Genomic DNA, 112,655 nt, shown 5'->3' with positions numbered 1-112,655 from the left:
TCGGGGCGCGCACGCCGCCCGAGCGGCGTGGACGCGCTCGAGCCGCCCGCGGGCTCGTCGTCGTTCATGGCCGTCGAGACGCCGCCGGGGCAGATGGCGTTGACGCGCACCGCCGGTGCGAGCTCCGCGGCCGCGGCGCGGGTGAGCCCGATGAGGGCGGCCTTCGATGCCGAGTAGGCGGCGTAGCCCGCTGTCCCGACGAGCGCGGCGGTGGAGGAGATGTTCACGATCGATCCGCCGCCGCTCGCCGCCATGACGGGAGCGAAGGTGCGGATCCCGAGGAACGCGCCGTGCACGTTGATGCGGTCGTGGAGCCGCCACATGTCCATCGTCGTGTCGGCGATCGGGGCGTACCGCAGCACGCCCGCGTTGTTCACGAGGCCGCGGACACGGACCCGCGCTTCGGAGAGGGCGGCGGCGAGCGCGGCCCACGAGTGCTCGTCGGCCACGTCGAGGTGGTGGTACTCGGCCCGTGCACCGCTGGCGCGGAGGACGGCCGCGGTGCGCTCGCCTTCGTCGTCGAGGACGTCCGTGAGGATGACGCGCGTGCCGGGGCGTCCGAGCAGGGCGGCGTGCGCGGCGCCCTGGCCGCGGGCGCCCCCCGTGATGATGACGGCATCGCCGGCGTGCATCATCGGATGACGTCCCCTCCGGAGAGGACGACGGTCTCGCCCGTCATGAACGCCGTGGTGTCGGGAGAGGACAGCAGCACCGTCCATCGTGCGATCTCCCCGGGCTGGGCCACGCGCCCGAGGGGGATGCCCGCGGCCGCGGCTTCCATGCGCCCGGTCGCGGCGTTCCCCGGCGTCGCGACCCAGCCGGGGGCGATGCCGTTGACGCGGATTCCCGCGGGGGCGAGCTCGAGCGCGAGCGACTTCGTGAGCATGACGACCGCCGCCTTCGACGCGCCGTACAGGAGCTGGCCGGGCGACACCGTGAACGCGTCGACGGAGGCGAAGTTCACGATGGTCGCGCCGTCGCCCATGCGCGGGCGCGCCGCGGCCACGACGTTGACGACGCCGAGGACGTTGATGTCGAAGATGCGGCGGTAGGTGGCCTCGTCGTAGCTCTCGAGCGTCGTCGGCGGATAGACGCCGGCGATGTTCGCGACGGCGTCGATGCGGTCGCCCGGAGCGAGCACCTCGTCGAGTGCGCGGGCCACGTCGTCGCGCGAGCGGACGTCGGCCACGACGGAGAGCACCCCGTCGTCGACCGCGGGGGCGGCGACGTCGATGCCGACGACGCGCCATCCCTCGGTGCGGAAAGCCGTCGCGGTGGCGAGGCCCATGCCGGACGACGCGCCGGTGACGACGGCCGTGCGCGGGGGCTGGTTCATGTGTGTCCTCCGGGTGAGTGGTGTTGAACGTCAAGTGAACTCATGCCGCGAGGACAGGGCAACACTAGTTATCCGGGGTTGGACATAGGAGAAACCTTGAGCAAGGATGACGGGATGGCCCAGCCCACCATCCGCCAGCTGGAGTACTTCCTCTCCGCCGCTCGCAACGGCACGTTCGCCGCGGCCGCCGTCGAGAACCACATCGCCCAGCCGAGCCTGTCGGAGCAGATCGGCGTCCTCGAACGCACTCTCGAGGTGACGCTGTTCACGAGGACCTCACGCGGGCTCCTTCTCACCGACGCCGGCAAGCAGCTGATCCCCCTCGCCGAGAAGACCCTCGCCGACCTGCGCGAGTTCACCGACTGGAGCCGCCGCATCCGCTCGATCGAGGAGGGGACGGTGTCGTTCGGCACCTTCAACAGCGCGCACCTGTACCTCCTCACCGACCTCATCCGCGACTTCCATGCCCGGCACCCGCGCGTGCGCATCCAGGTGGTGGGCCTGAACTCCTCGGAGGTCGCCGACGCGGTGCGCGACGGACGGCTCGAAGCGGGTCTCGTGCAGCTGCCGGTCGACGACAGGGAGCTCACCCTCACGCCGTCGGTCTTCAGCGACCAGGCGGTGTACGTCTCGCGCGACCCGTCGCACACGGTCGAGCCGGTCGACATCGCGACGCTCGCAGAACGGCCGCTCATCCTCTCGGAGGCACGCTGGTCGCAGGATGATCCGCTGCGCGTCTCCCTCCTCACCCGCGCCCAGCGCGACGGCATCGCGATCCACCCGATCGTCGAGGTCGAGTTCCAGACGCACGCCCTCGAACTCGCCGCGCAGGGCATCGGCGACTCCCTCGTGTCGTACCACGTGGGCCGGCCGCTCATGGCGGCACGGGGCCTCACCTGGGCGCCCCTCGATCCCCCGATCATCGAGCACTACGCGTTCATCACCCGCCGGAACGCGGCGATCTCGCCCGCCACCGCGCAGTTCATGCGGCTCGCCCACCGCATTTTGCAGCGCATCGCGGACGAGTCGCCGTTCGGCGGGGAGGCCTGACGGCAGGCGCCTTTCGCCGGATCGCGGCGGGGGGCTCCCCAGCCCCCGCCGCCGCGCGCCGCGGCGAACCGCGGCGCCGACCTCAGCCGCCGTCGCCCCGGCTTTGCCCCCGGCGGCGCGCGCGCTTCGCCGCCCGACGCGACACGGTCGGGTAGGCGGCCGTCGCGAGGCGCCCGCGGTCGAGCTGGGGAGTCGGCTCCTGAAGCTCGATCTCCTCGTCGAGCGTCTGGATGGCCGTGGTCGACTCCGTCGGCTCGTCGCCGTCGGGGAGCGCGGCTTCGAAGCGCGCCTGCCTGCGCCGCAGCCACAGGGCGACGGCGATGAGCACGACGACGGCGACGTAGGCGGCGATGGCGAACGGCGAGTGCACAAGGTAGGCGGGGTCTCCCGTCCCGAGCTGCATCGCCTGCCGTAGCCGCTCCTCCGCCATGGGGCCGAGGATGGCGCCGACGACGAGCGGCGACACGGGGAAGCCCTGTCTGCGCATGAAGAAGCCGAGCAGGCCCAGCACGAGAAGCACGCCGATGTCGAACGTCGTGAAGTTCGCCGCATACGCGCCGAGCCCCGCGAACACGAGGATGCCGGCGTAGAGGTACGGCCGCGGGATCTGCAGCAGCTTCACCCAGAGCCCCACGAGCGGCAGGTTCAGCACGAGCAGCATGACGTTGCCGATGTAGAGGCTCGCGATGAGCGCCCACACGAGCGCCGACTGCGATTCGAAGAGCCGCGGCCCCGGCTGGATGCCGTACGTCTGGAACGCCGAGATGATGATGGCGGCCGTCGCCGTCGTCGGGATGCCGAGCGTCAGCAGCGGGACGAGCACGCCGGCCGCTGCGGCGTTGTTCGCCGACTCCGGGCCCGCGACGCCCTCGATGGCGCCCTTGCCGAACTGCTTCTTGTAGGGGCCCTTCGCGAGACCGCGCTCGGCGGCGTACGAGAGGAAGGTCGCGACATCCGCCCCTCCCGCGGGGATCGTGCCGATCGGGAACCCGATCGCCGTGCCGCGAAGCCACGGCTTCCACGAGCGCCGCCAGTCCGAGCGGCGCATCCACGTGCGCCATCCGCGCGTGATGGGGATGAGCGGGATCTGCCCGCCGCGCAGTCGTGAGCCGACGTAGAGCGCCTCGCCGAGCGCGAAGAGGCCGACCGCGACGAGTACGACGTCGATGCCGTCGGTGAGCTGGGGCACGCCCAGCGTGAACCGCGCCTGCCCCGTGATGCTGTCGACGCCGACGAGGCCGATGAGGAGTCCGAGGGCGAGCGACACGAGGCCCCGCCACAGGCTCGATCCGACGAGCGCCCCGACGGTGAGGAACGCGACGACCATGAGCGCGAAGTAGTCGGCGGGGCCGAGGGCCACCGCCCAGCGCGCGAGCGTCGGGGCGACGAGGGTGAGCAGGGCCGTCGCGATCGAGCCGGCGATGAACGAGCCGATCGCGGCCGTCGCGAGCGCGGCCGCGCCGCGCCCCGCGCGCGCCATCTTGTTGCCTTCGAGCGCCGTGACGATCGACGCCGACTCGCCTGGCGTGTTCAGCAGGATGGACGTCGTCGATCCGCCGTACATCCCGCCGTAGTAGATGCCGGCGAACACGATGAGCGCGGCCGTGGGCTCGAGCGAGTAGGTGATCGGCAGGAGCAGCGCCACGGTCATGGCGGGGCCGATGCCCGGCAGGACGCCGACGGCCGTGCCGACGAAGACGCCCAGCAGCGCGTACAGCAGGTAGACGGGCTGCGCGGCGGTGGCGAAGCCCTCGAGGAGGAGGCCGATGCTATCCAACGGGGATCCAGGAGGTGAGGGCGCCCGTGGCGGGCAGCGAGAGGCCGAGGAGGGTTCCGAAGACGAGCTGGCTGACGACCCCGAGCCCGAACCCGACGAGCACGGCCGCCCACCACCGGCGGGCGCCGAGGGCGATGGCCGAGGCGGCGAACGTGAGGGTGACGCCGAGCGGCCATCCGAGCCACGGGATCGTCACGACGAGCGAGACGAACGCCGCCGCGATGACGACCGTCGTGACCCACGACGTGCCGCCCGCGAGGTCGACGTCCTCCCCCTCCTCGGGGTGGCCGTAGCGGCCGCGCAGCTGGCCGACGAGCACGGCGACGCCCGAGACGAGCAGCAGGCCGCCCACGACGTAGGGCACGACGCGCGGGCTCAGCGTGAGCGCGCTGCCGGTCTCGCGGATGGTCGAGGCGAGGACGAGCGCTCCGATCGCGATCGCGATGATGACGACCGCGACGATCATCGCCTCGATGCGCTGGCCGCGCGACGGTGCAGTGGCGGACGGTGCAGTCGCGGACGGTGCAGTGGCGGACGATGCGGTCATGAGGTGAGGCCGATGGTGCGCAGGGTCTCCTGCGTCTGCGTGATGTCGTCGTCGACGAAGGCTTGGAACTCGTCGCCCGTCTGGAACGCGTCGGTCCAGCCGTTCGCCTCGACGGCCTCCGCCCATGCCGGGCTCTCGGCGAGCTGCGTCACGAGGTCGACGAGCTGCTGCTCCTCCTCGGCGGAGATCCCGCCGGGAGCGAGGAGGCCGCGCCAGTTCGTGAGGTCGATGTCGATACCCTCGTCCTGCAGGGTCGGGGCATCGGGCAGGGCGAGCGCCGGCTCGGCCGACGAGACGCCGAGCGCCCGCAGGTCGCCCGACTCCACCGACTCGGCGAACTCGCCGACGCCCGAGATGCCGACCTGCGCCGTGCCGCCCAGCAGCATCGTGAGCGCCTCGCCGCCGCCGGAGTTCGGGATGTAGTTCAGGGTCGACGGCACGTCGGCCGCGTCGACCCCGGCTGCCACGAGCAGCTGGCCGGCGAGGATGTTGTCGATGCCGCCCGCGCTGCCTCCCGTGACGGTGACCTCGGGCCCGCGCTCGACGATCGCGTCGACGAGGTCGTCGATCGACTCGAACTCGCTCGCGGCGGGCACGACGATGACGAGCGGCTCCTCCGTGAGGCGCGCGATGGGCGTCATGTCCTCGATGCGGTTCTCCGACGCGTTGGTCTCGACGGCGCCGACCATGACGGAGCCCGTCACCATGAGGGTCGCGGCGTCGGTCTCGGTCGCGAGGCTCGCGAGCCCGACCGTCCCGCCCGCGCCGCCGATGTTCGTGACGGGGGCCGAGTCCACGAGCCCCTCGTCCGTGAGCGCGGCGCTCAGGGCGCGAGCCGTCTGGTCCCATCCGCCTCCCGGGTCGGCCGGCGCGATGACGTCGACGGCCGTGAGCGCGGCGGCCTCGCCGTCGCCCGTCGCGGGCTCGGCGCCGCCGTCGGCGCTGCAGCCGGCCAGGGCGACGGCCGCGAGCGCGGCGGTTCCGATGGCGGCCGTCCAGCGGGCGCGGGGGTGTGCGGTGATGCGCATGGGATCGCTCCTCGTCTTTGAGCGCCGGCTCCCTGCCGGTCGCGATCTGAAGAGGACGGTAGGGCGGACCACGGTGGCAGAGCCGGGTTGCGCGACTAACGTCGCGTTCTGTTCATTTCGGTCCGCGGCGGGCGACTCCGCCCCGACGGGCGGTGCCATACGATCGGCTTCATGATCCGGGCAATGCCGCTGCGGAGCCAGCTCGTCCTGCTGCAGGGCGCCGTCATGCTCGTCGTCATCCTCAGCGCCGGCATCGCGGCGGTGCTCGTCCAGGAGCGTCAGATCCGCGACCAGTACCTCGATCGGATGATCGGCGTCGCGCAGTCGGTCGCGCAGCTGCCGACGGTCGTCGAGGCGTTCGACGACCCCGATCCGTCGGCGGTCATCCAGCCGATCGCCGAGCTCATCCGCACCTCGGCCGACGTGACGTACGTCGTCGTGACGGATGTCGAGGGCATCCGCTTCTCCCACCCCGATCCCGACCGCATCGGCGAGCGGGCGTCGACGGAGCCGACCGCCGCGACATCCGGCGAGGTGTTCGTCGGGACGCAGACCGGGACGCTCGGGGAGTCGTGGCGCGTCAAGGTCCCGGTCTTCGGCGTGGACGGGGAGGTCGTCGGGCAGGCCTCGGTGGGGATGCTGGAGTCGGATCTGCGCGCCGACCTGCTCGGCTCGCTCGGCATGCTCGTCGGATGGCTGACGGGGGCCGCGATCGGGGGGCTCGCCCTGTCGTTCGCGCTCGCGAGCATCGTGCGACGGCGCACGTACGGCCTCGAGCCCGACGAGATCAAGGCGATGCTGGAGACCCGGGATGCGACGCTGCACGGCATCCGCGAGGGCATCCTCGTCGTCGACGAGGCGGGCGACGTCGTGCTCTGCAACGACGCGGCCGCACGCCTGCTGGGCGGCGCGGCGGCCGTGGGCCAGCCCTTCGCCGAGGTGCTGGAGCTCGACCTCGACGAGGCGGTGTCGTCGCAGTCGCAGGCGCTCGTGCTCGCGGGCGAGCGCGTGCTCGTCGCGCACGCCGATGCCGTGCTCGTCCACGGCAAGGCGGTCGGGGCCGTCGTCATCCTCATGGACCGCACCGAGACCGATGCGGCGCTGCGCGAGCTGGCGGGAGCGCAGAGCATCGCCGAGGGTCTGCGCGCGCAGCGGCACGAGTTCGCGAACACCCTCCACACGATCGGCGGGCTGCTCGAGCTCGGCGAGGGCGCCGCGGCGCTCCGGCTCGTACGCAGCGCGGGCGACGGCGGGGCCATCTCCGACGCCTCCATCGCGGGCATCCACGATCTCGAGCTGGCGGCGCTCCTGCTCGCGAAGAAGGCGAGGGCGCGCGAGCTCGGCGTCTCGCTGACGGTCGACGCGTCGGAGCTCGTCGAGGCGTTCGCGGTCGACGGCGCCGACCTCGTGACGATCACGGGCAACCTCGTCGACAACGCGATCGAGGCGAGCGCCCCGCACGGAGCGGTCGAGGTGCGCCTGCGGGGGTCGGGCGGCGGCGGCTCGATCGAGGTGGCGGACGACGGGCCGGGGATCGCGGCGGAGGAACGGTCGAGCATCTTCGACCTCGGGCACACGTCGAAGAGCAGCACGGGCGGGCGCGGCTACGGGCTCACTCTCGTGCAGCGCGTCGTGCGCCGGCTCGGGGGCTCGATCGAGGTGGGCGGCTCGGCTCTCGGGGGCGCGCGCATCGCGGTCGTCGTCCCGGTGAGAGTCGGGGCGGGTCGACGATGACGCGGCTGCGCGTGCTCATCGTGGAGGACGAGCCCGCCGTCGCGGTCGTCACACGCGGTTTCGTGGAGCGCCATCCGCACTTCCAGGTCGTCGCCGTGTGCGCGACGGGCGAGTCCGCGCTCGAGAGCATCGAGACGCTCGACCCCGACGTCGTACTGCTCGACGTGCACCTCCCCGACATGTCGGGGCTCACGGTGCTGCGGCGGGCCCGCGCGCGCGGCAGCCGTGTCGAGGTCATCGCCGTGACGGCAGCACGCGATCTCGAAACCGTGCGACTCGCGCGCGTGCAGGGCGTGCGGCACTACCTCGTGAAGCCGTTCGCGATGGACGCGCTGCACCAGCGGCTCGACGACGTGCGCACCGTCGTCGCCCAGGACGCCGACCTCGCGCGGTCGACGCTCGACCAGGAGCGCATCGACGCCGTGCTCGGCTCGGCGCACGGTCCGCGGTTCGTGCGCAAGGGCGTCAACGAGCGCACGCTGCAGGCTGTGCTCGGCGCGCTGCGGTCCGAACCGCACGACGCGTCGGCGACGGGCATCGCGGAGCGGCTCGGGATGTCGCGCGTCAGCGCCCGTCGCTACCTCGAGCGCCTCGTCGAGCTCGGCGAGGCGACCGTCGTCCCGCGGTACGGCGCGACCGGCCGCCCCGAGCACCGGTACCTCGCGACCGGGAGGTGAGGGCGGGCGCCTGCGGTCGACGTCGGGAGGTGACGATCGCCATGCTCGCGAGCACGAGGAGGATGCCCACGAGCTGCAGCGGGGCGAGGACCTCGCCGCCCGCGAGCACTCCGAGCGCGACGCCCGTGACGGGGTTCAGCAGGCCGATGACGCCGACGACCCCTGCGGGAAGGTGACGGAAGCCGGCGAACCAGCAGACGAAGCCGAGGGCGGTGGCGATGAGGCTCACGTAGGCGAAGGCGAGCGCCTCGACGGGTGCGACCGCCGGCGCCGCGCCTTCGACGAGGACGGCGGCCGCGAGGAGCTCGAGACCGCCCACGACCAGCTGCCACGCCGTGACCGCGAGCACGGGCGTGTCGTCCTGCCACCGCTTCGTCAGGATCGCGCCGATCGACGACAGCACCATCGACGCGACCGACGCCGCGATGCCCCAGCCGTCCAGTGCGCCGCTCGCCGTCCCGACGACGAGGAGCACGCCGGCGCCGCCGACCAGCGCGCCGACGACGACCCGCGGCGCGGGGCGCTCGCGGATGAGGGCCCAGGCCGCGACGGCGATCACGATCGGGCTCGCCGCCGTCAGCGAGGCGGCGACGCTGGACGGCAGCAGCTGGGCGGCCACGTACACGAGACAGAAGAACATCCCCATGTTCAGGGTGCCGAGCACCGCCGAACGCCACCACCACGCGCCCGTCGGCAGACGTCGCGAGACGACGAGGAGGACGATGCCCGCCGGCAGCGCCCGTATCGCCGATCCCCACAGCGGGGAGTCGCTGGGAAGGTACTCGTGCGTCACGAAGTACGTCGACCCGAACGCGATCGGGCCGATCGCGGCGACGAGGGGCCATCGGATCGCGTTCCACGCGCCCGACCGCCCTAAATCAGTTTCCATGGAAACGAGTATACGTTCCATGGAAACTAGGATGGGCGCATGGGTGACATCGATCGCATCGGGGTCTTCGTCGAGCAGTGGCGTCGCGAACGCCCCGACCTCGACCCGAGTCCGATGGCGGTGATCGGCAGGATGCGCAGGATCTCGGACGACTTCACGCGGGAGCTGATCGACAACTACCGGCGTTTCGGCCTGGGAGAGGGCGAGTTCGACGTCCTGTGCGCGCTCCGCCGGGCCGGCGAGCCCTTCGCTCTCTCACAGGGCGACATCGCCGAGCACACCGTGGTGACAGCGGGCGCGACGTCGAAGCGCGTCGACCGGCTCGAAGCGGCCGGGCTCGTGCTGCGGCACCAGCGGGCAGATGACGCCCGCGGTCGCATCGTGGAGCTCACGCCCGAGGGACGCACGCTCATCGACGAGGCCTATCCCGCGCACCTGCGCCTGGAGAGCCGGCTGCTCTCTCCGCTCGACGACGGCGAGCGCGCGCAGCTCGAGGAGCTGCTCCGCAAGCTGATCCGCGACTGACGCGGGCGCGGCGGCCCGCAGTCAGTCGGCCTCATCCGTCTCGCGGGCGAAGAGCAGCAGCTCGGGAAGACTCGTCGCGAAGTAGTCGGCGGCACCGTCCTCGCGCCGCGCCGCGGGCGCGGCGTAGTCGGACCGCGCCTCGCCCAGCGACGGCGGCGGATCGGCCGGCGGCATCCCGAGCGCCGCCAACGTCGCGTCCCAGGCGGCGATGACCCGGCCCTCGCCGCCCTCCCACGGATGGAAGGAGCGGCTGACGAGGATGCGGAGGGCCGACTCCGCGTCACCCTCCGCGACGAGCAGCCCGACGTACTCGACCGTGAAGTCGTCGCGGCTGAGGACGAGGTCTTCCACGGCCCGCAGGCGGGCGAGCCTGTCGGCGGACGCGTGCCCGAGGCGCGCAGCCAGCTGGTCCTGCTCGTAGCGGACCCGCGCATCCTGCGGCGCCATGGCGACGGCGCGCGCATAGAGCGCCCACGCCGCCGCGTCGTCGTGCGCGACGTTGAAGGCGGCGAGGGCCGCGTTGCGCAGCAGCACGACGTCGACGAGGCCGAGCTCCGCCGCACGATCCCAGTGCGCGGCCGCACGCCGGCGGCGACCCTGCGCGTACAGCAGCATGCCGATGAGCGCGTGGGCGCGCGTGTCGTCGGGCTCGGCGCGCAGAGCGGCCTCCAGCGCGTCGAACGCATCGAGTCCCGACGGGAACGCGCGCGTCGCATCGGCCGCCTGCGCCCGTGCCCGCGCATCGGCGGCGTCGGCGGCCCTGCCGACCTCGTCCAGGATGGCGGCGGCCAGGTAGAGCGCGATCGGGCGGTGGTTGCCCCCCGCGTCCGCCGGCGACGCGGCCGCCTCGTCGAGAGCGGCGAGCGCCTCGTCGACGGCGCCCGCGCGGCGCAGGTCGAGCGCGACGTCGATCCGCAGCCCGGCATCGCGGGCGACCGGCCGCCCCGCGAGCACACGCAGCACCGCGTCGAGCGGGTCGGCTCGGAGCGCGTCATGGAGCAGCTCATCGGCCTGCGCGTGCGCGCCCTGTCGCCGCAGGATGACGGCACGCAGCGCGATGCGCCGGGTGTCGTGCCCGACGACGCCGTCGAGCGAGTCGAGCACGCGCAGCGCCGCGCGATCGCGACCGCGCCCCGCGAGCGACTGCGCGAGCGCGAACCCCGCGGCCGCCGCCCAGGTGCCATCCCACCCCGCCTTTCCGAACGCCTGCTCGGCGTCGACCGTGCGCCCGAGGCGGCGCAGGATGAGCCCCTTCAGGTGGAACGCCTCGGCGTCGACCGGATTCGCGTTGCGACGCGTCAGCCGGGCGAGCGCGCGGTCGACCCGCTCGAGGGCGCGCCCGTAGCGACCCGACCGGTAGTCGCGGTCGGCGAGCGCGAGGTTCGTCCGCACGTCGCCCGCGTCGCGCTCGAGCGCAGCGGTCCAGTACGCCATCGGGCTGCGCGTCGGGTGCCGGTACTGGCTGAGGTGCAGGCCCGTGAGGTAGAGCTCCTCCACCGACTCGATCTGCTCGGGCAGCGGCGGTTCCTCCGCGACCCACGGCTCCGCATCGTCGACGACGGCCGGCGTCCACCGGACGAGCACACGGCCGCCGTGCGAGACCAGCTCCACGGCGACATCGTCGCCGTGATCGCCGCCGAGGTCGGCGTCGATGCGCACGGAAGCGCCGGGGGCGACGTCGACCGTGCGCTCGGCGACGACGCGGTCGCCGACGCGCACGCGGGCGACGGCCCCGGGATGCCTGCGCGTGGTCGCGAACGCGGCCTCCAGGCGCGCACCGCGCTCGACGTGCACGGCGGCGTCGGGGGTCGCCTGATGCACGGGCCCGATGGCGGGGATCGGGTACCAGTACTGGGTGAAGACCTTCGTCTCGCCGGGCAGGATCCACGAGAAGTCGGGCTGGTTGTCGGTGTAGACGCCGGCCATGAGCTCGACGTACGGCCCGTCGTCGTCCGTGAGCTGGGCGTCCCAGGCGTGCCCGAAGGGCGCGTCGCCCCAGGTCCACTGCTTCTTGCCGGGCGACAGCCGCCGCTCGGCCCAGTGCACGAAGCCGGCTCCCGCCGCATGGTCGTAGCCGCCGAAGAAATCCTGCTCGGAGTCGACGATCATGTACGACGTCGGCACGGGGATGTTGCGGTACCAGTCGATGCGGTCTGCGCCGGGCCGCTCCGCGGCGAGCGCCGGGTAGTCGACGCCGTAATAGGGCCGGTCGGCCTCGGGGAACGCGGTGAGCGCGCGCCGCGCATGGTCGGCGACGTAGCGCACGTCCTCGGGGAAGAACGACTGGTAGTCGTCGTGTACGCGCGCCGCGACGTTCGCCCACCACAGGAAGGTCTGCCGCTCGTCCGTGCGGTTGTGCAGGCGCACGGCCAGCTCGACGACGGAGCTCCCCGGCCGCAGCCGGACGCCGTGCTGCGCCGACATGCGGGCGAAGGGCTCATGATCGTGGCACCAGACCGTCACGGCGCCGTCGGGGTCGCGCTCGATCGTCGTGTCGACGGGGAGGAAGGTCGCCGGGCGGTGGTGCTGCGGCCAGTTGAACTCCACGCCGCCCGAGATCCAGGGCCCGGCGAGCCCCACGAGGGCGGGCTTGATGACGTTGTTGCGGTAGAAGAAGTCGTACCCGGTGGTCTTGTCGTAGCCGACGTGGATGCGGCCGCCCAGCTCGGGGAGGACGACGAGGCGCACGAACTCGTTCTCGAGATGGACGGCGTCCCACGAGCGCATCGTCGGCTCATCGGCGACGCTCTCCGTGAAGGGCAGCGGATAGACCGTACCGCTCGACCCCTGGTACACGCGGCGATCGAGATACATCGGGTAGGCGCTCGGCTCCCCCGCCTCGTACGTGCGGATCGTCAGCGGCTCCCGCCAGGCGACCGCCTCGCCGCGCGCGAGGGCCGCAGCCTCGTCCGCGGGGGCGTGGGGCAGGATCAGCAGCCCGGCGTCGGGGGCGGCGTCGACGTCGCTTCGTTCAGCGGACATCGCTGACCTCCTCGAGGAGTTCGCGGCCGGACGGCCGGACGGTGCTTCGGCAGCGGGGGCTGCCCATCCCTCTCGACGGTACGGAACGGCGAACCTCCCGGGTATGGTGAGAGCGAGGACATCCATGGACGAAACAGCGACACGCGAGGATGCCGGATCCCGCACGGACGGCTTCCGCAACCAGCGCCTCTGCGTGGTCCCGCGACCCCAGGTGGAGGCAGCGCTCACCCAGCCGGCAACGCGGCGACTGATGGTCACGGACGCCGGTTACTTCCCTGCGGCCGCGGGCCATCGCCGTGTGCGTGAGCGGGGCGCAGCCGAGACCATCGTCATGCTGTGCGTCACCGGTTCGGGCACGGTGCACCTGGGCGACGCCGCGCACCCGCTCACGTCGGGCGCCTGCATCGTGATCCCCGCGCACCAGCCGCACGAGTACGTGGCATCGAGAGACGACCCATGGACGATCTGGTGGATGCACGTTCGCGGGACGGATGTCGCGGAGCTGACGGGGCCGCTCCTGGGCATCCCTCGCCCGCTCACGCGACTGCGGTCGATCGAGGGGGTGGCCGCGCTCTTCGACGAGCTGGTCGGACTGCTCGAGCGGCGCCTCTCTCCCGTGCAGCTGGTCGCCGCTGCGGGCGTCGCGTGGCAGCTCCTCACGCGCATCGTCGCCGACAGCATCCTCCCCGCCGAGGGCTCACCGCTCGAGCGGGCGATGCGCTTCCTCGAGGCCAGGGTCGACGGCAACATCCCGGTCGCCGAGCTCGCGGCGATGGTGGGCCTGTCGCCCTCGCATCTCAGCGCGCTCTTCCGGCGCGCGACGGGCGGCGGGCCCGGCGCCTTCCACACGTCGCTCAAGATGGCGCGTGCGCGCGGCCTGCTCGACACGACGTCGTCGAGCGTGAGCGAGATCGCGGCGGCCGTCGGCTACGCCGATCCGCTGTACTTCTCGCGTCACTTCCGGCGGGTCCACGGGATGAACCCCACGCGGTACCGGGCGCTGCACAAGGGGTGAGCGGCGCCGCCGGTCATGCGAGGGCAACGGTGCGCAGCGACCGCACCCGCGCCGAGTGGATGGCGAGCACCGGCGCCTGCACGTCGGGGCGCACGCGCGGATCGACGTACACGGGCGACGCTGGCGACCACGCGAACGCCTGGAGCGTCAGCGGGGTCGTCTCGAGCTCCGCCGCATAGGGCGTGAGGTCGATCTCGAGCGCCCGCCCGTACCAGAACTGGTCGGCGATCAGCCGGTCTCCGAGCAGCACCCGGATGACGTCGCCCGTCCAGTCGAGCTCCAGGATCGCGCGCTCCCCTTCGTGCGGGTCCGGGTGCACGGCGAGCTCCACGACGGCCGCGTCGGCGAAGTCGGCGTCGCGGGGTGCGGACAGCCGGTTCGATGATCCGCCCCTCCGCACGGGAGCCACGGGCGCGCACGGGAAGTCGGCCACATCCAGGTCCCGGGAAGCACTCGCGGCGGGCACCTCGTAGCGGGTGAAGACCGTCCCCTCGCGCGGGAGCTCGGCCGGCGCCGCCTCCTCGAGCGGAGGGAACACGGCGATCTCGCGCGAGCGGTCGTCGACGACCGCGCGGAAGGCCGTGTCGAACCATCCCGACCCCTGCCAGATGACCACCGAGTCGCGACCGCCGATGTCGCCGCGCCACACGGCGTCGCCCCGCGCGGCGTCGAGGAAGACCAGCGTCGTGTCGCCCACGCGCACCTCGCAGGCGAGCCCCGGTGCGGCGTGGGGCCTCGCGATGACGACGCCGCCGTCGATGTCGACCTCGGCGCCCGAGACGTCCGCCGCCCGCACGCCCTCCAGCTGCAGCTCGACCTCGATGCCGTCGACGGCCGCGAAGATCACCATCGTGCCCTCCTCGGTCGTCCGCTGCGTGATCGGCTGCGCGGTGACCGTGAGCGCGGGGATGGCGCCGTACCGCTGACGCAGCGGCCAGACGAAGTGGGCACCCGACGCGATGCGCACCGGACGCGTCGGCACGGTGAGCTCGCCGTCGTCGAACTGCACCCCGAACCGGACCCCGTCGATCGCCTCGAGCGCGGCGATCGCCGGCTGGTGGTTGTTCGCGAACAGGAAGCCCGAGGCGCCGGTCGAGCGCACAGCCCAGCGCGGCGCCCCGTCGACCGGCTCGGGGATCGTCGCCGCCGCCGGAGCGATCTGGGCTGCGAAGGCGGCGAGCATCAGGTGCTGCCGGCGCAGCGCGTGGAAGTGCGGGCGCTCGGTACCGGCGGCCCCCAGCGGTGCGGAGAAGTCGTAGTCGCGCGACGGCAGGTCGTTCGGGTACCCCGTCGCCTGCGACTCCTGCGTCGTCGAGCGGTCCCCGATCGGGTGGAGCCCGCCGTGGTACATGTAGTAGCCCTGCCAGGCGGAGCCGCTCCCCAGCTTGGTGAGCGCGAGGGCGGTGACGTCGTCGGGATCGACGAGCGGCCTCCGGTGGTAGGCGACGGCCATCCCGCCGCCCAGCTCGCAGGTCGCGAACGGCCAGGGGTCATCCGCCCCGAGAGCGGCGTCGCCGTGCACGACGGCAGGCGCCTCGCGCAGATCGGCGCCCACGGTGAGGTCGTCGCGGACCGTGCTGTAGGTGAAGTGCGTGACGCCGAACGCCGGCCACCCCGTGTCCGACTCCTCCCAGAACCCGTCGCTGTAGCCGGCGTAGACCGGCAGCACGCGGCCGTAGGGCAGCTCGGCGCCGCCCCAGCCGGTCGCCGTCCACAGGCTCGCCGTCATTCCGACCTCCTCCGCGATGTCGCGGAGGGCGGCGAGATGCGGACCGTCGTCGTACAGTTCGTTGTCGACCTGGATCCCGATGATCGGCCCTGACGGGTTCTCCGCCGTGTGGAAGAGCCCGCGCACCTGCTCTTCGATGCCCGCGTACCATCGGCGCGTCAGCTCGAGGTAGGCCGGGTCGTTCGACCGGTGCCGGATCGGCAGCGCCTGGAGCCAGTCGGGGAACCCGCCGTTGCGGGCTTCGCCGTGCGCCCACGGCCCGATCCGCAGCATGACCTCGAGGCCGACCTCCTGCGCGAGCCGGATGAAGCGGCGGATGTCACGCGGCCCGTCCCAGCGCACCTCGCCTCGGTCCTCCTCATGGAGGATCCAGATCATGTAGGTCGCCACGACGGAGATGCCGCCGGACTTCATCTTGCGCAGCTCGACCTCCCAGTTCTCGGGGAGGTCGCGGCCGAAGTGGTACTCGCCCATGGCGGGGATCCACGGGGCGCCGTCGCGCGTGAGGTAGCGGCTCGTCACCTGCACGCGCCGTCCGGTGCCGTCGGCGTCCCCCATCTCGAGGGGCGTGCCGGTGACCGGCGTCGGCGCGCAGACGCGGATGCGGAAGGGCACGGCGTGTTGGACGTCTGACGAAGCGGTCACCCGACGAACCTAGTCGGCCGGCCGCCTCCCCCTCCATGACGATCCCACGTCGCACCTGGATGATCCGCCGATCATGATGCAGATACGACAAAACCCCGGGTGGAGCCGGGGTTTCATCTTGTAGCAGGAGCGGGGCTTGAACCCGCGACCTCACGATTATGAGTCGTGCGCTCTCACCAACTGAGCTACCCTGCCGCACGGCATCGAATGATGCTGCGAGCCCCGAGTCAGGATTGAACTGACGACCCCTTCCTTACCATGGAAGTGCTCTGCCACTGAGCTATCGGGGCGTGTCACCTCGGAAGGCAACCAGACGAGAATACCATCTCGCGTCTGCGCTCGCGAACCGGCGGACGCCGCGCGCGTCGGTCAGTCGGAGGTGATCTCCGACCCGAGGAGCTCGTCGATGGCGGCGGTCGCCTCGACCTCCTCGTCGTCGCTGTAGCGCGTGTTCGCGTGCTCCTGCAGCCACGGCAACGGGTCGGTGGTCGACCCGTTGATGATGACCTCGAAGTGCATGTGCGCGCCGTACGAGCGGCCGGTATTGCCCGTCAGCCCGACGACGTCGCCGACCTCGACGCGCTGCCCCTGCACGACCTGCAGCGAGCCGTACTGCATGTGCGCGTAGTGGCTCGTGACGACCTGGCCGTCGATCACGTGATCGATGTAGACGGTCACGCCGTAGGCCCCGCCCGACTCCGTCGCGATGCGCACGACTCCGTCGGCGATCGCCTGCACGGGTGCTCCGTCGCCGGGCGTGAAGTCGATGCCCTCGTGGAGGCGACCCCAGCGCATGCCGTAGCCCGAGCTCATGCTCGTGCCCACGGCGAACGGCCACTGGATGTCGGCCGTCGGGTCGTTGACGAAGAACGCGCCGCTCGTCGAGATGCCGTCGGCCGAGGCGAGCGAGGCGAAGGTCTCTGCCGTGTACGCCTGCGAGCGCGAGACGTCGGCGTTCTGGACGTCGGACGAGGCGACGTACGCCTGGATCTCCTCGTCGGCGAGGTCCTGGTCGTCGCCCGCCGAAGCGGCGATCGACACGGTCGCGGCGGCGGTGTCGCCCTGCGCGACGGCCCCGAGCGGCGTCGTCATGCCGACGGCGAGGAGGCCGATGACACCCATGGCGCCCAGCGACGCGGCCGTCGTCGCGACGCGGCGGAACGCACGGCCCTTACGGGGTGCGATGTGCTCGGCAGCGGGCACGGCTTCGGGCATCGCCGTCGGAGCGGGAGGGATGACCGCGTTCTCGGCCGTGAACTTCAGGGCGCGTGCGGCGGCGAGGAACTCGTCCTCCTCCGGCAGCGGGATGACACCCGTCTCGGGAGCGGTGGTCGCCACCTGCTCGGCGACCTTGAGCGCTTCGCCGAAGTCGGCGTCGCCGTCGTGGATGATCTCGGGGGCCGGGGTGGCCGAGGCGAGCTCGCGGAGCCGGCGACGCGTCAGCGGCGGCTCGGGCAGAGCCGTCTCGACATCGTCAGCACGCGTCTGCTCGCTCAGCGGCTCCGGTGCCGGCGTCGCGCGGCGGGCGCGACGCGTGCCGCGTGCGGGCGCGGCTTCGGCCAGGGGGGAGTCGAGCGGCAAGGCGTACTTTCCGTCGGTCGCTGCGGGGGAACAGCGAGGAACGTCATCAGGGGGTGTGATCGCGCACCTTGCAAGTCAGGGTCACAAAAGTAACGATCGGGTAACCCCACGGTACCCGATGATCCCTGGGAGCGCCATCCGGGATCACGAAAAGGTGGAAGAAGTCACGCGAGATCACACCTGTGCACGCGCTGTCGCCCCCGGTCGGAGCGCCTCGGCGAGGGCGTCGTAGACGTGCTCCGCCGCCGCGATCATCATCGTCCTGCCCCACGCGTCGGCATCGAGCAATCCCACCCGGCCGCCGGCCTCGGCGACGAGCAGCGCGCCCGCCGCGAGGTCCCACGGCTTGAGCCCGCGCTCGAAGTACGCGTCGAGCCGACCGGCCGCGACGAACGCGAGATCGAGCGAGGCGGCGCCCGCGCGGCGCAGGTCGCGCGCGAGCGGCATGACGCCCCGGATCTCGTCGAGCGTGGCGGCGTGCGTCGCGGGGTCGTACCCGAATCCCGTCGCGACGAGCGCCCCGGCGGGCGCCTCCGCCGTGACGGCGAGACGCCGCTCGCCCAGGAACGCACCATGGCCGCGCGCAGCGGAGTAGACCTCGCCGAGCGCGGGCGCGACGACCGCGCCCGCTTCCAGGCGCCATCCGCCCGGGTCGGCCGGCCCCGTGACGGCCGCGATGCTCACGCCGTACGACGGCTGGCCGAACGCGTAGTTGACGGTGCCGTCGATGGGGTCGACGACCCATGTGACGCCCGACTCCCCCGCGTCGCCGCCCGACTCCTCGCCGAGGAACCCGTCGCCCGGCCGCTCGGCGGCGAGCCGCGCGCGGATGAGCTCCTCCACCTCGCGGTCGGCCTCGGTCACGATGTCGGCGAGCGTCGACTTGCTCGCCGCGATGGCGACCCCCTCCTCGCGGCGCCGATGCGCGAGGGCGCCGGCTTCGCGGGCGATGTCGATGGCGAGGTCGCGGAGATCGAGTTCGAGGGTCACCCCTCCACGGTATCCGCGGCGGGCGAACGGGGCGTGAACCGGTCAGACGACGGGCGGCACGGGCGGCAGCGGAGGACGAGGCGGCAGCGGTGACTGAGGCGGCAGCGGCAACGGCGGGGGCACGGCCGCTGACGGCGTGTACGGCAGCGGCGGCTGCGGAGTCGGGTAGCCCGTGTAGTACGCGTTCCAGTCGGGGCTGCCGTCGGGGAGAACGGGGAGCGGCGTGACGCCGTCGTAGTACGTCGGCCATCCCTGCGGCGCCGCGTAGCCGCCGGCGTGCACCTGCGGTGCCGCCGTCGTGACGGGGCGCTCGCGCGGCCGCTTCGGAGCGAACAGCGCGTTCAGGAGCGGGAGCAGGGTCGTCCCGACCGCCGCAAGGATGGCGAGGGCCACGACGATGCGCCAGTACAGATCGGCGTAGTCGAACGAATCGGGGAAGGTGAGGAAGAACACGAGGAGCAGCGCGAGCGCGACGACGAACACCGTCGTCGCGCTCGCCACACCGCGCGTGAAAGCCGTGACGTGGCGCTCCGCCGCGCGCCAGAACAGACGCAGGTGGAGGAGCGCGAGCTGGAGGACGACGATGACGAAGAGGAGCTGGAAGAACCGCTCCACGCCGCTCGCACCGTACTCGAGGTACCGGTAGTCGTCGCCGGCCCACGAGGGCCTGACGTCGAGCCAGATCTTCACCGCGCCGACGAGCAGCGCGATGACCCACGACACCATGCTCGCGAGGGCGAACCAGTCGGGGCGCCGGGCCGCGAGGTTCGCGTCGAGCAGCACGACGCCGGCGAAGGCGGCGAGCAGGAGCACGGTCGTGAACGCCTTGCCGACCAGGCCGTTCTGATCGCCGACGAGCACCCAGACCACGCATACGATCGCCGCGGCGATGAGGGAGCCGATCGCGATCCAGATGGCGCCCGTGATGAGCTTCGACATCGGCTTGTCCTGCGGCGGCTGCGCGTACGGCGCCTGCGGTGCGGACATGAGGACCCCCCTCTCGACGGGGCCGGCGCCCCGGATGGTGCCATCCTCCCATCCCCTGCCGCGCCCCACGGGCTGCCTGCGTCAACGCGCCCGGGCATCCGAGGATTTCATCTCCCCGCCATGGCGGGGTAACATGGGTTTCCGCGCCTCCGGTCGTCTGTGCAAGTCGGGCGGGCGCGCCCTGGCAAGTTGCCCGAGCGGCCAAAGGGAGCTGACTGTAAATCAGCCGCGTCATGCTTCGGGGGTTCGAATCCCTCACTTGCCACCCAGGGCTGTTCGGGATTCTCGGGAAGATTGTTCGGGAATCTCGGCAGGACGAGAAAACCCCCCGCGAGAGCGGGGGGTTTTCGGGTTTTATGACGGATCGGTCGCCCGCAGAGCCCATCTTGACCGCGTCCCTATCGTGCGTGGTGCGCCTGGTGCAGCTTCCGGGCAGGCTCCGCCCGTCGGTCGTGCGATGGGTGTACGCGTGAGGGCGGGTGTGCGCCTATGTTCGACTGGGTGCTCGCTTGCGGGTTCGAGCGGCGACGCGGACGTCGGGGGCTGTGCGTCGGGTGCGTCGCGTCTTGGCCTTGGGTGGCTCCAGTCCCTGCTCGCGGTCGAGTGCGTCCTCGGCGCGAGCGTGGAGGAAGTCGCGGATCTTCTTCATGTTGGCAGCGACGAGGGTGAGCACGACGAGGAGGCTCTGCGCGGTGTAGCCGCGCATGCGCCGGCGTCGGCCTTCCGCGAGCGCGAAGGTGGCGGGGTCCTTGACGAAGTCGTTGTAGGACTCCACCTGGGAGCGCGCGTGGTTGTAGTGCGCTTCCCATTCCGGGCTGCGGTACTGGTAGTACTGCTCGTATTTTCCACCGTCTTCTGCGGTGAAGGCAGCCGAGCTCTTGTTGGTGCAGATGGTTCCCGGGTGCGACGGCGGATAGACCACGGGCATGAGCGCGCGCGATTTCTTCCGCGCGTCGAGGAGCGGTTTCAGCGGGCAGGTCATCGTCGGGTTCGGGCCTGCGGCAGGGCACATCATCGGCGTCTTGCCGCGCTCGTCCATGCGTTCCTTCGCTCGGAGAAGGTAGGGCGCACGCGCGGCCGCGAGGTCGCGCCATTCCTGCAGCGGCGCTCGTCGACGTGAGGCTTTCTTCTCGTCGGTGACGTCGTCGGCGTCGATCGCATCGATCCGGTCGCGGATGGCCTTCCCTCGTTCGCGGAGCTTCGGAGGGAGAGCGGGCGAGTACCACGACCCGTCGACGAGGATCGCGCCGTTCGCGTTCTCCTGTACTCCGAGCGCGCTCTTCGGATAGTCCATGACGAGCTTGACGCCGCGGCGTCGCATCGGGATCTGGAGGACCTCTTCCTTCGCTCCCGGCAGATACGCGCGGTCCGCGACGAGGTGATCGAGATGGTGTCCACGTTCGGCGAGGCTGTCGACCATCGCCCGCGCGGATTCGCCGACGAGGGCGCCCGGCCGATGCTGCGCGTACGACACCACGATGTTGGGGACAGCGGAGGGCTTGGACGGATCATTCGTCGTCCAGACGGCAAACTCTGCCTCGAGAGCGTACTCGACGATCTTCGGTGACCTCGAGCCGCGCTTGTCGTCGGGGATGGGGCGATGCTTGGCATCTCTCACATAGAAACCCGCATCCGGTTCGGACGATACCGTCTCGTGCCCCTGCATACGGGCCAGGCGCCCTTTCCCCACTCCGCGTGAATGGAGCCGGAACCGTGTCGCGTCGATAACGACCGACATTGTGTCGTCGTGGAAGGTGGAAGGGAGCATCTGCAGTGTCGCTTCGAGGAGTGCGTTGTTGAAGTGCATATTGCGACGAGCCCGGACGTTCAGCCGATCCGCGTCCCGTTCGCGCGCAGCGAGCACCTCTTCGTACTCGTCCTTCGTCAGCGCACGGCGGCGGTCAGGGAGGGGAAACGCGTCGACGAGACGCAGGATGCGCTGTGTCGCCGACCGAGCGCGTTCATAATGCGCCGTCACACCAGCGGACGGATCGAGGCGGACGCCGAGTTCCTCCGCGGTCTTCGGTGTGAGACGGTGACGGAGAATCGCCTCGACACTACGAAGCAGCATCGGCTCCAGTTCGAGCGCCGTCACCATCCAGAGGATCAGGATCGCGCGAGACGAAAGAACCGGCGTCCGACCACCCCGATAGACGCGGTCTTCCTCTTCCCACCGTGCGAGCATCTCGACCACGCCAGACTGATCGACGATCCGGGCCGCCATCCGGATCGTCTGCGTGGGCACCGGCCCGCGCCGGGCAGGGTCATGGAGGACGAGCTCGTCGTCGTTCACGCGTCCCACCCGCTCGGGCGAAGGGCCGCGCGGAGCACATCGGCGCGCGGCTTTGAAAAGAACTCATTGGCGTACATGCCTGGTGTATGCGCGGGCCCCCTTTTTCCGCGCGACATCGCCGAGCCAGCAGCACCAATGCCGGACCGCATCGAGTAGTTCTTTACCCAGGTAAGAGGACGAAAAAACACCCCCCTGAAGCGGGCACGAGGTCCGCCGTAACATTTCGTAAGATTTACCGGGAGCACAGACGTCAGCACCTCACTCCGCCATCTCGGAGCAGGGAGATCGCCACAGGGTCCGTCCACATGCGGGTGTACGGAAGAAATCTGCGCAGCGAGTCCGCGGACGTGAGCCCGGCAGCGGTCAGCAGGATCGGGACCGGCGTTGAGGCATCGAGGTGACTCACGATCCAGGTGGCTCGGAGCCTCCCTGCGACAGGTCGGATGTCGCCGATTGTCGACGCCACCACCGTCCGTATGAGGTTGGCCCGAGCGGACGCGTGTGGAGCGACGAGGTACGCGTCCGGGCCGTCGACGTCCATCAGCGCGCGCGCCGACCGCTCCCAGTCCCGTGCGATCGGAACGGTCCGCGGACGGCCCGACGAGACGTTCACGCCCGGGAGCCCGTCTGCCAGCAGGCACACGTCGCGGACGCGCACCCTGGCGATCTCGCCGGCCGTGAGGCCTGCACCCATCCCGAGGATCGCGACGGCAGAAGTGTTCCGCCGCGCGTACTCGCTCCGTTGGGTGTCCGCCCATGCATGGATGAGAGCGCACTCGGCCACCGAGTAGGGGGCGAGTGAGGGCGCGCTCGTGGACGGTCTCGAGAGCTCGACCGAAGAGGTGATCCCCGCCAGCGCTCGGAGCACCTTGCGCTCCCGAGCAGCGACAGCCGTCGAGACGGTCAGGCGACGCGATGCCTCGAAGGAACTGATGAGATCGTCCCCCAGCAGGCCGGCCTCCGTCACGTCCAGCCCGGCCGCATCGAGCCACGCGACATATCCCGCGAGGAACGTCAGCGCGAGCCTGACAGCGGCCACCGACCGACTCTTGCCATATGCCCGCACCACGCGCTCCCACCACCCGCGGGAGCTGTCCCACACACTCGCGTCGATCCGAGGGGAGTAGGTCTGAATCGCCAGTTCCTTTTCGTTGAGCATGTGCCTCTATGCGACCAAGGCGCACATGTGCGTAGAGCAAGCACATACTGAGTAATCTGTGATTTATGACGTCACAGTCACGACGGGCCACAGCAGCTCGTTCGGCGCGCCCAAAGGACTTCGCCCAGGGCCCGAGGGCGTTCGGTATCGGCGCGGCGATCGCCTGGCCGGACTCACCCCGCGATGCGGATGGACGAGCGCTGTCTCGCGCAGCACGAACACAGGACCAGCTGTCACGCACGGTGCGTCTGTGGCTTCGCGCAGAGCACCTCACGCAGCAGGACTTGGCGCGAAGGCTCGGTTGGCCACGGGAGAAGCTCTCACGCGTCCTCACTGGAGCCGTGTGGGTATCGCTGCCGGAGATGATGGGGCTGCTGATGGCTTGCGGAGCCACGCTCAGCACGCTGGCGTGGGACGTCAACGGTCCGGGCGACACCGCAGCCCGCGAACGTGCTGTCATCCAGCGCTATCTGACGGGGCAGCTCCGCGCGCTCGAGGCAGATAGCGCTCGTATCGCACCAGCGCGTCCATCGACGCAACGCCGCTCCAGTACAGAAGGTCCTGCATGGGGACACCTTCGCTGAGGTGGCGAACCAACCACGACGCGCGCATGCGCTGAGTGGCCGGCTTCAATCCACGGCCCTGTGAACGGTGGACGAAGGTCGTGATGAAGTTCTTCGTCGGCTCCGCCGTCGGTCGAAACAGCCGCTGTTCCGGCGGCTGCTCTCTCGACATGGAACGGAGGTCGTGCGCCCAGTCATCGAACACCGGCACGATTCGATGGCGTTCACCGTCGACCTGCACGAACCTCCCGTCGGCCGACACGGAGCTGGCGGTGATGTGGGCAATGTCTCGAGGCGGAAGGCCCGCGCCCAGCCCGAGAGCGAGCAGTACGCGAGCAGAGTCACGCTTGTCGGCGGTCGCCTGCAGCGACGCCCACATGCGGAGCGCGTCGGTCTCGCGCGAGGCATATGGCGCGGATGGGTCAGATGCAGCGAGCGGAGGCAACGGCACAGGCACGACGCTCTCCCCCAGCGCCTCCGACACACGCAGCAAGATCGACCGCCGGCGCGCGCGCGACGCCGTCGACTCTGTCTCCATCGCCTGTACACCCGCCGCGATGACCGCTCGAGAGAAGAGCTGAGCCCGGTCCTCATCGAGACCCGCGACGAACACGGCCCAATCCACATGATGGGCAACGGCGTGCCAGATCGCGGCTTCGCTATATCGGAGCTGATCCCGCGACTCAGCGACGACCATTTCGACGAAGGCACGCGTCTCCCCCCAGGCAGCTTGAGGGACCTCGGGACGATATTCCATCCGTGAGACGCTACTCAGGCACGTAGCCGTGCGATGCACTTCCTGCCACAACCCAACGTGGCACGAAAGTTCGCACGAGGTCCGCGGCCGGTCCATCCCCGCAGAGGTTGCATCACCTCACGCCCAGTGGCCGGGAACCGCAACGCAACCCAGCTTGGACGGAACGCGCCTGATTCTCCGACCATCGATGCGAGTTCAGGCGAGCGCTCGGCGAACCTCTGGGAGGACCTTCGTCGCGAGCAACTCGATGGAGCGCAGCGTCTCCGCCTGCGACAGGCCGCCGAGGCCGACCTGGGCGAGGAACCGCGTGTGACCGATGAGCTCGTGCTCCCACAGGATCTTGTCGACGATCTCCGCCGGGCTCCCGGCGAGCAGCGCGCCGTCGGGCCCCGCCCAGGCGTCGAACGCCGCTCGATCGAGCAGGCCGACACGCGGCATGTTCTGGCCGATATAGCCGGCGTACGCGGGAAAGAAGGCGTCGCGCGCGCGACGAGTCGTCTCCCCGACGTGAAGGTGGGACGTGATCCCGATCCGCGCGGAGACCGCCTCCGGTGCCGTGTGCGCTCGGTACAGCTCGGCCAGGGGCCGGAAGCGCGCGGGCGCTCCGAGGATCGCGAGGTACATCGGCAGGCCCAGACTCGCCGACCGCACGACAGACGCGGCGGTGCCACCCACGGCGGCCCACACCGGGAGCCGCTCTTGCGCGGGCCTCGGCCACACGCCCGCATCGACGAGCGGGGGGCGCGTCGTGCCCGACCACGTGACGGGGTTCTCGTCACGAATCGCCAGCAGCAGCCGGATCCGATCCTCGAAGTACTCGTCGTATCGCTGGAGATCCTGCCCGAACAGGGGGAACGACTCCAGATACGCGCCCCTCCCCGCGGTGAGCTCGGCACGTCCGCCGCTGAGGAGGTCGAGCGTCGCGAACTCCTCGAACGTGCGGACCGGATCGGCGCTCGACAGCACCGTGACCGTGCTCGTGAGACGGATGCGCGAGGTCTCGCGAGCAACGGCGGAGAGGACGAGCTGCGGCGACGAGACGGCGAAATCCTCTCGATGGTGCTCGCCCACACCGAAGACGTCCAGGCCCGACTCATCCGCGACGCGCGCCCACTCGAGCACCTGCTCGAGACGGGCGCGCGCGTCGATGGGCCGTCCGGCGGCATCGCGCGTGAGCTCGCCGAACGTGAAGATGCCCAGCTCGAACGGCGCCGTCATGATGCCCGCTCGGTGGGAGCGGGCGGCGAGACGACAGGACCGCCCGCCCGACGAGCGACGACGTGAACGACGAATAACACGGCTGCGTTCCCCTCAGCGGAAGGACCCGGGGCGTGCGCCCCGGGTGCGGTGTCAGCGGGCGACAGCGAATCCACCGGTCCAGGAGATGGCCTCGCCGACGGCGAGGGTGAGCTGCAGGAACCCGAACGCCTCGAGCTCGTGCGCGCGAGAGAGTGCACCCGCATCGACAGCGGACACGCCGCCCGCGGTGACTGCCGCGGCGAGCTGCTCCTTCGCCGCCGCGTCATCGCCCGCGACCAGGACGGTCGTGGGAAGACCGCCGACGGTCTTGGCTGCCAGCGTCGCCGCGAAGGTCGTATTGAACGCCTTGAGCACGCGCGCTCCGGGGAGCTTCGCCTGGATCTCAGCGGCCGCCGAGCTGCCGACGGGGACAACGAGCGAATCGAACGTCTCGAAGTCGAGCGGGTTCGTGATGTCGACGACGACCTTGCCCTCGAGCTGCGGGCCGTACGACGCGACGATCGCATCGACAGCCGCGTACGGCACGGCGAGGATGACGATGTCGCCGGCGACGGCGACGGCTGCGTCCTTGCCGATGTACTCGACGGAGCTGCCGCCGTCAGCGAGCACGCCGCCGATCGCGTTCGCCATGGACCCGGTTCCGAAGATCGTGATGTTCGCCATGAGCGTTCCTTCCTTCTGCAACCCCGCAGGTTGCTTGCTTGTAGATACAAGCAAAACTCTAGCGCGACTATTGTTGTAGATGCAAGTTCTTGGCGTAGAATGTTCGAGTGGACGACCTGGACCTGAACGAGCGAACGACTGTAGCTCGCTTGAGCGCACTCCTCGAACTGCTGCCCACCGCCCTCGACAAGGCTCTGGCGGAGTCTCGTCTGACGTTCTTCGAGTACGCGGTGCTCGACACCCTCGCCGGGGTGGAGCGGCACCGCCTCCGCCTGAGCGCGCTCGCGTCGCGCACCAATGCCACGCTGCCGCGCCTGTCCCGGGTGATCACGAGCCTCGAGCGGAAGGGGTACGTCGCGCGCACCCCCTGCGAAGAGGATGGCAGGGCGACCAACGCGGTGCTCACGGAACGAGGCGGCGACGCGTTGTCCACGGCGAGGCCGCTGTACACGGACGCCGTGCGGACGAAGATCCTCGACGGGCTCGACCGACGCTCGGTGGACGAGCTGGGGCGCCTCAGTCTCGCCGTTCTCACGCGACTCGACCCCGACGGACGCCTGTCCGTCACCGCGGAGGCCGGCGCCTGCGCAGCCGATCCCCTCTCGGCGCTCCAGACCACGGCGGGCTGACGGATCGCGGCGTGTGACTCTTCCGCGCCCCGTCAGCCCGCGCCGTCAGCGCTCCAGCACGACCGCCAGCCCCTGCCCCACGCCGATGCACAGGGCGGCGACCGCAAGGCCTCCGCCGCGCCGACGGAGTTCGTGCGCGGCATGCGCGACCACCCGCCCTCCCGACGCACCCAGCGGGTGGCCCATGGCGAGCGCCCCACCGTGGACGTTCACCCTCGACGGGTCGAGCTCCGGCCATCCGGCGATGCATGCGAGAGCCTGCGAGGCGAACGCCTCGTTCAACTCGACGACATCGACATCCACCCAGGTGCGGCCCGCCCGCGCCAGCGCCTTGTCGGCCGCCGCGATCGGCGCGGTGGGGAAGTCCTGCGGGTCCACCCCGTGCCAGCCCCGGCCGGCGATCCGTGCGAGCGGCTCCTGCGGCAGAGCCCCCTCGGCGCCGATGAGCACAGCCGAGGCTCCATCGTTGATCGACGAGGAGTTCCCCGCCGTGACGGAGCCTCCCTCTGCGAACAACGGCGCGAGCGCGCCGAGCCTCTCGATGGACACGCCGTCTCTGACTCCCTCGTCGCGCTCCAGCTCGGCACCGGGAACCTGGACGATCTCGTCGTCGAAGACGCCATCGCGCCATCCGCGCGCGCTGAGCTCGTGGCTGCGAAGGGCGAAAGCGTCCTGATCCTCACGCGAGATGCCCGCGAGCCGCGCGGTCCGCTCCGCGGCCTCCCCGTTGGAGATCGTCCAGTCGTCCGGAAGGCGCGGATTGACCATGCGCCACCCGATAGCCGTGTTCCACAGAGTCTGATTGCCGACGGCCGGGAACGCCTTCGCGCTCTTCTCGACCACCCACGGAGAACGGCTCATCGACTCCACGCCGCCCGCGAGCGCGAGCGCCATATCGCCCGATTCGACCGCCCGCGACGCCTGGAAGACGGCTTCCAACGACGAGGCGCACAGCCGGTTGACCGTGGTCCCCGTGACGCTCGTGGGCAGGCCGGCCAGGAGCGCTCCGAATCGCGCCACGTTGCGGTTGTCCTCACCTGCCTGATTCGCGTCGCCGAAGATCACATCCCCGATCCGCCCCGGGTCCACCCCCGTCCGCGCGATCGCCGCCCTCATCACCACCGCCGCGAGGTCGTCCGGTCGCACCCCGGACAGTCGGCCGCCGGCCCTCCCGAAGGGCGTGCGCACGGCGTCGTAGACGAAGCTCGCCGTCATGATCGTCCTCCGCGCCCGGATCGTTCGAGGAAGCGCGTCATCCGCTCCTTCTTCGCCTCGGACTCGAACAGGATCGCCTGCGCGAGATCGTCGACGAGCGGATGCGCGTCACGCGGAGCGTCGAGGAGGCGCTTCGTGAGCTGCACGGCAAGCGGATCCTGCTCCGCCACCGACTCCGCGATGCGTGCCGCCTCCGGCAGCACCTCCTCCGGGTCGTGGACGGACGACACGAGGTGGGCATCGATCGCCTCTTTCGCGGTCAGACGCCGACCAGCCAGCAGCATCTCGCGGGCGACCGCGTCGCCGACGATGCGCGCCAGCCGCCAAGTGCCGCCCGCAGCGGCGATGATCCCCAATCCCGTCTCCGGATTCCCGAACACGGCGCGCTCGGAGGCGATGCGGATGTCGGCGGCATACGCGAGCTCCGCCCCGCCGCCGAGCGCGTAGCCGTCCACCGCCGCGATGACCGGCATCGGGAGGGCTGCGATGCGCGAGAACACCCGCGCGTTGTGCCCTCTCAGCGCCTCGTCGCGCCCACGGGCGAGCAGCGTTCCGATGTCGGCGCCGCTCGCGAACACGCCCCGATCGGACGCCCCCGATCCCGAGATCACCACGGTCCTCGGCCGCTCTTCGAGGCCGGAGCAGACCTCGTGCAGTTCCGCCGCCATGGTCTCGTCGATCGCGTTGCGCACGGCAGGCCGATCGAGCTCCACGTGCAACCAGGTTTCGTGCTCACGCAGCACGAGGGTCTTCACGAGCGGTCCCCTCGCGAGCGGGCCGCCATCAGTTGAACACCATCCCACCGTCGACGAGGATCGACTGGCCCGTGATGTAATCGGAGTCTGAGCCGGCGAGGAACGACACCACGTTCGCGACGTCGCCCGGCTCGGAGACGCGGTCGAGCGTGATGCCCGAGGTGAACTGCTCCCACCCCCATGCCTCCGGCTGGCCAGCCGCGTCCGCCGTGTTCCGGGCGACCTCGGTCATCATGGGGGTGCGGACGATGCCCGGCGCGTAGGTGTTGACCGTGATCCCGTACTGCGCGAGATCGCGAGCTGCCGACTGCGTGAAGCCGCGCACGGCGAACTTCGTCGCCGAGTACAGCGCGATCCCGGGATTGCCGACATGGCCGGCCTGCGATGCGGCGGAGATGATCTTCCCGCCGTGTCCGAGTTCACGGAAGGCCGCGGCTGCCGCCTGCGTGCCCCAGATCACGCCGTTCACATTGATGGAGAAGAGCCGCTGCACCGCCTCCGGCGTGATGTCCTCGATGGGGGATAGCGGCGCGACGCCCGCGTTGTTCACGATGACATCGAATCCGCCGAGCGCGGAACGCGCCGCCGCGACGGCCTGGTGCACGCTGTCGCGGTCGGCGACATCGACGTGCATGCTGACCGCGCCCGCCTCCTCCCAGCCCAGCGCCGCCGCGACGGCATCCGTCTTCGCAGGGTCGATGTCGGCGAGCGCCACCCGGAATCCATCCGCGTGCAGGCGTTCGGCGATCGCCTGCCCGATGCCCTGGCCTGCTCCCGTGACGAGGGCCACCTTGCCGTTGTCGTTGCGTGTCATGATTCTCTCTTCCTCGAGGTGTTGGTCAGGCGAACGCCGAGATCCCGGTGATCTCCCGGCCGATGATGAGCGACTGGATGAAGTCGGTGCCCTCGTACGTGTGGACCACCTCCATGTCGGTGAGATGCCGCGCGACATGGTTCTCGAGCAGCAGCCCGTTCCCGCCGAGGAGGTCGCGGGCATCGCGGCAGAGCTGCCGGGACTTCCGGCTGGTGAACATCTTCGCGAGGGAAGCCTGCTCGTTCGTCAGCCGCCCTTCGTTCTGAAGCGCGCCGGAGCGGAAGCACACCAGCTGCATCGCCGTCAGGTCGGCGAGCATGTTGGCGAGGGTGTTCTGCACGAGCTGAAAGCTGGCGATCGGCTTCCCGAACTGCACACGCTCGTGGACGTATCGCGCCGCGATCTCGTAGGCCGCAACGGCGTGCCCCAGTGCCTCCCACGCGACCGTGCTGCGCGTGCGGTTGAGGATGGCACCGACGTCACGGAACGACGAGGACTTCTCGAGCAGGTTCTCGACGGGGATCCGCAGACCGGAGATCTCGATGTGCGCCTGCTGGATCGCGCGTTTGGCGATCTTCCCCTCGATCGCCCGCGCATGGTATCCCGCCGGGTAGCCCTCGTCCGATTTCTCCAGGACGAACGCCTTGACCTTGCCGTCAGCGGTGTCGCGGGCCCAGATGATGACGACGTCGGCGACGTGCCCCAGCCCGATCCAGCGCTTGGATCCCTCCAGCACGTAGTGGTCGCCCTCGCGCGAAGCCGAGGTCTCGAGCGCGACCGAGTCAGACCCGTGATCGGGTTCCGTGAGCGCAAATGCGCCGAGCTTGCGCATCGAGGCGAGCTCGGGAAGCCACCGCTGCTTCTGGTCCTCGCTGCCGAGGAGCGAGATCGACCCCATCGCCAGGCCCGATTGCACGGCGTTGAGCGTGTTGACGCTACCATCGCCGCGTGAGAGCTCCATCGCCACGAGCCCCGTCTGCAGACGGGTGAGACCGGGGCACCCGTATCCCTCGATCGCCGTACCGGCGATGCCGAGCTCGGCGAACGCGGGGATGATCTGGTAGGGGAAATCGGCGCGCTCCCACGCCTCGTTGATGTTCGGCAGCACGTGGCCCGCGACGAAGCCGCGGATCTTCGCGATGAGCGCGCGATCGTCATCGCCCAGGTAGTCGTCGACGTGGTAGAAGTCGACGTTGACGGGCGGCAGGGCGTCGGTGGTTGTCATGCGGGCTGACCTTCCTCGGTCATCGTGTCGGACAGGTGGGACGTCGTGCCTTCGAGCCAAGCTCGGATCGCCTCGCCGTCCTGGCCGAGGGATGGCGGCCCCAGCCGGTAGTCGGCGGGGGTGCGCGAGAACGAGATCGGATTGCGGATGCCCGGCATGGCCCGCGCACCCTCTCCCGCCACGACGACGGGGTCGAGGCCGATGCTCTCCGCGAAGGCGATGCCCCCCGCCACGTCGAGCACGGGAGCGCAGGGGAGGCCGGAGGCCGAGAGGAGGTCGAACCACTCCTCGGCCGTGCGCGTCGAGAGGCGATCGACGAGGAGGGGACGGAGAGTAGCTCTGTTCGCGCTGCGCGCGGTGTTGGTCTCGAACCGTCCGTCCGCGGCGAGCTCCTCGAGCTCGAGCGCACGGCACAGTGCACGGAACTGGGCATCGTTGCCGATCGTGAGGACCAGCTCCCCCTCAGCGGTCGGGAACGGCGCGTACGGGTAGATGCTCGGATGGTCGTTCCCGAGCCGCGACGGCACCTTCCCGCTCAGCACGAAGCCGCCCGTCTGGTTGACCAGGCCCGAGAGCGCCGAGGAGAGGAGATTGAGCTCGACGTGCTGGCCCTCACCTGTTCGCTCGCGATGGAACAGCGCGCTCGAGATCGCGAGAGCGGCATGCAGGCCGGTCATGACATCGAACACGGCGACACCGGAACGGTAGCCCTCGCCGTGCTCGGGACCTGTCAGCGTGATCATCCCCGACATCGCCTGCACGAGCAGATCGTAGCCCGGCAGAGCCGCGCCGCCGGCGGAGCCGAATCCGGTGATGGAGGCGTAGACGACTCCGGGGTTGATCCGCGCGACCGAGGCGTAGTCGAGGCCGAAGCGCGCCATGCCGCCGGGCTTGAAGTTCTCCGTCACGACGTCCGCGCGGGCGGCGAGCTCCCGCGCGACACGCAGATCGTCGGGATCCTTGAGGTCGAGGACGATCGAGTGCTTGTTGCGGTTGATCGAGAGGTAGTAGGTCGATTCCCCTTCGCGCGACGGAGGCGTCCAGCTCCGCGTCTCGTCGCCGGCGGCGCTCTCGACCTTGATCACGGTGGCTCCCAGATCGGCGAGCAGCATCGTGCAGTACGGACCGGCGAGCACACGCCCGAAGTCGGCGATGAGGATGCCCTGGAACGGGCCGCTCGGGGGCTGGTCGCGGAGTGGACCGCGTTCTGCGGAGATCGTCATTGCATCACCTTCTGTGAACCGTGCGGCCAGCATCGCAGGCAATTTCATGTCCGTCCAATACCCAAAGGTCCACCTATTGATGCTCCGGTGCAATAATCACGCCATGGAGATCCCCCAGATCCGCTCCTTCCTCGCCGTGGCCGAGGAGCTCCACTTCGGCCGGGCGGCCGAGAAACTCCACATGGCACAGCCTCCCGTGAGTCGGAGCATCAAGCAGCTGGAGAGGGAGCTCGGCACCCTCCTGTTCGAGCGATCGACACGCAGGGTGACACTCACCTCCGTCGGCACCGCCCTCGTCGAACCGGCGCGCGACGTGCTCGCTGCGCTCGAGAGGATGCACACCACAGCGAGGGCCGCCGGCGTCGGCGAGATCGGACGGGTGCGACTCGCGTACGCCGGGGCTTCCTCGAACATCCTCGTCGGCCGACTCGCTCGCGCCGTCAACCAGCAGCACCCCGGCATCACCCTCGAGCTGCTGAGCCAGAACTTCGCCCAGCGCGCCCTCCGGCTGCTCACCCGCGGCGACATCGACGTCGCCCTCGGACGATGGGATCATCTACCCGACACCGTCCGCACGCGCGTGGTCGCAGTCGAATCCCTCGTGATCGCCGTTCCGGAGACGCATCGCCTCGCCGACCGGGCAGACGTCTCGATCTCCGAACTGCGCAACGACCGCTTCGTGACGCTGCCCGCCGAGATCGGATCGGTTCTCAACGATCGCCTGCGCCAGATGACCCAGACCGCGGGATTCGCCGCCGACATCGTCCAGGACGCGTCGGACACCTGGACGCTGATGTCGCTCGTCTCCGCCGAGGTGGGCTGCTCCCTCACGCTGTCGTCGGTCATCCCCAGCATCGCGGACCCCCATCTGCGTTTTCTTCCGTTGCGCGACGCCGTCGATCCCATCGAGCTCCGGATGGCCTGGCGGGCGGACAGCGACGACCGCGCGATGCAGGCCGTTCTCGACCTCTCTGAGCAGGTTCTGCCGACACCTCGCGATTGATGCAATCGGAGCTGTAATCCATGCTGTATTTGGTATTTGGCAGCTTGCAAAGTGGGTGCGAGGGTGGGTTCATCTTGGGACGGAAGATGACGAAGGAGTCGCCCATGACCACCCCGCACATCGCGACCGACTACGACGCAGTCGTCGTCGGCGCAGGATTCGCCGGCCTCTACCAGCTCTACACGCTCCGCGAGGAGCTCGGGCTGTCGGTGCGCCTGTTCGAAAAGGGCTCCGGAGTCGGCGGAACCTGGTTCTGGAACAAGTACCCCGGCGCAATGTCGGACACCGAGAGCCCCTTCTACCGCTACTCGTTCGACAAGGAGCTCCTCCAGGAGTGGACGTGGAGCCGGAAGTACATCGACCAGCCCGACATCCTCGCCTATCTCGAGGAGGTGGTCCGCCGTCATGACCTCGCACGCGACATCCAGCTCGACAGCGAGGTGACGAGGATCGCGCTCGACGAGGAGACGAGCATCTGGACGCTCACCACCGCGGACGGCGAGAGCGTCACCGCGCGTTACGTCGTGACGGCCCTCGGGCTCCTGGCTGCAGTCAACGTCCCGGACATCCCGGGGATCGACACCTTCGCCGGTCGGCTCGTCCATACGGCCGAGTGGCCGGACGACCTCGAGCTCGAGGGCAAGCGCGTCGGCGTGATCGGCACCGGATCGACGGGGACGCAGTTCATCGTCGCCGCCTCCAAGCGCGCCGATCACCTCACGGTGTTCCAGCGCAATCCGCAGTACTGCGTCCCGTCCGGCAACGGTCCCGTGACGCCCGGTGAGGTCGAAGGCTACAAGCAACGGTACGACGAGATCTGGAAGCAGGTACGCGGCTCGCAGGTCGCGTTCGGGTTCGAGGAGTCGACGGTCCCGGCCTCGACCGTGACAGAGGCGGAGCGCGAGCGCGTCTTCCAGGAGGCCTGGGAGCGGGGCAACGGCTTCTACTTCATGTTCGGCACGTTCAACGACCTCGCCGTCGACCCGGCCTCCAACGAGGCTGCCGCCGCCTTCATCCGTCGGAAGATCGCAGAGATCGTCGACGATCCCGAGACCGCCCGCAAGCTCACCCCGACGCAGCCGTACGCGAAGCGTCCGCTCTGCAACCACAACTACTACGAGGTCTACAACCAGGACAACGTCGAGCTCGTGGCGTTGCTGGAGAACCCCATCGTCGAGATCGTGCCCGAGGGTGTGAAGACCGCAGACGGCGTCGTGCACGAGCTGGATGTGCTCGTCTTCGCCACCGGATTCGACGCCGTGGACGGCAACTACCGCCGCATCGATCTCGTCGGCCGCGGCGGCATCAGCGCCGACGAGCACTGGAAGGATGCGCCGACGAGCTATCTCGGCATCGCCACGACGGGCTTCCCGAACCTCTTCATGGTGCTCGGCCCGAACGGGCCGTTCACCAACCTGGTCCCGTCCATCGAGGTGCAGGTGGAGTTCATCACGCGACTGGTCGAGACCGCCGAGCAGATGAACGTGACAGTCGAGACCACGCAGGACGTCGAGGACAACTGGTCGGCGACGTGCAAAGAGATCGCCGACGGCACCGTCTTCCCCAAGACCGACTCGTGGATCTTCGGCGCGAACATCCCCGGCAAGAAGAACAGCGTGCTGTTCTACATGGCGGGCATCCGCGCCTACTCCGAGGTGCTGGCGGACGTCGAGGAGAAGGGCCTGGAGGGCTTCTCCCTCAAGCCCGTCCGGCAGCCTACGGCTGTCTGACCGACCTCCCGCGAACGCGAAGACGGGCGCCGTAGAGGAATTTGACCCCCGGGAGTTGGACTGAGATATTCAGTTCCAATTCTCGGGGGTCTGTTCTGCGACGAGGGCTTCGTTCTCTTGACGAGGCGGCGCGTTCGGCGCCGGGGTTGCCCGATCGACCTATCACCACCCCCGCCTCGATGCGCCGATCATCCCTCCGATCAAGGAGTTCTCCAGTATCAGCACGCATCTCGGCGACGGCTATCGACCGGCGCCGGCTGCGTCCAGCCAATGTCCCGCACAGCGAACTGCCTCGACGACACTGTCATCGGGATCATCCACGGACACCTGGAGGACGGAGCTCTCGCAGCACCACATTCCTCACCATCGATGCCCTCACCATGGCGATCGATGACGACATCGCCTGATTCGACCACGACCGCGACCATTCAACACCCAAAGACCTGGGTCCGGTGCAGCACCGGACCCAGGCCCTTGCCGCCCAGCCCTGAGCCTTCCACTGGCCCGTCCCGCGGACCAGTTCGCGCACGCGGCGCCCCTCTTCGCGCTCCGCGCACCCGTCGCCAGCGCCGGCGCCGGCGCCGGCGCCACGGCGCACGAGACGGGGCGGTTCAGCCGAGCGGCGCGAGCACCCGGACCAGTTTCTTGTTCGCGAACTCGTCGATGCCGAACCGCGCGAGCTCTCGCCCCACGCCCGAGCGCTTGACCCCGCCGAAGGGGAGGTCAGGGGCGCTCTTGCTCGTGCTGTTGATCCACACCATCCCGGCCTCCAGCTCACGCGCGACCGAGTCGGCCAGCGCCGCGTTCGTCGTGAACACGCTGCTCGCGAGTCCGAAGGGAGAGCGGTTGGCGAGTTCCACCGCGGCCTGCGGAGAGGGCACCCGATAGACCACGGCGACGGGGCCGAAGAGCTCCTCCTCGAACGCTCGCATCTGCTCCGTGACATCAGTCAGCACGCGCGGCGGGTAGAAGGCCCCCTCGCGGTCGGCGTGCGACGGTGAGTGCAGCTGCGCGCCCTTCTCCACGGCGTCCTGCACGATCTCGTCGAGTTCCTCGCCCGCATCGGCCGAGGAGAGCGGCCCGAGGAACGTCGCGGCGTCCATCGGGTCGCCGACCGCCATCTCCCCGACCGCGGCGATGAACTTCCGCGTGAACTCCTCGTACACGGCGTCGACGACGATGAAGCGCTTGGATGCGGTGCAGGCCTGTCCGCCGTTGGCGAATCTTCCCACGATCCCCGCGGCGACGGCGGCATCGATGTCGGCGTCCTCCAGGACGATGAACGGGTCCGACCCTCCCAGCTCGAGGACGTACTTCTTCATGTGGCGTCCTGCGATCTCTCCCACCGCGGCGCCGGCCTTCTCCGACCCCGTCAGCGAGACGCCGCGGACGCGATCGTCCGCGACGACGGCGGCCACCTGCTTGCTGTCGATGAACGCGTTGGCGTACGCCCCTTCCGGGACGCCTGCGTCGCGGAGCAGCCCCTCGATGGCGAGTGCGGCGCGGGGGCAGTTCCGCGCGTGCTTGAGGATGATCGTGTTGCCCAGCGCGAGGTTGGGCGCAGCGAACCGGGCCACCTGGTAGTACGGGAAGTTCCAGGGCATCACCCCCAGGAGAGGGCCGATGGGCTCCGTGCGCACGTGCGCTTCTCCCCCGCCGACGATGTCGAGCTGCTCGTCGGCCAGGAAGCGTCCGGCGCTGTCCGCGTAGTAGTCGTAGATGGATGCCACGAGATCGACCTCGCCGCGCGCCTGGGAGATGGGCTTGCCCATCTCCACGGTGAGGATCTCCGCGAGCTCCTCTCTGCGCTCGCGATGCAGGGACGCCGCCCGGCGCAGCATCCCCGTCCGCTCCGGGAGCGGGAGCGCGCGGAAGGACGCGTACGCCGCGTGGGCCCTCGTCAGCAGGCCCTCCACGCCCGCATCGTCGATCAGCTCGTGCTGCTCGAGAGTCTCCCCCGTCGCCGGGTTGATCGTCCTGTACGCGTTCATCGCCTGCTCCTGCTCCATTACGGGTGTGCCCCCTCAGGGTGACGTGCTGCAGGCCGTCGCGTCCAATACCTATCCCCCCGGAGTCTCATGCTTCGTTCGCATCAGTCACGCGCCGATCAAGTATTGGACGCGCATAGGTCCACATGGGATTCTGACCGGAGCGTCCATCGATCGAAGGAGACGAGATGACTCACGCGCCCGCACACGTCGGAGTGATCGGCGGCGGCAGGATGGGGGCGGGCATCGCGCAGGCGTTCGCCCAGGCCGGCTCCGCCGTGACGGTCGTGGAGCGCGACAGCTCCGCGGCCGACGGCGCCCGTGCGCGTCTCGCCGACGGCATCGCGAAGGCTGCCGCTCGCCGAGACGACCTCCAGCCGGCGCAGCTCCACGCGCTGATCGAGGTGGCCACCGACTACGCCGCCCTCAGCCCATCCGATCTCGTCGTCGAGGCCGTCCCCGAGGTGATCGCGCTGAAGGTGGAGGCTCTCGGACGAGCCGAGGACGTCATCCGCGAGGACGCGTGGCTGACGACCAACACCTCGTCGCTGCCCGTGACCCGGCTCTCGCAAGGCCTGCGACGTCCGGCCAGGTTCTGCGGTCTGCACTTCTTCAACCCCGTCCCGCCGTCGACGCTCGTCGAGATCGTGGCGAGTTCGACGACCTCGGCCGAGATGGTCGACGCCGCGACGGGATGGGTCTCGGCTATCGGGAAGACCGCGATCGTCGTCCGGGACTCGCCCGGGTTCGCCAGCTCCCGCCTAGGGAACGCGCTCGCCCTCGAGGCGATGCGGATGGTCGAGGAGGGGGTGGCATCCGCGCACGACATCGACACTGCGATGGAGCTCGGCTACCGCCACGCCGCGGGCCCGCTGCGCACCTCCGACCTCGTCGGGCTCGACGTCCGCCTGGGCATCTGCGAGCACCTGCACGCCGAGCTCGGCGACCGCTTCGAGCCACCGCAGATCCTACGCGACATGGTCGCGGCGGGCGAACTGGGCCGGAAGACGGGGCGCGGATTCTTCGACTACGCCTGATCTCGCCCCGCGCCCCTCCCCGGTCACCTCGAGTGCGAGATCTCCAGATCCGCGAACAGCGCCTCGGTACCGATGTCGACGAACAACCCGACGGCTCCCGCCGGCGCTGGGTCGAGTCGCGCCACCCGAAGCACCTCCTCCCCGTCGACGGTCGCAACCACCTCGTCGTCGGAGATGTCGACGCGCAGCCGGACCCAGACGTCCAGCCCGATGTCCGCTGCGCGCTCGAACTCCCCAGGCCGCTCGTCGCGCAACCTGTCGAACGGCCAGCGCGGGAACGAGAAGTACTGGATGGCGCGTCGGTCGCGCGGCGCGGGCGGGTGCTCCTTCGAACCGTTGGCGGGTCGCAGGTAGACGCACTCGAACCGCGAGAGGTCGTCGGAGATATGGAAGGCGATGCCCGCGAATCCCCGCGAGAGCTCGGAGACCCCCTCCCGGATGGAGGCGCGGATGTCCACCTCGACTACCCCTCGATCGAGGTTCCCCGGCAGGACGAGGAAGGTCGGCTGGTCGACGTAGTCGACCCCCTCGATCCCGTTCTCGCGTCGCGCATCGAGACGGATCCGCATGACTCCTCGGCCATCCACGATCCCGTCGACGGCGACGACGCCGACGGGATCGCCGTGGATGCGCTCAGCCACGGCCCGCCAGCCACTGGGCGGCGATGTCGGCAGCGGGCAGCTGCTCGTCGACGCTGCGGGCGTTGAGCGCGATGAGATCCTCGGGAGTCATGTCGGCGCTGATCCCGTCGACGATCTCGACGGCGCGCTCGTCGACCCTGTCGCTCGCGACGGGCACGACATGCGAGGCGGTGAAGAGGCCGTCGGTGTCCTCGAGCGACACGAGGTCGTTCTTGTCGATCGACGGATCGGCCGTGTAGATGATCGCGAGCTGGATGTCGCCGTCTTGGAGCGCCTTCACTGTGAGCGGGCCGCCGCCGTCCTCGATGGGCGTGAACGCCACGTCGATGCCGTACCGAGACGCCAGCGCGGCCGGGCCGTTCGGCCTGCTCTCGCCCTCGGAGTTGCCGCCGAGCGTGAGAGGGACGGTCACGTTCGCGAGGTCCGCGATCGTGGTCAGCCCCCACTCCTCGGCGAAGTCCGCCGTCACCGTGTAGGCGTCCTGATCCGTCGCCGGCGACGCCTGGAGGATGCGGAGGTCGTCGGGAGCCGCCCTGAGCAGCTCGGCGAGGACATCGTCCGCGAGCCGCGCCTCGGTGTCGGCGTCCCAGTACTGCAGGAGGGGGCCGGTGTACTCGGGGAACAGGTCGATGGCGCCGGACTCGATCTCGGGAAGGTAGGTCTCCCGCTGGCCGATGCGAAACTGACGATCGACCTCGTAGCCCTCCGCTTCGAGCGCCTGGGCGTAGATCTCCGCGATGATCTCGTTGGAGTAGTAGTCCTGCGAGCCGATGACGAGCGCGCCTGCGGCCGCATCGCCGTCGATCGGGTCGGTGGATCCGCATCCGGTGAGCAGCGCGGCTGTGGACAGCAGGAGAGCTGCCGGGGCGAGCAGACGGGCGTTTCGGTTCATGATGCTTCCTTCTGTGAGAGGACGGGAGAGGCGCTGCGCCGAGCTCGGGACTGCGCAGCGGCAAGGAGGAGCTCGACCACGAGAGCGAGCGCGGTGACGACGAGGGCGCCACCGAGCATCTCGTCGTATTGACGGGACTTGAGCCCGCTGAAGAGGTAGCGGCCGAGGCCGACATCGGCGATGTACGCCGCGAGGGTCGTGGTGGCGACCACCTGGAGGGCTGCCGAGCGCACTCCGCCCAGGATGAGCGGTGCCGCGAGACGCATTTCGATGGCGATGACCTGTGTGACGTCGTGACCGAGAGCGCGCACGGCGTCGACGACCGCACGGTCGACCGCCTCCACCCCCGAGTAGGCGCCCGCGAGCAGTGACGGGATGGCCAGCACCACGAGCGCGACGATGGGCGCCTCCAGCCCGATCCCGAACCACAGTGCGAGGACCGTCAGAAGCCCGAGGGTCGGGATCGCCCGGACCCCGCCGGACACGACCGTCACGATACCGCGGGCGCGCCCCGTGTGGCCGACGAAGACGCCCGCCGGGATCGCGAGAGCCGCGGCGATGCTGAGGACGAGTGCGGCGACGCCGACGTGCTCCAGCGCACGCGCGACGATCCCTTTGGTGCCCGTCCAGTGGGCGGGATCCGCGAGCCACGCGAGCGCATCGCCGAGCAGGTTCACGTCGTCTCCCCGCCCGCATCGCGCCGGTGCCAGGGCGCGGCGACCCACCCCAGGGCGACCCACACCCCGTCGAGGAAGAGCGCGAGCGCGACCGTGGCGACCATGCCCGTGACCACCTCCGCGAGGATGCCGCGCTGGAATCCGTCGGTGAAGAGCGTGCCGAGTCCGGGGACTCCGATGAGCGCCCCGATGGTGACGAGGCCGACAGTGCTCACGCTGACGACGCGCACGCCCGCCACGAGAAGCGGCACGGCGCGGAGGAGGTCGACTTTCCAGAACACGGACGGGCCTGCGAAGCCGATCGCCACGGCCGCGCGCCGGGTGTCGTCGTCGACGGCGGCGAAGGCATCGGCCGCCGAGCGGACGAGCAACGCGACACCGTAGAAGACGAGCGCGATGACGACCGTGGCGCCGGAGCGAAGCGGCGTGCCGAAGATCGCGGGGATCATGATGACGAGGGGCAGGGACGGGATCGCGTACATGAGCGTCGCACCGCCCAGCACCACGCTGCCGAGAGCCGGCCGACGGTGCGCGAGGAGGCCGATGGGGACGGCGATGACGATGCTCAGCACAACAGCCGGGGCCGTCAGCAGCGCGTGAGACGCGAGGAGCTCGAGGACGTGCGGCCATGCCCGAGAGAGCCAGGTCATTCCTGCACCACCCCGGCTGGGCGCCCCTCGGCGTCGACCACGAGCGTGCGTCCCTCGACGTCGACGAGGCGGAGCGTCCGCCCTTCCCCGATGAAGTCGCGGACGAAGTCGTCGGCCGGGCGCGTCAGGATCTCCTGCGGTGTGCCCTTCTGCGCGACGCGCGCGCCCGCCCGCAGGATCACCACGTCGTCGGCGACGCGGAACGCCTCGTCGACGTCGTGCGTCACGAGCACGATGGTTTTCCCGAGCTCTCGCTGCAGCCGCAGCAGCTCGTTCTGCAGCTCGCGCCGGACGATCGGGTCGACCGCGCCGAACGGCTCGTCCATGAGAAGGATGTGGGGATCCGCCGCGATCGCCCTGGCCACGCCGACCCGCTGCTGCTGTCCGCCCGACAGCTGGGAGGGATACCTGTTCGCGAACGACCCGTCCAGGCCCACACGCTCGAGGAGTCCGATGGCGGCCCGGCGCGCGCCTGAGCGTCGGGCGCCGTTGAGCACCGGGACGGTGGCGATGTTGTCAGCGACCGTGCGATGGGGCAGAAGTCCTCCGGCCTGAAGGACGTAGCCGATCGAGCGGCGCAGCGCGACGGCGTCGAGCTCGCGGACGTCGGCGCCGTCGATGAGCACGCGTCCCGATGTCGGCTCGGTCATCCGATTGACCATGCGCAGCAGGGTCGTCTTCCCCGAACCCGATGAGCCGACGAGCGCGACCGTGCGATGCGAGGCGATCGCGAGGGAGAAGTCCTCGACGGCGACGACGCCGCCGCGATACGACTTCGAGACATGCGAGAACTCGATCATGGCCGCCCTTCCGTGCCGTGTGGACGCCTCATCGTACTACCTCGTTCCGATATACCTCGAATCGAGGTAGGATTGACATCATGATCGAGGTGATGGTGCTGGGGTTCCTCTCCGAAGGACCCCTCCACGGCTACGAGCTGCGACGCCGGATGGAGCAGCTTCACGGGTACGCGCGACGGATCAGCGACGGCGCGCTGTACCCCGCCATCACACGACTGGTCTCCGCCGGTCTGATCGTCCGCCGAGCAGAAGAAGGATCCGGCGGCGCGTCGAGGCAGATGCTCACGCTCACCGCGCAGGGTCGCTCGGAGCTCGAGCACCGCCTCCGCGAGACGAGCGGTCACGACATCACTGACGGCGACCGCTTCTTCGTCGTGCTTGCTTTCCTGTCGCAGCTGCCCGATCGAGCCGACCGGGACGCCGTGCTGCGACGCCGCCTCGACTTCCTCGCCTCGCCTCGGCCGTTCTTCGATGCCGACGGCGGCGACCCCTACCGTGCCGGCATTCGGGAGCTCGCGCGCGCATACAATCGAGCGCAGCGCGAGTGGATCGGCACCATGATCGACAGGAACGAGGACAACCGATGAACACCATGCGCGCCGCCGTCCTGGATGCGCCGGGGGCGGCCGATGCGATCCGCATCCGGGATGTCCCCGTGCCGTCGTCGCGAGAAGGATGGGTCCGCATCCGGGTGAAGGCCTTCGGGCTGAACCGCTCGGAGCTGATGACCCGCCGGGGGCTCTCGGGCGATGCCGTCACCTTCCCGCGGATCCTCGGCATCGAAGCGGCCGGCATCGTCGACGACGACCCGTCGGGGGCATTCAGCCGCGGCCATCAGGTCATGACGCTCATGGGCGGGATGGGTCGGACCTTCGACGGCGGCTACGCCGAGTACACCTCCGTCCCCGCCGAGCAGGTCATCCCGTTCCGTTCCGACCTCCCCTGGGAGGTGCTCGGCGCCATCCCGGAGATGCTCCAGACCGCGTACGGGTCGATCACCGTCGGAACCGAGACCTCTCGAGGGCAGACGCTCCTCATCCGCGGCGGGACGTCGTCCGTCGGCATGACCGCCGCCGTGCTGGCGGGGCGCGTTGGCGCGACCGTCATCTCGACGACGCGCAGCCCGCGCAAGGCGTCCGCACTCGAGCGCATCGGGGTCGCCCACGTCGTCATCGACGACGGTCGGATCGAACATGCCGTCCGCGGCATCGTGCCGGACGGAGTCGACGGTGCCGTCGAGCTCGTCGGCGCGACAACGCTTCCCGACACTCTCCGCACCGTGCGCCCCCAGGGCGTCGTGTGCTTCACAGGAATGCTCTCCGAGCAGTGGAGCATCCCCGACTTCTACCCCATCGACGTCATTCCCCAGGGCGTGCGCCTGACCGCGTACAGTGGAGAGTCGCGCAACCTGTCGCAGCGGGTTCTACAGGAATTCCTCGACGACGTCGCGGCAGGACGCGCTCCCGTGCCCGTCGACACCGTCTACCCACTGGAAGCCATCGTCGACGCGCACGAGCGCATGGAGAGCGGCCACGCCGCGGGGAAGCTCGTCGTCCTCACCTGAGCATCGCGCTATGCGCCGCCGAGGTAGGCGGCCTCCACCGCGTCGAAGTCATCGAGCAGGTCGCTCGCACGTCCGGAGAGCGCGACCTGCCCCCGCGTCAAGACGTATGCGCGATCGGCGACGCGCAGCGCGCTCCGCGCGTGCTGCTCGACGAGGAGGATGCCGACTCCCTCGTCGCGCGCGCGCCGCAGGCCGTCCATCAGCCGTTCGACGAACCGCGGAGCCAGTCCGAGCGACAGCTCGTCGACCATGAGAGCGACCGGTCTCCCCGCAAGCGCCCTCGCGACGGCGAGCATCTGCTGCTGGCCGCCCGAGAGCAGGCCCGCGGGGCGTCCCAGGTGCGCGCGGATCTCGGGGAAGTAGGAGACGGCTTCGGCGACACCACCCCGCCCGAGAAGGAGGTTCTGGCCGGCCGTGAGGTTCAGCAGCACCCCGCGCTCTTCGATGACGTACGACAGCCCCGCTCGTGCGCGCTGCGCCGGGCCGTCCCGACGTTCGACACCGCCGAGGAACACGCGCCCGGACCGCGCCGGGATCATCCCGGACAGCGCGCCGAGCGTTGTGCTCTTGCCTGCGCCGTTGCGGCCGAGCAACGCGACGATCTCCCCCGGAGCGACGTGCAAGGACACCGCATCGAGCACGCTCACCACGCCGTAGCCGGCGACGAGATCCTCTGCGGCGAGGACCGCTCCGGCGGGCGCCGCGGAAGACGACGTCACGACACCATCTCCTCTCCGAGGAAGGCGCGACGGACATCGCGATGCGCGCGCACGCTCTCCGGTGTTCCCTGCGCGATGACCCTGCCTCCGTCGAGCACGGTGATCTCGTCGCACACCCTCATGACCAGATCCACATCGTGCTCGACCAACAGGATCGCCATCTTCCACTCCTTCGCCATCTCCTGGATGAGGTCTCCGAGCTCTTCGCGCTCGAGGGAGGAGAGCCCTGCCGCCGGCTCGTCCATCAGCAGCACGTCGGGCTGCGCGGCGATCGATCGCGCGATGGCGACGAGCCTCCTCCTGCCATAGGGGAGCTGCCCCGGCCTGTGGTCGAGATCGTCGACGAGATCGAATCTCCGGATGGCCGTCCACGCCCCTGCGCTCAGCACCGCACGGCCGGGGCGGACGAGGTCCGTGAGATAGCGGCGTGCGACGTGCGGGTCGGATGCGACCTGGAGGTTCTCGCGGACGGTCAGCTCCTCGAAGAGCTCCAGCCCCTGGAGAGTCCGCCCGAGCCCGGCCCGCGAGCGGCGTGCGGCCGAGAGGCCGTCGATGGGCGTGCCCGCGAGGTGAACCGCTCCCGTGTACGTCCGGGTCATCCCCGTCACGGAATCGATCAGCGTCGTCTTCCCCGCGCCGTTCGGGCCGATCAGGCCCGTCACTCGACCGGGGTCCAGCCGGAGGGAGACGTCGTCAAGAGCGCGGACTCCGCCGAAGGCCACCGTCACGGAGTCCACCACGAGGGATCGACCCCGCGCCGTGGCGACGGCTTCGCCGGGATCGCCCTGGTCCATTCGCGCACGCGCGGGATCGCTGCGCGGGCGTCTGCGCATCGCCGCGAGCCAGCGGCCATTGGCGGGGATGACGCCGTCGGGGACGAACACGAGGTTCACGAGCAAGGCGAGCCCAAGCAGGAGAGGAAGCCACTGCTGCCAGCCGCTCCCCGCCATCAGGTGGTAGACGAGCCCGCCCGTCACCGTGAAGCCGCCAACGATCCCGGCGGCGATGTAGCCCACTCCACCGAGGACGACCGCCCCGAGCAGCGCCAGCGAGGCGTCGACCGTGAAGGCGTCGAAGACGAGGCGAGGCTGCCGGAAGGCGAGGAGCGCTCCCGCCGTCCCTGCGATACCGCCCGCGACTGCAAGGGCGTAGAGACGTGCTCCCGTTGCGGAGACCCCGAGACTCGCAGCCGCGCGCTCGCCCGACCGCATCGCCAGCAGCCGTCGACCGGCGGCGCCGCGGCGGAGGTTCGCGACGACCACCGCGACGACGACGAGCACGAGGGCGCAGAAGATCGTGAACCGCTCCGGATGATCGACGGCGTCGATCGCGATGCCGAACACCGTCGGCGCCGGCACCGCGATCCCGCTGATGCCGCCCGTGATGAGCGGGTTCTCGAGGATGAGTGCCTGGATGGCGAGTGCCAGGCCGACCGTGATGATCGCGACGACATCTCCGCGTACACGCAGCGACAGCAGACCTATCACCGAGCCGCACGCCGTTCCGGCCAGCGCGCCGATAGGCAGCGACACGAGGAACGGCATCCCCGCGGAGTCCGCGACCAGCGCGGCGGCGAGCGCCCCCGTGCCGGCCACGGCGTACTGGGCGAGTGAGAGCTCGCCCGCATAGCCCGTCGCGACGACGACGGACAGGGCCAGGACGGCGACGATGAGCGACGTGCTCAGCGCATCGAGCGCGGCGTGGCCGAGCAGGAGCGAGAGGACTCCGGCGATCGCCGCCGACCCGATCGCCGCCTTCAGCGAGATCCTGCCCGAGCCGACCGCCGAGAGCCTCTGTCGGACGCCCCCGCGCCCGCGGACGACGTCTCCGCGGACGAGTACGGCGACGACGATGATGATGAACGGGATCGCCGTGGACCAGCCCACCTCGCCCCGGATGAGGACGGCCTCGGACTGCGCGATACCGAGGATGAGTCCGCCCGTCATCGCCCACCCGAATGAGCGGAATCCACCGATGAGCGCGGCGGCGAGCGCGCAGTACACGATCTGCCCCATGCCTGCGACACTGACGCCGTTCATGGGTGCGACGAGCACGCCGGCGATCCCCGCGAGGAGGGCGCCGAGCATCCAGTTCGCAAGCGAGAGCGAGCGCGCCGGCCACCCGAGGACCTCGACGGCGAACGGGTTCTCAGCCGTCCCCAGCGTCGCGAGCCCCCAGCGCGTGCGCGTCATCAGCACCGCCAGGAGGATCGTGACGCCGATGCCCGCTCCGAGGACGACGAGGCGATCCGCGCCGATGACGAGCCCGCCGCCGAGATCGATGACGGAGGTGGGAAGCAGGCTCGGCGCGAACTGCGTGGTGTCGCCGTAGATGAGTGCCGCCGCCGATTGGACGACGGTCAGCACCGCGATGGTCGCGACGAGCCGGGTGATGCTGGACGCATCGCGCATCCGTCGCATGATGAGCAGCTCGATCAGCGCACCGCAGCCGGTCGCCGCGATCACGGCGAGGATGGCGGCGAGCCAGGCGGGGATGCCCGCGCTCGCGCTCTCGACGTATGCATAGGCGGCGACGAGGGCGATCGACCCTTGGGAGAAGTTGATCACTCGGCTCCCGAGGAAGATGAGCACGAGCCCCTGCGCGGTCAGCCCGTAGACGGCACCGACGCCGATACCCAGAAGCGCGAATCTCAGCAGTTCGTCCATGCGCGGCCGCCTCAGCCGAGGAGATCGGCGATCAAGACGAACGGGTCCCCGTCCTCGTCCTGGAGCACGATACGACCGTCGACGACCTCCTGATACACGATCGTGGGGTTGAACATGCGCGGGTAGCGCTCGCTCGTCGACTCGGTCGTATACGGCGGGACGATCCCTCCCATGTCGAGATCCTCGGCCGCCTCCATGGCGGCGATCACGCCCGCGGGATCGATCGTGTCGAGATCTGCGGCCACCTGGGCGAAGGTCGACATCGCGAGCCACTCGTGCAGCCCCGTCGTCGAAGCCGGCAGGGATGCGTCGTACGCGTTGAGTTCGTCGAGGTACTGGGCCGTCCCCGGGGTCTGCGCGGTGGGAGGAACGAGTCCGTCGACGGCGAGCACGCCCTCCGCAGCCGGTCCGGCGCTGGCGAGCACCGCATCCGTGAGGTTGAAGGGGAACGTCGAGAGCAGGGATTCGGGCGAGAGCGAGCGCATGGTGTTGATGAGCGCCGTCTGGTCCGTCGCGAAGCCGGCGACCGACGCGCCCCCCTGGGTGGCGGAGGCGACAGAGGGACCCGGGTCGGCCGACTTCGCGGGGATCTGCACGAGACCGGAGTACGACGCCCCCGCGGATTCCGCTCCGGTCTGGACCGCGTCACCCACCTCCGTGCCGATACCGCCGAGCCCACCGGGGACCAGCGCGGCGACCTCCTCCGCACCCGACCTGGCGAGCTGCAGGCCCATGCCGATCGTCTGGCCGACGAAGCCCGACACGTCGGGGAACGACATGGGGCTCGTCAGCGCCACCTCCGTGAAGGGGTACACCCCCACAGCGGGGATGCCGGCGGATTCCAGGATCGGCAGGATCGTCGTCTCGTTCGTCGTCTGCAGGCCAACCACGGCAACGACTCCCTCCTCGACGGCATCGCGAGCGCATTGGCGGGCGGTGTCGACGCTCAGCTCGTCGCTGCACACCATCACCTCGATGGGGCGTCCGTCGATGCCGCCTTCGGCGTTGATCGCCGCCGCTGCGGCTTGTGCGCCGGCAGGGAATTCCGGGTTCGAGGTGCCGAGCTGGGGCTGGGTCCAGTTGCCGATCGTCATGACCTTGATCGGGTCGCCGTCGAGGCCGGCGAGCGGATCGCCGGCTCGTCCGCCGGTCGCAGACCCGCCCTGGCCGAGCTGGCTGCAGCCGGCCGTTGCGAGCAGTGCGGCAGCGCACGCCGCGGTCGCGCCGGCGATCCGGATGGTGTGGATGTTCATCATGGACTCTCAGTTCTCGTGTGTCGCGGTGGTCGTTGGTGCGGCGTCGTCGGCGACGAGCACGACGACCTTCCCGAACGCGGCGGGGTCGGCACGACGCCGATGCGCATCGGCGATCGTGTCGAGAGTGAAGACGGAGTCGACCGGCATCCGCAAGCGGCCTTGCTCGACGCCCTCTGCCCACGCCTGCACGAGCTGCGGAGTGCGAGCCGTGCCGTCGACGCCGCCGACGGTGAGCCGCACGGTCGGCGGGATGAGCTCCATCGGATGCGGGAAGCCAGGAACCGCGCGGTCCTCCTTGATCCCCGACCGGATGGATTGGGCCTGATCCCGCAGCAGGCCTGTGAGGCAGACGATCCCGTACGGGCGGACGCATCTCATCGTCTCGCGCACGGAATCGACGCCCAGCAGGTCGAGCGCGAGATCCGCTCCGCCCGGGATGAGTTGGCGCACCCCCGCGGCAAGGTCGCCGTCGTCGATCACCACCGCGTGGGCTCCGTGCTCCCGCAAGCGCTCCGCCTTGCCCGGATCACGTGTCGTGGCGATCACCCGGGCACCGGCAGCGAGCGCGAGCGTCGTCGCCGCCAGCCCGACTCCGGAGGTTCCACCACGGATGAGGAGCGTGCGGCCGTCCAGATCGCCCAGGCTGCGCAGGCTTCCGGATGCCGCCGTGAAGGATCCGGGGATCGCCGCGAGTGCGACCGTGTCGAGCTCCGTGTCGACGGCGAACGCATCACCCTCGTCGACGACCAGGTACTCCGCCCACGCGCCGTCGCGGGTGTAGCCGTATCCGCCGTAGGCCCCGACGACACGTCGTCCGATCGCCTCGGGGGATGTGGGCGCCGTGACGACGATCCCGACGAAGTCGTTGCCGAGGGTCAGGGGCAGGGCGGCGGTGGAGACGCCGGCACGCGTGGCGATCTCGGACGAGATGACCGTCGTGGCGAGGACGCGCACGAGCATCTGTCCTGCTCGAGGGGTCGGAACGGCCGCGCGTTCGGGAGCGAGCGCGTCGGCGGCACCGGATCCGCGCACGACAACGGCGCGCATGGTGGCAGTCGGCGGCTGAGCGTCCGTCGGCCGGTCAAGTGTACTGGGGGACATGTGCTTCCTTCTCTGCGCCTGCAGGCACGGTGGATCGCGCCGCCGGAGGGGCGGCGTGCGAGCAGTGGCGGATTACTCCGCGGGGGTCGTCGGCTCGCGTCGGCTGTGGCGCTGGCGCAGGGTCAGACGATCGCCGCGGATCCGAGTGAACGCGTATTCGAGCGGATGGCCGTCGATGTCTCTCACGAGACGTTCGAGGACGAGGAGGGGATGACCGGTGTCGACCTCGAGCAGGGATGCGCTGAACGGGTCGGCGACCGACGCTTCGATCGCGTGATCCGTTGTACCGATCTCGATCCTCGCCGCCGCATACAGCCCGAACCATTCGTCATGCGCCTGGAACCGCTCGAGCTCCGGAAGGAACGACGCCAGGACGTAGGCCGTCGTGATGTGGAGCGGCGCCCCGTCGAGGAGTGTGACCGTCTCGACGATGCCGCATGTGGCATCGGGGGCGATCGCGAGCTTGCGCGCGACGCTCGGCGGGGCGGCCTCCTCGCTCACGGAGAGCAGTCTGTGCTCGACCTGCTGATCAGGCCCGTGGAGGAAGTCGAAGTCGTGCGTGATGCGGAGCGACGTGACCAGCGTTCCGGCGCCCTGCAGCCGTCGCACCAGCCCCTCGGCGCGGAGGAGGTCCAAGGCGCCGCGGATGACCTGCCTGCTGGCGGAGAAGGAGGACATGAGCTCGTTCTCCGACGGAAGCACACCTGACGGGATCTCTCCGTGCATGATCGCGGAACGCAGCAGGTCGTGCACGCGGCCAGCGGCCGCGAGCCGTCGCTCGGTGCGCGGATGGAACGTCGCCATGGTCGGGTGCATGCCTCCATTAGAGGCGGCGGCGGTTGCCGGACCGTCACTGCCGCGTAACCTCGAAGTTACGCCGGATGGCCCGCCTTCGGGTGCCCTCTGCGGCCCGGAATCACCGGCATCCGTCGGGTGGGGAAGCGGGTTCCGCTGGCAGGATCGTCGGCTCCTGACTGCGGCTCGGCCACGTGGAACGCGCTCAGGTGAGCAGGATGACCGCCGCGAGCGCGACGGGCAGCGATGCGACGGTCGTCGCCAGCACGATCGCGCGCACCCGTGAGGGCAGGACGCCGTGCGCGCGCGCGATCACGTAGATGTTCTGCGCGGTCGGCAGCGCGGCGATGAGGACGAGCGCGAGCAGGTCGTCGCCGCCCACGCCGAACGCGAGCCCGATGGAGAGCGACACGGCCGGCAGGATCACCAGCTTGCCGAAGGCCGCCAGCCAGACGGCAGACCCCCCGCCGGCGTCGCCGGGCGCGGAGCCCGGCTCGGCGAGCGACATGCCGAAGGCGATCAGCATGATCGGCACGGCGGCGTCCCCGACCATCTCGAAGGGTGCGAGCACAGGAGAGGGCACGTCTGCGTCAGCGGCCAGGAGCACACCGCCCACGACGGCGGCGACGATGATGGGATTCGCGAAGGGGCGCGCGAGGGCGCGCCAGCGCGGACCGGGCACGGCGCTCGTCGTCTCGAGCACCATGAGCAGGACCGGTGTCACGACGAGCACCTGCAGGAGGATCATCGGCGCGATCCGATCTGTCGACCCCAGCACGCTGACGGCGATGGGGATGCCGATGTTGCCGACGTTCGTGTACACGCTCGTGCCGACGATCATGGCCGTCTCGCGCACACGCATACGCAGACGTCGCCGCACGACGAGCACGATGAGCAGGACGACCGTCGCGGCCACGATGAGCGACAGCAGCGAGGCGAGCGCGAACGGCGAGAGCAGGACCGACCGATCGGAGCCGCCCAGGATCGCGATGTACAGGCAGGGTGTCGTCACCGTGAGGGTGAGCGTGTTCAGCGTGCGCTCCGCGCCGTCCGGGAGCAGTCCCCAGCGTCGGCAGGCGTAGCCAAGGAAGAGGATCGCCGCGACGGCGCCGTAGCCGGTTAGGAGTCCGCCGATCTGACTCGTCACGATGGGCTCCTGCCGGGGGAGGCGACGCCGGGCGTCGATAATGGGATCTGGTTCACGAGGGAACGGGGACGCGGAATGTCACCACGCGCGGAGCGGATGGCGCAACGAGGCGAGCAGACGCGGGAGGCGGCGGTCGACGCGGCGACCGTCCTGTTCGGCGAGCAGGGATATCGCGGGACGTCGCTCCAGCAGATCGCGGCGCGCGCCGGTGTCGTCCAGTCGGCGCTGCACCATCATTTCGGAAGCAAGGAAGCCCTCCTCATGGCCGCCCTCGACGCCCACTACCGTGCCGTCGACGGGGTGCGCGGGGACATCGACGGCGCGGCAGCGGGCCGTGTCGATTTCGTCGAGCTGATGGTCGACGCGGTGCGGGAGAATCTCGACGCGCCCGAGCTCGTGAGGTTCTTCTCGGTGGCGATGGGCGAGTCTCTCACCGCGGGGCACCCCGCCTACGACTACTTCGCCAAGCGGTACGACCGTCTGCGTCGCGGATTCACACAGGCGATCATGCACGCCAAGGGGCTCGACGACGACGCGTCGCGGGACGCGATCGAGACGCTCGTCGCGACACTTCTCGCGGCATCCGACGGACTGCAGATGCAGTGGATCAGGGACCCTCGGGTGGACCTGGTGGGGGGCTTCGCCCTGATCGCAGAGATGGTGAGAGGCAGACTGGCGCAGATCGGCGCCTGAGCGGGATTTGCAGACGTACACCATCGCCTCTATTCTACAGGTCGGTCGACCTATCTGTTTGTTCGACCGCCCCACCGGATCTCACAACGGAGTAGATGATGCTCGAAGCCCCGTCGCCGACGACCGCCGCGGACACACCAGAGGATTCGCCGACCCGCAACATCCGCCTCACCGGACAGCACGTCGGCACCTGGTTCGTCGCGAAGTACATCGCAGCCATGATCGGGGTGTACATCGCCCTCGTGACCCCCGCGTCGGTGTCGATCTCCCTGCGTGTCGGACAGCTCGACCCGGAAGGGAAGGCGGGGTCCTTCGCCCTCGTCTCCGCTGCCGGCGCCGCGGCAGCGCTCGTGTCGAATCCGGTATTCGGCGCCCTGAGCGACCACTCGACGTCGCGGTGGGGGCAGCGCCGCCCCTTCATCCTCCTCGGCGTGCTGTTCGGCGCGATCGCCGTCGTCGCGATCGGCTTCGCCCCGTCTGTGCTCATGGTCGCCGTGGGATGGGCCGCGGCTCAGTGCGCCTTCAACGCCGCACTCGCGGCCATCGTCTCCGTGCTCCCCGAGCGGGTGCCGACCCGGTTGCGCGGCCGTGTCTCCGGGTTCATGGGAGTCACAGGCCAGGTGGGTGTCGTCGCCGGCACCTTCTTCATCCAGGTCGTCGGCACGGACGGAGCCGGGATGTTCCTCTGGCCGACCGTCATCGGCGTGCTGCTCGTGCTCCCGTTCGCCCTCACTCTGCGGGAGGCGCGTAGGAACCGCGACGAGGTCGAGCCCGTCCGTCTGCGCACCGTCGTCGGAGCCCTCTGGATCAACCCGCTCACCCACCGCGACTTCGGCTTCGCCTGGGCCGGTCGGTTCCTGTCGTGGATCTCGCTCTACCTGCTCACGACGTACAAGACCTACTTCCTCATCGACCACCTGGGGTACACGACCGAGAGCGTCGCGCCCGTCCTCACCCTCGCCATGTTCATCCTCGCGATCGCCGTCGTCGTCTCGAGCATCGCAGGCGGCTGGCTGAGCGACCGCGTGCGCCGACGGAAGCCGTTCGTGATCGCAGCCTCCCTGCTGTTCGCCGTGGCGATGATCGTCGTGGCCACCTCGACCAGCGTGGAGATGTTCCTCATCGGGATCGCGATCGCCGGTCTCGGAAACGGCCTCTACCTCGGCGTCGACTACGCGCTGATCGCCGAAATCCTGCCCGACGGCGAGAAGGCGGCCGGCAAGGGCATGGGCGTCTTCAACCTCTCCAGCACCATCCCTCAGACCGTCGCTCCGCTGCTGGCGCCTCTCCTGCTCACCATCAACGTCGGCGACTCGCCCGGCAACTACACCTCGCTCTATCTCACCGCCGCCGTCCTGGCCTTCGCCGGTGCCGCGCTGATCCAGTTCATCCGAGGAGCACGATGACGGTCATCTCCCCCACGATCGCCGACGACGCGGCGACCCTCACGACCGGCGCGGACTACTGGACGACGACCGCCGCGCCGCGGTTCGGCCTGCGCGCACTGCGGCTCGCGGACGGTCCGCACGGACTGCGGGTGCAGGACGATGAGAACCCCGATCACCTCGGCATCGAACGCAGCGCCCCGGCGACGTGCTTCCCGCCCGCCGTCACGCTCGCCTCGTCGTGGGACCCCGACCTCGTCACGGAGGTGGCCACGGCACTCGGTCGCGAGGCACGTGCCGCCGGCGTCGACGTCGTGCTCGGTCCGGGGATGAACATCAAGCGCAGCCCCCTGTGCGGCAGGAACTTCGAGTACTTCTCCGAGGATCCGCTCCTGACGGGAGTGCTCGCCGGCGCCGTGGTGCGCGGGCTCCAGAGCCAGGGGGTCGCGGCCTGCGTGAAGCACTTCGCCGTGAACAACCAGGAGACGGACCGGCACCGCGTCAGCGCCGAGATCGACGAGCGCCCGTTGCGGGAGATCTACCTCCGTGCCTTCCAGATCGCTCTGGAGGAGTCGACCCCCTGGGCGCTCATGTCCTCCTACAACAGGATCAATGGCGTCCACGCCTCGGAGAACACCCATCTGCTGACGACGGTGCTCCGCGAGGAATGGGGCTACGACGGCGTCGTCGTCTCCGACTGGGGTGGCGTGCACGATCCGGTCGCGGCGGTGGCAGCCGGACTCGACCTGCGGATGCCCGGCCGTCCGGAGGACCCTCGGGTGCGCGAGGCCGTCTCCGACGGCAGGCTCGCCCCCGCGCAGGTCGAACGCGTCGTGGAGCGCCTGCGTCTGCTCGCCGACCGCACGGAGACCGACGCTCCCGCAGAGCCGATCAACGCCGACGAGCACCATGCGCTCGCGCGCCGTGCCGCCGCGCGGTCGGCGGTGCTCCTCACCAACGACGGCACTCTGCCCCTCGACCCCGTCCGAACGCCCCGCATCGCGATCATCGGGGCGCTGGCGGAGCAGCCGCGATACCAGGGCGGGGGCAGTTCGCATGTGAATCCGACCCGCGTCTCCACGGGGCTGGACGAGCTCACCGGACGACTCCGCGCACGGGGGGGCGTCGTGGAGTACGCACCCGGGTACTCCCTGGATGCCCGTGACTCCCCGCCCGCGGTCATCGATGAGGCCCTGGCTGTCGCACGGCGCGCGGACGTCGTCGTACTGTTCCTCGGCCTCCCCGACGCATACGAGGCGGAGGGGAGGGATCGCACGTCGATCGACCTCCCGGCCGACCAGCGGGCACTGATCGAGGCGCTCCGAGAGGTCCCCGCGCAGAAGGCCGTGGTGCTCTCGAACGGATCCGCGGTCACGACGGCCGGCTGGCGGGAGCATGTGGGCGCGATCGCCGAGTTCTGGCTGACGGGTCAGGCGCACGGCGAGGCCGTCGCGGACGTGATCCTCGGCGACGTCGACCCGGGCGGGCGGCTGACGGAGACCATCCCCCTCCGTCTCGAGGACACCCCCGCATTCCTCGACTTCCCCGGCGAGGGAGGCGCCGTCGGCTACGGAGAGGGCGTCTTCGTCGGCTACCGGTCGTATGAGGCGCGCGGCATCGCCGTCGACCACCCCTTCGGACACGGCCTGTCGTACACCGCGTTCGAGTACCGCGACCTCGTCGTCTCCCCCCATGACCGCGACGACGTCCTGGCCTTCACCGCCGAGGTCACGATCGCGAACACCGGCGCGCGTCGAGGGTCCGACGTCGTCCAGCTGTACGTGACCGACCACGGAGCGCGGGTGCGCACGCCCCCGCGCGAGCTCCGAGGATGGCGACGGGTCGAGCTCGCCGCAGGCGAGGAGACCCGAGTCCGGATCTCCGTGCGCAAGGACCGGCTGGCGCACTGGAACAGAGCCGCGGGCGCGTGGTCGTTCGACGGCGGTGCACTGGACGTGCTCGTCGGCGCGTCATCGCGCGATCTGCGGCTCGAGCAGTCGATCGAGATCGAGGGCGAGGGTGCGGAGATACCGCTCAGCCTGTCTTCCACGCTCGGGGACTTCCTCGCGCACCCCGTCATCGGCCCTCGGCTGTCCTCCGTCGCCGAACGGCGCGGAGGCTTCCGCGGGCGCATCGGAGATCTCCTCGGAGACCCGGCCGGCCGCATCAACGTCCTCGGCATCACGCTCCAGACGCTCGTCGAGTTCCCCGGCGTCCCGCTCGACGCCGAGGACCTGGACGGATTCATCCGAGACCAGCACTCCGAATGACGGGTGAGCGGGGCCGTGGCGCGACCGCGGCCCCGCTTCGACGCCCCCGTCAGCCGAAGTGCACGCCGCCGTTCGGCTGGATCACCTGCCCTGTGATCGACCCCGCCCCGGCGCCGAGTAGGAAGCTCACAGTCGAGGCGATCTCCTGCGGATCGCTCAGGCGCCCGATCAACGACATCCCGGCGATGCGGCTGCGCTCGTCGTCGCTGAGGGCCTTCGTCATCGGCGTGTCGGTGGCGGCGGGCGCCACGACGTTCGCCCGGATGCCCCAGGGAGCGAGCTCGCGCGCATAGCCCCGGATCATCCCGATCACGGCGGCCTTCGACATGGCGTACACGCCGCTGCCCATGAGGCCGCCGCCCGTCTGCGCCGCCACGCTGCCGAGCGCCACGATGGCACCGCGTCCCTCCGCGCTCTGGAGATGAGGCACCGCCGCCGCGATCGTGTTCTGCATCCCCTCGACGTTCACGGCCAGCACACGCCGGAACTCCTCCGGCTGCACGTCTCGCAGCGCCGTGCGCGAGACGATGCCCGCGGCCGCGACGACGGCCGTGGGACGGCCGATCGCGTCGGCAACCGTCTGGATGGCCGTCTCCATCGCGGCGCGATCCGCGACGTTCGCCGCGACGGCGATGTGCGGTCCGCCCTCCAGGCCGGCCACCGCCTGATGGGCGGCTGCCGCGCTGACGTCCAGGACCGCGACGCGGGCACCACGTCGCGCCGCCTGCTCTGCGCAGGCCAGGCCTATGCCCGATCCGCCCCCTGTGATCACGACGACCTCGTCCTGTGCGTCCGTCATCGGGCGCTCCTTCCGTGTGCGCGATCTCAGATGATCGCGATTGCGTTGGCGGGGCTTCCGACCCCGCCGGTGATGTTGAGCGGCTGCGCCGTCACGAAGCAGTCGAATCGACCGCGTCGTGCGCATGCGGCCGCAAGTGCGTCGAGGTCCCACAGCTCGCCGATGGCGAGGCCGAGCAGCGGGATGAGGGTGCGGTGCAGCATCCCCGTATGCGTCGACGGCGCGAGCCGCCCGTCGCCTTCGGCATCCGTCGGCATGCGAGCCGGGTCGGCGGGCCATGGCTCGAGCGCGATGTTGTCGGCGGCCACGACAGCGATCCGCCGGTCCCACAACCAGGCCGCGGTCTCCTCGGCCGCGGCGAGGCCAGCGCTCCGGATCCGCCCGTCGGCAGGACGGGGCCGCGTGCGCGCTCGTGTCAGCCAGCCCGTCCGGATAAGCAGGATGTCGCCGTCCTCGATGACGGTCCCCTGCCATCTGAGAGCGCTCTCGACGTCGGCGATGGGGATGTGCTCACTCGTATCGTCGTCGATCGGGCGCCCGACGGCACTCCGGTAGGCATCGAGGTCGAGCACGACCCCCCGCCCGGCGATCCCCCGCTCCGCGAGATGCTGGACACCCAGACGCGCTGTTCCCGCGCGGATCTCGTCCCCCGCCACGCCGTTGTAGAACCCGTGGTCGGGGTGGGCGAAGTGCCGGAGTCCGTCGATCTGCGTCGACGCCTGCGGGAACAGGCCGTCGATGCGGTCGTCCCTGTGGAACTGGTTGAGGCCGAAGACGTCGTGACGCGGATTGCCGCGGTGGGCGATGAGCGGCGGGTCGAAGGCGTCGAGGGGGAGATTGAGCGCGAAGACGTCGCCGTGCACGATCGAGTCTCTCGCGCGCAGCACGCGCTCTCGCGTGAGCAGGTTCACCGTGCCGAGCTCGTCATCCTCGCCGAAGACGCCCCAGGCCGTGCCGCCGAGCGACCCGGGGCGCTCCTTCAGCTGCGCGAAGGTCGGCAGCGCGCCCGGGTCGCCCTCGGTGCCGGTCATGCGTCGGCGTCGCCCGTGACCTGGTGGATCTCGATCATGTTGCCGGCCGGATCGGTGAGGAAGATCTGGTGCCAGCCCTCGACCGACCAGATCCCCCAGTCGTCGAACGGGATGCCGTGCTCGGTGAGCCGCGCCTTGATCTCCTCGATGTCGTCTGTGCGGAAGGCGAAGTGGCCGCCGATCAGCGGGTTGACGGAGTGCCCCTCCTGGGCGGCGAGATAGGGCTGCCGCTGGGTGGCGTGGATCTGGAGCTCGCTCGGGTCGCCGGCGTCGAAGAACTTCGCCGCATCCTCCCAGGCTGCGTCGCCGTCGTCGGTCTCGGCTGCCGAGGTCGCGATCATGGGAGGGGACGGCAGCAGTTCGAGTCCGAGCGCGTTCTTGTAGAAGTCGGTGAGCACCGACATCCGGTCGGAGGTGACGTTGACGTGGTGGAGGCGGAGTTTCGCCATGGTGTTCCCTTCAGTCGTGCGCGATGCGCGTTTCAGTGGTCAGCGGTCGACCCGGTACCGGCCGAGCTTCTCCGGGTCGATGTCGAAGCCGATACCCGGCAGGACAGGGACGATCATCTCGCCGTCCGAGATGACGAGAGGCTCCGTCAGGAGGCTGTCGGACAGGTCGAGGTAGTTGGAGAGCTCGGCGGCGCTGCGGGAGGTGGTCTCCTGCGAGGCGCCGAACACGAGCGAGCAGACTGTTCCCGCGTGCGCATCGATCTGGTTGCCGATGACGGCATCCACGCCGAGGCCCTGCGCGAGGTGCGCGATGCGGAGCGAGTCCGAGAACCCCGTCCTCGCCGTCTTGATGCTCACTGCGGTGGCGGCGCCGGAGAGGATCTCGCGGGTGACGTCAGCCGGTGTGGGCGCGCTTTCGTCTGCGACGAAGGGCACGCGCGTCTGCGCGGTCAGCCAGCGCCGTGAGAGCACGTCGTCTGCGGGGCACAGTTCCTCCACGCGCGAGAGACCGACGTCCGCCAGCCGGCGCAGCGCCTCGGCGGACTCCGCCGCGGTCCAGCCCCGGTTGCCGTCGAGATACAGCTCCGCCTGCGGGCCGAGCGCCTCGCGCAGAGCGAGGCACACGGCGACGTCGTCGTCGATCGGCCGACGCCCGACCTTGATCTTGAACGACGTGATCCCGAGGGACGCGCGAAGGCGCACCGCCTCATCGGCGACGCGCGCCGGCGCGTCGAAGCCGAGCATGTGGCTCACGCGAAGGCGATCTGTCCATCCTCCGAGCATGCGGTGCACGGGCATGCCGAGCAGTCGTCCAGCCGCGTCCCACATCGCCATGTCGATGGCGCCCTTCGCGGTGTGGTTCCCGACCGTGCGCTCCAGCGCACGGCGGACCGCCTCCCGGTCGAAGACGGACCTGCCGATCACCGCCGGCGCGAACAGCTTGCCGATGACCGCGACGATCGACTCCTGGGTCTCGCCGTAGGTGTAGGGGCGCGGCGGGGCTTCTGCCGTGCCGATGACGCCGGATTCGGTGATGACCTGCACGAGGACGTTGTCGGCGACGTCGATCGACCCGCTTGCGAACGCGAGCGGTTTCGCGTACGGGATCGCGTAGGGAATCGCCCGGACGGCGACGATCCGATCGTCCAGTGCACGGCGCCCGGCGAGGTTCGCGTCGGTGTCGACGAAGGTCTGTGCGGTCATGTCCAGCTCCGGTTCGGTCATCGATCAGATGGTCTGAGCGTCTCGGGTGCGCGAGGCCTGCGGGCGCGTTCGCGCTCCCTGTCCGCCCGTCCGCCGATCGGCCCAGCCGACGACCAGGAAGACCAACACAGCCGCCAGGGCGAAGAATCCGGACATGACCAGGAGCCCGGAGTCGGTCGACCCGGTCGCATCGCGGACGGCGCCGAGGATGTACGGGCCGACGAGGCCGCTGATGTTGCCCACGGAGTTCACGAAGGCGATGGACACGGCAGCCAGGGCGCCCGCATAGACCTGGGCGACGGTGGCCTGGAACGTCGACAGCACTCCGAAGAATCCCGCGGCCGCGATGCTCATGCCTGCAAGCGAGAGCACAGCGTTTCCCGAGACGACGCCCGTGAACAGTCCGACGGCCGCGGCCGCCATGAGACCGGTCAGGTGCCACCTCCGCTCACCGGTCCTCGCGATGCTCCGCAGGACGGCGAACATGACGATCGCGGAGAAAACCCACGGCACCGCCGAGAGGAATCCCGACGCGACGGGGTCCAGCCCGAAGTCCTCGGCGACGATCGTGGGCAGGAAGTAGGTGATCGACCAGAAGCCGGCCAGCATGCTGAAGTAGGCGGCGGAGAACACCCACACGGATGGCCGCCTGAGCGTGGCGGGGATCTGCTTGAGCTCGTGCGCGGCTCCGCTCGACTGCGTGACCGTGGCCGACAGGTGGGACTTCTCCTCGTCGGTCAGCCACGTCGCCTGGGAGGGGCTGGAGGGCAGCTTGACGAAGATGTAGATCGCGAGAGCGATCGCGGGGAGACCTTCGATGAAGAACACCCAGCGCCATCCGGCGACGCCGAGCATGCCATCCAGGAGGAGCAGGCTGGAGGTGAGCACCGAGCCGATGCACAGGGCGACGGGGACGGCGAGGTTGAGCATCGAGTACGCCTTGGTCAGTAGACGCGGCGGGCACCACAGAGCGAGGAAGAGCGCCACGCCCGGCGAGTAGCCGGCCTCCGCCGCCCCCAGCAGGAACCTCATGATGAAGAGGCTGATCTCGTTCTGCATGAACGCCATCGCCACCGTGACGGCACCCCACGTGATCATGATGCGCCCGAGCCAGACGCGCGCTCCGAGCCTCGCTAGCGCCATGTTCGAGGGGATCTCGAGGATGAGGTATCCGATGTAGAAGAATCCCGCGGCCAGTCCGAACGACGCCGCCGTCAATCCGAGGTCGAGCGACAGCGGACCGGCGATCACGCCGAGGTTCGCTCGGTCGATGTACGAGATGAACATTCCGAGCATCACAATCGGGATGATCCGCTTCGTGAGCTTGCGGTAGATCGTCGCGTCCAATGCCGCGACCTCCGCCTCCGTCCGCTGTGCCATGTTTTCGCCTCTCCATCGAGTGCGGCGCGATCGCACCGTCGGTCCGACGCTAGGCGCAGATATTCATTCGCGTCCAATACTTTTGATAAACGGATTATTTGCGAATCCAGAAATATCTGGCGTCGGAAGCGCGATCTCGGAGACCCCCAGTACACGCGCGAGCGCCGGCGAGTCATCACCGCGCCGCCAGGTGAGGGTGGCGAACATGTGGCTCGGCCGGATGTCGTCGATCTCCCGGTAGACGATTCCGAGGTCGCGCGCGGGTGCGACCGAGCTGAGCGTGATCGTCACGCCGACCCCGGCCGCGACCAGCGCGAGCACGGTGGCGGAGTCGGGGGCCTCCTGGACGACGTGCGGCCGGAAGCCGGCGGCGATGCAGAGCGAGAGCATGGTGGCCTGCAGGATCGATCCCTGGTCGCCGGGAAGGCTCACGAAGTCGGCGTCGGCCAGGTCGTCCATCCGGATCGCCTCGTGATGCGCGAGCGGATGATGCTCGGGGATCGCGCACACGATCCGCTCGATCTCGACGACGCGGGAGTCGAGATCGGGGTGCGCGGGAAGGCGGGAGAACGCGAGGTCGATCTCACCCTCCCTCAGCAGCTCGACGGCGGTGTACACGTAGGTCTGGGACCGCAGCTGGAGATCGATCCGGGGGTGCGCCGCTCGTACCGCGTGGCTGAGAAGGGGGAGCACTCGATGGCTCGACACCCCGGCGAACCCGAGCCTGACGACGCCGTCCTCCCCGGTCTTGAGCGCCTCCGCGACGGCGCGGGTGCTCCTCACCTGGGCGACCACCTGACGCGCGGAGCCGAGCAGGCGCGCTCCGGCGGCCGTCAGCGCGACCGCTCGGGTGCTCCGCGCGAACAGCTCGAGTCCGAGCTCCCGCTCCAACTGGCGGATGCGACTGCTCAGTGGAGGCTGCGAGATCCTCAGCCTCTCGGCCGCCCGCCCGAAATGGAGCTCCTCTGCCACGGCGATGAACGCCTCGAGATCGCGGATCTCCACAACCGTGCCTCCTTTATGTCCGGCCTCAGATGAATCTAGCCATGATTCGTATTGGACACGATCATGCCGTGCTGGTGTGATGTCAGGGCCAATGACGACGGAAGAAGGGTGACGGAGCCATGAGCGGTCGACTGCTGGTGACGGGGGGCGCGTCGGGGATCGGCCGGGCGATCGCCGAGCGCGGCGAGGCCGAAGGCTGGCGGGTCGTCGTGATCGACCGTGACGAGGCGCCCGTCGGGCGGTCGCTCATCGCCGATCTGTCCGACGAGCGGAGCACGGCCGACGCGCTCGCCGCTGCGCTCGAGGACGGCCCGATCACGAGGATCGTCAACAACGTCGGCGCCGTCTTCCCCGGCCCGCTCGAGGACCAGACGCTCGACGTCCTGGACGCCTCATTCGCGCTCAACCTGCGCGCCGCCGTCCAGTGCACGCAGGCGGTGCTCCCCGGGATGGCAGAGGCCGGCTTCGGTCGCATCGTCAACATGACCTCCCGTGCCGCACTCGGCAAGGAGCTGCGCACGGCGTACGCGGCCGCGAAGGCGGGACTCATCGGCCTTACCCGCGTGTGGGCGCTCGAGCTCGGCCCCCGCGGTGTGACGGTGAACGCGATCGGCCCCGGCCCCATCGCGACCGAGCTTTTCCTGCACGCGAACCCCGCGGACTCCGCGCGGACACGGGCCATCGTGGAGAGCGTGCCGGTCGGCCGTGTCGGACAGCCGGAGGACGTGGCCAACGCCGCCGCATTCTTCCTCGGCGATGACGCGGGGTTCATCACCGGGCAGACACTCTACGTATGCGGTGGTCTCACCGTCGGCGTCGCCGCGGTCTGAGCCCCTCAGCGCGCTCTTCCCTCCTCACGATCACGGAGTCCCCATGGACACGCACTTCACCACATCCGATGGCGCGCGGATCGCTTTCGCGGACGTCGGAGCTGGCCGCCCTGTCGTCCTCCTGCACGGGATGCTCTGCCACCGAGGGCATTGGGCACTGCAGAGCGCTGCTCTGCGCTCGGCGGGATACCGGGTGATCACCGTCGAACACCGGTTCCACGGACACTCGGACTCACCGGAGCACGGCCACAGCATCGCCCGCCTGGGCGCTGACCTCATGGAGCTCCTCACCGCACTCGAGCTCGCCGACGTATCGCTCGTGGGCCACTCGATGGGCGTGTCCGTGGCACTCGCGGCGATCGGGCTGGGCGGCACGGCCCGCCTGTCCGCCCTCGTCGCGATCGACCAGTCGCCGCGCATCGTGAACGACGAATCCTGGGAGTGGGGCGTGCGGCATGTGACGTGGCCGCTGCTCGAGGACCAGATCGCCGGCAGGGCCGGCTGGTCGGAGTTCGAGCGCGAGCCGCCCGCGCCGGCGCACGTCGAGGAGCTGCTCGGCTCGTGCGGGAGGATGGGCGACTTCACGACGCTCCCCCGCGCGCTGGTCTTCGACCATTTCGCATCCGATTGGCGGGATGTGCTCCCCCTCGTCGACATCCCCGCCCTCCTCGTCACCGGGCGGCATTCCCCCTCCTTCCCGCTCGGGGGCTTCGAATGGATGGCGGCGACCATGCCGGACGCGCACCTCAGCGTCTACGAGGCGAGCGGGCACTGTCCGCACTGGAACGAGCCGGAGAAGTTCAACGACGAGCTCATCGCGTTTCTCGACCGCACCACGCGAGCCTCCGCACGGGGGACCGGCACAGCGGATCCTCAGTAGCATGCAATCACGCCGTCGCCCGGGCGACGGTCTCTCCTCCACTTCCGTCTCCGGTTGAATGGTCCCGACGAGACGTTGCGGTACGACGACCTCTTGCTGCTCTCGCGCCAGGCCAGAGCAGTCGACGATGTGTACGACGCACTGGTCTGGCTCGCCGAGCATGCGGCGCAGCTCGGGGCGACGCATCGCTCCCGGCGATCGCCGGCGACAGCGCGGGCGCCAACATCGCGGTCTGCGCCGCGTTGCGGGCACGCGACGCGAACGGCCCGGATCTCGTGGCGCAGTGGCTCATGTACGCCACGCTTGCGATCGGGTGGACACGGCATCATGGCGACTGCTCGGCGACACTCACTTCCCTACCCGGAGCGTGAACGATCTCGCGATCGCGTCCTACGTCCCGGCGGGGATGAGCCCGTCCGATCCACGGGCGCCCCGCTCGCGGCAGACCTCCACGGGCTCCCTTCGACGCTCATCTAGTTGGGCGGGCTCGACCCTCTACGCGACGAGAACGTCGCGTTCGGAGCGGCGCTCCCGTGGGGCGACACCGCGAGAAGCGGCGCGCTCGACGCCTTCTTCGACGGAGCGCGGTGTTCAATCGCCTCGGCCGCGCGGCAGCGCACGGATCAGTCCTGACGCCGGACCGCGCGCGGCCGCGCAGCCGTCTTCTCAACCGACCGGCCGGATGTCGTAGATCGACGGGTAGACGTTCGAGGGAACGCGCTGCACCTGCGTGTCGGCGGAGACCGCGAGTGCGCTCTCGACCACGCTGCGTCGACTGGCGAAGACGATCGGCCTCTCGCCGGCGGGCATGCTCCGGCTCTACCGACCTGGCGACGACGTTCTGAGCGCGCTGATGCGCCGGTTCCTCGACGCCGACGAGGACTGGCTGCGCGTCGCGCAGGCAGATGCGGCGGACCCGCTCCACCTCGTGGCTCTGGCCGAGCACGGCGAACGCAATCCCGGTCGCTCGGCGCTGTTCGCTTTCCTCTCGGGCACCGCGACCGCACCATCGCACCCTGCCCACGACTTCTTCCGCGAGCGATATCGGGACGCTCGGAAGCGCACGGCGGCGGCCCTCGCGACGCTCGCCATCGACGATGCATCCGGCGAAGCGGTGCGGCTCCTCGCGGCGTGGGACGGTCTCCAGATCCACGCGCGCTACACGCCGGCCGGCAGGGCGGCGCCGATGCTGGCCTATCGGCTGGCGCTGCTCGGGGCTGACGTACGCGATGCCGCTCCGCGCCGGTCACCGTCGCCGTCACCGACCGCCCTCGATCCCTCGCCCGCGGCGCGCGGTTACCCGGCCGCAGACGCCCTTCGTGCGCGCGCGATGGATTCGGCGCGCGCCGAGCTCTCCGACCGCGGTTACCACGGTCTCACCATCCAGGCGGTCGCCGACAGGGCGGGGATCCCCAAATCGACGCTTCTCCACCATTACCCTTCGAAGCCCTCGCTTCTGGCGGCGGTCCTCGCCGAGCGCGACGCGAGCATCGCCATCGCCCCCGTGGAGCGGACGATGGCGCCTGAGGACGCCCTCCGGCACTACGTCGGCCGCACTTCCGACGACGCCGAGCCGCCGATGGTGGCGCTGTACACGGTGCTGTTCAGCGAGGCGACAGCGCCCGCTCATCCCGCGCATGCGTACTTCCGAGAGCGCCATCTCTCCGTACGCGCGCAGCTCGCCCCCCTCTTCGACGAACTGCACCGCAGTGGATCACTCCCTCGCCAGGCCGATCCCGCGCTCGAAGCGGAGTGGTTCGCGGCGCTCCGGGACGGGATCCAGATCCAGTCGCTCTACGAGTCGGCCATCAGCATCCGGGGGACGCTCGACGCGTACCTCGACCGGCTGCTCTCCCGCTCGCCGTGAGCCGCCGCCCGCTCCGTCCAGCGTCGCTCACGGAGTCTTCACAGCCAGGTCGGCGCCGCGGGTAGAGCGCTCCCGTCTGCCGCGCGCGCACCGCGCGGTTCGCGGCCGATCCCCCAGCCGACGATCTCCGACGCCGTGCCGCTGACCTGGATTGGGTCGTCGAATGCCTCGAGGACCCGGTAGACCGCTGCGCGATCGGTCGGCTTCAGGACGATGTCGCGATCCTCCGGGCCGCGTTTTCGGCGCCACACGGCGATCAGGTCGGCGAGCAGGCGGTCGTGGAGCTCCGCGGGGAAGTCGGCGACGCGAGCGCCGTTCGCCAGGTCGACGGCGTGGATCCACACCTCGCGGGTCCGCATCCACACGGTCTCGCTCACCGGCACGATGCGCCCCTGCGCGGTCCTGACCTGCGTGGTCCATCGATCGACAGGGAGGTCGCGCCACTCGACGTTCAGGTGGACCGCGGCGTGGGCGGCGAGATTGCGCAGCGCCTCGACGGGAAGGGTCGCGCCGAAGGCGATCTCCTCCGCCCGCTGGCGGTCAGACGTGTACATCGGGTTCTCGACGCCGGTCGCCGCCCAGTCGACGAGGCGGGCGACCGCGCGCGCGTTGAAGCCGACGTGGGCGACGAGGTGCCTCCGAGTCCATCCGGGGAGGAGCGACGGGGCATCGAAGTCGTCGTCGCGCAGTTCGGAGAGCTTCCGCGCGAAGTACGCCTGGCCCCGACGCATGAGGAGCAGGGCCCTGGCCAGCTCCGGGTCGTCGACGTTGTCGGTGCGCGCCGGCATCAGGAGGCCTTCTCGGCCGTGACCTCGTTGCGCAGCTCCCCGATCCCCCCCACCGACGTGGTCAGCACGGCGCCGGGCTGGAGGTAGCGGCGCGGCGTGCGCGCATGCCCCACTCCGCCGGGGGTTCCCGAGGCGATGACGTCACCTGGCTGCAGGGTGAAGATCTGGGAGATGTACGCGACGAGCTGCGCAGGGCCGAAGACGAGGTCGTCCGTCCGCGTGCTCTGAACCGTCTCGCCGTCTACGGCGCACGACAGCTCGGTTCCCAGCTCGTACTCGTCGGGCGTGACGACGACCGGTCCGATCGGCGTGGTCGCTTCGAAGGTCTTCCCCTGGAACCACTCCGGCGTGCGGTACTGGTAGTCGCGCATCGTGACATCGTTCACGACCGTGTATCCCGCGATGGCCGCCGCGGCCTGCTCGACACCGGCCCGCCGGGCGACGGCGCCGACGACGATGCCCAGCTCGGCCTCCCAGTCCACCGCGTCAGCTGCTGCCGCGGGCAGCTCGATGACGTCGTACGGGCCGATGAGCGCCTCAGGGTACTTCGCGAAGAGCGTCGGGAACTCCGGGAGCTCGCGCCCCATCTCGCGGATGTGGTTGCGGTAATTCAGGCCGACGCACACGATCTTGCCGGGGGAGACGACGGGTGGCGCCCACTGTGCATCCTCGAGGGAGGCGATGTCGTGCGAGCGGCCCTGGGCCGAAGCCGATCGTTCCTTCCACCGTGTGTCGCGGAGCAGCGCGCCGACATCGGCGGCGCCGTCGATCTCGACGGCGACGTCTCCGTCGATGCGGACGGCGCGGGTGGCGCCTTCAAGGCGGAGAGTGGCGAGGCGCATCAGACAGCGTCCTTTCCGGGGGTGTAGGTTCGGGCGAACCCGAGGCGGTCGATGATCGGTCCGTCGTTGAAGCGGAACAGGTCGAAGTCGGTCTCTGCCTGCAGCTCCCAGCTGACCCAGCTCGGGACGACGAAGATGTCCCCACGCGTCAGCTGATGCCGTCGCCCGTTCAGGACGACGGCGCCTTCGCCTTCGAAGACCTGCCAGACCGACGAACCCACCTCGTGTCGGGCGGAGGTGGCGAACCCGGCCCTCACGCGATGGAACTCGCAGCGGATGGTCGGCATGACGTCGCCGCCGGTCGTGGGATTCGTGTACCGAATGGCCGCGTGCCCCTGCTCGACCGTCGCCGGGTAGCCCTCGTCCTCGAGGGCGAGCTGCTCCCGCAGCGCCGCGTCTGTGTGCTCCCAGCGGTAGGCCGACAAGGGCGAGCTCGTCTTCCGGTCCAGACCGGAGAGCGGGCGCAGGCCCGGATGGGCCCAGAGACGCTCGGCGCGCGATGTGTCGGGCGAGGCCTCGTCGGTGACACGATCAGCGCCGAACTCGAAGAACCCGACGTCCGTGTAATTCGAGAACGGGATGTCGAGGCCGTCGATCCACGCCATCGGTTCTGCCGTGTCGTTGTGGTGACCGTGGAAGTTCCAGCCCGGTGTGAGGAGCAAATCGCCGCGGCGCATCGCCACGGGATCGCCGTTGACGACGGTCCACACTCCTTCGCCTTCGACGACGAACCGGAAGGCGTTCTGGCTGTGCCGGTGCTCCGGGGCGGTCTCGAACCCTCCGAGGTACTGGATCGCGCACCACAGCGTCGGCGTCGCGTAGGCGGTCCCGGGGAGCCCGGGATTCGTCAGTCCGATCGCGCGCCGTTCGCCGCCGCGCCCGACCGGCACGAGCTCGCCCGACCGCTCGGCGATGTCGAAGAGCGTCTTCCACCTCCACACATGCGGGACGGCGACGGGAGTCGGCGTCAACGGCATGAGGTCGTCCCGCTGGGTCCACAGCGGTGCCAGACTGTTGTCGGCGAAGTCGCGGTAGAGCGCCTCCAGCTCCGGAGTGTCGGCAGTGCCGTCCATCTGCTCCACGGTGAGTTCCTTTCGAGAGGGGTCGTCCGTGCGGAGCGGGCTCGGCCTCCACTCCGCACGGACGCGTCAGTAGACCACGACGGGTTTGATCGTCGCGCCGGAGGCGGAGTCCGCGAATCCGGTGTTGATGTCGATGAAGGGGTACGTGCGGATGAGCTTGTCGAGCGGGAAGCGCCCTTCACGCCAGAGCCCGATGAGCTGCGGGATGAACACCTGCGGGACCGAGCTGCCCTGGACGATCGTCTGGAACGTCCACCCCTTCACGAGCGACGCTCCGATCTCGAAGGTCGCCTCTGTGCCCGGCGCGGCCGCGCCGACGAGGGCGAGCGTTCCGCGGATGCCGAGGGCGTCTGCGGCGGAACGCAGCAGCGCCGGACGCGCGGTCGTGTCCACGATGTAGTCCGCGCCTCGCCCTCCCGTGATCCTCATGATCTCCTCGCCGAGGTCGGAGGAGGTCGTGTCGATCACGTCCGTCGCCCCGAGCTCGCGCGCCAGCGCGAGACGCGAGGCGTGGATGTCGACGGCGATGATATGACGGCAGCCCGCGACGACCGCGGCCATGATCGCCCCGGAGCCGACGGCGCCCGTCCCGATGACGACCAGCGTGCTGCCGATCTCGGGATCCAGCTCGTTCAGCACGGCTCCGGCGCCCGTCTGGATGCCGCACCCGAGTGGCGCGACGACGTCGAGGGGGACGTCGTCGTCGACGCGGATGATGCTCTGCTCGACGACGTTCGCATGCGTGGCGAAGGACGACTGGCCGAAGAAGTGCGACGAGATGACCTCGCCATCCTTGCTCAGAGCCGTGCTGCCGTCCGCGCGGCGTCCACCGAAGTCCTGAGCGAAGAGGTTCTCGCAGTAGGCCATCTGGCCCGCACGGCAGCGACCGCAGTGCCCGCAGTACGCGGCGGCGAGGAGCACGTGATCGCCCGGTCGCACCGTCGTGATCGACGATCCGACCGCGTCGACGATCCCGGCGCCCTCGTGTCCGAGCACCGCGGGCAGCGGAGTCGGGTACACCTGGTCGCGGACGATCGCGTCAGTGTGGCAGACGCCGGTCGCGACCATTCGGACGCGCACCTCGTCATGGCGGATGTCGTCGAGGTCGATCGACTCGATGGCGAGCTCCTCGCCGGGATTCCTGGCGACAGCGGCGGTGATCTGCATAGATGGTCCTCCGTCTCAGAGGCGGCGTCAGAACGGGTACTGCTGGTCGGCCGGCTCCACCGTGATCCACTTGAGATCCGTGAACTCGTTGATCACCGCCCGGCCGTCGAAACGTCCGTATCCGCTCGCCTTCACCCCGCCGTACGGCGCCTGCGCCTCGTTCTGCACCGTCGCGCCGTTGACGTGCACATGCCCGGCGTCGATGCGCAGCGCCGCTTGGATCGCGCGGCTGGTGTCGCGTCCGAATACGGCGGCCGCAAGGCCGTACTCGGTGTCGTTGGCCACGCGGATGGCTTCGTCCAGGCCGGAGACACGCACGATCGTCGTGATCGGCCCGAAGGTCTCCTGATCGTAGATGCTCATCTCGGGCGTGACGTGATCGATGATCGTCGCGTCCATCGCTGCTCCGGCCGCGGGTCCGCCGACCACGACGGACGCGCCCTTCGCCACCGCGTCGTCGATGAGGCCGTTGATCCTGTCCCCGGACTCGGGGCGGATCATCGGTCCGACGATGCAGTTGGGATCGGTCAGCGGGTCTCCCGACGGCAGCGTGCGCGTACGCGCGACGAACTTCTCGACGAACTCGTCTGCGACGGACTCGTCGACGACGAAGCGCTCCGTCGACATGCAGATCTGCCCCTGGTACATGAACGACCCGAACACGGCGGCGTTGACGGCGCCGTCGATGTCGGCGTCGTCCAGCACGACCAGCGGTGCCTTCCCGCCGAGTTCGAGGAGCACCGGCGTGAGGTGGCGCGCCGCCTTCTCGGCGATGATCCGGCCCACGGCGGTCGACCCGGTGAAGTTCACCCGGCGCACCGACGGGTGCGCGATGATCGCCTCGACGACGCGGTCGGCATCCTCCGGGGCGTTCGTGAGGAAGTTCAGCACTCCCGCGGGCAGGCCCGCCTCGTGCATGACCTCGGCGATGATCGCGTGCGTCCGGGGGCTCGTCTCCGACGCGCGGAAGACCACGGTGTTGCCGCAGACGATGGGGTAGGCGATCGCCCGCGCCGCCAGCACTCCCGCGCCGTTCCAGGGCGCCATGCTCAGGACGACGCCCGCCGGCTGACGGAACGTCATCGACAGCGTGCCCGGCTTGTCGGTGGGGATGGTCTCGCCCTGGATCTGCGTCGCGAGCCCCGCGGCCTCGCGCAGCAGCTGCGATGTGAGGAAGACGTTGAAGCCGGCCCACAGCTGCGCTGCGCCGACCTCCGCCATCATGGCCTCGATGAACTCGCCCGCACGGCGCTCGATGATGTCCGCGGCTTTGAGCATGATGTTGCGACGTTCCGACGGGCCGGTCGTCGACCATGCCGGGAAGGCGCTCGCCGCGGACTCGACCGCGTCGAGGGCGTCCTCGACGCTCGCTGCGGCGCCTTCGGAGACGACTGCCCCCGTGAGCGGATTCCGGCGGGCGAAGATCCGGCCCTCTCGTGCGTCGCGGGTCTCATTGTCGATGATGAGGTGAGTGTTCACGGGTCTTCCTTCGTCGTCTTTGACAGATGGATCACCTGCGGTCTTCGCGAGGTGATGTAACGGTAGCACGTCCAGGCGCGCTTGTCTGTTACATGTTTGCGGAGGTGAACTGCGCGCCGATGCGGACGCCGACGACGGTCTCGACGAACTCCGTCGCAGCGGCCTCCAGCGCATCGTGCGTGGAGTGGAACAGCGCGTGCGCGTCCGCGCCTGGCCAGTCGACTGGTCTCAGCACGGAGGGGATGCCGGGATCCTGGAGCGGGAACCGGCGATAGCGCGCGGTGAGCTCGATGCGCGCGCGGAGCGCGTCCGGTCCTGCCATCGCCCCCGCGCTGCGTGCGGTATCCCGGTGCTCGTCGAGGAACGCCCGGTAAACCGCGGCGAGCGCGTCGAGATCCCAGCATCGCCGGAGGAGCTCCCGGTCCGCGGCAGGATCATCGGTCCGGGAGACGAAGACATCGACCTGCACGCCGGGGAGATCGCGACGCAGCTCCTCTCCGACGCCCGACGAACCTCTCGGCGAGATCCAGGTCGTGCCGGCCAGTGGGGCGAAGCCGAGCCACGAGAGGGTCTTCCTCATGCCCTCCCGTGCCGCGCGATCGGAATCGGCCAGCTGGAAGACGACCGTCGTCCAGGTGCCGTCCCACCCCGTGGGATAGGGCGCGAAGATGCGCGACCGTCCCTCGTCGAGGATGTCGAGCAGCATCGGCGTCGCCCGGTAGTAGGTCTCCCGCCCGGAGCGCCGTGTCGAGAACCATCCCTCCTGACGCAGCCGGGACAACGTGACGCGCGCCGTCGCCGGCTCGACACCGAACTCGGCGAGTAGGAGGCCGAGGGCACCTGCTCGCACCTCCGGCGCGTAGCGCAGGTAGTCGCCGAAGAGGTCGAGGATGAGCGCGCGGGGTTTCATGGGCATGGTCGGGAGATCCTCCTCGTGGATGTCAGGACATCGCCAACCGCGCCGCGACATCCTCCCGCAACGCGCGCTTGTCGATCTTGCCGACCTTCGTCAGTGGCATCTCGGGCACGAGGACGAGTCGGTCGGGCAGCTTGAAGGCCGCCACACCATGGTCCTCCATGTGGGCGCGGACATCTTCGAGGGTCAGGTCTCCGGAGCCCTCGATCGTGACGTACAGGCAGAGCCGCTCGCCGAGCACGGGGTCCGGCATGCTCACCGCCGCGACGAGGTCGACATGCTCGATGCCGTACACGATGCTCTCGACCTCCTCGGCGGAGATCTTCTCGCCGCCGCGGTTGATGAGGTCCTTCTCGCGGCCATGGACGACGAGGTTTCCATCTGGTCGACGCACGACGACGTCGCCCGACCCGTACCAGCCCTCCGTGAACGCTCTGGCGTTGTGCTCGGGTGCTCGGAAGTATCCGCAGGGGGTGTATGGGCCGCGCGTGAGGATCAGACCGGGAACGCCGTCTGCGACGTCGACGCCTTCGGAATCGACGACCCGGATCTCGTCGCCCTCGGAGACCGGTCGGCCCTGGGTCGAGACGATCGCCTCCTCGGGATCGTCGATCCTCGTCATGTTGATGAGTCCCTCCGCCATGCCGAACACCTGCTGCAGGGTCGTGCCGAGCTCGGGGGCGACGCGCGCCGCGAGCTCGTCGGGCATGCGAGAGCCGCCGACCTGGAGGACGCGGAGCGAAGCGAGCTCCGCGATGCCCGCGACGCGAGCATGCTCCATCCAGCGCTGCGCGACCGCGGGCACCGCTGCGGCGACCGAGACGCCCTCCCGCTCGATCGCCGCGAACGCCTTGACGGGCTCGGGGCTGGGGAGCATCACGGCCTTGCCGCCCTGGAACAGCGCACCCAGGACGCCGGGGCACGCGAGGGGGAAGTTGTGCGATGCCGGGAGCGTCCCGAGGAAGACGTCGTCCCCGGTCAGGCCGACGACCGCGCTGGTGGCCCTGATGTTGTAGGCGTAGTCGTTGTGCGTGCGGACGATGAGCTTCGGCAGACCCGTCGTCCCCCCGGAGAGGAGAAAGCACGCCGGCGCGTCGGGCGATGGGGCGATGGCATCGAGATCCGCAGCCGGCTCGCTGTGCCCGGCGGGCTCGAGCAGCGGATCCAGGGCGATCGATCGCGGGCCGACATCACCCGTGGCGAGGACGGTGCGGACGCTCTCGACCTTGTCGGCGACCTCCCATGCGAGCGCCTCGTGGTCGAAGGACCTGAACGAGGAGGCGACGACCACCGCGACGGCTCCCGAGAGCTCCGCGAGATGGGTGAGCTCGTGTCGGCGATGCGCCGGCAGTGCCATGACCGGGATGATGCCGGTCCGGAAGCATGCCAGCGTGAACACCACGAACTGCCAGTCGTTCGGCAGCTGAACGACGACGCGCTCGGATGGCCGCAGTCCGACGGCAAGCAGGCGGGCCGCCGCCGCATCCGTGCGGTCGATCAGCTCGGCGTAGGAGATGCGGACGTCGCCGCTGACCACGGCGATCCTCTCCGGCCCGCGCGCGGCGGCCTCCCGCACGTAGGAGCACAGCGCCCTGTCTTCCCAGAATCCAGCCTCGCGATACCGGCGCGCGGCATCGGCCGGCCACGGGACGACGCCGTCCAGGGTCGGAGCGTTCATATCACTCTTCCTTCCGATGGGCCGCGACGACGACCGCGTCGAGGGCGACCATGCCCTCGTGGGTCGCGCGCAGCGGATTGATCTCGATCTCGTCGGCGGCACCCGCCGCCACGGCAGCGCCCACGGCGACGACGACCCTGGCGAGGGCGTCGATGTCCGCGGTCGGCGCGCCACGATAGCCGTCGAGGAGCTCTCGACCCGCGAGGTCGTCGACCATCGACGCCGCTTCCGCCACCGTGAGCGGAGCGCTGCGGATAGCGACATCGGCGAGCACCTCTGCCGCGACCCCGCCGAGCCCCACCACGACGATGGCGCCGAACACGGGGTCGCATCGCGCCCCCACCACGAGGTCGACACCGGCGGGCGCCATCCTCTCCACGAGGAACTCCCTGGCACCCGCGCGCTCGAGGCTGTCGAGGGCGTCGTCGAGCTCGGACTCGCTCGCGATGCCGAGCACGACCCCGCCGATGTCCGACTTGTGCAGGACGGCGGCGTCGACGAGCTTGACCGCTACCGGGGCACCCAGCTCGCGAAGGGCACTGCGGGCCTCATCGCGGGTGCGGCATCTCCGACGTGGGGGCGTCCGGATGCCGAGCAGCTCGAGCATCTCCTTGCCGCGGATCTCGTCGACCGTCCCCTGGCCGACGATGTCGTGGGTCAACGCGACCGGGGCCACAGTTTCGTCGGTCGAGAGGAGGCTCCGCGCGCGCGCGTCGGCGACGAGCGCCTCGACGGCATGAGCGAGCGCGGTCGGGCCGACGACCATGGGCACGCCGTGCGACCGGGCCGAGGCGACCGCATCGGCCACATCGGCGACGGGGCCGTCGACGGCGAGCACGAGCGGCAGGGATGACGGGCGCTCGGCGGCCGATGCCGCCGCAGCCAGGTCGATGACGGGCTCAGTCAAGGCGTAGATCCCGACGATGTCGACAGCCGGATCGTCGACGACCGCGGACACCACCTCGGTGAATGTCTCCGACGGCCGGCCGGTGTCGACCGGGTTACCTTGGAAGGTCAGCGGCGGCAGCGCCGCGGAGAGGCGCCGGGTCGTCTCGGAGGACAGGCGCGGGAGATCGACGCGCGAGTCGCCGAGGCGGTCGGCGATGATGAGGCCGGGGCCCGCCTGCGCCGTGATGAGGGCTGCACCCGGTCGTCGTCGCGGGTGCGCCCGACCCCCTGAGAGCCCGATGGCCGCGGCGACGGCCTGCGCCTCGTCGTCGACGACCACCGCACCTGCTTGGGAGAGAAGGGAACGCGTCGTGCGCCACGAGGTGGCCAATGCTCCCGTGTGGGATGCCGCGAACTCCGCGACGGTACCCCGTCCCACTACGAGGGCGACGACGGGTTTGACCTCGGCCACGGCGCGAACGGCCGCCAGGAGGGCGGCACCGTCGGGCACGGTCTCGAGGTGCAGGATGACGCACGTCGTGGCCTCGTCCTCGACGAGGTGGCTCAGCACGTCGGCCGCCGTGACATCCTCCCCCGCCCCCACGCCGATCCCGAGGCTGATGCCGGCGCCGGCGGCATCCAGCCGGAACGCGAGGGCGTGATTGACTCCGCCGCTCGCGGCGACGACGGCGATGGATCCCGCGCGCAGGCCGCGCACCCCCGGGACGAAGCTCGCGTGGAGCCCTTCCCGGGGGACGAAGAAGCCGGATGTGTTCGGTCCCACGAGTCGCATGCCGCTCTCGCGCACGACCGCCCGGACGTCCGCTGCGTGGCGTTCTCCCGCTTCGCCGATCTCGGCGAATCCGCCCGCGCAGACGAGTGCCGAACGGATCCCGGCGTCGACGGCCTCCGCGAGCGCTCCCGCGGTCGCCGCCGCCGGAACGCACAGGACGGCGAGGTCGAGAGGGTCACCGGCGGCCCGCCCCGCTTCCGCGATGCTCGTCCGCATCCCGGTCGTCGGCCTCGCGTTCACGAGCTGGAGGGTGCGGGGGAAGCCTGCGAGCGACGCGGCCATGGCATGGCCGAGCTTCTCCGGATTCGACGAGGCGCCGACCACCACGACGCCGCGTGGCGCGAAGACCGTCGACAGGCCGGTGGCGCTCATCGTCGGATCTCCCGGATAACCGCGTCTGCGCGCCCCGAGAGGACGAGCGTCCGGGCAGCGGGCTCGTCGACGTCTTCGACGACGGCGGTCGCGCGCCCGTGCGCGAGCCGGGCACGCTCCGAGAGCAGTGCCCGCGTCAACGAGTTCCCGCCTCCGATGACGAGCAGCTCCTCGCCATCCGGGATCTCCGTGCGAGCGACAGCGGCCTCCTCCGCCGGCGCCGCGAGTCGTCGGGCGACGCGGGAGAGCTCGGCTCGCCCGCCGATGCGGTCCGTCAGCCACTCGATCTCCCCGTCGCGGACGACGCGGAGATCCCTCCCGCCCAGACGCACGCCGGCGAACTCGAGCGGCGTGTCCATGGGCTCGCCGCGATGGCGTTCCCGCCACGCCCGCTCGACGTCGTCGGCAAGGCCGGGGTCGCGGCGGCGGATCCGCTCGATGTCGATCGAGCGCGAGAAGAAGTGGAAGGCGAACGACAGCGGGTCCATCGACCGGTGGTAGAAGCCGAAGTGCTCCCACCAGCTCAGGCTCGGTCGAGCGGCGTCCTGGATGCGTGCGACGGCGGGCCGGCGCGCCTCCTCGTACCGGGCGAACGCGGCCTCGATGTCATCCGACGCGGCGAGCTCGCGGGCGAGCACGATCGCATCCTCCATGGCCATCTTGGTGCCGGAGCCCACGGAGAAGTGCGCGGTGTGGACCGCGTCGCCCAGCAGCACGACATTCCCCGCATGCCAGCGCGACGTGCGTCGGGTGCGGAAGTTCGCCCAGCGCGAGTTGTTCCCGACGAGACCCTCCCCTGCGATGTCGACGTCGAAGAGCTGTTCGAGGTAGCGCTGCGATGACGTGTCGGTGGGTCCCGGAGGCGTCGCGGGGTCGAAGGCGTCCAGCCCCGCCACCCGCCACGTCTCCTCGTCCGTCTCGACGATGAACGTGCTCAGACCGCCGCTGATCGGATAGGCGTGTGCGGCGAAGTTTCCGTGCTCGGAGTTCCGGTGCACGAAGGTGAGGCTGTCGAAGCGGTGCGGGGTGCCGAACCAGATGAACTTCGCGCTCGCCGTCTCGACCGAGCTCCCGAGGCTGTCGCCGAGGCCTTCCCTGATCCGGGAGTTCGTTCCATCCGCCGCGACGACGACGTCGAAGTCGGCGAGCGCGTCGAGTCCGGGCACGTCATGTCCGAAGCGCGCATCCACCCCGGCCTCGAGCGCCGCCTGCTGGAGCAGGCGGAGGAGCACCTTGCGGTGGATCGCCGCCATGCCGTTGCCCGCGAAGGTGTGGGTCTCGTCGTGCGAGGAGACGGCGATCGCATCCCAGTGGACTCCGTCGCGCGCGAGCGCGTCCCGCAGCACCGGATCGGCATCGTCGATCTGCTGGAGGGTCCGGTCGGAGAAGACCACGCCGAACCCGAAGGCGTCCGTCGGCTGGTTGCGCTCGAAGAGCACGACGTCGATGTCGGGGCGCGCGCGCTTGAGGAGGGTGCTGAAGAACAGGCCACCTGGCCCGCCGCCGACAGTGGCAACACGAATCGTCATTGATCTCTGCTTTCGTCAGGTGGCTCGATTATGCAACACAATCTCGCCATATGCCATCAGAATGTCACATATAGAGATAGGATGTTCGCAGCCGACGACGTCCTCGTCGCTGCCCGACCGTTCGCGACGACGAGAACCCGGTGACCATGAGCAGAATCCCACAGGAGCGCTCGCTCCTGCTGCTCGCCGTCCCCGGCGCGGGCGGGGCCGTGCTCTTCATCGCGGCCCCACTCGTGTTCGCCCTGTGGCTCTCCACGCGCGAATGGGACCTCATCGGCAGCCCGGAACCCGTCGGCCTGCAGAACTTCGCCGATGCGCTCGGCGATGGACGGTTCGGCGGGGCACTCGTCGTCACGCTCGCGATCTCGATGCTCGCGGTGCCGGGCGTGATCCTGGTATCGGTCGTCATCGCCCGCGCCGCTCGCACCGCCCCGCGCGCGGCGCGGGTGAGCCTCCCCGCACTCGCGGTGCCCTGGCTGATCTCGCCGCTCGCGGCCGGGACGGTCTGGCGGTGGATCCTCGCACCGGAAGACGGTGGCATCTCCGGCATCGTCGGCCATCGGATCGAGTTCCTCACCCGGCCGGTCGTCGTGCCGATCGCGATCGCCGTCCTCCTCGTCTGGAGCAGCGCCGCACCGTCCGTCCTCCTCCTGCTCGCCGCTTGGCGCGCCATCCCCGGCTCCGTGCTCGAGGCCGCCCAGCTCGACGGCGCCGGGTGGATCCGCCGCCTGACGGCCGTCGAGCTGCCCCTGATGCGGGGCACAGTCGGGCTCATCGGGGTCGGCATGCTCGCCCAGGTGTTCGCGCTCTTCGACCAGTCCTATGCCCTCGCGGGAACGGGCTCCGCCGCCGGCTTCGGCGGGGCGGGTCTGCTCGTATACGAGACCGCATTCCGCAGGTTCGACTTCGGCCGCGCGGCGGCGATGTCCCTCGCTCTCGCGCTGGTCCAGGCGGCGCTGGTCGCCGCGTGCGGCTTGCTCCGAGGACCGCGGACATGATCCGCCGGCGCCGCCTGCTCGCCTCGTCGGCCCTCACCCTCACTGCAGCGGCCGCCCTGGCTCCCGTTGTGCTCGCGGCGCGCGTCGCCTTCACCCCGCACCGGGCCTACGCCGCTTCCGGCGCGTTTGCGCCCCTCGGCGCGTTCACGTGGGACAACGTCGCGCGCGCGTTCGACACCGGGCTCGCATCCACGATGGCGACGACGGCCGTCATGGCCATCGTCGTGACGATCGTTCAGGTTCCCACGACGTTTCTCACGGCTTTCACACTCGCCTGCCGTCCCGCTGCCATGTCGTCGCGCGTCCTACGCGCACTGCTCATCGGCGGATATCTGCTGCCCCCCATCACGCTCGCTATCCCGGTCTACCTCGGCGTCTCCGCCGCGGGACTGCGTGGCACGTTTCCAGGCATCGTCCTCCCCGTGCTGTTCGTCTCGCCGTTCGCGGTCTTCCTCTTCCTGCGCGCCATCCAGCAGATGCCGCCATCCGTCATCGACGCCGCGCGCATCGACGGCGCGGGGCCCCCGCGCCTCCTCCGCAGCATCGCAGCGCCTCTATGCGCCCCCGCCATCGGCGCGGTGTCGGCGCTGTCCCTCGCCGCGCAATGGAACGCCTTCCTCTGGCCATCGCTCGTCGCAGCCGGAAGGATCCCCGTCGTGACGACCGCGATCGCGAGCATGAACGGGCAGTACGACCGGGACTGGACGCTCGTGATGGCGGCCTCCTGCATCTCGCTCGCTCCCCCTCTCCTCGTCGCCGCCGGCACCCTCGCCGCGCGCCCGCTCCTCGTCGCGCTCAGAAAGGACCCCCCGTGCACCGACGTCATCGCATCCTGACGGTCGCGCTCGCGACCGGCGCACTGCTGACCGGCTGCGCATCCGCGCCGCCGCCGGCCGACACCGTCACGCTGCGCTTGTGGGACGATCAGGTCGCCGAGGCGTACCGCCTCTCGCTCGACGAGTTCACGCGCGCGACCGGGATCGCCGTGGATGTCATCACGGTGCCGTGGGCCGACTACTGGATCCAGCTGAGAGCGGACCTCGCGGCCGGACAGGCCGACGACCTGTTCTGGGTCAACGCGGCGAACTTCGAGCAGTACGCCGAAGCAGGACTGCTCGTCGAGGTCGAGGTCGACGAGGATCGCCGCGAGAGATGGGAGCCGCAGGTCGTCGCCCAGTACACCCGACACGGAGTGCTCTACGGCGTGCCGCAGCTCGTCGATCCCGGGATCGGCGTCATCTACAACGCGGACCTGGTCGCTCAGGCCGGGCTGGGACCGCAGGATCTCGAGGATCTCGCGTGGGACCCCGCCGCTGCGGACGATACCCTGCGCGAGACCGCCCGGCTCCTCACCGCCGACGTCGAAGGCCGGCATCCCGGAGACGAGGGGTTCGACCCGCTGCGCGTGTCGACCTACGGGTACGGCTCGTCGAACGACCTCAACGCGACGCTCCTGCAGTTCCTGGCGGGCAACGGTGCGGCCTGGCAGAAGGGCGATGAGTTCGTGTTCGACTCGCCCGCCGGCATCGCGGCGATCGGCTACGCAGCGAGCCTCGTCCGCTCCGGCGTCTCGCCGTCGGCGTCCGAGACGAACCCTCCGGGCGGCTCCGACCATCTGCTCGAGGAGTTCCTGCGCGGCGACCTCGCGATGTTCCAGACCGGCGCATACAACCTCGCCAACGTCCGCGACGGAGCGAGCTTCGAATGGGGCGTCGCCTCCCTGCCGGCGGGACCCGCGGGCAGGATCAGCGTGACGAACGGCATCGTCCTGGCGGGCTGGAGCGGCAGCTCGGCGTCGGACGCGCAGGAGCAGGTGATGGACTGGCTCGGATCGGCCGAGGGTGCGTGGGCTATAGGTGAGACCGGATCTGCGCTGCCCGCGGTGGAAGAAGCACAGCAGGGGTACTACGACGCGTGGGCGCAGGACGGCGTCGACATCGCGCCCATGGTCGACGTGCTGCGGGAGGGCACGATCCAGCCCCCGCAGGGCGCGGAGTACGCGGACGCGCAGGCGGCGTACGAGCCGCTCCTCAACGCGGTGTTCCTGGGCGACCGGGACACGGCGAGCGCGCTGGCGGAGGCGGCGGACGCGGCGAACCGGGCGATGAACCGGGAGTGAGTGGGCCGACGTCGCCGCCGGCCCGCTCGCTCGCTCGCCGTCAGGCGGCCAGGCGCTCCACGATCTGCTCGACCGTGGCGATCTCCGCGATGTTCAGGAGCGCGAACGACAGCGCGGCGTCGTGCCAGGCAACATTGATCGAGGATGTCGCGTCGGACACGATCGCGACACGGTAGCCGTGATCGGCGGCGTCGCGCACGGTGTGCTCGACCGCCATGTTCGTCCACACTCCGACGACGATCACGTCGGTCGCTCCGATCGCCCGCAGCATGGAGTCGAGGTTCGTGCCGTTGAACGCGCTCATGCGCGTGCGGTCGAGGACGATCTCCTCCGGGCGGGGGTCGAGACCGTCGACGATCTCGGCACCCCAGGTGCCGAGCACGAGATTGTCGGGTCCGACCATGCGGAAGATGGGGGCGTTGTCGCCGCCCACGTCGCGACCGGGATGGACCACGATGCGGTTGTGGAAGACCGCCGCCCCGCTCTCTCGGGCGGCGTCGAGCACGCGCCGCACGTTGGCGACGACCTCCTGCTGCTGCGCGTGCTCGGCGGCGCCGCTGCTGGCGAACGCACCCTCGGGATGGATGTTGTCGTTCTGCATGTCGACGACCAGCACAGCTGTCGTCGGTGCCGTTGTGGCGCTCATGGGTTCTGCTTCCTCTCGGGTGGGATGTTCAGAAGACGATGACGGGCTTGACTGTCTCGCCCGACTTCGAATCCGCGAAGCCGGCGTTGATCCGGTCGAGCGTGTAGTTGCGGATCAGGCGCTCGAAGGGGAATCGGCCATCCTGCCAGAGCTGGACGAGGCGGGGGATGAACACCTGCGGCACCGAGCTGCCCTGCACGACCGTCTTGAACGTCCACCCCTTCACAAGCGATGCGCCGATCTCGAAGGTGGCCTCGGTTCCGGGCCTCGCCGCGCCGACCAGTGCGATCGTGCCGCGGATGGCGATCGAGTCCGCCGCCTGGCGCAGGAGCTCGGGGCGGCCCGTCGTGTCGACGACGTAGTTCACGCCGGTTCCCGCGGTGATCTCCGCGAGGCGGGCGGCGACGTCCTCGGTCTGCGAGTTGATCGTGTGGGTCGCCCCCAGCTCCTTGGCGAGCTCGAGGCGGGCATCGTGGATATCGATCGCGATGACGATGCGGCACTCTGCGACGCGCGCGGCCATGATGGCCGCGCTGCCGACGGCGCCGGCGCCGAAGACCGCCAGCACGGAGCCGATCTCGGGCTGGAGTTCGTTCAGAACCGTGCCGGCACCCGTGTTTAGTCCGCACCCCAGCGGGCCGAGGTGCTCGAGAGGGACGTCGTGGTCGACCTTCACAACCGATTCCTCGACGACGTTCGCGTAGGTGGCGAACGATGACTGCCCGAAGAAGTGCGACGAGATCGTCTCGCCGTCCTTCGATAGGGAGGTGGTGCCGTCGGCGCGCCGGCCGCCGAAGTCGGCTGCGAACAGATTCTCGCAGTAGGCCATCTCACCCCGGCGGCACCGGACGCAGTGACCGCAGTACGCCGCGGCGAGGACGACGTGATCCCCCGGCGCCACCGACGTCACGGAGTCGCCGATCGCCTCGACGACGCCCGCACCCTCGTGCCCGAGGACAGCGGGCAGCGGCGTGGGGTAGATCGCATCGCGCACGAGCGCGTCGGTGTGGCAGATGCCCACCGCGACCATGCGCACGCGCACCTCGTTGTGCCGGAGCTCGTCGAGCTCCAGCTTCTCGATGTGGAACTCCTCGCCCTGCGAACGGACGACTGCCGCCGTGATCTCCATCTTCCTCAACTCCTCGTCGACTTCCGCGCCGTCCGCTTCCTGCTCGCGACGCGATGAGCGTGTCCATAGGCCATGAGCAGGCGGGGCACGAGCACGTACACCGCCGTGGGAACGACGAGCAGGGTGAGCACGAGAGCACGCAGCACGGGGTGCCACTGCTGCCCGACCACGCCGAGCACGCTCATTCCCAGCGCCACCATAGGGAAGATGGCGAGCCACGTCACCAGCGCCCGCACGTGGACCGACGCCACTCCGGGCTGCCGCCCCGTGCTCGGACCGGTCTCGTCGGCCGCGAGCGGCTTGCCCTCATGTTCCACTCAATCTCCAAACGTTTCCTTGGAATGGACATCCCATCTTCTCATCCCCGGGAGGGTGGAGGGCTACGGTTGTCGAATGGCCTGGGACACCGAACGCACGCGCGCCCTCATCCTGGAGGCCGCCGTCGAGGAGTTCGCGGTGCACGGCTACGCGGGCGCCCGCGTCGGGAGGATCGCGGGGCGCGCGGGATTCAACGTCGAGCGGCTCTATGCGCACTTCGGCGACAAGCGCCGCCTGTTCGAGACCGCTGTGGGCGACCAGCTTGCGCAGCGCATCTCACTCGACGCCGTCGACGGAGAGGGGCCGGAGGCGATCGGCGCCTTCGCCAGCCGACTCAGCGACTCGCTGCACGAACGTCCCCTCCTGGCGAGGCTCGTGGCGTGGGAGGGTCTGGAGCTCGAGCGCGTCGGAGAGGGGCTCCTGCGCGCCGAACGCGCGTCAGCGCTCGTCGACGCCTTCTGCACCGCACTGCCGGGGCGCAGCGAAGACGACGTCCGCTGGCTGCTGTTCCAGGTCGTCGCCCTCTGCTACGCCTGGCATGTGCTGCCGAACCTCACTGCGATCATTCTGGATGAGCCGCCGGGATCGCGCGCCCGGCGCGACCGCGACCGCGTGCGCGCAGCGGCGACGGCGCTCGCCGCCGCTCTTCCGTCGGACGACGCACGGTAGCCTGGCGCCATGTTCGTTGACGCCGCCGACCTCGAAGCCACCGACTCGTACCGGCTCCTCGTCGGCTCGGTGGTTCCACGCCCCATCGCCTGGATCACGAGCGGCACGGCGCCACATCCGACGAATCTGGCTCCGTTCAGCGCGTTCGCGTGGGTCAGTCAGCATCCCGCAATGCTCGGGACGACGATCATGGACCGTCCCGATCGTCAGAAGGACACCCGACGCAATATCGAGGCCGACGGAGAGTACGTCGTCAATATCGGCGATGAGCCGCTGATGCACGCCATCCACCGCTCCTCTGAGAGCATGCCGGCTGACGTCGGCGAAGCCGAGGCGCTCGGGCTGCGCACCGCCCCGTCGCGTCTGGTCGGCGTCGAGCGTCTCATCGATGCGCCGATCAGCATGGAGTGCCGCCTTGAGAGGATCATCCGCTTCTCGCCGACCGGTGGCGACTTCGTGGTCGGCCGCGTGGTCGCCTGGCACATCGACGACCGCGTGATGCGCGACGGTCGCATTGACACGGAGCTACTGCGGCCGGTGGGGCGGCTCGCGGGGCCTCGCTACACCGGACTCGGCGACGTATCCACGTTCGCACCAGTGACGGGAGGATGACCCCGCGACCCCGGGGTCTCGCCCGCCTCGCCGATTCACTGCGCCCTCGGAAACGAACGACCGCCGGCATCGAACTCCCGCAGAGCATGTGGCAGGTCATGGAGACGCCGCTCGTCCGTCAGCGCCGGCAGGCTCAGGTAAGCCGGCTTGGGCGTTCGTCACGACGCGGTAAGAGCGTTCAAAGGCCAGCCACTCGGCGCGACGTCGGTACGGGAGTCCGCCACGGGCGATCGCGTGACGTTGCCGGTACGACCAGTGCGCTATCGCTCTTTCGCTAGCCTCGCGCGAGTCAACCCGCGGCGGCCGGCCGTTGGTGCGCAGAAAGGAGCGAAGCTCTTCGAGTCGCCGATCCCAGCGATCGTCGCGTGGTCGATCTGACCAACCGGGCAGCCGTGCGAGAGAAGCGCGGCGCGCTTCCGTCTGCGCACGCGCACGCCGCTGGTTCTTGATCCAGGAGATGAGCCGCTCCGGGACCTCCCCGGCAGCCGGAAGCCGACCAGTTCGCGCAGCAAAGGCGCTGACTTCGTCGTAACTCAGCTGCCACGCCTGTCGTCGCCGGTGCGTGCGTGGGCCGGATCTGAGGCGATTCGTCTCGCGTTTTTCGTTCTGCATGCCCGGTGTATGCGCAGTCCCCCACACGCCGGGTGCGCACGCGTGTGCCGCCGATCCTCGCTGGCGTGTGGGCAGCCCCGGAGACCTGGCGGACGTGCGAGGCGCACCGCCTGAGCATCGCGCCGAGACGACAGACGATGTCACCGCAGCAATGGACGCGAGGGGAACGAACCTGAACAGCTCGTCTTCTCTGCTCCCGCTCGCTGTCCTGCGCGATGAAGAGGACCGCGCATACCCATATGCGACGGCGATCGTCGCCGCACATGACAGAAAGCAACCCCAATGTTTCGCAGGATCAGCATCATCTCGCTCGATGACGCCACAGTTCAGCCCATCATGATCACACGGCCGTCCGCGCTCGTCGCGGCCTCGGCCGGGCTCGCCGCAGGTACCACGCGCGTGAACTCGGTGGACGTCGACTACAGGTACGCCGACGTGATCGTCGACGAGTACTCCGACATCGATCTCGTGACCCTCATCCTTCACGAGGACGGCGAGACGGATCGCGCTCTCCTCCTCACCCCGGTGGAAGAGCCACCGAGCTGGTGCGAGGTCAACCTCGCCGGGAGGGCACCGATGGACGCGGCTCAGTGGCGTGCTGTCCACGCCCTTCACGTCGCATGTAGGTGGGTCTCAGACCTTTCGTGGGACGCCAGCGACCATGTCGATGCCGAGGCTCTCCAGGAGATGACGTGGGAGGAGGAGCCTGCTGTCGTGCGCTACTGGGGTGGCCTCTCACCACTCGACGACGACCGGTCCCCCCAGGGCGTCGCGACTGCCGCTGTCCGCGGCGCCCTGTCGTCTGGCCTCGCCGCGCACGACGTACTTCGACTCGACAACGGACTACCACTGGCCGGCCCCGAGCAGGACATCGCACAGGCAGTGGATCGAGCCCACACGGCCGTCCATCGCCTCGCGCGGCGCGCTCTTCCCCTCGACGACCTCGTGGATGCGGCCGAACAAGAACTCGCAGCCGTCCTCTCGCGCGGCCGCTTCGAGCCCGGGAGCACAACGCGCAGCCAGTTCATCACCCTCGCGCGGCGCTACATCACGTGTGCGCTTCACCCCGAGAGGCCGAGCGCGCAGACGCGATTCGACACAGCCACCGCAGCGCTCCGCCGCGCCTACCCGCACATCGTCGACGACGGGGACGTCGTGTTCTGACCAACGGCCGCACCGGAGCAGGTTGCTCCGGTGCGGCCGGGTGATCGAGCGCGTATTCGCTCCGGCCGCGGGTATGGACTGCGACACCGGCGAGTGCCTTGCCACGCCGACAGGCGCCATCGGCATAAGCGTCGGGAGCCACCTCGGCCATCTCGAAGACCTCGCAGTGCATCACAGCGCCCGGTGCGCCAGACCCCAGGGACCGCGCCTATCGCCACAGGCGCTCGTGTCGCACGCGCGGACAGCGACCGCGCATAACCACATCAAGGCGGGAGATGCCCGCCATCGAACACAGGAGATCCCATGATCATCACCGCCTCCCTCCACCGCAGCGACGACCCGAACTCGACGCCGGTGAATCTCGGCTCCGAGGACGACGTCCTCCGAGCATGGGGCAGACTTCGACCCGGCACGTACCGGGTCGCGATGGCGACCGCCGACCGCCGTTACGCCGAGCTCATCTTCCCCGCGGATGACGAAGCCGACCTCGTCGCGCTGATCGCGCACTCGAAGCACACCCGCCACCGGACACTGCTCCTCAATCCCATCGAGCTCCCTCGGTGGTGCGACCTGCGCGATACCGGTCGCGTACCGACTGCGGCGATTCAGTGGCATCCGGCGCACGCTCTGTCGCTCGCCCGCCGCTGGGTGACCGATCCCGCCTGGGAAGCCACCGAGTTCCCGTCCTATCGGGCGCTCCACGAGTACACGTGGAGCGAGCAGCCGACGGAGCTGCGCTACTGGGACTTCATCGGTCCCGCTGACGCGGACACCGATGTCGCGGAGACGTTGCTGATCGCACTCCAGGGCGGCCTCGCGTCCGGCTTGACGGTGGCCGAGGTGCTTCGCCTGGATGAGGAGCTCTCCCTCCCGGGCGACGTCGAGCTGCTCGCGCAGGATCTCGACAGGGCGCACGAAGACGTCCACACGGCGCAGAAGCGAGGCCAGACTCCCGCGCAGGCGCTCAGTCAGGCCGAGGCAGCCATCCAACGCGTCCTCGACCTGGCTGACGCTGCCGGCTCCGTCCAAGACGCGCTCGCGTCTGCGGCCCTCCGGTTGGCGACGTGCGCTCACCACCTCCCCGACCATGCTCTCGCGGCGATGCGAGCAAACGCTCTCACTGCCGCCCGGTCCTACTTTCCCGCGAACGCTGACCTCGATGAGTGACGCCCGGGGTGCGGAGATCGACGATCTCCGCACCCCGGCCTTAAGAGCTCGTATCGTCCGGCATGACAGACGAGAGAAGATCGTCGAGCGTGACGCCGAAGGCTCGCGAGAGTTTGATCCACGTGCGCAGATCCCCATGGAAGCGCCCCGCTGCGAGGTTCAGGAGCGTCTGACGACTAATCCCCGCTTGCTCGGAAAGCTGTTCGTACGTGAGACCCGAGCGGTGCCGATGATCGTTGAAGATGCCGCGCAGCTGCGCGAGATCGGGTTCGGGAACGGGCACCATTCCAGCCCACGAGATGCGCTCGTCGAGCACAGCACAATACCTTGTACTTTCGGTATAAGATCCTGTGCCATGCCTCGACGTCGCCCGCACATCCTCCAGACCGCTGCCGTCTCTACCCTCCTCGGCGTCGGAGCCCTCATGGCCGGCTGCGCCGCCGACGCCCCGGACCCGGTCATCACGGCCGTGCAGGCATACGTCGACGCGATCGCGGCCGGTGACGCAGAGCGAGCCTCGGCGCTGATCGACAGCGCGCCAAGCGGAGCAGAACATCTCGAAGACGCTCTCGCGTTCATCGAGAACCCGACCGCGGGGCAGGCCGCCGATGACAGCTGGACGTCAACGACACTGGACGACGGGGCCACGACGACCGTCCCTGTCGCGTATGAACTCGAGGGCGAGGAGTACCGCGGCACCGTAGACGTAAGGCGCGAAGGGGAGGACTATCTCGTCGTCGCGTCACCGGAGCAGAGCGCGCCCCCGACCGCGACATGGGCATCCGAAGACGGATTCACTGTCCTCACTCTCTACGCTGGCGTCTACGGCCCGGAGGTCGTGACCGGAGGAAGCCCTCTGCTGACCACCGACGTCAGCGAGTTCGTTGGCCTTCTCGGAGGTTCGGCGACCTTCAGCGCTCAGCTCTCGGACGCAGGCATTGCTGCGGCCGACGAACTGTTGGCAGACGGGACGGCCGCGAGCGCCGCCGAAGACGTCCTCGCAGAGTGCGCCCCCGATGGTGCCGAGATCAGCGTCGTCGTCGGCTCCACCGGGTTTTCGTGCGGTATCGGAAACGACGGCTGGCTATACGAGATCGTCGGCGATGACGGCACGACCGCCACTGTCGTCGACGGGAACGTCGCCGTTCGCGCCGTGATCCACTACACGTGGGTCGCGGAAACCTCCGCCTACGAGTCGGACAACGGAGTGGGCGCAGTCGTCGAGTACTTCCTGGTCGACGGCGACATGCTCACCCTCGCGCCTGACCTCACCGAGGTCTACGCGGACTACACCGAGGCATGGTGAAAGCACACACGGAGTGAGCGAAGATTTCACACCTCACTCACTCCGCGAGCGAGGGTCGATCAGCCGCTCATCGTCTCGCGTCGCGCGAGGAGGCCGTTCAACGTCCGCTGGACGGAAGTGAATCATGCCAGCGAGCTGGACCGTATCCTCCGTCGAAGGAGGCACGCCATGACCAGATCCGATCACGCCCCGATCATCGCGCTCTCTCCCGAGTCACCAGATGGGCTATACCAAATCGCCACCCTGAGCTGGGCGAAGTACCTTCTCGACATCCATGCGGGATCGGCCAACCTGCGTCGGTTCGCGGCGTCAGTCGCTCACGAGGTAGATCTCTGTCGACGGTGCCCGTTGATCTGCTGCTGGACCTGACGCCCCTTCTCCATCGCCGCACGACGCTGGGCTTGGCTCGTGTACAGGTTCGCGTCCCAATCGGGGTACCGCACCACGAGCCTGCGCATCTCGCGCCTTGATGGCTTCGGCCAGGGATCACCGCCATGCAAGAGAACCCATGGGCGCAGGATGTCGCCGTTGGCATCAGAGTTCGGCGTAACGACTTCGTGCCGCGTCGTATCGCCGATCGCGCTGGCGTGCCCGTATCGCGGTCCTCGCGCGTTTCCTCGGTCCCACGGCCACATCACGTCAGCCCAGTCGGCGAGCTCTGTTGGGCGCGCGAGCTGCCAGCGGTTCATCGGGGCCTGGACGCTGAAGATGCGTCCGCGCTCTGGGAGCTCGCGGGGCACACCGTCGGCGTGCGCTTGGAAGAACGGACCCGTCCATCCCGCATAGAACTCCACCGCAGTCCACATCGCGACCGCCTCCTCCCCGACCTCAAACAAGTCGAGTGCTTCTGCAGCGAGATCGTCATACTGCGTACGCTCGGCGCTCGTCGTATCAATCGCTCCGGAGGCATACGCCCTGTCGAACACCCCGTCTCTGATGGCGCGGAATGCTACCGCGTGCGCTCGCCCCATCAGAGAGATGACGCGCCGCCGTCGAGCGCGCCGCTGCGCGACCTGCGAAAACCACCAGCGCACACCCTCCGCTGCCGTCCAAAGGATGAACCCCACCATCAACGGCGCCCAGAAGAACTCCAGCACTCTCTCCACGATCTGACCGTATCGGTGATGCACGCGCCGACCCCGGCCGCTCGCTGGTCACGAGGTCAATCGCTTCCGCTCGATGCCGGCATCGTGAGCACCGGCGTCTGTGCCCTTGAACCGTGATGTCTCCAACATCGATTTGGAGGCCCCTGACGAGTTCTACGCGCTCGCCGCGGCTCGTCGAGCCCGCACTGACCTCACACCGATCACTCCGGGGGCCACATGGGTCCCAGGAAGCGGCAGGACAGGCACCCCGAACCCGGCCGCCCCGCAAGACGAGGCGGTCGCGTCAGGAGACATGCACGTGCGCAACCAGATCCGGGGGGGATCCCGCCACCGAGCATTGGTGGTCGAAACGCGGATCTCCCTAGGACACGCCTTTCACCCGGGGTGGTGCTGTCCGACGGGGACGCTCGTCGTCCGCCGGACGACGGGGCCGCCCCCGTGCTGACGCGCGGACCGCTCAGGCGCGCGCGTCCCGCAGCAGTTCGAGCAGCCTCGCTCTGCTGCGGAGGACCGCGTCGAGCGAGTCGCCCGCGTGCTCGTCGAGGCCGATGACGAGAGGGATGCCCGCGGGGATCGCGGCCAGGATCGACCGCCAGTCGAGGTCGCCGTCGCCGACGGCGACCTGGTCTTCGTTCGCCCCGCCGGCCGGGCCGTCCTTGAGGTGCAGGGCGAGCATGCGCGAGCCGAGCGCTCGCACCGTGTCGACGACGGGCTCGCCGGCGATGGCGCACCAGTTGGGGTCGAACTCCACGCCGACGCCCGGACCGACGCGATCGAAGAGCGCGAGCAGCGCCGGCCTGCCGTCGACGCGCGCACGCAGGTCGTCGTCGTGGTTGTGGAAGGCGACGCGCAGGCCGTGCGGGGCGGCGGCGTCGGCCGCTCGCTGCAGGTCCGCGGCGATCCGGTCGACGCCGCCGGGCTCGTACCAGCGCGCCGCCGGGAAGCCGGGGTGCACGAGGAGGGTCGCCTCGTGGGCGATCGCGGCGTCGAGCGTGCGCTCGAGCTGCGTGCCGGTGATGTCGCCGTGGACGGTGGGCGTGGTCAGCCCCGCCGCGCGCAGCGGCGCATCGAGCAGGGGCGCCGTGTCGGCCAGGGCGAACGGCTCGACGTGCGCGAATCCCTCGCCGGCGAGCACACGGAGCACGGCGTCCCAGCCGTCGCGGGCGAGCTCGTCGCGCACGCTCCAGAGCTGGACGGAGATGATCGACGGTGCCATGAGGCAGCCTCTCTGCGGTCTGCGCCGTGCGCGACGAGGCGTCGCGCACGGCGGGGCGGGTGCGATCAGGCGACGCCGGCGAAGCCCGGCGAGTACCAGTCCCCGGCGGGGACCTCGATGACGTGCAGCAGGAGGTTCTGGCGCGGGATGCCGATCGCCTCCAGCTCGTCGGCGATCGCGACGAGCGCGGCGTGCTTCGTGGCCGTCGACGCGTACCCGATGCCGGCGAGGATCTCGATGAAGATGATGTCGTCGCGGTCGGGCTCGGGGTACGCGCGCCCGAAGACGAGCTCTCCCTGCTCGTGGAGCCGGAAGATGTGGAACAGGTCGGTCTCGGGCATGTCGAAGCCCCGGACCATCCCCGCGAGCAGCGCGCGGCTCAGCTCGGGGAGGCGGTCTCGGTAGGCGGCGTGCAGATCGACGCGTGCGTGCGGCATGGTGTGACTCCTTCGTGACGGTGCTGCGGCCCGTTCCCGGGCAGGGGGTTTCGCCCGCCCGCCGATCGACGGGACGGGACGCTCGGGGATGCTCAGGCGGCGTCGATCCAGTGCTCGGCGGCGGGGAGGAGGTCGTCGACGGCCGACCAGAGGTCGTCGGGAAGGCGCCGGCGCGCGGCGTCGAGCGTCCACTCGACGCGCTCGGGCCGGCTCATGCCGACCAGCGTGCAGTCGACGAGGGGGTCGCGCAGCGACGCCTGCAGGGCGATGACGCCCGGCTCGACCCCGTATCGGTCGGCGAGATCGGCGAGCGTTTCTGCTGCGGCGAGCACGGCGTCCGACGCCGGCCGGTAGGCGTAGGTCTTCTTCGCGCCGCGCGGGGCGGCGAGGATCCCGCCGCCGAAGACGGCGGCGTTGAAGACGGCCATCCCCCTCGCCCGCGCGTCGACGACGAGGCTCTCCGCGCTGCGGTCGACGATCGTCAGGCGGTTGTGGACGAGCAGGGCGTCGAAGACGCCGAGATCGACGTACCGGCGGATGGTCGGAGCGTGCCCGCCCGCGACGCCGATCGCCCCGACGCGCCCCTCGTCGCGCAGGCGCACGAGCGCGTCCACCGCACCGCCGCGACCGGCGAGGTCGTCGAATGCGAAGAACTCGGGATCGTGCAGATGCACGAGCGGCAGATGGTCGACGCCGAGCCGCTGCATGCTCTCGGCGACCGACCACCGCACGCGGTCGCCGGAGTAGTCGCGCCCGCGGGCGTCGACCTTCGTGACGACGAGCGTGCCGGAGGGACGGCCGCCCCGCGCGAGCGCCGCGCCGATCCGACGCTCGCTCTCGCCGTCGTTGTAGTTGTTGGACGTGTCGATGATGCCGATGGGGCTCCGCAGGACGGCGTCGACGAGGTCGAGCGCGCGTTCGGCGGGGACGGCGTAGCCGAGCACCTCGGGCATGCTGGCGAGCGGCGCGCCGCCGAGCCCGATGGCCGTCACGGGGAGCTGGATCCGCCCGATGGTGCGGTGCCAGGCGGCGCCCTCGGGGGCGTATGGCAGGGCGTCGAGGTCGGTCTGGGTCATGGATCTCTCCTTCTTCGTCGAGGGATCAGAGGGACGGCGTGCGCAGACGGGCGGCGCCGCCGAGGCGCTCGTGGATCACGAGGGTCGCTGCGCCGAGCGCGGAGGCGTGCCTGCCCGATCCGGACAGCGCCACCTCCGTGCGGTGCACGCTGCGGACGAACGCGCGCCGGTCGAGCTCGTCGGCGATCGCGTCACGGAAGATGCCGCCGACGTGGTCGAGCGCAGGGCCGGTGATGACGATGCGCTCGAGGTCGAGGATGTTCGTCAGCGAGATGAGCGCCTTGCCGAGGATGCGGGCGGCGGCGTCGATCGGCGCGGTCGCCGCCGGATCGCCCGACGCCGCCGCCCGCGCGATCACGCCGTAGTCGTCCCAGATGGCGGATGGCGTGCCCGCGAGCCCCAGCCGCGCGGTCAGCTCGTCGTCGGCGAGGACGGTGCGCACGATCGTCGGCGTCGAGGCGAGGCTCTGCAGGCACCCCCGGTTGCCGCATGCGCACTCGGGACCGTCGAGGTCGAGGACCATGTGGCCGATCTCGCCCACGTTCGACGAGGCGCCCCGGTAGACGTCGCCGCGGGTCACGAGCCCGAATCCGATGCCGTTCGCGACGTTCACGACGCCGAAGTCGCTGCTCGCGGGCGCGCGGCTGGCCCAGTACTCCCCGATCGCGGCGCAGGTGGAGTCGTTCTCGATCGACACCTCCCTCCCCGTCGCGTCGGCGAGCTCGTGCTGGATGGCGCGCCAGTCCCATTCGTGACGATCGAACGGGTTGCTCGCGGAGGCGTAGTCGCTGATCTCCTGCCGCCCGGGCGTCGCGACGCCGACTCCGAGGACCGTCGCGGGATCGACGGGAGACGAGGCGATGAGAGCGTCGATGCTCATCGCCGCCTGCGGGATGAGCTCGGCGCGCGTCAGGTGGAAGAGGCCGGGCGATTCGGCCGAGGCGATCACGGCGCCCGAGAGATCCGTCAGGACGTACTCCACGCGCGCGTCGCTGAGGAGCATCCCGACCGCGTGCCGGGCCCCCTTGTTGAGCTGCAGCAGCGTCGGCCGCTTCCCTCCCGTCGACTCGCCGCGGCCGGTCTCGAGGATGACGCCCTCGCCGAGCAGCTGCTTCACGATCCGGGAGATCGACGCCTCGGTGAGCCCCGATCGCGCCGCCAGATCGACGCGGCTGATGGTCCCGCCCGAGCGGATGAGATCGAGCACGGTGCCGCTGTTGTTGGGCCCCGCGGTCGTCGTCGCACGTCCTTGTGTCACGGTTGCCTCCTCACTTACTTACTCACTGTATCTAAGTTGACGATTTCGTGCTAGCTTTCCGAATCAGCCGCTCCCGGCGGCGCCCCGATCACTCGATGAAGAGGAGACGACCCGACCATGAACATCCCCCGCGACCCGAAGCGTGGAGTCCTCCGCACCGCCCTCGCCGGCGGGGCCGCAGCCGCGATCGCCGTCGGACTGTCCGCGTGCGGCGGCACCTCGTCCGAGCCGACCGGATCCGCCGAATCCGGCTCCATCACCTGGTGGGGCTGGACGCCCGACACGAGCGTCGGCGAGGCCTACATCGCCGAGTTCAACAAGGTGTACCCCGACATCGAGGTCACGTACAAGAACTACGAGAACGGCGACTACACCGGCGCCCTGCGCGCCGCCCTCAGCTCGAACTCCGGCCCCGACGTCTACGACATGGCGCTGGGAGGGAACAACGGCGCCTTCCGCGACTTCGGCGATTTCGCGCTCGACCTCCGCCCCGCGCTCGAGGAGCAGCTCGGCGACGACTGGGAGGACGCGTTCACCTTCTCCCACGACGGATTCACCCGCGATGACGACTCCATCGCCGCCGTGTCGATGGGCGGCGTCGGCGCGGGCATGCTGTGGATCAACCAGGACCTCTTCGACGAGGTCGGCGTCGCTCCCCCGACCACGTACGACGAGTGGGTCGCCGTCTGCGACGCGTTCCGGGCCGCGGGGAAGCAGTGCATGGCGATGGGCGCCGTCGGCGTCAACGGGTTCACCGTCGAGACGTGGCGGACGATCGTCAGCTCGATCGCCCCCGGCGTCTGGATGGACGCCATCCGCGGCGACGTCTCCTGGAGCGACCCCGCCTTCCAGGAGGGCCTCGAGATCCTCGCGCGCATGCAGGACGACGGGATCATCCCCGCCGATGTCGTCGGCCTCACCCAGTACCCCGACGCCAACAACGCCTTCCTCAGCGAGGAGGCGGCGATGGTGCAGATGGGCACCTGGTACGCCCAGTACTCGCGCGCGGACAGCGCCCTGGCGTCGATGGAGGCGGCAGGAGTCGCGAACCCCTCGGCCTTCACGCAGCTGCCGATCGCCTTCCCCGACGTCGCCGGCGACGGGAACGTCCCCCAGATGTTCGGCGAGATGGACTACGGCCTCGCCGTCAACGCCCGCTCGGAGAACTCCGCCGCCGCGACGACCTTCGCGCTCTGGCTCACGGGCACCCAGGAGGGCGCCCAGACGATCGCCAACGCGATCGACCTCATCCCCGGCCTCACGGGCGTCGAGCCGCAGTGGGACGAGATCGGCCTCGTCGACCCCGACAGGCAGATCCCGGCCATCCAGGGGATCTACGCCCAGGCGGCGGAGATCACGGAGCCGCGGAACCAGCTCTCCACGCCTGCTCAGCTCGAGGCCCTGAACTCGGCCGCTGTGTCGGTCCTCGAGGGAAGCGTCTCGCCCGAGCAGGCGATCGACACCCTGACCGCCGCGCTCGGCGAGTGAGGAGCACGCCATGACCGACGCACTCACCCGCGAGAGAGAGGAGACCGCGATGTCGACCGAGACGCTCACGATCCCGACGGCCCGTCGACCACGGCGGCGCCGTCCGGCCCTCCGTGCGCCCGGCCTTCCCTGGATCATCCCCGCGCTCGTCGTCTCGAGCGGGATCGTCTACTTCTGCATCGGATACAACGGCTGGGTGTCGACACTCGACTGGAACGGCATCAGCCCCGACCCGGCCGGCGTCGGCCTCGACAACTTCGCCCGCGCGCTCTCCGACCCCATCTTCTGGGGGGCCATCCAGCACACCGTCGCCTACTTCGTCGTGACGTTCGCGGTGCAGACCGTGCTCGGGATCCTGTTCGCGGTGATGCTGCACTCGCGGGTCCGGATGGCGACCGCGTACAAGGTCGTCATCTTCGTCCCCGTCGTGCTCGCGCCGGCCATCATGGCCCCTGTCTTCCGCATCATGTTCGCCGGAGACGGGATGGTCAACGGCATCCTGGAGGCCGTCGGGCTGGGCGCCCTCGCCCAGCCGTGGCTCGCCCAGTCGAACACCGCGCTCGGCGTGCTCATGATCATGCAGATCTGGCAGTCCACCGGCATCTCGTTCATCCTCTACTTCTCGGCGATGAGCCAGATCGAGCCGGAGATCATCGAGGCGGCCAGGATCGACGGCGCAGGGAACCTGCGGATCATCTGGAGCATCATCGTCCCCGGTGTGAGAGGGACCATGGTCGCCCTCGCGATGCTGACCGCGATCGCCTCGCTCAAGCTGTTCGACATCCCCTACCTCGTCACGCTGGGCGGGCCGAACTACGCGACCGAGTTCCTCGGCACGTATATCTACCGTCTCGCCGTCCCGCTGGGCGAAGTCGGCTACGCGTCGGCGCTGTCGATCCTCCTCCTCGTGCTCGCACTGGCCATGGCGATCATCCTCAGCGTCCGCGGCGGAGAGAAGGAGAGGACCCGCTGATGCTCGAAGTGCGCACGCGGAAGGCGAGGATCGCGCTCCAGATCCTCCTCACCCTGATGGTGCTGCCGTTCCTGCTCCCGCTCGTCGCCATGGTGCAGGGATCGCTCGCAGGGCAGGGGTGGGGCAACTACGTCGCCGTCCTCTCCCTCCCGCAGCTGCCGCTGTTCTTCCGGAACAGCATCATCATCTGCGCTCTCACGATCGCGATCGTCTGGGCCTGCACGATGCTGGCGGCGTTCGGGTTCGCGAAGCTGCGCGTGCGGGGGAAGGAGTTCTACTTCTGGATGCTCCTGGCCGCGCTCACGCTGCCGGAGGTCGTGCTCATCACGCCGCTCTTCGTCACGGCGACGACGACGAACCTGTACAACACGTACTGGGCGGTCGTGCTACCGCTGGCGGCCCTCCAGATCCCCTTCACCGTGCTCATCACGCGGACGTTCGTCAACGGCATCCCCGACGCCCTCGTCGAGGCCGCCCGCATCGACGGGGCATCCACCTTCCAGGCGTTCCGGCACGTGATCCTGCCCCTCACACGGCCGATCGGCGCCGCGGTCGTCGTGCTCACGCTCATCAGCACGTGGAACTCGTACCTGCTGCCGCTCATCTTCCTCCAGGACGCGGACTACCAGGTCGTCACCCAGGTGCCGAGCTTCTTCCAGGGCCAGTTCACCGACGACCAGACAAAGGTGCTCGCCTCCGCCGTCATCACGGCGATCCCCGTGATCGTCGCCTACCTCTGCCTGCAGAAGCTGTTCGAACGCGGCCTCGCCGCAGGCGCCCTCAAGTGACCTCGAAAGGACACCCACCCATGGCACGCACGCTCTCCCCCGGTCAGATCTCCCGCATCCACGTCCTCGATGTCGCGACGGGCGACGACCGCATCGTCCATCAATCGGATCGCGTCCTGTACGAGGCACCGAACTGGACGCTCGACGGCGACGACCTCATCGTCAATGGAGACGGACACCTCTTCCGTCTCCCGGTCGCGGGCGGCGAGCCCGCGCGCATCGATCTCGGCGAGTTCCCTGAGCTCAACAACGACCACGTCCTCGACCCCGACGGCGAGCACGTGTTCGTGTCCGCCAACGACTGGCACATCTACCGTGCACCCCTCGTCGGCGGCCGCCCGACCCGCATCACGAACGACGACGGCAGGCTGCATTTCCTCCACGGCGTGAGCCCCGACGGCGCGGAGCTCGCCTACATCGGTATCCAGCAGGACGGCGAGGGCCGGTGGGGGGCGGGCAACGTCCGCCTCATCCCCTCATCCGGCGGCGAGGACGTCGCCTTCACCGACGACGAGCATCCCGACGACGGATCGGAGTACTCCCCCGACGGCCAGTGGATCTACTTCAACTCCGAGCGCGGGTCGGAGCGCCCGGGTCACGCGCAGCTCTTCCGCGCCCGGCGCGACGGCTCCGGGGTCGAGCAGCTCACGTTCGACGAGCGGGTGAACTGGTTCCCGCACGTGTCGCCGGACGGCGAGCGCATCGCGTACATCAGCTTCCCTCCGGGCACCGAGGGGCACCCGGCCGATCTTCCCGTCATCCTCCGCATCTGCGGCATCGCGGGCGGCGACGAGCGCGATCTCGTGCACCTGCACGGCGGACAGGGCACGATCAACGTCCCCAGCTGGTCCCCCGACAGCACGCACATCGCGTATGTCGACTACCCGGTCGTCGAGGGCGCGCGGGGATGATCCGAGCCGGGATCCTCGGCGCCGCGGGCATCGCCCCGCAGGCGTTCGTGCGGCCCGCGCGGCGACGCGACGACATCGAGATCGTCGCCGTCGCCGCGCGGCACGGATCCGCGGCCGAGCGCTTCGCGGCGCGCTGGCGGATCCCCCGCGCTCTCGCGGGTTACGAGGCGCTCCTCAGCGCGGACGACATCGACCTCGTCTACATCGCGCTCCCGCCGTCCGAGCACGCGAGATGGACGACGGCCGCGCTGGAGGCGGGCAAGGACGTGCTCTGCGAGAAGCCCATCGCGATGGATGCCCGCGAGGCCGCGCGCGTCGCCGAGGTCGCGGAGGCGACCGGACGGATCGTGATCGAGGCCTTCCACGACCACTACCACCCCCTCCTCGCCGCCCTGCGCGAGATCATCGCTGCGGGGCGCATCGGGCGGGTCCGGCACCTCGACGCGTCGTTCACGGCCGACAACCCCTTCGCCGCGGACTCCATCCGCCACGTGCCGGAGCTGGGCGGCGGCGCGCTCATGGACCTCGGCTGCTACCCGGTGCACTGGATCCGCACGCTGGGGGGCGGCGAGCCGCGCGTGGACACGGCGCGCCACACGGCGAACCCGCTCGGTGCCGACCTCGCCATCGATGCGCGTCTCGTCCTGCCCGACGGCGCCACGGCGGATCTGCACGCGAGCATGGCGCCCGGCAGCCCCTTCTCCGCTCCCGTCGAGATCATCGGCTCGCGCGGGCGGATCGCCGTCGACAACCTCGTCCTCCCCCACCTCGGGCACTCGCTCGTGCTGGAGACCGACGCGGCCGAGTACCGTCGCACCGTCGCAGGAGACGAGACGTACGATCACGAGCTCGATGCCGTCGTGGCGGCCATCCGCAGCCGTCGCGACGCGGCGACCGGCCCGGCCGACTTCGTCGCCAACATGCGCGTCATCGACGACATCTACCGGTGCGCGGGCGTGCGCCGGCCGCAGGCCCTCGAGGAGGCGCGATGAGCACCCGCGTCCCGCTCTTCGACGGGCGCACCCTCGACGGGTGGTCGGCCGTTCCACGCACCTACGGGACCGTCTCCCCGGGCGGGCCGTCCGTGCTCGACCGCCTTCCCGATCTCCCCCGGGACTACAACGCGCTCGCAGCGGACCGCGCCGCCGTGTGGAGCGTCGAGGACGGAGCGATCGTCGGCCGCCAGTCCGTGCCGGGCTGGGGAGGCTACCTCGTGTCGGAGCGTACGTTCGGCGACTTCGAGCTCGAGCTCGAGATGCGGCCGGACTGGCCCGCCGACACGGGGGTCATGATCCGGCGGCGGCGCGACACGTGGGAGGGGCTGCAGGTGCTCGTCGACCATCGCCGCTCCGGGTCGATCGGCGGGTTCTACGGCAACGGCATCGGCGGATTCCACGGCGTGCCCTTCGCCATCGACGCGCGGCTCGACGAGCACGGCCGCCCCGTGGGGCTCGTCGAAGACGACCCGGCGCACTCCCGCGAGCCGATCACGCCGGAGAAGCGCGCGATGCTCGCCCGGGCGGGAACGGTGGACGACTTCCTCCGCTCCTGGCGGTGGGACGACTGGAACCGTCTCCGGATCCGGTGCACGGGCGCACGTCCCGTCGTCACCACCTGGGTCAACGACGTGCTCGTCGCCGAGATCGACACGGCCTCGTTCGCGTATCCCGGCTACGACCCGGACGCGGTGTGGGATCGGCTCGGCGCCCGCGGGCACATCGCCTTCGAGGTGCACGACAACGACCCCGGCATGGGCGCGGAGCGCTGGGGAGAGGGAGCAGCCTGCCGCTGGCGGAACATCCGCATCGAGGAGCTCTAGGCTCCCTGGGCGCCCTGACGAGAAGGGGGACATCGCCACGTGGATCGCCGGCTCGGGTCGGCCGCGCCCTCGTGCAGCGGGAGACGACCCCGCGGGAGCCGGCTCCGTCACCGCGCGCGTGACAGGATGGCGGGATGAGCCGTGACGAGTCCGACGCGTCGCAGGCACCCGCGGGGCGTCGTCTTCCGACGATGCGCGACCTCGCCGCTCACGTGGGCGTCTCGCGTCAGCTCGTCTCCCTCGTGATGCGGGGGGCGCCCGGCCCGAGCGACGAGTCGCGCCGGCGCATCCTCGAGGCCGCGGAGCAGATCGGATACCGGCCAAACGCGTCCGCGAGGCTGCTGCGGCAGAGCCGCACCCGGCTCATCGGGGTGCATCTGCAGATCGAGAACCCCTTCCAGGCGCGGTTCGTCGAGCGGCTGTTCCTGCGCGCCGCCGAGCACGGCTACCGGCTCGTCCTCGGTCCCCTCACGGTAGACCGCCCGACCGAGACCGTCGTGGCGGAGCTCATCGAGGACCGGGTGGAGGCGCTCATCGCGTTCAACCCGACCGAGGGCTCCCCCGCGCTCGAATCCGCGATGCGGATGATGCCGGTCGTGTGGCTCGGCGAGTGGACGGATGCGGCGGTCGACAACGTGCACGTCGACGAGCGGGAGGGCCTCCGTCTCGCCGTCGGGCACCTCGCGGACCTCGGCCACGCCCGGATCGCGTATGCGGGCGGCCTCGGCGGCCGCGTCGGGGCGGATCGCGCCGACGCCTACCGGCAGGCCATGGACGGCGCGGGGCTCGCCCCCGACGTCGTCGAGACCGGATTCGCCGAGGAGGACGGCGCCGCCGCCGCGCGCGCGCTGCTCGCGCGCGACCGGCTCCCGACGGCCCTCGTCTGCGCCGGCGACCAGTCGGCCGCCGGCGCGCTCGCCGTGCTCGCCCGCGCCGGCGTCGACGTGCCCGCCGGGATCTCGGTCGTCGGGTTCGATGACAGCTCGGTCGCCGAGCTGTCGTACCACCGGCTGACGACGGTCCATCAGGATGTCGACGAGACCGTCGCCGCGGCCCTGGGCGCCGTGCTCGCGCGGCTGGACGACCCCGACCGCGCGCCGCAGCGCGCGGCGACGACGGCCGCGCTCGTCGTGCGCGACACGACGGCGCCTCCGCGCGTCGGCGCGTGACGCGCGCGGGCGCCGGTCAGCCGTCCGCGAGCGGGTAGTCCACGAAGGCGAACCCCGATCCGTCCGGCGCCCAGCTCGGCACGTTGATCGTCCCCTGGCCGCCGTGCAGGCGCACGATCGTGCGCGGGCGCGCCCAGTCGCCGCCCTCCACGAGCCGGAGCTCGACGGGGAGATCGGCGGGATGGCCGGTCGTGCCGGGCGGGAAGCTGAGGTACACGACGAGGTCGCCCGTCGGCGCGGCGTGCGGGAACCAGTTGACGCGCTCGTCGTGCGTGAGCTGCTCGAGCTCGCTGCCGTCGTCGCGCACCCGCGCGATCTGCGCATGGCCGGCGACGTCGCCGAACTGCTCGGTGTTGAACAGGATCCACGCGCCGTCCGGCGTCCACGCGCAGCCGTCGGCGGGCCCGGGATGGGTCGTGACGGCGCGGTCGTCGCCTCCCTCGGCCGCCATCGTGCGGATGGTCGCGGAGGCCCACCAGTCGTCGCCGTCGGGCTGCAGCCGGACGTACGCCAGCCGCGAGCCGTCGGGATGCACGCCGTGCAGGAAGTGCAGGGCGCCGTCGTCGGCCGTGAGCCGCCTCGCGTGTCCGCCCTCGAGGGGGAGCGCCCAGATGTGCCAGTCGTTCGCGGATGCGTAGACGGTGGCCCCGTCGGGCGAGAGGACGTGGTCGTTGTTGACGGCGGGCAGGTCCGGCGCGTCGATCGCGACCGGGGGCGCACCGCCAACCGCCGGGAGCAGCCACAGTCGGCCGTCGCCGTTGACGAGCAGGCGCCCGTCGGGGGTCCAGTTCGGCGCCTCGAAGAGGACGTCGGCCGTCTCGTGCACGGTCCGGATGGTCCCGTCCCGCTCCCAGACGCGGATGCGCGCGGTCTGCCCCGGCGCGAGCCGCCGGGCCGGGGGCTGCTCGTCGCTCAAGTCGCCTCCTCCTCGGACAGGTGGGCGCGGATGCCCTCGACCACGAGGTCGTGGTCCTCCTGCGACGACAGGCCCGACGCGGTCGCGACGGCGACGAGGCCGGCGCCGCGCACGCGGAGGGGGAAGGCGCCCGCCGTGATGGCGTACTCGTGCCCGAGCCAGCCGATTGACGAGGGGTCGAAGCCGTCGAACCGCGCCTCCACGAGCGCTCCGCTCGCCTCCATCCGCTGCACGAGCGCGGCCTTCCTCGCGATCCAGTGCTCCTGGTCGGCGGTGATGCCGTCGAAGGCGGCGCGGTAGAGGATGAGGCCGGGACGGCGGATGTCGATGGCGACGCGCAGCCCGCGCACCTCGGCGATGCGGGCGATGCGGGAGCCGAGCCGGTAGGCGGCGGCGTTGTCGAACGCGGGGAGGACGAGCTCGCGCTCCTGCTGCTCCAGCAGGGCGATGCGCTCGGCGCCGCTCATGCGGACGGCTCCCGCTCTGCGACGGGGGCGACGCCGAGCTGCCTGCGGGCCTCGTCGGCCGTCCGGTAGATCGAGACGAGCTCGGCGTGCGTGTGCACGGGCGACTCGCGCCTGCCCTCCGCCGCGTACCCCGCGAAGGCGGTCGCCTGCCACGACAGCGCATCGAATCCGCGCAGCGGCGTCGGGTCGCTCCAGTCGACCGGCGCCGCGAAGTGGTCGGTCGACGCCAGGCGGAACGTCGTGGGGTTGTAGAACGGTGCGCCGAACGTGACGGTCGCCTCTGACCCGGCGATCGATGCGGTCGTGTGCGTCTTCGCGACGATCGAGGTCGTCACGACCGCCTGCGCGTCGCCCGGATGGTCGAGCACGAGCGTCGCGTAGGCGTCGACGCCTGTGGGAGTGAGGCCGCCGAGCGCCGTGACGCGCTCGGGAGCGCCCAGTGCCTGCGAGGCGAACTGCAGGGCGTAGATGCCGAGGTCGAGGAGCGCGCCGCCGCCCTTCTCGGGGCGGTGCAGGCGGTGCGCCGGGTCGGCGGGGATGGCCTGGCCGTGGTCCGCCGTGACCGATCGCACGTCGCCGAGCACGCCGTCGGCGAGCAGCCGGCGGAGCACGGAGGCCTGCGGGAGGTAGCGGCTCCACATCGCCTCCATGACGAGCACGCCCGCGGCGTCGGCGGCGACGACGAGGCGCTCGACCTCGGCCGCGCTCGTGGCGATCGGCTTCTCGATGAGCACGTGCTTGCCCGAGGCGATCGCCCGCAGGCCGATCGCCTCGTGGTCGCTGGGCGGCGTGGCGATGTAGACGACGTCGACGAGCGGATGCCCGAGGAGCGCGTCGACGGAGCCGACCGGGTGCGCGATGCCGTGCGCCGCGGCGAAGGCGTCGGCGCGCTCCTGCGACCTCGATCCCACCGCGACCACGCGCTGGGCGGTGTGGGCGTGCAGCGCGTCGGCGAACGCTCCGGCGATCCAGCCGGGGCCGACGATGCCCCAGCGCAGGGAGGGCTCGTCTCCGCCGGGGAGGAGCAGCTCCGGCTGGGGCAGGACGGGTGGGAGCATCGGATCTCCTTCAGACGACGTTGACCGATCGAGTTGGCACGAGCTATGTTGGCTCGTGCATCCAGGTTAGCACGAGCCAAATCGTGTCGGCCGGGTGACCCGACTCAAGGAGGCGTCGATGTCGACGAATGTTCCCGCCCATCCGTACACGACGGCGGTGCCGAGCAGGCCGCTCAGCCGCTGGTACATCCCCGCGCTGGGGCTGGCCCAGTTCGGCATCTTCGTGGCGATCCTGTCGCCCGTGATCGTGAGCATGCAGCTGAAGGCCCAGCAGCTGGATCCCGACGATCCCGCCTCCCTCATCGGCGTGGTGCTGCCCATCGGCGCACTCGGCGCCCTGATCGGCAATCCCGTGTTCGGCGCCCTGAGCGACCGCACGCGCACCCGCTGGGGACGCAGGCGGCCCTGGCTGCTGGGCGGGATCGTCGCCCTCGCGCTCGGCCTCGTGCTCGTCTCCCTCTCCACCGACGTCGTGACGCTCACCCTGTCGTGGCTGCTCTGCCAGCTCGCGTCCAACGCGGCCTCCGCCGCGCTCATCGCGAGCTTCGCCGACAACGTCCCCGTCGAGCAGCGCGGACGCGCGTCGAGCACGCTCGCGCTGGCGCAGAACGTGTCGATCCTGGCCGGCGTCTACGGCGCCGTGCTACTCGTCGACAACCTGCCCGTGCTCTTCATGGTCCCCGGGCTGATCGGCGTCGCGCTCGTCGTCGTGTACGTGCTGGCCACCCCCGACGTGCTGCCGGAGACCGCGCCGCGTCCCTTCTCGCTGCCGCAGATCCTCGGGACGTTCTGGACGAACCCGCTGCGGCACCCCGACTTCGGGTTCGCCTGGTGGTCGCGCTTCCTCATCACGTTCGCGAACTTCATGTTCACGACCTACCGGCTGCTCTACATGCAGGACCACGTGGGCCTCAGCAGTCAGGAGGCGGTCGGCGCGATCGCCACGGGGGTGCTGCTCTATACGATCGCCCTCATGGCGGCGGCGGCCGTTGCGGGATGGCTGAGCGACCGGCTCGGCCGCCGCAAGATCTTCGTCGGCGGATCGACGGCGCTGCTGGGCGTCGGGTTCGTCATCCTCGCGCTCGGAGACACGGTCGCCGTCTTCTACGTCGCCGAGATCGTGCTCGGGTTCGCCTACGGCGTCTACGCCGCCGTCGACACCGCGCTCGTCGTCGACGTGCTGCCCGATCCCGACAAGCCCGGCAAGGATCTCGGCGTCATCAACGTCGCCAACTCGCTGCCGCAGTCGCTCGCCCCCGCGGCGGGGCTCGTCCTGCTGGGGGTCGGGGGCGGCACCGACAACTACATCGCCCTGCTCGTCGGCGCGAGCGTCGTCGCGCTCATCGGCGCGCTCGTCGTCATCCCGATCAAGAAGGTCCGCTGACCCGTGCGGCCGGGCCCCGCCCGGCCGCACGCGGGGGCTCCTCCGTCTCATCCGCCCCGCATCCGGGGACCAATCGCGACCGATCCGTCCCTCCATGGCAACGGACTCGGAACCGAGCTCCTGGAACGCGGCTCAGTGCCGCTATGCCGCTTAAGCGCGCCGTCGGATCGGCTGGTGCGCGCAGACCGCCTTGCCCTTCTATCCACGGAGCGCGAACTCAAGAGTGATCGAGACCTACTGGTCGATGTCGAAGGCGGTCAGCACTCGTACGGCGCAGCGCCGACCAGTTCGACCCTGATCCAGGCCTAAACCTCGCACGGCGTGACGAACCGATCCGCTCCCGACGGCGCCACGGATCAGGTGTCCCCTATCCGTGCAGCAGAGCCCAGGAAACGTGCGTCGTCTTACGCAAGCAGGAAGTGCATCACGCCGGCGCGTTCGACCGTATCCTCCGTCGAAGGAGGCACATCATGACCAGATCCGACCACGCCCCGATCACCGCGCTCTCCCCAGACTCACCCGAGGGCATGTATCAAATCTCCACCTTGAGCGGGGCGAAGTACCTTCTCGAGATTCACGAGGATTCGGCGAACCTGCGGCGGTTCGCGGCTTCGGGCTCTCACGAAGTCGATATCCAGACCGTCCAGCTCATCACGTTCGATGTCGAGGTGGGGGAACGCGCAACTTTCGTGTTCTTCAAGACGTCTCTGAGAATTCGCGTCGGGACGTACGGCGGGACATGGCGATGGAGCACCGCAGTTCAGAAGATAGAACGAACGTCAGAGTTACCAATCAACTGAACCCCGTGCGCCGACCCCATGCGCCGCACGGCTGCTGGCCACACTCAGACCGCACGCCACGGCTGTGAACTGAGGTGATCGAGTACGGCCTTCGAGTCGGTCACGAGCCTCGCGAGTCCGAGCACCATCGAGGGAAAGGTCGTCGGAGAATTCAGGAACGACTCTTCGTCGATCCGGAAGTGAAAACGTTCCCTCAACGGTCGCGGCAAGTCAGCTGCCACCTCAGCAGCAACGGAACGGGCCGTCTCGGGGAGCAACGACTGCTCCTGCCTCTCCGGTCGCATCCACTTAGCGAGGGGGCCAGTGGGAGGAGCTGGCCGCTTCGACGCACCTTCTAGGAGCCGCTCCGTAGCACTCATGATCCACTCCGCATCTCCCTGAACTGACAACGGCACAGCGATCTTCTGCACCGCGGAGATCGCGTCGACGCCGATCGCGAGAGAGATGCTCGACGCGTCCTCATGGACGTTCACGTAGCGGAAAACGTTGACGCCGGGGCCACACACGTCGGAGAGCTGCGCATCGCCGTCGGAGTCCGTAGGTTCCACATGCACGCCGGGCTCGATGACGCAGTCGCGGCGCAGCCGCACACGATAGAGAAAGAACTGATCGAATGCGCTTCCCTGCCGGTGGATACGCCTGAACATGTTCTCGATCGCCGCCTCATACGTGCCGACGTGGAGCGCCTTGGACATCTGCTTCTCCGCCCACCGCTCAAGCCCGCGCGGCGGGAGCATTCGCTCCATGCGCCGTTTGGTCTCGCCCGTCAAGTCCGCGAGCGGGTCGAACGATCGGTTCGGCCAGTTAGCGTGCGTCGACGAGTGGTACCAGTAGAGCTCCCGCACGGCGTCGCCATCGCGGGATGGGTCGTTCGGCTCGGCATGGAATCGTGGACGGTCCTCCCCTTGGCAATCGGTTCCGCAGCTCGGACACGCTTCCAGCGCCTGGCTGAACAACTCGAGCCACTCGGCTGTCGGGTTCCATTCGTGTTCGCAAGCGCCGCAGCGCAGCTGCCTGAGGCGCTCGAAGTCAACTACTCTCTCGACCACTCGCATAGCATCGCATCCGCCACAGACGTGAGCACACCGATCACCACGCTCCGCCCGGCGGAAGCCCTCAGCTTGCGTCAACGAGCGACGCACGTCGTACGCCGATAGGCTCCCGCCATGAAGCTGCCCCAGCGACGACGGCCGTACTCAGAGCGGGTCGGGCTCGTATCGCCACCCCAGTTCGCGCGACAGTTCCGCGAGCTAAGCCACGAAACGCGCATCGCGCTGTGGAACGTGATCTACTCCGAGTACACCGATCTCCAGCGCGGCTGGACGCGCACCCTCGCGGAGGATGCCGCCAGAACTCTCCACGTTGAGAGGTACGCGGGTGCCGTCGATGAGCAGCGCCATGACTATGAGAGAAAGGTGCTCACCCAGCTGAAGAGCGACATCGTGGACGGCGACGCGATCACGGCACTCGAGGCGCTCGAGGACGCGTACCACGCGTTACACGGCGCCAGGGATCCGATCGGAAACGCGCCGCCCACCTGGTCATCAGAAGCAGTGAACCCCATCACCGGGGCGGACTTCATCCAAGGGCTCGAGCAGCGCATTAACGAAGTGCTTGCCCGCTTCTACGTCGACCACCGCATGCGAGGTGGATACGTAACCGACATAGGCCAGGGATTCGAGGCGGACACTGTCGACGACGCAATCTCCGAAGGCCCGTTCGAGGTTGCCCGACAGCACCTCGCTGCAGCGCTTCACTCACTGACCGATGAAACCGAGTCGAACAAGCTGGACTCGGCACGCGAGGCAATCCACGCCGTCGAATCGGCCGCCAGAGTCGCCACCGGCGAGCGAACGCTCGGCAAGGCGCTCAAACACCTGCAGCGAACGGACTCCGTCCTCTATCACCCTGCGCTCGTCGACGGATGGGACAAGATCTACGGCTGGACATCGGATGCAGGCGGACTCCGGCACGGTGACGAAGTGCTCACCAACGTCCCGTACAAGCTGGCGCGATGGCTCGTCGTCAGCGCAGCGGCTTTCCTCACTTACCTCGAGGCAGACGGATCTGCCTCGGATAGAGAGAAGTCGAGCGCCTAACTCGAGCCAACCCGCACAGTTTCCCAGCTCTGGACGCCGCATCCGCACTATCAGCTCGAATAACAGCATGACGACTTGTTGACCCGTCGCCACCAGTTCGAGCAAACATCTATCGACTGAGACACCTGGACCCGAACCAAGCACACCTGACCCAGAATAAGAGTCGAAGCCCTAGCACGCCTTATGGGCGCCGCTGATTTCGTGCGGATCCATGCCACAGCAGACAAACCATTCTGACCGATGCCGACACCGATTGACCTCCGGAAACTGTCGTCATGGCAAGGCGACTAACTTTCACGCGCAGCCGGATATTGAGATTAACGCCAGGGCACAGACCTCCCAGCGTCCGCCTACGCTACGGCGAGGCGACCGGGTACGCACACGGCCTTACCGACTGCTCGCAACATCAGCTCGCGCCTACCCGAGCCATGTGAGCTGCCAGCCCGACTTCGAGGCTTGTGTAAGCGACTCAATGGGCGCTGGGCTTGGACCCATAACCCTGGTGCCGCGCCCTCGCGTTGACTCAGCCGGCGCCGCGAGTCAAGGCGAGGCGGGACTCAACTCACGCGCCGGCGCGATTGGGCCGCATTGCTCCGGTCATCCTCGCCACGTCGACGGCGCCGGGCCGCCACGCCCCGCTAGTGTCAGAACATGACCGGCACGACTGTAGACCCTCCCGAGCTTGAAGACGACGTATCCGATTACGACCTCGATGAGGGCGAGTCTCTCACCCTTGAAACTATCGCAGACCTTGTTCTGTACACGCTCGATTGGAGCGTCGCCTCCTTGCTGGAGCGAATCGGAACGAGTTTCGACATCAATCCGATGTTCCAGAGGCGAGACGCCTGGAACGCTGAACGTAAGAGCCTCTACATAGAGTCTTTGATTGTTGGACTGCCGGTTCCGCAGATCGTGTTGGCCGAGGACCCCGTTCACAAAGGGCGCTTCATAGTCCTCGACGGCAAGCAGCGACTCATCACGATCAAACAGTTCGCGGCGCCGGATGAAAAGTATCCTGGCTTTAAGCTCCGTAAGCTGGAATTCGCGCGAGACGCGGCTGGCATGGACTTCAAGGACATGCAGGAATCCCTGACGGCATCCGAACTGGCCGAGAGCTTTCTCGCTCAACCAATACGCACCATTGTCGTCCGCAACTGGCGTGATCCAGCCGTACTCTATCAGGTATTTGTCCGACTAAACCAGGGCAGTGTTGCACTTTCACCCCAAGAGCTACGTCAGGCGCTATTTCCATCCGAGTTCACGGAGTGGGTCAACATGCGGTCGGCCGAAAGCGAACCGATTCATCGCGCACGGCGCACGAAGAGTGCGGACTTCCGCATGCGCGACGCCGAGATGCTGTTGCGCTACGTTGCGTTTCAGCAGGACCTCGAGGGCTATCGCGGCGTACTCCGACAGTTCCTAGACGATGCTTGCAAGAGGGAGGGCGCCAATTGGGTCAAGAACGGTCGGGATCATTATGAGGGGCTCGCCATGCAATGCGAACAAGCGATCGAACGGACATTCACCGTATTTGACCGCGAATCGTTCATGCGGTTTGAGCGCGATACCTACAACCGCCGCTTCAATATCGCCGTCTTTGACACCATGACTGCCGTCCTCGGCGACACAACTCTGACCAACGATGAGATTACCACTCACGGTGCCGGCATTAAGGAAGCGTTCGAGCAGTTGTGCACCCTCGACACTGTGTTCGCTGACAGCCTCCAGAGCACCACCAAGTCCATCGGCGCAACCGGCGAGCGACTCAAGCGTTTCGGGGAGCGGGTGGCCACCATCGTCGGCCACCCGCTCGATATCGTCGGTCGCGCTGAAATACTGCTAGCTCGGTGATCTGTGGCTTCCACAGCTCTGATCGGGCTACGGCGCCAGATCGATAAGCTCGACGGGTTTTTTCTCGTTCGTAAACGTGATTTCAGCGATTATACCGAAGAAGATCACGCCCGCGCGCTAGCATTTACAATGTTGGCCAGCGCGGAACTGGAATCGTTCGTAGAGCGCCGATGCGAGCAAGTCGCCGCAGACGGAATCGACCGTCTTCTCAAAGGCCAGGACACCGCAAGCGGGCGCGCAGTGCTAATTTGGCACACGACTCGACGCAACGATGCAGCCCTGCTCATTCATGAGAATGACGTACATCTCGCCCGCCATTTGTGCTCAGATGCACTTAAATCATACCGAGCGATGGTCAAGTCGAGTCACGGTATCGATTCACGTGATTTTTTGAAACTCACCTATCCGATCGGCCTTCGCGAACTGTCCGTGCCGGTCTCGCTCACGGCCAGCCTTGAAACACTTTCGGACCGACGAAACCCAGCTTCCCACGCGCACGTCAACCGGGCTAAGTCCATGAGGGAGCCGACACAAGAACGCGAGCTTATCGATCAGATCCTCGCCGATCTCGCTCAAGTGGACGCCTCGCTCGACGACGTCCTGACCCGTTATCCTCTCTGACCGTGCTCGGCATGCGGAGTGAAGGGTTGCAATCGCTCGCTATCGGCGGCGATAGCAACACGCCCTGCTCGTTGGACATACCGGCGATACGGACCCGCCGGAACGCGGCGCATGTAAGCAGACGACGCATCCGGCTGCGTGCCGGTGGCGTGGTCGAGCTTCGCAGTCGGGCCCACTGTCTGTCTTCCGACGTGCGAAGGCGAGCTCGTGCCGGAGCCGGACCCAGCCACCGGAGACAATGCACAAGGAGCCCAGAGGATTAACGAGGAGGATCGGGAGGATGCGTCCTGAGACCCGCGAGAATCACCCGCGGAATCACGCGCCAGAACGAGATTCCCGAACACCCCACCCACGAGAAGGCCCCCCGCGTGAGCGGGGGGCCTTCGGGGTTTCCGGGCGGAGTCGCACGTGACACAGCGAGAGCCGTCATGTTCTCGTTCGTGCCGCGCACGAGGGCCAGCACGGCATCCGGAGGGACACGAGGTCACGGGGATTCGTCACGCACGCGACGGACAACCCAGGCCGTCTCGAACGCGCCTCCCGGCTCGATCACCACCAGATCCTCGCGCGAGTTGAACGCGTCGGGAGGGCAGCTCATCGGCTCGATCGCGACGCCGCTCCGGTGATCCGGCGCGCCGGGGGTGTCGGCGGTGTACACCTGCACCCACCCGCATCTCCGATCCCACGCGATCTCCGCACCCGCCCCGGAACCGTCCACCACTCGCGCGCGAGCCCATCCATCCGCACCGCGTGCGAGCCCGGTGAATGCATGGTTGATCTGCATCGCCCCGATCCGACGCGCCCGGCGAAAGTCGAGGGCACCCCTCTGTGCAGCGACCCTGCTCCTGCCGACCGGCAGCAATCGGTCCTTCGAGATGCGGAGGACTTCGTCCGCAGGCAGTTCGAGTGTCCACCCGTCGATCGCCGACGGCCCGACGACGCCCGCGACGAGGTAGGGATGGCCGCCGATGCCGAACGGGACGGGCTCCGCGGTCTCGTTCACGGCCGTCACACGTTGTTCGAGACCACGTGCCGACAGCGAGAATCGCACTTCGAGGCGCACGCGCCAGGGGTAGCCCGGTTGCGCCTCGATCGTCGCTGTGAGGACACACTGATCGGGAGCACTCGTGATCTCGTCGAACCGCAGCCAGGCCACGAGCCCGTGCACGGCATTACGCCGGTCAGGTTCGTTGAGCGGGAGTTGATGCTCGACGTCGGCGAACCGGTAGCGTCCATCTGCCGTGCGATTCGGCCACGGAGCGAGCAGCGCTCCCCGCATGCCCGGGCGCGGCCGATCCGCGTCGAACGGGACGATGAGGTCGCCCGTGGAGTCGCGGAGGGAACGAAGAGTCGCGCCGATGCCCGCCACGACCGCCTCGTAGCCAGCCGCGCGGAGCACCCACTGTCGGCCGGATAGCGGCTCGAGCATGACGCTACGCGAGGAGCTCCGAGATGCTCCACCGGTCGCGCCATTCGAGGTGCACCGTGTCGCCCTCGATGCGCAGAGGCAGGAACACGGGCGGGGACGACTGCAGGTCGTCGGGGGTCCAGCGGTCGCCGATGTAGACGTACCCCTCTCCCACGGGGAGGACGACGCTCACCTGGGATTCGTACGTGTTCGTGCCCGCGGGCGCGATGTCCCGCCACGGCGACCAGGGGCCGGCGAGATCGTCGGCGACCGCGTACTTGTTGTCGTTCATGTTCCAGTACGTCAGATCCGAGCCGAACAGGACGTACCGTCCATCGTGTTTGACGAGGGTCGGCGACTCGTACCCCAGCTCGGGGCGGTCTTGCTGGAGGAGGGTCGCGACGACCTCCGCGACCCCGAGATAGTCGTCCTGCAGCCGGTAGATCCGGAGCCCGTGCGGACGATCCTCCGAGAGCAGGTAGCCGACGGCGCCCTCCTGGTAGACGCCGATGTCGCGCGATTCGTTGCCGAGCGGGCGCTCGCTGCCATGGAACGCGTAGGGGCCGACCGGATTGTCGGCGACGGCGAAGCCGATGCGCGCCGTGACGTACTCCGCCGTGTCGAGGTGCACGATCATGATCCAGCGCCCATCGGGGTGGCGGAGCACCTTGGGTCGCTCCACGATGCGATCCGGGCCGAGCTCACCGGAGCCCGCCTCCAGCGAGTTGCCCTCGAAGCGCCATGTGGCGAGGTCGTCGGACGAGTAGCACGCAACGGCGGTGAAGCGGTCTCCTGCCGTCTTGTCCTCGCCCCATGCGTACCAGCGGTCGCCCCAGCGCTGTATGCCGATGCCGTGGAGCTGCGCCGGGCGCCCGCGGTCGTCGATGAACAGCTCTCCGGGAACGATGTCGGTCGTCGTGGCGGTCACGTCGCCCCTTCCTGTATCGATGGTCATGGTCAGCCCTTGAGTCCCTGCGTTGCGACGCCGCCGACGAGGAAGCGCTGGAACACGATGAAGAAGAGCATGACGGGCACGAGGGCGACGAGCGATGCGGTGACGGTGGCGCCGTAATCACTCGACGATGTCTGGTCGTTGTAGAGGCGCAGGGCGATGGGGAGGGGATAGTTCTCGGGGCTGTTGAGGTACAGCAGCGGCCCCAGGAAGTCGTTCCAGGTCCAGATGAACGTGAAGATCGCCGACGTGATGAGCGCGGGTTTCACAAGCGGCAGGATTATCGCCCAGAAGATCCGCCAGTGGCCCGCGCCGTCGATGCGGGCGGCTTCGTCCATGTCGCGGGGGATCTGGCGGATGAACTGGACGATGAGGAACACGAAGAACGCCTCGGTGGCGAGGAACTTCGGGAGGATGAGCGGCACGAAGGTGTCGACGAGGTCGAGCTTCTGGAACCAGATGTACTGCGGGATGATCACGACGTGGAACGGCAGCAGGAGGGTGCCGATCATCCCCGCGAACAGGATGCCGAGGCCCTTGAACCTCACGCGCGCGAAGGCGTAGGCGGCGAGGGCGGACGACATCACGGTGCCGATGACGGCCGCGACGGCGAGGATGAGGGAGTTCGCGAAGAACCGCCACATGGGCACCCCTGCGATGCCCTCGGACACTTTGACGTAGTTGTCGAGCGTCGGAGCCCAGGGGAGCAGGCCCTGGTTCTGGCCGAACTCGCTATTGGGCTTGAACGACGACAGCACGAGCCAGATCAGGGGGTAGATGACGACGAGGGTGACGGCGACGAGCGCCGCGAACCAGATGATGGTCTGCCACCCGCGGCGGGTGATGCGGCGGCGCGGGGCGCGGCCTGTGGTCACGAGGGCGGTCTGCGTCATCGGTCTTCTCCGGCGTAGTGGACCCAGGACTTCTGGGTGCGGAACAGGACGAAAGCGAGGATGCCCACCACCACGAGGATCACCCACGCGATCGCGGCGGCGTAGCCGAACTGTCCGTCGCTGAATCCCCGCTTGTAGAGGTACAGGGTGATGAAGTTCGTCATGCCTGCGGGGCCGCCGGAGCCGTTGGAGATGATGTAGGCCGAGGCGAACACCTGGAACGCGCCGATGAGCTCGAGCAGCAGGTTGAAGAAGATCACCGGCGAGAGCATCGGAACCGTCACCGCGCGGAACCGGCGGAGGGGACCTGCTCCGTCGACCTCGGCGGCCTCGTAGAGCTCCTTGGGGACCTGCTTGAGGCCGGCGAGGAAGATGACCATGGTGCCGCCGAACTGCCACACCGCGAGGAGGATCATCATCGGCACGACGAGGTTCACGTTCCCGACCCAGCCGCCGAGGTTGATGCCGAACAGCGACAGGGTGGAGTCGACGGGGCCGTCGGTGTTGAACATCGCCCGCCACACGATCGCGACCGACACCGACGCGCCGATGAGCGAGGGGGCGTAGAACGCCGACCGGAAGAACGCCGCGCCCTTGTCGCGGTAGTTCAGCAGCAGCGCCACCGCGAGCGCGGCGGCGAGCTTCACCGGCGTGCCCACGATGACGTAGAGCAGGGTGATCTGGGCGGACTGGATGAACTGCGGGTCGTCCGTGAACATCCGGATGTAGTTGCCCAGCCCGATCCACTTCGGATCGGAGAAGAGGTTGTACGACGTGAACGACAGGTACAGCGAGTACGCCATCGGCCCCACCGTGAGGCCGAAGAATCCGACGAGCCACGGCGCCAGGAACGCGTAGCCGGCGAGCGACTCCCGACGGCTCCTGGCCCTCAGGCCCGGACGCAGAGGCGGTGTGGCGACGGGTCTGCGCCTGCCGCGTGCGGTGACGGCTGCCGCTGTGGCTGTTGTGGCCATGATCTCGATTCCGTTCACGAAGAGGGCCCGGGAGGGCGCTGGCGCTCTCCCGGGCCCGGCGGTCTTACGAGTTGAGGACGACGTCCAGCTCGGAGAAGAACTGGTCCACGGCGTCGTCGACCGAGATCGTTCCGTAGCCGATCTCCTGCCCGAGCTGGCGGAACTTCTCCTCGAGCGAGCCGTACCCGACGATCGGCACGGGCGGTGCGTC

The 112,655-nt window shown here is 69.6% G+C and carries 105 protein-coding genes, 3 tRNA genes and 1 pseudogene (2 of these 109 cut by a window edge); 40 read left to right on the top strand and 69 right to left on the bottom strand.

Annotated features, from left to right (window positions below; translation table 11 throughout):
• On the bottom strand, positions 1–635 hold the 5' portion of the coding sequence (locus ACWGPF_RS00910; RefSeq protein ID WP_452331022.1) for an SDR family NAD(P)-dependent oxidoreductase. The gene continues 97 nt to the left of window position 1, outside the view; 635 of the gene's 732 nt are visible here — the first part of the coding sequence; the start codon lies at positions 633–635; the stop codon falls past the left edge of the window.
• A complete protein-coding gene (locus ACWGPF_RS00905; RefSeq protein WP_452331021.1) occupies positions 632–1,336 on the bottom strand; it encodes an SDR family NAD(P)-dependent oxidoreductase in 705 nt (234 codons plus the stop codon). The genes ACWGPF_RS00910 and ACWGPF_RS00905 overlap by 4 nt, the downstream gene beginning before the upstream one ends.
• A gap of 114 nt (positions 1,337–1,450) precedes the next feature.
• Between ACWGPF_RS00905 and ACWGPF_RS00900 the strand changes: the two genes are divergently transcribed.
• A complete protein-coding gene (locus ACWGPF_RS00900; RefSeq protein ID WP_452331020.1) occupies positions 1,451–2,386 on the top strand; it encodes a LysR family transcriptional regulator in 936 nt (311 codons plus the stop codon).
• Between the two features lie 82 nt (positions 2,387–2,468).
• On the opposite strand, the gene ACWGPF_RS00895 is transcribed toward ACWGPF_RS00900, so the two are convergent.
• From ACWGPF_RS00895 to ACWGPF_RS00885, 3 genes are read right to left on the bottom strand one after another with little or no spacing between them, the layout of a single operon-like run.
• On the bottom strand, positions 2,469–4,163 hold the full coding sequence (locus ACWGPF_RS00895) for a tripartite tricarboxylate transporter permease (protein WP_452331019.1): 1,695 nt from the start codon (positions 4,161–4,163) through the stop codon (positions 2,469–2,471).
• Positions 4,156–4,710 carry a tripartite tricarboxylate transporter TctB family protein gene (locus ACWGPF_RS00890; protein WP_452331018.1) on the bottom strand — a complete coding sequence of 185 codons (555 nt, stop codon included), beginning with the start codon at positions 4,708–4,710 and terminating at the stop codon, positions 4,156–4,158. The genes ACWGPF_RS00895 and ACWGPF_RS00890 overlap by 8 nt, the downstream gene beginning before the upstream one ends.
• The gene (locus tag ACWGPF_RS00885; protein ID WP_452331017.1) at positions 4,707–5,738 is read right to left on the bottom strand and encodes a Bug family tripartite tricarboxylate transporter substrate binding protein; all 1,032 of its coding nucleotides are present in this window, start codon (positions 5,736–5,738) and stop codon (positions 4,707–4,709) included. Before ACWGPF_RS00885 ends, ACWGPF_RS00890 begins: the two co-directional genes overlap by 4 nt.
• A 171-nt stretch (positions 5,739–5,909) precedes the next feature.
• Here ACWGPF_RS00885 and ACWGPF_RS00880 point away from each other — a divergent pair, with 171 nt between their 5' ends.
• Together ACWGPF_RS00880 and ACWGPF_RS00875 are read left to right on the top strand one after the other, a co-directional pair.
• Positions 5,910–7,472 (top strand): sensor histidine kinase, encoded by a 1,563-nt coding sequence (locus ACWGPF_RS00880; RefSeq protein ID WP_452331016.1) that lies wholly within the window; start codon positions 5,910–5,912, stop codon positions 7,470–7,472.
• Complete coding sequence (locus ACWGPF_RS00875) at positions 7,469–8,149, top strand: response regulator (protein WP_452331015.1); 681 nt, start codon at positions 7,469–7,471, stop codon at positions 8,147–8,149. The genes ACWGPF_RS00880 and ACWGPF_RS00875 overlap by 4 nt, the downstream gene beginning before the upstream one ends.
• Here ACWGPF_RS00875 and ACWGPF_RS00870 read toward each other — a convergent pair.
• Complete coding sequence (locus tag ACWGPF_RS00870) at positions 8,037–9,038, bottom strand: DMT family transporter (protein ID WP_452331014.1); 1,002 nt, start codon at positions 9,036–9,038, stop codon at positions 8,037–8,039. The genes ACWGPF_RS00875 and ACWGPF_RS00870 overlap by 113 nt on opposite strands.
• 39 nt (positions 9,039–9,077) lie before the next feature.
• On the opposite strand from ACWGPF_RS00870, the gene ACWGPF_RS00865 reads away from it, so the two are divergent.
• Positions 9,078–9,563 carry a MarR family winged helix-turn-helix transcriptional regulator gene (locus tag ACWGPF_RS00865; RefSeq protein ID WP_452331013.1) on the top strand — a complete coding sequence of 162 codons (486 nt, stop codon included), beginning with the start codon at positions 9,078–9,080 and terminating at the stop codon, positions 9,561–9,563.
• A 21-nt stretch (positions 9,564–9,584) separates the two neighbouring features.
• On the opposite strand, the gene ACWGPF_RS00860 is transcribed toward ACWGPF_RS00865, so the two are convergent.
• Complete coding sequence (locus ACWGPF_RS00860; RefSeq protein ID WP_452331012.1) at positions 9,585–12,545, bottom strand: DUF5107 domain-containing protein; 2,961 nt, start codon at positions 12,543–12,545, stop codon at positions 9,585–9,587.
• Between the two features lie 250 nt (positions 12,546–12,795).
• Here ACWGPF_RS00860 and ACWGPF_RS00855 point away from each other — a divergent pair, with 250 nt between their 5' ends.
• The gene (locus tag ACWGPF_RS00855; protein ID WP_452331011.1) at positions 12,796–13,560 is read left to right on the top strand and encodes a helix-turn-helix domain-containing protein; all 765 of its coding nucleotides are present in this window, start codon (positions 12,796–12,798) and stop codon (positions 13,558–13,560) included.
• A 13-nt stretch (positions 13,561–13,573) separates the two neighbouring features.
• Here ACWGPF_RS00855 and ACWGPF_RS00850 read toward each other — a convergent pair whose 3' ends face one another.
• From ACWGPF_RS00850 to ACWGPF_RS00825, 6 genes are all read right to left on the bottom strand, one after another.
• A complete protein-coding gene (locus ACWGPF_RS00850) occupies positions 13,574–15,934 on the bottom strand; it encodes a beta-galactosidase (protein WP_452331010.1) in 2,361 nt (786 codons plus the stop codon).
• Positions 15,935–16,055: 121 nt separating this feature from the next.
• Positions 16,056–16,129: transfer RNA gene (locus tag ACWGPF_RS00845), tRNA-Met, on the bottom strand.
• A 23-nt stretch (positions 16,130–16,152) separates the two neighbouring features.
• Positions 16,153–16,224, bottom strand: a tRNA-Thr gene (locus ACWGPF_RS00840).
• Between the two features lie 79 nt (positions 16,225–16,303).
• Entirely contained in the window at positions 16,304–17,515 is a 1,212-nt protein-coding gene (locus tag ACWGPF_RS00835; protein WP_452331009.1) for a M23 family metallopeptidase, read from the bottom strand.
• Between the two features lie 174 nt (positions 17,516–17,689).
• Positions 17,690–18,505, bottom strand: a complete 816-nt coding sequence (locus tag ACWGPF_RS00830; RefSeq protein ID WP_452331008.1) for an inositol monophosphatase family protein — start codon at positions 18,503–18,505, stop codon at positions 17,690–17,692.
• 42 nt (positions 18,506–18,547) lie between these two features.
• Positions 18,548–19,492: a hypothetical protein gene (locus tag ACWGPF_RS00825; RefSeq protein WP_452331007.1), complete on the bottom strand. Its 945-nt coding sequence runs from the start codon at positions 19,490–19,492 to the stop codon at positions 18,548–18,550.
• Positions 19,493–19,675: 183 nt separating this feature from the next.
• On the opposite strand from ACWGPF_RS00825, the gene ACWGPF_RS00820 reads away from it, so the two are divergent.
• Positions 19,676–19,757, top strand: a tRNA-Tyr gene (locus ACWGPF_RS00820).
• Between the two features lie 222 nt (positions 19,758–19,979).
• On the opposite strand, the gene ACWGPF_RS00815 is transcribed toward ACWGPF_RS00820, so the two are convergent.
• Complete coding sequence (locus ACWGPF_RS00815) at positions 19,980–21,785, bottom strand: hypothetical protein (protein WP_452331006.1); 1,806 nt, start codon at positions 21,783–21,785, stop codon at positions 19,980–19,982.
• Positions 21,786–22,035: 250 nt separating this feature from the next.
• On the bottom strand, positions 22,036–22,944 hold the full coding sequence (locus tag ACWGPF_RS00810; RefSeq protein WP_452331005.1) for a hypothetical protein: 909 nt from the start codon (positions 22,942–22,944) through the stop codon (positions 22,036–22,038).
• Positions 22,945–23,009: 65 nt separating this feature from the next.
• Between ACWGPF_RS00810 and ACWGPF_RS00805 the strand changes: the two are divergent.
• Positions 23,010–23,333: pseudogene (locus ACWGPF_RS00805) on the top strand (hypothetical protein); the annotation flags it as partial.
• 67 nt (positions 23,334–23,400) lie between these two features.
• Here ACWGPF_RS00805 and ACWGPF_RS00800 read toward each other — a convergent pair.
• The 3 genes from ACWGPF_RS00800 to ACWGPF_RS00790 all read right to left on the bottom strand — a co-directional run bounded on the left by ACWGPF_RS00800 (position 23,401) and on the right by ACWGPF_RS00790 (position 26,187).
• Positions 23,401–24,264 (bottom strand): hypothetical protein, encoded by an 864-nt coding sequence (locus tag ACWGPF_RS00800; RefSeq protein ID WP_452331046.1) that lies wholly within the window; start codon positions 24,262–24,264, stop codon positions 23,401–23,403.
• Positions 24,265–24,459: 195 nt separating this feature from the next.
• Positions 24,460–25,482 (bottom strand): LLM class flavin-dependent oxidoreductase, encoded by a 1,023-nt coding sequence (locus ACWGPF_RS00795; RefSeq protein WP_452331004.1) that lies wholly within the window; start codon positions 25,480–25,482, stop codon positions 24,460–24,462.
• A 132-nt stretch (positions 25,483–25,614) separates the two neighbouring features.
• Positions 25,615–26,187: an NADPH-dependent F420 reductase gene (locus ACWGPF_RS00790; protein WP_452331003.1), complete on the bottom strand. Its 573-nt coding sequence runs from the start codon at positions 26,185–26,187 to the stop codon at positions 25,615–25,617.
• A 149-nt stretch (positions 26,188–26,336) separates the two neighbouring features.
• Here ACWGPF_RS00790 and ACWGPF_RS00785 point away from each other — a divergent pair, with 149 nt between their 5' ends.
• Positions 26,337–26,816, top strand: coding sequence for a MarR family winged helix-turn-helix transcriptional regulator (locus tag ACWGPF_RS00785; RefSeq protein WP_452331002.1), 480 nt, complete (start codon positions 26,337–26,339; stop codon positions 26,814–26,816).
• 45 nt (positions 26,817–26,861) lie between these two features.
• Here ACWGPF_RS00785 and ACWGPF_RS00780 read toward each other — a convergent pair whose 3' ends face one another.
• Genes ACWGPF_RS00780 through ACWGPF_RS00760 form a run of 5 tightly spaced genes read right to left on the bottom strand, consistent with a single transcriptional unit; the run spans position 26,862 to position 32,048 of the window.
• Positions 26,862–28,031, bottom strand: coding sequence for a thiolase family protein (locus ACWGPF_RS00780; RefSeq protein WP_452331001.1), 1,170 nt, complete (start codon positions 28,029–28,031; stop codon positions 26,862–26,864).
• Positions 28,028–28,786, bottom strand: a complete 759-nt coding sequence (locus tag ACWGPF_RS00775) for an enoyl-CoA hydratase/isomerase family protein (protein ID WP_452331000.1) — start codon at positions 28,784–28,786, stop codon at positions 28,028–28,030. The genes ACWGPF_RS00780 and ACWGPF_RS00775 overlap by 4 nt, the downstream gene beginning before the upstream one ends.
• Positions 28,787–28,814: 28 nt before the next feature.
• Positions 28,815–29,600, bottom strand: coding sequence for a (S)-acetoin forming diacetyl reductase (locus ACWGPF_RS00770; protein ID WP_452330999.1), 786 nt, complete (start codon positions 29,598–29,600; stop codon positions 28,815–28,817).
• A 25-nt stretch (positions 29,601–29,625) separates the two neighbouring features.
• Positions 29,626–30,825 carry an acyl-CoA dehydrogenase family protein gene (locus ACWGPF_RS00765; protein ID WP_452330998.1) on the bottom strand — a complete coding sequence of 400 codons (1,200 nt, stop codon included), beginning with the start codon at positions 30,823–30,825 and terminating at the stop codon, positions 29,626–29,628.
• A complete protein-coding gene (locus ACWGPF_RS00760; RefSeq protein WP_452330997.1) occupies positions 30,822–32,048 on the bottom strand; it encodes a CaiB/BaiF CoA transferase family protein in 1,227 nt (408 codons plus the stop codon). Before ACWGPF_RS00760 ends, ACWGPF_RS00765 begins: the two co-directional genes overlap by 4 nt.
• Positions 32,049–32,151: 103 nt before the next feature.
• Here ACWGPF_RS00760 and ACWGPF_RS00755 point away from each other — a divergent pair, with 103 nt between their 5' ends.
• Entirely contained in the window at positions 32,152–33,051 is a 900-nt protein-coding gene (locus ACWGPF_RS00755; protein ID WP_452330996.1) for a LysR substrate-binding domain-containing protein, read from the top strand.
• A 104-nt stretch (positions 33,052–33,155) separates the two neighbouring features.
• Positions 33,156–34,781 carry a flavin-containing monooxygenase gene (locus ACWGPF_RS00750; protein WP_452330995.1) on the top strand — a complete coding sequence of 542 codons (1,626 nt, stop codon included), beginning with the start codon at positions 33,156–33,158 and terminating at the stop codon, positions 34,779–34,781.
• Positions 34,782–35,392: 611 nt separating this feature from the next.
• Here ACWGPF_RS00750 and ACWGPF_RS00745 read toward each other — a convergent pair.
• Positions 35,393–36,772 (bottom strand): NAD-dependent succinate-semialdehyde dehydrogenase, encoded by a 1,380-nt coding sequence (locus tag ACWGPF_RS00745; protein WP_452330994.1) that lies wholly within the window; start codon positions 36,770–36,772, stop codon positions 35,393–35,395.
• A 185-nt stretch (positions 36,773–36,957) separates the two neighbouring features.
• On the opposite strand from ACWGPF_RS00745, the gene ACWGPF_RS00740 reads away from it, so the two are divergent.
• Positions 36,958–37,806, top strand: coding sequence for a 3-hydroxyacyl-CoA dehydrogenase family protein (locus ACWGPF_RS00740; protein ID WP_452330993.1), 849 nt, complete (start codon positions 36,958–36,960; stop codon positions 37,804–37,806).
• A gap of 23 nt (positions 37,807–37,829) precedes the next feature.
• Here ACWGPF_RS00740 and ACWGPF_RS00735 read toward each other — a convergent pair whose 3' ends face one another.
• The 5 genes from ACWGPF_RS00735 to ACWGPF_RS00715 are packed head-to-tail and all read right to left on the bottom strand — an operon-like array spanning position 37,830 to position 41,466.
• Positions 37,830–38,447 carry a hypothetical protein gene (locus tag ACWGPF_RS00735; RefSeq protein ID WP_452330992.1) on the bottom strand — a complete coding sequence of 206 codons (618 nt, stop codon included), beginning with the start codon at positions 38,445–38,447 and terminating at the stop codon, positions 37,830–37,832.
• Positions 38,440–39,339 carry an ABC transporter substrate-binding protein gene (locus ACWGPF_RS00730; protein WP_452330991.1) on the bottom strand — a complete coding sequence of 300 codons (900 nt, stop codon included), beginning with the start codon at positions 39,337–39,339 and terminating at the stop codon, positions 38,440–38,442. The genes ACWGPF_RS00735 and ACWGPF_RS00730 overlap by 8 nt, the downstream gene beginning before the upstream one ends.
• Positions 39,336–40,016, bottom strand: coding sequence for an ABC transporter permease (locus ACWGPF_RS00725; RefSeq protein ID WP_452330990.1), 681 nt, complete (start codon positions 40,014–40,016; stop codon positions 39,336–39,338). Before ACWGPF_RS00725 ends, ACWGPF_RS00730 begins: the two co-directional genes overlap by 4 nt.
• Positions 40,013–40,666: an ABC transporter permease gene (locus ACWGPF_RS00720; RefSeq protein WP_452330989.1), complete on the bottom strand. Its 654-nt coding sequence runs from the start codon at positions 40,664–40,666 to the stop codon at positions 40,013–40,015. Before ACWGPF_RS00720 ends, ACWGPF_RS00725 begins: the two co-directional genes overlap by 4 nt.
• On the bottom strand, positions 40,663–41,466 hold the full coding sequence (locus ACWGPF_RS00715) for an ABC transporter ATP-binding protein (protein WP_452330988.1): 804 nt from the start codon (positions 41,464–41,466) through the stop codon (positions 40,663–40,665). The genes ACWGPF_RS00720 and ACWGPF_RS00715 overlap by 4 nt, the downstream gene beginning before the upstream one ends.
• An 80-nt stretch (positions 41,467–41,546) precedes the next feature.
• Between ACWGPF_RS00715 and ACWGPF_RS00710 the strand changes: the two genes are divergently transcribed.
• Both ACWGPF_RS00710 and ACWGPF_RS00705 read left to right on the top strand, forming a co-directional pair.
• Positions 41,547–42,053, top strand: coding sequence for a PadR family transcriptional regulator (locus ACWGPF_RS00710; protein ID WP_452330987.1), 507 nt, complete (start codon positions 41,547–41,549; stop codon positions 42,051–42,053).
• Positions 42,050–43,030, top strand: a complete 981-nt coding sequence (locus ACWGPF_RS00705; protein WP_452330986.1) for a zinc-binding dehydrogenase — start codon at positions 42,050–42,052, stop codon at positions 43,028–43,030. Before ACWGPF_RS00710 ends, ACWGPF_RS00705 begins: the two co-directional genes overlap by 4 nt.
• 8 nt (positions 43,031–43,038) lie before the next feature.
• On the opposite strand, the gene ACWGPF_RS00700 is transcribed toward ACWGPF_RS00705, so the two are convergent.
• From ACWGPF_RS00700 to ACWGPF_RS00675, 6 genes are all read right to left on the bottom strand, one after another.
• A complete protein-coding gene (locus ACWGPF_RS00700) occupies positions 43,039–43,749 on the bottom strand; it encodes an ABC transporter ATP-binding protein (protein ID WP_452330985.1) in 711 nt (236 codons plus the stop codon).
• Complete coding sequence (locus tag ACWGPF_RS00695) at positions 43,746–46,415, bottom strand: ABC transporter permease subunit (protein WP_452330984.1); 2,670 nt, start codon at positions 46,413–46,415, stop codon at positions 43,746–43,748. The genes ACWGPF_RS00700 and ACWGPF_RS00695 overlap by 4 nt, the downstream gene beginning before the upstream one ends.
• An 11-nt stretch (positions 46,416–46,426) precedes the next feature.
• Entirely contained in the window at positions 46,427–47,671 is a 1,245-nt protein-coding gene (locus tag ACWGPF_RS00690) for an ABC transporter substrate-binding protein (RefSeq protein ID WP_452330983.1), read from the bottom strand.
• Positions 47,672–47,677: 6 nt separating this feature from the next.
• Complete coding sequence (locus ACWGPF_RS00685) at positions 47,678–48,718, bottom strand: zinc-binding dehydrogenase (protein WP_452330982.1); 1,041 nt, start codon at positions 48,716–48,718, stop codon at positions 47,678–47,680.
• Between the two features lie 126 nt (positions 48,719–48,844).
• Positions 48,845–49,588, bottom strand: coding sequence for a GntR family transcriptional regulator (locus tag ACWGPF_RS00680; RefSeq protein WP_452330981.1), 744 nt, complete (start codon positions 49,586–49,588; stop codon positions 48,845–48,847).
• Between the two features lie 184 nt (positions 49,589–49,772).
• A complete protein-coding gene (locus tag ACWGPF_RS00675) occupies positions 49,773–50,714 on the bottom strand; it encodes an AEC family transporter (protein ID WP_452330980.1) in 942 nt (313 codons plus the stop codon).
• A 96-nt stretch (positions 50,715–50,810) separates the two neighbouring features.
• Here ACWGPF_RS00675 and ACWGPF_RS00670 point away from each other — a divergent pair, with 96 nt between their 5' ends.
• The 3 genes from ACWGPF_RS00670 to ACWGPF_RS00660 all read left to right on the top strand — a co-directional run bounded on the left by ACWGPF_RS00670 (position 50,811) and on the right by ACWGPF_RS00660 (position 55,062).
• Entirely contained in the window at positions 50,811–51,407 is a 597-nt protein-coding gene (locus ACWGPF_RS00670; RefSeq protein WP_452330979.1) for a TetR/AcrR family transcriptional regulator, read from the top strand.
• A gap of 95 nt (positions 51,408–51,502) precedes the next feature.
• Positions 51,503–52,813, top strand: a complete 1,311-nt coding sequence (locus ACWGPF_RS00665) for an MFS transporter (RefSeq protein WP_452330978.1) — start codon at positions 51,503–51,505, stop codon at positions 52,811–52,813.
• Positions 52,810–55,062, top strand: coding sequence for a beta-glucosidase (locus tag ACWGPF_RS00660; protein WP_452330977.1), 2,253 nt, complete (start codon positions 52,810–52,812; stop codon positions 55,060–55,062). The genes ACWGPF_RS00665 and ACWGPF_RS00660 overlap by 4 nt, the downstream gene beginning before the upstream one ends.
• Before the next feature lie 49 nt (positions 55,063–55,111).
• Here ACWGPF_RS00660 and ACWGPF_RS00655 read toward each other — a convergent pair whose 3' ends face one another.
• From ACWGPF_RS00655 to ACWGPF_RS00630, 6 genes are all read right to left on the bottom strand, one after another.
• Positions 55,112–55,861, bottom strand: coding sequence for an SDR family NAD(P)-dependent oxidoreductase (locus tag ACWGPF_RS00655; RefSeq protein WP_452330976.1), 750 nt, complete (start codon positions 55,859–55,861; stop codon positions 55,112–55,114).
• Positions 55,862–55,887: 26 nt separating this feature from the next.
• The gene (locus ACWGPF_RS00650) at positions 55,888–56,892 is read right to left on the bottom strand and encodes a cyclase family protein (protein ID WP_452330975.1); all 1,005 of its coding nucleotides are present in this window, start codon (positions 56,890–56,892) and stop codon (positions 55,888–55,890) included.
• On the bottom strand, positions 56,889–57,341 hold the full coding sequence (locus tag ACWGPF_RS00645) for a VOC family protein (protein ID WP_452330974.1): 453 nt from the start codon (positions 57,339–57,341) through the stop codon (positions 56,889–56,891). Before ACWGPF_RS00645 ends, ACWGPF_RS00650 begins: the two co-directional genes overlap by 4 nt.
• 39 nt (positions 57,342–57,380) lie before the next feature.
• Positions 57,381–58,544 (bottom strand): mandelate racemase/muconate lactonizing enzyme family protein, encoded by a 1,164-nt coding sequence (locus ACWGPF_RS00640; protein WP_452330973.1) that lies wholly within the window; start codon positions 58,542–58,544, stop codon positions 57,381–57,383.
• Between the two features lie 24 nt (positions 58,545–58,568).
• Complete coding sequence (locus ACWGPF_RS00635) at positions 58,569–59,924, bottom strand: MFS transporter (protein ID WP_452330972.1); 1,356 nt, start codon at positions 59,922–59,924, stop codon at positions 58,569–58,571.
• Positions 59,925–59,987: 63 nt separating this feature from the next.
• The gene (locus tag ACWGPF_RS00630; RefSeq protein WP_452330971.1) at positions 59,988–60,929 is read right to left on the bottom strand and encodes a LysR substrate-binding domain-containing protein; all 942 of its coding nucleotides are present in this window, start codon (positions 60,927–60,929) and stop codon (positions 59,988–59,990) included.
• A 119-nt stretch (positions 60,930–61,048) separates the two neighbouring features.
• On the opposite strand from ACWGPF_RS00630, the gene ACWGPF_RS00625 reads away from it, so the two are divergent.
• Genes ACWGPF_RS00625 through ACWGPF_RS00615 form a run of 3 tightly spaced genes read left to right on the top strand, consistent with a single transcriptional unit; the run spans position 61,049 to position 63,010 of the window.
• Positions 61,049–61,759 (top strand): SDR family oxidoreductase, encoded by a 711-nt coding sequence (locus ACWGPF_RS00625; RefSeq protein ID WP_452330970.1) that lies wholly within the window; start codon positions 61,049–61,051, stop codon positions 61,757–61,759.
• Positions 61,686–62,639, top strand: coding sequence for an alpha/beta fold hydrolase (locus tag ACWGPF_RS00620; protein WP_452330969.1), 954 nt, complete (start codon positions 61,686–61,688; stop codon positions 62,637–62,639). The genes ACWGPF_RS00625 and ACWGPF_RS00620 overlap by 74 nt, the downstream gene beginning before the upstream one ends.
• Positions 62,531–63,010 carry an alpha/beta hydrolase fold domain-containing protein gene (locus ACWGPF_RS00615; protein ID WP_452331044.1) on the top strand — a complete coding sequence of 160 codons (480 nt, stop codon included), beginning with the start codon at positions 62,531–62,533 and terminating at the stop codon, positions 63,008–63,010. Before ACWGPF_RS00620 ends, ACWGPF_RS00615 begins: the two co-directional genes overlap by 109 nt.
• Positions 63,011–63,305: 295 nt before the next feature.
• Here the strand turns inward: ACWGPF_RS00615 and ACWGPF_RS00610 are convergent, their stop codons facing one another.
• Complete coding sequence (locus tag ACWGPF_RS00610) at positions 63,306–63,449, bottom strand: hypothetical protein (protein ID WP_452330968.1); 144 nt, start codon at positions 63,447–63,449, stop codon at positions 63,306–63,308.
• On the opposite strand from ACWGPF_RS00610, the gene ACWGPF_RS00605 reads away from it, so the two are divergent.
• The gene (locus ACWGPF_RS00605) at positions 63,448–64,506 is read left to right on the top strand and encodes a TetR/AcrR family transcriptional regulator (RefSeq protein ID WP_452330967.1); all 1,059 of its coding nucleotides are present in this window, start codon (positions 63,448–63,450) and stop codon (positions 64,504–64,506) included. The genes ACWGPF_RS00610 and ACWGPF_RS00605 overlap by 2 nt on opposite strands.
• 38 nt (positions 64,507–64,544) lie before the next feature.
• Here the strand turns inward: ACWGPF_RS00605 and ACWGPF_RS00600 are convergent, their stop codons facing one another.
• The 9 genes from ACWGPF_RS00600 to ACWGPF_RS00560 form a co-directional block, all read right to left on the bottom strand.
• A complete protein-coding gene (locus ACWGPF_RS00600) occupies positions 64,545–65,294 on the bottom strand; it encodes a maleylpyruvate isomerase family mycothiol-dependent enzyme (RefSeq protein ID WP_452330966.1) in 750 nt (249 codons plus the stop codon).
• Positions 65,294–66,136, bottom strand: coding sequence for a fumarylacetoacetate hydrolase family protein (locus tag ACWGPF_RS00595; protein WP_452330965.1), 843 nt, complete (start codon positions 66,134–66,136; stop codon positions 65,294–65,296). Before ACWGPF_RS00595 ends, ACWGPF_RS00600 begins: the two co-directional genes overlap by 1 nt.
• Positions 66,136–67,209 carry a cupin domain-containing protein gene (locus ACWGPF_RS00590; RefSeq protein ID WP_452331043.1) on the bottom strand — a complete coding sequence of 358 codons (1,074 nt, stop codon included), beginning with the start codon at positions 67,207–67,209 and terminating at the stop codon, positions 66,136–66,138. Before ACWGPF_RS00590 ends, ACWGPF_RS00595 begins: the two co-directional genes overlap by 1 nt.
• Before the next feature lie 75 nt (positions 67,210–67,284).
• The gene (locus tag ACWGPF_RS00585; protein ID WP_452330964.1) at positions 67,285–68,385 is read right to left on the bottom strand and encodes an NAD(P)-dependent alcohol dehydrogenase; all 1,101 of its coding nucleotides are present in this window, start codon (positions 68,383–68,385) and stop codon (positions 67,285–67,287) included.
• 27 nt (positions 68,386–68,412) lie between these two features.
• Positions 68,413–69,864 (bottom strand): aldehyde dehydrogenase, encoded by a 1,452-nt coding sequence (locus tag ACWGPF_RS00580; RefSeq protein WP_452330963.1) that lies wholly within the window; start codon positions 69,862–69,864, stop codon positions 68,413–68,415.
• 88 nt (positions 69,865–69,952) lie between these two features.
• A complete protein-coding gene (locus tag ACWGPF_RS00575) occupies positions 69,953–70,780 on the bottom strand; it encodes a PaaX family transcriptional regulator (RefSeq protein ID WP_452330962.1) in 828 nt (275 codons plus the stop codon).
• 25 nt (positions 70,781–70,805) lie between these two features.
• A complete protein-coding gene (locus ACWGPF_RS00570) occupies positions 70,806–72,458 on the bottom strand; it encodes a (2,3-dihydroxybenzoyl)adenylate synthase (protein WP_452330961.1) in 1,653 nt (550 codons plus the stop codon).
• Between the two features lies 1 nt (position 72,459).
• On the bottom strand, positions 72,460–74,511 hold the full coding sequence (locus tag ACWGPF_RS00565; protein ID WP_452330960.1) for an acetate--CoA ligase family protein: 2,052 nt from the start codon (positions 74,509–74,511) through the stop codon (positions 72,460–72,462).
• Positions 74,508–76,040, bottom strand: coding sequence for an FAD-dependent monooxygenase (locus ACWGPF_RS00560; RefSeq protein WP_452330959.1), 1,533 nt, complete (start codon positions 76,038–76,040; stop codon positions 74,508–74,510). The genes ACWGPF_RS00565 and ACWGPF_RS00560 overlap by 4 nt, the downstream gene beginning before the upstream one ends.
• Before the next feature lie 146 nt (positions 76,041–76,186).
• Between ACWGPF_RS00560 and ACWGPF_RS00555 the strand changes: the two genes are divergently transcribed.
• The 3 genes from ACWGPF_RS00555 to ACWGPF_RS00545 are packed head-to-tail and all read left to right on the top strand — an operon-like array spanning position 76,187 to position 79,157.
• Positions 76,187–77,038 carry a carbohydrate ABC transporter permease gene (locus ACWGPF_RS00555; protein ID WP_452330958.1) on the top strand — a complete coding sequence of 284 codons (852 nt, stop codon included), beginning with the start codon at positions 76,187–76,189 and terminating at the stop codon, positions 77,036–77,038.
• Positions 77,035–77,874 carry a carbohydrate ABC transporter permease gene (locus ACWGPF_RS00550; RefSeq protein ID WP_452330957.1) on the top strand — a complete coding sequence of 280 codons (840 nt, stop codon included), beginning with the start codon at positions 77,035–77,037 and terminating at the stop codon, positions 77,872–77,874. The genes ACWGPF_RS00555 and ACWGPF_RS00550 overlap by 4 nt, the downstream gene beginning before the upstream one ends.
• The gene (locus ACWGPF_RS00545) at positions 77,850–79,157 is read left to right on the top strand and encodes an extracellular solute-binding protein (RefSeq protein WP_452330956.1); all 1,308 of its coding nucleotides are present in this window, start codon (positions 77,850–77,852) and stop codon (positions 79,155–79,157) included. Before ACWGPF_RS00550 ends, ACWGPF_RS00545 begins: the two co-directional genes overlap by 25 nt.
• Positions 79,158–79,197: 40 nt before the next feature.
• Here the strand turns inward: ACWGPF_RS00545 and ACWGPF_RS00540 are convergent, their stop codons facing one another.
• From ACWGPF_RS00540 to ACWGPF_RS00530, 3 genes are read right to left on the bottom strand one after another with little or no spacing between them, the layout of a single operon-like run.
• Positions 79,198–79,803 (bottom strand): cysteine hydrolase family protein, encoded by a 606-nt coding sequence (locus ACWGPF_RS00540; RefSeq protein WP_452330955.1) that lies wholly within the window; start codon positions 79,801–79,803, stop codon positions 79,198–79,200.
• A gap of 28 nt (positions 79,804–79,831) precedes the next feature.
• On the bottom strand, positions 79,832–80,932 hold the full coding sequence (locus tag ACWGPF_RS00535) for an NAD(P)-dependent alcohol dehydrogenase (protein WP_452330954.1): 1,101 nt from the start codon (positions 80,930–80,932) through the stop codon (positions 79,832–79,834).
• A gap of 5 nt (positions 80,933–80,937) precedes the next feature.
• Positions 80,938–81,249 carry a hypothetical protein gene (locus tag ACWGPF_RS00530; RefSeq protein ID WP_452330953.1) on the bottom strand — a complete coding sequence of 104 codons (312 nt, stop codon included), beginning with the start codon at positions 81,247–81,249 and terminating at the stop codon, positions 80,938–80,940.
• A 76-nt stretch (positions 81,250–81,325) separates the two neighbouring features.
• Here ACWGPF_RS00530 and ACWGPF_RS00525 point away from each other — a divergent pair, with 76 nt between their 5' ends.
• The 4 genes from ACWGPF_RS00525 to ACWGPF_RS00510 all read left to right on the top strand — a co-directional run bounded on the left by ACWGPF_RS00525 (position 81,326) and on the right by ACWGPF_RS00510 (position 85,474).
• The gene (locus ACWGPF_RS00525) at positions 81,326–81,919 is read left to right on the top strand and encodes a TetR/AcrR family transcriptional regulator (protein WP_452330952.1); all 594 of its coding nucleotides are present in this window, start codon (positions 81,326–81,328) and stop codon (positions 81,917–81,919) included.
• Positions 81,920–81,928: 9 nt separating this feature from the next.
• Positions 81,929–82,531 (top strand): flavin reductase family protein, encoded by a 603-nt coding sequence (locus ACWGPF_RS00520; RefSeq protein WP_452330951.1) that lies wholly within the window; start codon positions 81,929–81,931, stop codon positions 82,529–82,531.
• A gap of 1,020 nt (positions 82,532–83,551) precedes the next feature.
• Positions 83,552–84,307, top strand: a complete 756-nt coding sequence (locus ACWGPF_RS00515) for a hypothetical protein (protein ID WP_452330950.1) — start codon at positions 83,552–83,554, stop codon at positions 84,305–84,307.
• Between the two features lie 303 nt (positions 84,308–84,610).
• Positions 84,611–85,474 (top strand): hypothetical protein, encoded by an 864-nt coding sequence (locus ACWGPF_RS00510; RefSeq protein WP_452330949.1) that lies wholly within the window; start codon positions 84,611–84,613, stop codon positions 85,472–85,474.
• A 40-nt stretch (positions 85,475–85,514) separates the two neighbouring features.
• On the opposite strand, the gene ACWGPF_RS00505 is transcribed toward ACWGPF_RS00510, so the two are convergent.
• On the bottom strand, positions 85,515–85,790 hold the full coding sequence (locus ACWGPF_RS00505; protein WP_452330948.1) for a helix-turn-helix transcriptional regulator: 276 nt from the start codon (positions 85,788–85,790) through the stop codon (positions 85,515–85,517).
• Positions 85,791–85,829: 39 nt separating this feature from the next.
• On the opposite strand from ACWGPF_RS00505, the gene ACWGPF_RS00500 reads away from it, so the two are divergent.
• Positions 85,830–86,780 (top strand): hypothetical protein, encoded by a 951-nt coding sequence (locus ACWGPF_RS00500; protein WP_452330947.1) that lies wholly within the window; start codon positions 85,830–85,832, stop codon positions 86,778–86,780.
• 317 nt (positions 86,781–87,097) lie between these two features.
• Here the strand turns inward: ACWGPF_RS00500 and ACWGPF_RS00495 are convergent, their stop codons facing one another.
• The 5 genes from ACWGPF_RS00495 to ACWGPF_RS00475 all read right to left on the bottom strand — a co-directional run bounded on the left by ACWGPF_RS00495 (position 87,098) and on the right by ACWGPF_RS00475 (position 91,873).
• Positions 87,098–87,886, bottom strand: coding sequence for a hypothetical protein (locus ACWGPF_RS00495; protein WP_452330946.1), 789 nt, complete (start codon positions 87,884–87,886; stop codon positions 87,098–87,100).
• A gap of 457 nt (positions 87,887–88,343) precedes the next feature.
• The gene (locus ACWGPF_RS00490; RefSeq protein WP_452330945.1) at positions 88,344–89,102 is read right to left on the bottom strand and encodes a sugar phosphate isomerase/epimerase family protein; all 759 of its coding nucleotides are present in this window, start codon (positions 89,100–89,102) and stop codon (positions 88,344–88,346) included.
• A 65-nt stretch (positions 89,103–89,167) separates the two neighbouring features.
• The gene (locus ACWGPF_RS00485; RefSeq protein WP_452330944.1) at positions 89,168–89,539 is read right to left on the bottom strand and encodes a tautomerase family protein; all 372 of its coding nucleotides are present in this window, start codon (positions 89,537–89,539) and stop codon (positions 89,168–89,170) included.
• A gap of 92 nt (positions 89,540–89,631) precedes the next feature.
• Positions 89,632–90,615 carry an aldo/keto reductase gene (locus ACWGPF_RS00480; RefSeq protein ID WP_452330943.1) on the bottom strand — a complete coding sequence of 328 codons (984 nt, stop codon included), beginning with the start codon at positions 90,613–90,615 and terminating at the stop codon, positions 89,632–89,634.
• Between the two features lie 25 nt (positions 90,616–90,640).
• On the bottom strand, positions 90,641–91,873 hold the full coding sequence (locus ACWGPF_RS00475; RefSeq protein ID WP_452330942.1) for an ROK family transcriptional regulator: 1,233 nt from the start codon (positions 91,871–91,873) through the stop codon (positions 90,641–90,643).
• 117 nt (positions 91,874–91,990) lie between these two features.
• Between ACWGPF_RS00475 and ACWGPF_RS00470 the strand changes: the two genes are divergently transcribed.
• The 7 genes from ACWGPF_RS00470 (at position 91,991) to ACWGPF_RS00440 (ending at position 99,021) form a co-directional block, all read left to right on the top strand.
• Complete coding sequence (locus ACWGPF_RS00470; protein WP_452330941.1) at positions 91,991–93,361, top strand: ABC transporter substrate-binding protein; 1,371 nt, start codon at positions 91,991–91,993, stop codon at positions 93,359–93,361.
• A gap of 10 nt (positions 93,362–93,371) precedes the next feature.
• The gene (locus ACWGPF_RS00465; protein WP_452330940.1) at positions 93,372–94,334 is read left to right on the top strand and encodes a carbohydrate ABC transporter permease; all 963 of its coding nucleotides are present in this window, start codon (positions 93,372–93,374) and stop codon (positions 94,332–94,334) included.
• Positions 94,334–95,122 (top strand): carbohydrate ABC transporter permease, encoded by a 789-nt coding sequence (locus ACWGPF_RS00460; protein ID WP_452330939.1) that lies wholly within the window; start codon positions 94,334–94,336, stop codon positions 95,120–95,122. Before ACWGPF_RS00465 ends, ACWGPF_RS00460 begins: the two co-directional genes overlap by 1 nt.
• Positions 95,123–95,142: 20 nt before the next feature.
• A complete protein-coding gene (locus ACWGPF_RS00455; RefSeq protein ID WP_452330938.1) occupies positions 95,143–96,033 on the top strand; it encodes a TolB family protein in 891 nt (296 codons plus the stop codon).
• Positions 96,030–97,025, top strand: coding sequence for a Gfo/Idh/MocA family protein (locus tag ACWGPF_RS00450; RefSeq protein WP_452330937.1), 996 nt, complete (start codon positions 96,030–96,032; stop codon positions 97,023–97,025). Before ACWGPF_RS00455 ends, ACWGPF_RS00450 begins: the two co-directional genes overlap by 4 nt.
• Positions 97,022–97,852 (top strand): 3-keto-disaccharide hydrolase, encoded by an 831-nt coding sequence (locus ACWGPF_RS00445; RefSeq protein ID WP_452330936.1) that lies wholly within the window; start codon positions 97,022–97,024, stop codon positions 97,850–97,852. Before ACWGPF_RS00450 ends, ACWGPF_RS00445 begins: the two co-directional genes overlap by 4 nt.
• Before the next feature lie 134 nt (positions 97,853–97,986).
• Positions 97,987–99,021 carry a LacI family DNA-binding transcriptional regulator gene (locus ACWGPF_RS00440; RefSeq protein WP_452330935.1) on the top strand — a complete coding sequence of 345 codons (1,035 nt, stop codon included), beginning with the start codon at positions 97,987–97,989 and terminating at the stop codon, positions 99,019–99,021.
• A gap of 16 nt (positions 99,022–99,037) precedes the next feature.
• Here the strand turns inward: ACWGPF_RS00440 and ACWGPF_RS00435 are convergent, their stop codons facing one another.
• Genes ACWGPF_RS00435 through ACWGPF_RS00425 form a run of 3 tightly spaced genes read right to left on the bottom strand, consistent with a single transcriptional unit; the run spans position 99,038 to position 101,462 of the window.
• Complete coding sequence (locus tag ACWGPF_RS00435) at positions 99,038–99,937, bottom strand: TolB family protein (RefSeq protein ID WP_452330934.1); 900 nt, start codon at positions 99,935–99,937, stop codon at positions 99,038–99,040.
• Positions 99,934–100,404, bottom strand: coding sequence for a heme-degrading domain-containing protein (locus ACWGPF_RS00430; protein WP_452330933.1), 471 nt, complete (start codon positions 100,402–100,404; stop codon positions 99,934–99,936). Before ACWGPF_RS00430 ends, ACWGPF_RS00435 begins: the two co-directional genes overlap by 4 nt.
• On the bottom strand, positions 100,401–101,462 hold the full coding sequence (locus ACWGPF_RS00425; protein ID WP_452330932.1) for a Gfo/Idh/MocA family protein: 1,062 nt from the start codon (positions 101,460–101,462) through the stop codon (positions 100,401–100,403). The genes ACWGPF_RS00430 and ACWGPF_RS00425 overlap by 4 nt, the downstream gene beginning before the upstream one ends.
• 94 nt (positions 101,463–101,556) lie before the next feature.
• On the opposite strand from ACWGPF_RS00425, the gene ACWGPF_RS00420 reads away from it, so the two are divergent.
• Positions 101,557–102,846, top strand: a complete 1,290-nt coding sequence (locus tag ACWGPF_RS00420) for an MFS transporter (RefSeq protein WP_452330931.1) — start codon at positions 101,557–101,559, stop codon at positions 102,844–102,846.
• A 470-nt stretch (positions 102,847–103,316) separates the two neighbouring features.
• The gene (locus tag ACWGPF_RS00415; protein ID WP_452330930.1) at positions 103,317–103,646 is read left to right on the top strand and encodes a hypothetical protein; all 330 of its coding nucleotides are present in this window, start codon (positions 103,317–103,319) and stop codon (positions 103,644–103,646) included.
• 44 nt (positions 103,647–103,690) lie between these two features.
• Here the strand turns inward: ACWGPF_RS00415 and ACWGPF_RS00410 are convergent, their stop codons facing one another.
• Complete coding sequence (locus tag ACWGPF_RS00410) at positions 103,691–104,701, bottom strand: hypothetical protein (protein ID WP_452330929.1); 1,011 nt, start codon at positions 104,699–104,701, stop codon at positions 103,691–103,693.
• Between the two features lie 111 nt (positions 104,702–104,812).
• On the opposite strand from ACWGPF_RS00410, the gene ACWGPF_RS00405 reads away from it, so the two are divergent.
• The 3 genes from ACWGPF_RS00405 to ACWGPF_RS00395 all read left to right on the top strand — a co-directional run bounded on the left by ACWGPF_RS00405 (position 104,813) and on the right by ACWGPF_RS00395 (position 108,217).
• Entirely contained in the window at positions 104,813–105,745 is a 933-nt protein-coding gene (locus ACWGPF_RS00405) for a hypothetical protein (RefSeq protein ID WP_452330928.1), read from the top strand.
• Positions 105,746–106,396: 651 nt separating this feature from the next.
• Positions 106,397–107,596 carry a DUF262 domain-containing protein gene (locus ACWGPF_RS00400; RefSeq protein ID WP_452330927.1) on the top strand — a complete coding sequence of 400 codons (1,200 nt, stop codon included), beginning with the start codon at positions 106,397–106,399 and terminating at the stop codon, positions 107,594–107,596.
• A gap of 3 nt (positions 107,597–107,599) precedes the next feature.
• Complete coding sequence (locus tag ACWGPF_RS00395) at positions 107,600–108,217, top strand: hypothetical protein (RefSeq protein ID WP_452330926.1); 618 nt, start codon at positions 107,600–107,602, stop codon at positions 108,215–108,217.
• A gap of 484 nt (positions 108,218–108,701) precedes the next feature.
• Here the strand turns inward: ACWGPF_RS00395 and ACWGPF_RS00390 are convergent, their stop codons facing one another.
• From ACWGPF_RS00390 to ACWGPF_RS00370, 5 genes are all read right to left on the bottom strand, one after another.
• Positions 108,702–109,646, bottom strand: a complete 945-nt coding sequence (locus ACWGPF_RS00390) for an aldose 1-epimerase family protein (protein ID WP_452330925.1) — start codon at positions 109,644–109,646, stop codon at positions 108,702–108,704.
• A 4-nt stretch (positions 109,647–109,650) separates the two neighbouring features.
• On the bottom strand, positions 109,651–110,553 hold the full coding sequence (locus ACWGPF_RS00385; RefSeq protein ID WP_452330924.1) for a family 43 glycosylhydrolase: 903 nt from the start codon (positions 110,551–110,553) through the stop codon (positions 109,651–109,653).
• A 29-nt stretch (positions 110,554–110,582) separates the two neighbouring features.
• A complete protein-coding gene (locus ACWGPF_RS00380) occupies positions 110,583–111,470 on the bottom strand; it encodes a carbohydrate ABC transporter permease (RefSeq protein ID WP_452330923.1) in 888 nt (295 codons plus the stop codon).
• A complete protein-coding gene (locus ACWGPF_RS00375; RefSeq protein ID WP_452330922.1) occupies positions 111,467–112,444 on the bottom strand; it encodes a carbohydrate ABC transporter permease in 978 nt (325 codons plus the stop codon). Before ACWGPF_RS00375 ends, ACWGPF_RS00380 begins: the two co-directional genes overlap by 4 nt.
• Positions 112,445–112,508: 64 nt before the next feature.
• Positions 112,509–112,655 carry the end of an ABC transporter substrate-binding protein gene (locus ACWGPF_RS00370; RefSeq protein ID WP_452330921.1) on the bottom strand. It continues 1,158 nt past the right edge of the window, so 147 of the gene's 1,305 nt are visible here — the last part of the coding sequence; its start codon lies beyond the right edge, outside the window — the gene reads right to left on this strand; it ends in the stop codon at positions 112,509–112,511.

This window comes from Microbacterium sp. NPDC055683, from assembly GCF_053617895.1.
This window is presented reverse-complemented; position numbering and strand designations above follow the sequence as displayed.

Coding starts and splice junctions, on each gene's coding strand:
- ACWGPF_RS00905 (WP_452331021.1), bottom strand. CDS start 1,336: ATGAACCAGCCCCCGCGCACGGCCGTCGTCACCGGCGCGTCGTCCGGC.
- ACWGPF_RS00900 (WP_452331020.1), top strand. CDS start 1,451: ATGGCCCAGCCCACCATCCGCCAGCTGGAGTACTTCCTCTCCGCCGCT.
- ACWGPF_RS00890 (WP_452331018.1), bottom strand. CDS start 4,710: ATGACCGCATCGTCCGCCACTGCACCGTCCGCGACTGCACCGTCCGCC.
- ACWGPF_RS00885 (WP_452331017.1), bottom strand. CDS start 5,738: ATGCGCATCACCGCACACCCCCGCGCCCGCTGGACGGCCGCCATCGGA.
- ACWGPF_RS00880 (WP_452331016.1), top strand. CDS start 5,910: ATGATCCGGGCAATGCCGCTGCGGAGCCAGCTCGTCCTGCTGCAGGGC.
- ACWGPF_RS00875 (WP_452331015.1), top strand. CDS start 7,469: ATGACGCGGCTGCGCGTGCTCATCGTGGAGGACGAGCCCGCCGTCGCG.
- ACWGPF_RS00870 (WP_452331014.1), bottom strand. CDS start 9,038: ATGGAAACTGATTTAGGGCGGTCGGGCGCGTGGAACGCGATCCGATGG.
- ACWGPF_RS00865 (WP_452331013.1), top strand. CDS start 9,078: ATGGGTGACATCGATCGCATCGGGGTCTTCGTCGAGCAGTGGCGTCGC.
- ACWGPF_RS00860 (WP_452331012.1), bottom strand. CDS start 12,545: ATGTCCGCTGAACGAAGCGACGTCGACGCCGCCCCCGACGCCGGGCTG.
- ACWGPF_RS00855 (WP_452331011.1), top strand. CDS start 12,796: ATGGTCACGGACGCCGGTTACTTCCCTGCGGCCGCGGGCCATCGCCGT.
- ACWGPF_RS00825 (WP_452331007.1), bottom strand. CDS start 19,492: ATGTCCGCACCGCAGGCGCCGTACGCGCAGCCGCCGCAGGACAAGCCG.
- ACWGPF_RS00810 (WP_452331005.1), bottom strand. CDS start 22,944: ATGCTCAACGAAAAGGAACTGGCGATTCAGACCTACTCCCCTCGGATC.
- ACWGPF_RS00800 (WP_452331046.1), bottom strand. CDS start 24,264: ATGGAATATCGTCCCGAGGTCCCTCAAGCTGCCTGGGGGGAGACGCGT.
- ACWGPF_RS00795 (WP_452331004.1), bottom strand. CDS start 25,482: ATGACGGCGCCGTTCGAGCTGGGCATCTTCACGTTCGGCGAGCTCACG.
- ACWGPF_RS00790 (WP_452331003.1), bottom strand. CDS start 26,187: ATGGCGAACATCACGATCTTCGGAACCGGGTCCATGGCGAACGCGATC.
- ACWGPF_RS00780 (WP_452331001.1), bottom strand. CDS start 28,031: ATGACGGCGAGCTTCGTCTACGACGCCGTGCGCACGCCCTTCGGGAGG.
- ACWGPF_RS00770 (WP_452330999.1), bottom strand. CDS start 29,600: ATGACACGCAACGACAACGGCAAGGTGGCCCTCGTCACGGGAGCAGGC.
- ACWGPF_RS00765 (WP_452330998.1), bottom strand. CDS start 30,825: ATGACAACCACCGACGCCCTGCCGCCCGTCAACGTCGACTTCTACCAC.
- ACWGPF_RS00760 (WP_452330997.1), bottom strand. CDS start 32,048: ATGACGATCTCCGCAGAACGCGGTCCACTCCGCGACCAGCCCCCGAGC.
- ACWGPF_RS00755 (WP_452330996.1), top strand. CDS start 32,152: ATGGAGATCCCCCAGATCCGCTCCTTCCTCGCCGTGGCCGAGGAGCTC.
- ACWGPF_RS00750 (WP_452330995.1), top strand. CDS start 33,156: ATGACCACCCCGCACATCGCGACCGACTACGACGCAGTCGTCGTCGGC.
- ACWGPF_RS00745 (WP_452330994.1), bottom strand. CDS start 36,772: ATGAACGCGTACAGGACGATCAACCCGGCGACGGGGGAGACTCTCGAG.
- ACWGPF_RS00740 (WP_452330993.1), top strand. CDS start 36,958: ATGACTCACGCGCCCGCACACGTCGGAGTGATCGGCGGCGGCAGGATG.
- ACWGPF_RS00730 (WP_452330991.1), bottom strand. CDS start 39,339: ATGAACCGAAACGCCCGTCTGCTCGCCCCGGCAGCTCTCCTGCTGTCC.
- ACWGPF_RS00720 (WP_452330989.1), bottom strand. CDS start 40,666: ATGACCTGGCTCTCTCGGGCATGGCCGCACGTCCTCGAGCTCCTCGCG.
- ACWGPF_RS00715 (WP_452330988.1), bottom strand. CDS start 41,466: ATGATCGAGTTCTCGCATGTCTCGAAGTCGTATCGCGGCGGCGTCGTC.
- ACWGPF_RS00710 (WP_452330987.1), top strand. CDS start 41,547: ATGATCGAGGTGATGGTGCTGGGGTTCCTCTCCGAAGGACCCCTCCAC.
- ACWGPF_RS00705 (WP_452330986.1), top strand. CDS start 42,050: ATGAACACCATGCGCGCCGCCGTCCTGGATGCGCCGGGGGCGGCCGAT.
- ACWGPF_RS00695 (WP_452330984.1), bottom strand. CDS start 46,415: ATGGACGAACTGCTGAGATTCGCGCTTCTGGGTATCGGCGTCGGTGCC.
- ACWGPF_RS00690 (WP_452330983.1), bottom strand. CDS start 47,671: ATGATGAACATCCACACCATCCGGATCGCCGGCGCGACCGCGGCGTGC.
- ACWGPF_RS00685 (WP_452330982.1), bottom strand. CDS start 48,718: ATGCGCGCCGTTGTCGTGCGCGGATCCGGTGCCGCCGACGCGCTCGCT.
- ACWGPF_RS00680 (WP_452330981.1), bottom strand. CDS start 49,588: ATGCACCCGACCATGGCGACGTTCCATCCGCGCACCGAGCGACGGCTC.
- ACWGPF_RS00670 (WP_452330979.1), top strand. CDS start 50,811: ATGGCGCAACGAGGCGAGCAGACGCGGGAGGCGGCGGTCGACGCGGCG.
- ACWGPF_RS00665 (WP_452330978.1), top strand. CDS start 51,503: ATGATGCTCGAAGCCCCGTCGCCGACGACCGCCGCGGACACACCAGAG.
- ACWGPF_RS00660 (WP_452330977.1), top strand. CDS start 52,810: ATGACGGTCATCTCCCCCACGATCGCCGACGACGCGGCGACCCTCACG.
- ACWGPF_RS00655 (WP_452330976.1), bottom strand. CDS start 55,861: ATGACGGACGCACAGGACGAGGTCGTCGTGATCACAGGGGGCGGATCG.
- ACWGPF_RS00650 (WP_452330975.1), bottom strand. CDS start 56,892: ATGACCGGCACCGAGGGCGACCCGGGCGCGCTGCCGACCTTCGCGCAG.
- ACWGPF_RS00645 (WP_452330974.1), bottom strand. CDS start 57,341: ATGGCGAAACTCCGCCTCCACCACGTCAACGTCACCTCCGACCGGATG.
- ACWGPF_RS00640 (WP_452330973.1), bottom strand. CDS start 58,544: ATGACCGCACAGACCTTCGTCGACACCGACGCGAACCTCGCCGGGCGC.
- ACWGPF_RS00635 (WP_452330972.1), bottom strand. CDS start 59,924: ATGGCACAGCGGACGGAGGCGGAGGTCGCGGCATTGGACGCGACGATC.
- ACWGPF_RS00625 (WP_452330970.1), top strand. CDS start 61,049: ATGAGCGGTCGACTGCTGGTGACGGGGGGCGCGTCGGGGATCGGCCGG.
- ACWGPF_RS00620 (WP_452330969.1), top strand. CDS start 61,686: ATGACGCGGGGTTCATCACCGGGCAGACACTCTACGTATGCGGTGGTC.
- ACWGPF_RS00605 (WP_452330967.1), top strand. CDS start 63,448: ATGCTCCGGCTCTACCGACCTGGCGACGACGTTCTGAGCGCGCTGATG.
- ACWGPF_RS00610 (WP_452330968.1), bottom strand. CDS start 63,449: ATGCCCGCCGGCGAGAGGCCGATCGTCTTCGCCAGTCGACGCAGCGTG.
- ACWGPF_RS00600 (WP_452330966.1), bottom strand. CDS start 65,294: ATGCCGGCGCGCACCGACAACGTCGACGACCCGGAGCTGGCCAGGGCC.
- ACWGPF_RS00595 (WP_452330965.1), bottom strand. CDS start 66,136: ATGCGCCTCGCCACTCTCCGCCTTGAAGGCGCCACCCGCGCCGTCCGC.
- ACWGPF_RS00590 (WP_452331043.1), bottom strand. CDS start 67,209: ATGGACGGCACTGCCGACACTCCGGAGCTGGAGGCGCTCTACCGCGAC.
- ACWGPF_RS00585 (WP_452330964.1), bottom strand. CDS start 68,385: ATGCAGATCACCGCCGCTGTCGCCAGGAATCCCGGCGAGGAGCTCGCC.
- ACWGPF_RS00575 (WP_452330962.1), bottom strand. CDS start 70,780: ATGCCCATGAAACCCCGCGCGCTCATCCTCGACCTCTTCGGCGACTAC.
- ACWGPF_RS00570 (WP_452330961.1), bottom strand. CDS start 72,458: ATGAACGCTCCGACCCTGGACGGCGTCGTCCCGTGGCCGGCCGATGCC.
- ACWGPF_RS00565 (WP_452330960.1), bottom strand. CDS start 74,511: ATGAGCGCCACCGGCCTGTCGACGGTCTTCGCGCCACGCGGCGTCGTG.
- ACWGPF_RS00560 (WP_452330959.1), bottom strand. CDS start 76,040: ATGACGATTCGTGTTGCCACTGTCGGCGGCGGGCCAGGTGGCCTGTTC.
- ACWGPF_RS00555 (WP_452330958.1), top strand. CDS start 76,187: ATGAGCAGAATCCCACAGGAGCGCTCGCTCCTGCTGCTCGCCGTCCCC.
- ACWGPF_RS00550 (WP_452330957.1), top strand. CDS start 77,035: ATGATCCGCCGGCGCCGCCTGCTCGCCTCGTCGGCCCTCACCCTCACT.
- ACWGPF_RS00540 (WP_452330955.1), bottom strand. CDS start 79,803: ATGAGCGCCACAACGGCACCGACGACAGCTGTGCTGGTCGTCGACATG.
- ACWGPF_RS00535 (WP_452330954.1), bottom strand. CDS start 80,932: ATGGAGATCACGGCGGCAGTCGTCCGTTCGCAGGGCGAGGAGTTCCAC.
- ACWGPF_RS00525 (WP_452330952.1), top strand. CDS start 81,326: ATGGCCTGGGACACCGAACGCACGCGCGCCCTCATCCTGGAGGCCGCC.
- ACWGPF_RS00520 (WP_452330951.1), top strand. CDS start 81,929: ATGTTCGTTGACGCCGCCGACCTCGAAGCCACCGACTCGTACCGGCTC.
- ACWGPF_RS00510 (WP_452330949.1), top strand. CDS start 84,611: ATGATCATCACCGCCTCCCTCCACCGCAGCGACGACCCGAACTCGACG.
- ACWGPF_RS00500 (WP_452330947.1), top strand. CDS start 85,830: ATGCCTCGACGTCGCCCGCACATCCTCCAGACCGCTGCCGTCTCTACC.
- ACWGPF_RS00490 (WP_452330945.1), bottom strand. CDS start 89,102: ATGGCACCGTCGATCATCTCCGTCCAGCTCTGGAGCGTGCGCGACGAG.
- ACWGPF_RS00485 (WP_452330944.1), bottom strand. CDS start 89,539: ATGCCGCACGCACGCGTCGATCTGCACGCCGCCTACCGAGACCGCCTC.
- ACWGPF_RS00480 (WP_452330943.1), bottom strand. CDS start 90,615: ATGACCCAGACCGACCTCGACGCCCTGCCATACGCCCCCGAGGGCGCC.
- ACWGPF_RS00470 (WP_452330941.1), top strand. CDS start 91,991: ATGAACATCCCCCGCGACCCGAAGCGTGGAGTCCTCCGCACCGCCCTC.
- ACWGPF_RS00465 (WP_452330940.1), top strand. CDS start 93,372: ATGACCGACGCACTCACCCGCGAGAGAGAGGAGACCGCGATGTCGACC.
- ACWGPF_RS00460 (WP_452330939.1), top strand. CDS start 94,334: ATGCTCGAAGTGCGCACGCGGAAGGCGAGGATCGCGCTCCAGATCCTC.
- ACWGPF_RS00455 (WP_452330938.1), top strand. CDS start 95,143: ATGGCACGCACGCTCTCCCCCGGTCAGATCTCCCGCATCCACGTCCTC.
- ACWGPF_RS00450 (WP_452330937.1), top strand. CDS start 96,030: ATGATCCGAGCCGGGATCCTCGGCGCCGCGGGCATCGCCCCGCAGGCG.
- ACWGPF_RS00445 (WP_452330936.1), top strand. CDS start 97,022: ATGAGCACCCGCGTCCCGCTCTTCGACGGGCGCACCCTCGACGGGTGG.
- ACWGPF_RS00440 (WP_452330935.1), top strand. CDS start 97,987: ATGAGCCGTGACGAGTCCGACGCGTCGCAGGCACCCGCGGGGCGTCGT.
- ACWGPF_RS00430 (WP_452330933.1), bottom strand. CDS start 100,404: ATGAGCGGCGCCGAGCGCATCGCCCTGCTGGAGCAGCAGGAGCGCGAG.
- ACWGPF_RS00425 (WP_452330932.1), bottom strand. CDS start 101,462: ATGCTCCCACCCGTCCTGCCCCAGCCGGAGCTGCTCCTCCCCGGCGGA.
- ACWGPF_RS00415 (WP_452330930.1), top strand. CDS start 103,317: ATGACCAGATCCGACCACGCCCCGATCACCGCGCTCTCCCCAGACTCA.
- ACWGPF_RS00410 (WP_452330929.1), bottom strand. CDS start 104,701: ATGCGAGTGGTCGAGAGAGTAGTTGACTTCGAGCGCCTCAGGCAGCTG.
- ACWGPF_RS00405 (WP_452330928.1), top strand. CDS start 104,813: ATGAAGCTGCCCCAGCGACGACGGCCGTACTCAGAGCGGGTCGGGCTC.
- ACWGPF_RS00400 (WP_452330927.1), top strand. CDS start 106,397: ATGACCGGCACGACTGTAGACCCTCCCGAGCTTGAAGACGACGTATCC.
- ACWGPF_RS00390 (WP_452330925.1), bottom strand. CDS start 109,646: ATGCTCGAGCCGCTATCCGGCCGACAGTGGGTGCTCCGCGCGGCTGGC.
- ACWGPF_RS00380 (WP_452330923.1), bottom strand. CDS start 111,470: ATGACGCAGACCGCCCTCGTGACCACAGGCCGCGCCCCGCGCCGCCGC.
- ACWGPF_RS00375 (WP_452330922.1), bottom strand. CDS start 112,444: ATGGCCACAACAGCCACAGCGGCAGCCGTCACCGCACGCGGCAGGCGC.